This is a genomic window from Streptomyces sp. PSU-S4-23 (assembly GCF_055632315.1).
In genome coordinates, this window is record NZ_JBVMUU010000002.1 from 3464948 (window position 1) to 3580290 (window position 115343).

Sequence of the window (115343 nt, forward strand, 5' to 3'; positions counted from 1 at the left end):
TCTCGTCGTGCCGCACCGCGATCTTGGCGGCGATCAGCAGTTCCTCGGGGCCGAGGTGCAGGGTGCGCATGTGGATGATGCCGGTGACCGTGTCTCCGTCGACGGTGGCGGCCTGGATCTTCTCGACCTCTTCCGCGCCCGCGGCCTCGCCGAGCAGCAGGGACTTGGTCTCGGCGGCGAGGACGAGGGCGATCAGGACGAGGAGCACACCGATGCAGACGGTGCCGATGCCGTCCCAGACGCCGTCGCCGGTGAGGAGCGCGAGGCCGACGCCGCCGAGCGCGAGGACCAGGCCGATGAGCGCGCCGAAGTCCTCCAGGAGGACGACCGGCAGCTCGGGCGCCTTGGCGCGGCGGATGAACTGCATCCAGGACTGGTTGCCGCGCAGTTCGTCGGACTCCTTGATGGCCGTGCGGAAGGAGAAGCCCTCGGCGATGATCGCGAAGGCCAGGACGCCCACCGGCCAGTACCAGTGCTCCAGTTCGTGCGGGTGCTGGATCTTCTCGTAGCCCTCGTAGATCGCGAACATGCCGCCGACCGAGAACAGGACGATCGACACGAGGAAGGCGTAGATGAAGCGCTCGCGGCCGTAGCCGAAGGGGTGCTGCGGGGTCGCCTCGCGCTGGGCGCGCTTGCCGCCGACCAGCAGCAGGAACTGGTTGCCGGAGTCGGCGATCGAGTGGACGCCTTCGGCGAGCATCGATGACGAGCCGCTGAAGGCGAACGCCACGAACTTCGATGCCGCGATCGCGAGGTTGGCGCCGAGTGCCGCCACGATCGCCTTGGTGCCGCCTGACGCGCTCATGTGGTCGCGTGTCCCTTCTTAGCCGTCCGCGCCGGATGCCGTACATGCGTACGCCGTCCGGTGCTTTGCCCGTCCTTTGCCGGTGGGTCATTGTTGCAGCCGGGCCCGACAGCGGTGCGCCGGACCGGTGGGACGAGGGGGCGCGACCTGTGCGCGGCCCCGGTGTCAGGCGATGACCGTCGCCCGGAAGACCGTGCCGTCACCGGAGACCCCGGCCTTCTCGTCCGCCGGTACGTAGACCGACTCGCCGGGGCCGAGCATGTGTTCCCCCACCCGCGCGGTGCCCGCCGTGCACAGCAGGATCTGCGGGGTGGAACGCGTGAGGTCACGCGGGGCGGCGCCCTCCGCCAGCACGTACCGGGACAGCCGGAACTCGTCGATCGGGGTGTCGTAGACCTCCTCCCCGTCGGACGACGCCTCGGGGCGCAGGATGCCGGGGTCGCCCGGCTCGAAGCGGACGATGCGCAGCAGTTCGGGGACGTCGACGTGCTTGGGGGTCAGGCCGCAGCGCAGCACGTTGTCGGAGTTGGCCATGATCTCGACGCCGAGGCCGTTCAGGTAGGCGTGCGGGACGCCGGCCCCCAGGAAGAGGGCCTCGCCGGGCTGCAGCCGGACGTGGTTGAGCAGCATGGCCGCGATCACGCCGGGGTCGCCGGGGTAGTGGTGGGCGATGTCGGCGTAGGGGGCGTAGGCACCGCCGAGGCGGGCGCAGGCCGCCGCGGCCTCGGTGACCGTACGCGCCATGTCCCCGGGGTCGGCGGTCAGCACGGCGGTGAGGACCTCCCGCAGGGCCGCCTCCTCGGGGTGTGCCCGCAGCACGTCGACGTAGGGCTCCAGGGAGTCGATGCCGAGACCCGTGAGCAGGTCGGCGGCCGCGCCGGGCGTGCGGAAGCCGCACAGACCGTCGAACTCGGTGAGGGCGCAGATCAGTTCGGGCTTGTGATTGGCGTCCTTGTAGTTGCGGTGGGGCGCGCCGACCGGGATGCCGCGGCGCTCCTCGTCCTCGTAGCCCTCCTTGGCCTGCTCCAGGTTCGGGTGCACCTGGAGGGAGAGGGGGGCGCCGGCGGCGAGGATCTTCAGCAGGAACGGCAGCCGGGGGCCGAACCTGGCGACGGCCCGGTCCCCCAGCTCGCGTTCCGGGGCCTGGTCGATCACCTCGTTGAGGGGGCCGCGCGGCGTGCGCGAGGGTGCGCCCGGGTGGGCGCCCATCCACATCTCCGCCTGCGGCTCACCGGTCGGCTCCACGCCGAGCAGCCGGGGGATGGCCGTGGTCGAACCCCAGGCATAGGGGCGGATGGTGTTGTCGAGGCGATCCATGGGTGTCTTTTCTCCGTATGTACACGGTATGTACACGGTCAGCCGGCCGCCGGCCGGAAGGCGTGAGCCGGGACGGCATGAGCCGGGAAGGCGTGAGCCAAGATCAGGCCCTCGAAGCGAGCGCCACGTAAACGGCGGCGAAATCCGTGATGGCGATCAGCTCGGCGAGGGTCTCCAGTTCGCCGCCGTCCTCCGGTTCGAGTTCGCTGATGGCCGTGTCATGGCCGAGGGCCAGCTCGCGGGCGGCGGGAGCGGCGCTCAGGCCGCCGATCGGGCGGTCGCGCAGCAGCACCACGCGCGCGTGGAGCGCCTGTGCCTCCTCGACACGGTCGCGGAAGAAGTCGTCGGGGTCGGCTCCGGCGGCGAGTGCGCCGGACAGCAGCACGTTGTGCGAGGCGAGCGCCTCGGGCAGCTCGGCGGTGAGCGCGGGGCGTCCGGCCAGTTCCGCGAGCGCGGCGGCGAAGCGGCGGCCGGCCGGCGCGGCGGAGACGCCCTCCGTCCAGATCACCGGGAGCGCCTCGGCGAGCTCGGAGGCGAGGTTCTTGGCGGGGTTGCCGTAGGTCGCGATGGCGGGACCGCAGCGCTCGGCGACCCGGTCGAGGCGGTCGGCGACCTTCTCCAGGGCGTCGGGCGGCGCGGACAGCAGCCCCGTGCGGTCGAGGAGGGCGAGCAGCGGGGTGAGCAGGGCCCACAGGACGCCGGGCGCGGAGGCTGCCAGCGGTTCCTCCTGCTCGTACGGGGCGGTCGCCATCGGAACGAACAGCCCGTGGGCACCGGCCACCGCATCCATGATCGGGGACCGGGCGGGGGCCACGGCGACGACGTTGCAGCCACGGCGGTATGCCTGCTCGACCAGGATCGACAGGCCCGGTTCGCTGCCGTCGGGGGTGGCGATCAGCAGGAGGTCCACGGGGCCCGCCCAGCCGGGGAGCTCCCAGCGCAGGGCGCCCGCGGCCGGCGCGACGCCGGTGGGGTGGATGCGGGTGACGGGGCAGGCGGCGCCGGCGAGGGTGCCGAGCAGCTCGGCGACGCCCGCCGACGCGGTGCCGGGGCCCGCGATGAGGACGGCGCGGGGGCGGCCCTCGGGTTTCAGGTCGTTGATCCCCGCCTCGGCGGCGAACCGCACGGCGGTGCGGACCCGGGCGCCGGCCTCGGCGGCCCCGCGGAGCAGCGCGCGGCGGTCGGCCCGCGACAGCGCCTCGGGGTCGTCGAGCAGCGATTCGTCGAGCATGGGCGGCAGTCTCCGATCGCCGGGTCGTTACGCCGGGCGGCGGGCCTCGTCGACGAGCAGGACCGGGATGCCGTCCCGGACGGGGTAGGCGAGACCGCAGTCCTGGCCGGTGCAGATCAGCTCGCTGTCCTCCTCCTTGAGGGGGGCGTGGCACGCCGGGCAGGCGAGGATCTCCAGGAGGCCGGCTTCGAGCGGCATGAGGGGTCCCTTCGGGGCGGGTGCACTTGGCCTGGTCAGCGTACCGCCGCGGGGTGCGGCGTGCGGGGGTTGGGCGAGGCGCGCGGGGTACGGGGCGCACGGGCTCCGAGGGCGTGCGGGTGCTCCCGCTCCCACCGCACGGCCGCCTGCCCGCACACTCGTACGCCCGGGGGCGCGAAACGTACGGTGCCGTACGCCCGGCGCCCCGGGCGTACGGTCAGCCGCGGATGATCTCCAGTACCTCGTCCCGGATCTTCGTCATGGTCGCCTCGTCCTTCGCCTCCGCGTTCAGCCGCAGCAGCGGTTCCGTGTTGGAGGGGCGGACGTTGAACCACCAGTCGGCGGACGAGACGGTCAGGCCGTCCAGTTCGTCCAGCGCGAGGCCCTCGCGGCCCTCGTAGGCGGCCTTGATCGCGGCGAGACGGCCCGTCTGGTCGTCGACCGTGGAGTTGATCTCGCCCGAGCCGGCGTAGCGGTCGTACTCGGCGACCAGTTGCGACAGCGGGCCGTCCTGGCCGCCGAGGGCCGCCAGGACGTGGAGAGCGGCCAGCATGCCCGTGTCGGCGTTCCAGAAGTCCTTGAAGTAGTAGTGCGCGGAGTGCTCACCACCGAAGATCGCGCCGGTGCGCGCCATCTCGCCCTTGATGAAGGAGTGGCCCACGCGGGTGCGCACCGGTGTGCCGCCGTTCTCGCGGACGACCTCGGGCACCGACCACGAGGTGATCAGGTTGTGGATGATCGTGCCCGTGCCCCCGTGCCTGGCCAGCTCGCGCGCGGCCACCAGGGCCGTGACCGCGGAGGGCGAGACCGGGTCGCCGTTCTCGTCGACGACGAAGCAGCGGTCGGCGTCCCCGTCGAAGGCGATGCCGATGTCGGCGTGCTCCTCGCGCACCCGCTGCTGCAGGTCGACGATGTTCTTCGGGTCGAGCGGGTTGGCCTCGTGGTTCGGGAACGTGCCGTCCAGCTCGAAGTACATCGGGACCAGGTCGATGGGCAGCCCGGCGAGGACGGTGGGCACGGTGTGGCCGCCCATGCCGTTGCCGGCGTCGACGACGGTCTTCAGCGGGCGGATGGAGGTCAGGTCGACGAGGGAGCGCAGGTGCGCCGCGTAGTCCTCCAGTGTGTCGCGCCGGCCGATCGCTCCCGGCGTCCCCACCGGCTCCGGGGCGCCGGAGTCCAGCCACTGCTCGACCAGTGCGCGGATCTCGGCGAGTCCCGTGTCCTGGCCGACCGGGGCGGCGCCGGCGCGGCACATCTTGATGCCGTTGTACTTCGCCGGGTTGTGGGAGGCGGTGAACATCGCGCCGGGCAGGCCGAACGCGCCCGACGCGTAGTACAGCTGGTCCGTCGAGCACAGGCCGATCTCGGTGACGTCGACGCCGCGGCCGGCCGCCCCGCGGGCGAAGGCGCGGGACAGGCCGGGGGACGAGGGTCGCATGTCGTGGCCGATCACGATCGCCTTCGCGCCGGTCACCTGCGCGAAGGCCGCACCGAAGAGCTCGGCCAGCGGCTCGTCCCACTGGTCCGGGACCACACCGCGTACGTCGTACGCCTTCACGATCTGCGACAGATCAGCAGCCACGACCAACCCTCCTGAGGTCTCAAGGATGAGCTCAACCTACCCGCTGCGGCGGACGGCCGGTGATGCCCGGCCGGGCCGCAGCGAGCAGTTCCGAAGGAGTTCATACCGGACTCACCGGGCGGAGGGCGTGCGATGGCTCAGGGAAGCATCCAGTCGAGTACCGGGGAGCTCTGTCCCACCACGATCAGGCACATCACCAGCAACAGGCCCAGGCTCCACGGCAGTACCTTGCGCAGCAGGTCGCCCTCACGGCCGGCGAGGCCGACGGCCGCGCAGGCGATGGTGAGGTTCTGCGGGGAGATCATCTTTCCGAGGACGCCTCCCGAACTGTTGGCCGCGGCGAGCAGTTCGGGCGACAGGCCCGACTCGTGGGCGGCGCTGACCTGGAGGGCGCCGAAGAGGGCGTTGGCCGAGGTGTCCGATCCTGAGACCGCCACGCCGAACCAGCCGAGCACCGGCGACAGGAAAGCCAGTCCGGCGCCGGCCGCCGCCACGAAGTGGCCGATCGTTGCCGCCTGTCCGGAGAGGTTCATGACGAAGGCGAGCGCCAGTACGGACGTCACGGTGAGGATCGCGTACCTCAACTCGTGCACCGTCGCCGCCCATTCCCTGACCGCCACGCGCGCGTGCACGCCGAGCACGAGGGCCGTGGCCACCCCGGCGAGCAGCACGAGTGTGCCGCCGGTCGACACGATGGGCCAGGTGAAGACGTTGGCGCCGACGGGCTTGCCGTTCGGGGCGGCGACGTTCAGGAAGGGCCAGTCGAAGGTGCGGGTCGCTCCGGCCAGCCAGTCCTTCACGGCGGGGATCTGGGCGATGGAGAAGACGGCGACGATCAGGGCGTAGGGGGCGTAGGCGCGCAGTACTTCGGGGCGCGGGTCCTCCTGGTCGAGGTCCTCGCTGCGCGCGCCGGTCAGAACCGCGGCGCGCACGGACTCGGTGGCGGGCACGCGCACGTGGGGCACGGCGACGAGGGCGCCCGCGCCGACCAGGGAGGCGCCGATGTCGGCCAGTTGTGCGGAGACGTAGTTGGAGGCGGCGAACTGGGCGGCCGCGAAGGCGGTCCCGCACACCAGCGCGGGCAGCCAGGTCTCCCGCAGCCCGCGCCGCCCGTCGACCAGCCCGACCAGCACGAGGGGTACGACCAGTGCGAGCAGCGGGGTCTGACGGCCGACCACGGAGGCGACGGAGTCCAGGGGAAGACCGGTGACCTGGGCGAGCGTCACGACCGGCGTGCCCATCGCGCCGAAGGCCACGGGGGCGGTGTTGGCGACCAGGGCGACGACGGCCGCGCGGACCGGGTCGAAGCCGAGGGCGACCAGCATCACCGAGCAGATCGCGACCGGAGCGCCGAAGCCCGCGAGGGCTTCCAGGAGCGCGCCGAAGCAGAACGCGACGACGAGCGCCTGGATGCGGGGGTCGTCGGACAGGCGCCCGAACGAGCGGCGCAGGATGTCGAAGTGCCGGGTGCGGACGGTCATCCGGTACACCCACAGGGCGTTGACGACGATCCACATGATGGGGAAGAGGCCGAAGACGGCTCCCTGGGCTGCGCCGGAGAGTGTCTGGCCGAGCGGCATGCCGTAGGCGAGCCAGGCGACCAGGGCGGCGGCCAGAAGGCCGATCAGGCCCGCCCGGTGGGCCTTCATGCGGACGCCTCCGAGCAGCACGAGGACGATCAGGAGAGGAAGGGCTGCGACGAGGGCGGACAGGCCGAGTGAGCCGGCGATGGGTTGGAGTTGCTGGACGTACACGGACGCCTCCCCGATTTTCCGCATGGCGGAAAATGATTTCTCAACGAGTGACGGAATGGTCGTGTCCGTAACAACGCCACGTCAATGGGTGTGCAACGTTCAACAAAATGAGAGAGAGGAGCGCCGGGCCGCCCGGGTGCGAAGGGCTCAGTTGTCCGGCGAGCGCAGCACCCGAAGATGGCCCCGGCGGGCGACCTCCATCGGGTCCGCGGTGCGGGCGCTGCCGCCGCCCGCGCCGGCCGTGCGCTGCTGCGGACGGGCCGCCTCGCGCACCGCGTTGGCGAGGGCCTCCAGGTCGTCACCGCTGGGGCGCGCGGGGGCCGAGCCGTCCAGGAGCCGGACGACCTCCCAGCCGCGCGGCGCGGTCAGGCGCTCGGAGTGCTCGGCGCACAGGTCGTAGCAGTGGGGCTCCGCGTAGGTGGCGAGCGGGCCGAGGACCGCGGTCGAGTCGGCGTAGACGTACGTCAGCGTCGCGACGGCGGGTCGGCCGCAGGCGGTGCGCGAACAGCGACGTACAGGGCTCACGACGTTGGACGGTACCGCACTCTTGAGCGGGCCGCGACGACTCTCCCCCAGGTCACTCCACCGTGTCGTGCTGTGAATCGTCCCACACACCCCTCCGGACCGGTCCGGCTGACCTGCGCGGACACCCCGGGGCGGGATGCCGCACCGACTTGAAACCGGTCACCACTCGGTACAAAGCCCGTCATTTTTCATGAGGTCGGCGGTCTGGGAGAGTTGCGGAATCGAGCCCAAGCTTGGCCGGAATGGTCATCCTGCGACATGCCGCACGGCCGCCGCAGACATCCCCCGGCGCGGCTCCGGCGAGCCGGCTGGACGTCGCGCCGCAGGGGAGGCAGGGGGCGGCCGTGTGGGCCGGGCGCGGCGCCCTGGCGGGGACTACGCTTCGTTGTGATGGACAAGCCCGTACAACCCCGCGCCGCAGCACCCGGTCCCCGCCGTCGTGACCGTCACGGCAGAGGCATGCGCGGACCCGTGGCGCCGCCGCAGGTGCCGCTCGCCGCGAGTCGCGCCGAGGCGTTCGCGGATCTCGTGCAGGACTCCGTGGAGCGTCTGGAGCGGCGCTGGCCGCAGCTCTCCGACATCGATTTCATGGTCCTTGAGGTGCCGCGCCTCGACGGCCCCGGCCGCCTGTGGAGCGACGACGCGGTGCCCCTGGGCGGCACGATCCCGGCGCGCGACGGCCGCCGGGCGCGGGTGGTCGTCTACCGCCGTCCGGTGGAGATCCGCACGAAGGGCCGGGACGAGCGGGCCGCCCTGGTCCACGAGGTCGTCGTGGAGCAGGTGGCGGAGGTGCTGGGGCTCACTCCGGAGACGGTCGATCCGCGTTACGGCGAGGACTGACCGGCTGCCCGGCGGCCCTGGGGCCGGGGCGTACGCCGGGACCGGGGCGTACGCCGGGACCGCAGCGCGTCGGCGGGGGCGGACGAGGCCGGCCCCCGCGGTCGTCACTTCTTCAGCAGCACCGTCGTCACTTCTTCAGCAGCACCGACAGATCCTGGTCGGCCTCCGGCACCGCCACCGTCCCCCGGTCGTCCGGAAGACTCTGCACCGTGAACGCGGGCACGCCCTCGCTCGCCACCTGAAGGGTGCGGGCGCCGTAAAGGGGCCCTCCGGAGACCCACTCCACGGTGAGCGCGTACGTCCCCTTGAGGCCGCTCGGTACGGGCATGTCGACGTCCTGTGTCGTACCGCCCTTGATCGTGAACTCCTTCGTCACCGCCGTACCGCCCTCACTGCCCGCGGACGCGGTGACCTTGGCGGTGGCCGTGCCGATCGGCGCGCTCAGCGAGAGCGTGGTCCCCTTGGCGCCGTTGCCGACGGCCGACGCGCGCGTGCCGATCGGAGCGGTGGCCGGGATGAAGGCCGACTCCTGCTTGTCCCCCTTGCCCCGCACCACCTGCAGTGCGGCCACCACGGGGACCGCGGTGCCGGTGGGCGTGAGCACCAGGGAGCCCGCCTCGCCGCGTGTGACGTCATGGAGGTCGACGGTGGCGGTCATGTGGGACTTCACGTGCAGCGTCTCGCTCCCGGCCGGGGTGATCTCCCCGGAGGGGGAGGCGAGACGCACCTTGAGGTCGGCGTCGGCGTCGCCGGGCGCGAAGGCGAACAGGCGGACGTCCGTGGCGTCCTTGGGGATGCCGGGCATCACCAGGGAGCCGGATGGGTCCGTCGAGGCGGCCAGCCAGTCGCCGCCCAGCTTGTCGTCGAGGGCCTGTACGGCGGCGGCGACCCGGCCGCTGCGGACGCCCACGTGCACCGTGACGTCGCTCTCCTGCGCGTCCGTGGTCGTGGACAGCAGCACCGGCTCGCTGGAGTGCGGCGGGACCGTGATGCCGTCGGCGACCGTCGACTTCAGGGCGCCGTCCTTCCCGTACAGCTCGATGTCGACGACTGCGGCGGAGTCGTCGGGATTGGTCAGGTGCACGTAGTCGATGCGGGAGGCGGTGGTGGCGGCTCCCGGGAACCAGAACTCGGTGTCCGGGGCGGTGCAGGCGGTGCCGAGCAGCCCTCGGCCGGTGCCCGCGGCGACCTGGGTGGTCTCCTGGACCGTCCAGCCGGGCGCGAACCGGCCCGTGGCGGTGCCGACGAGCGCGGGCGTGTCGGGGCCCGAGCTGTCGCCGGTGGCCGGAGTGCCGGGCTCCTTGGGGGTCACGGACGGGGCGTCGGACTGCTTCTTGTCCTTGCCGTTCTTGCCGTTCTTGCCGTCCTTGCCCCCCGTTCCGCCCGTGCCGGAGTCCGGGCCGCCCGTGGCCTGTGTGCCCGCCGGGACGAGCTCGGCCTTGCCGCTGCCGCCCGTGCCCTTCGAGACGGGCGTGAAGGACGCGTACGAGGTCTCGGCGAGGTCGGAGGTGCTGGGCTCGGGGCACAGCAGACGGGTCCGCTCCACGGGCAGCCGGGCGGCCGTGCCCGCCGAGCCGCTGCCGGACGCGTCCGGTGCGGTGAGCGCGGCGAATCCGGTGACGGCGGCGAGCGCGGTCGCGCCGGCGATCAGGGACAGGGTGGTGCGGTTCACTGCTGGCTCCCGTCGGGGCGCTCACTGTCGGTGCCGTGCGCCGGGTCGTACGGCGTGCCGTACCCCTGGGTGTACGTCGGGTCGTAGGGCGCCGTGGATCCGTAGCCGTACGGGTCGTACTGGGCGTCCTGGTAGGGGCCCGTCTGGTAGGAGTCCGCCTGGTAGGAGTCCGTCTGGTACGGCTGCTGGTAGGTGCCGGGCGGGTACTCCTGGGCGCCCTGGTACTGCTCGCCGCCGTAGGTGCCGTAGTCGGCGCCCTGGTATCCCGCCGTGTCCCACGCGCCGTACTCCGGCTGCTGCGGGACGGCGGCCGGCTCGGGGGCCTCCTCCGGAGGAGGAGGCGGAGCCTCGCCGTCCGGGCCGGCCCCTTCGGCCTCGGCCTGAGCACGCAGCCGACGCGCACGGCGGCCCTCGCCGACGGTGTCCTGCGCGGGCACGACGCGCTCCTCGGGGAGGTCGTCGTCGACGTCACGGCGGCGGCCCGGCAGCGCCAGCACCACGAGGACGACGGCGAGCGCGCCCTGCGCCCACAGCCAGGCGGTGTGGCCGAACGGCGTGTCGTACGTGACGTCCAACCTGCCGCCGGAGGCGGGCAGTTCGAAGCCCTGGGCCCAGCCGTCGACCGTGGTGCGGGTGAGCGGCCGGCCGTCCAGGGTGGCGGTCCAGCCCGCGTCGGCGGAGTCGGCGATCCGCAGGACGCGGTCCTCGGAGCCGGAGGGGATCTCGGTGTGGATCTCGACGGGACCGGCGGCGACCGGCTGCGGTGCGGCGGAGCCGCCGACGATCGCCGCGCGGGAGACCTGCCGGTCCAGCCGCCACAGGGCGCTTCCGTCCTGCTGGCTGAGCCGGCTCAGGCCGGGCGTGGCGTCCAGGACGCGGCTGACCTCGCGGGGCGCGCCCCTGCGGACGAGGACGTAGCGCACGGCGAAGCCGCCGAGTTCGTCCGCCTGGTCGGCTCCGGAGCCCGCCACCAGGTTGGCGACGACCTTGTCGAGCTGCCCGTTCTCGCCGCCCTCGGCGGCGAGTTCACCGTCGCCGAGGCGGGCGCCGGAGCCGCGGACCAGGGTGTAGCCCACGCGCGCGGTGGAGTACCCGTCGAGGACGAGGGTGCGGGCCTGGTCACTGGTGCCGCCCTCCTCGGCGACGAACGCGGGCACCTGCACGGGGTCGCGCCGCTCCAGGGGGCCGTCGGCGCCGCGGATCATCCATCCGGCGGCGATGAGCAGCGGGCCGGCCGCGGACGCGAAGGCGATGAGCGCGGCGACCGGCTGACGCCAGCCGAAGCTCTGCTCGGCCACACGCGTGCGTGCGCCGTCCGCGCCGATCACGGCCGCCGTGAGGAGCGCGATCCCGTAGACGAGGGTCGCAGGTCCGGCCCAGGTGGAGTGGTTGGACAGGACCGCGAAGACGAGCGCCACCACGGCGACCGCCCACGCCGTCCGGATGCCCCCCTGGCGGTCGGTTCGCATCAGGGCGGCCAGCGCGGCGAGGACCACGCCGATGAGCATCAGCCCGCTGACGGTGCCCGGCCCGCCCGGACTCGCGCCGAGCAGGTCGGTGGCGGAGGCCGCGCTCGCGCCGTAGGCGAGTCCTGCCTCCTTGAAGAAGCCGAACGGCAGCAGCGACAGCGACCAGGGGGCGAGCATCAGCAGCGGGGTGCCCAGCTGGACCAGGAAGCGCAGGCCGTGAGCGGTGATGTCGTTCCTGTGCACGGCGAGCAGGGCCAGGCCGAGGACCAGGGCGATCGGCCACACGATCGGGGTGAACGCGGTGGCGAGGGTCAGCAGCAGGGCGTACGCCCAGGTGGCGCGCCAGCTGCCGCGCGTGCCCGACGCATGGGCGAGCCCCGCGGCCGCAACGCCCGCGCGCGCGATGAGCGGCAGCAGGACCGCGAGGACCGCGGTCCCGATGCGGCCGCCGGCGAGGGCGCCCGTGGCGGCGGGCAGGAAAGCGTACGCGACGGAGGCCCAGGCGCGCAGCAGCCGCGACTCGACGACCGGACGCGAGGCGAAGTACGCGGTGAACCCGGCCAGCGGCACCGAGCAGACGAGCAGCACCGTGACCGCGAGTCCGGTGGAGCCGAACAGGATGCTCGCGAGCAGGGCGACGAGCGCGAGATAGGGCGGCGCGTGCTGGGTACCCCCCGCGCCGACCGGATGCCAGGCGTCGAGATACCGCGACCACAGCTCGGAGGAGTCGGCGGGCGCGGGCAGCAGCGCGCCGCCCGCGAGCGCGCCCCCGCCGAGCAGGGCGCGGCAGGCGATCAGGGAGACGAGCAGGAGGACGGCGAAGAGGACCGGCCCGGGCTTGCGGGCGATGCGCTTGAGCCGGGCGAACTGCTCGACCTCCAGGAAGTCGGCGTCGTCGCCGCCGGGTCCGGATTCGATGGCCCCGCCGTGCCGGCCGGCCGAGGAGACCTCGGGGTCGGAGCGGCCCACGAGGCTGCCGGCGACCTGCTCGACGGTGGCCCGGACGGTCGCTCCGGGTGGCGGGAACAACGGGCGCAGCTCGCCCTTGTCGACCTGCGGCCGGCCGCGTCTGCGCCGCCCCGCGACGATCCGCTCCGGTCGCAGCAGGGTCCCCAGCAGGCCGCGCACCTCGTCGAGGGCCTGTCCCGGCACCTTGCCGACCAGGTACGCCACCGTGCGCAGCAGGGTGCCGAGCACCAGGCGGAGCAGGACCCAGGGCAGCTGTGCCGTCCGGGCGTTGACGAGGAGGGTGTAGACGGCCCCGGCCTTGTCCACCTTGTGCGGGGAGGCGGCGGTGCGGCCCACGCAGTCGACGGTGCGGCGCTCGCGGGAGGCGGCCTCGGCGTGCCGTACGACCGCGTCGGGGGCGATCAGGACGCGGTGGCCGGCGGCCTGGGCGCGCCAGCACAGGTCGACGTCGTCGCGCATCAGGGGCAGGTGCCGGTCGAACCCGCCGAGCTGCTCGAAGACGTCGCGCCGGATGAGCATGCCGGCCGTGGACACGGACAGCACCGGGCGAATGTGGTCGTGCTGGCCCTGGTCCTGTTCGCGGCGGTCCAGGCCGGTCCAGCGGCGGCCGGAGTTGGCGATGGTGACGCCGACCTCGAGGAGCTGCCGGCGGTCGTACCAGCCGCGGAGCTTGGGGCCGAGCACGGCGACGTCGCGGCCCAGCTCGTGCTCCTGCTCCACGACCCGCAACAGCTCGGCCAGGGCGTCCGGTTCGGGCGCGCAGTCGTCGTGCAGGAGCCACAGCCACTGCACCGGCTCGCCGTGCGGCAGCTCCGGCATGTCGTACGCCTCGTCCCGCCAGGTGCGGGTGACGGGGTCCCAGCCGCTGGGGCGCTTGAGGTAGGGCAGGTCGTCCGGGGTCAGCCGGGCCGCGGTGCGGCCCGCCTCGTCGACGGCCTGACCGAAACCGGTGCGCCGGGCGAGGTGGAGGACGCGGTCGGCGCCGAGGGCGTCGGTCAGCAGCCGGGCGGAGTCGTCCGCGCTGCCGGTGTCGGCCGCCACCGCGTTCTGCACGGGGCGCTCCTGGCCGAACAGCCCGGCGAGCACGTCGGGCAGCCAGCGGGCGCCGTCGTGGGAGACGAGCACCGCGGTGACCACGTGGCGCGGGAACTCGGGCGGGCGGGTCGGATCGAGCAGCGCCGGGCCGGGCTGCTCGAACGGCGCTGTGGCGGCGTCGCGTTGGGCCGCCGTATGGCTGTGGACGGACATCGAGGTGCGGGCCCCGGTTCGATGGACTGCGGTGGACGCCTGTGCCCGCAGGGGGCAGCGGTGCGTCTCGGACGGAGGCCCACACTAACGGCTGGACAAGATCACGGCCCGCCGCCTGTGGACAGACCACCTGCGCCGGGCCGTTCGTTACGTAAGGGTGTGTGCCTTTTCATCGCTTGCCGGCCGGGCCGGCCACCGCGCATGCGTGCGCCTGCTTCACGACATCCAGATGCCTTTTCCGGACAGCGGGGCGTCAGACGGCGGCCTTCTTGAGCCGGCGGCGCTCGCGCTCGGACAGGCCGCCCCAGATGCCGAACCGCTCGTCGTTGGCGAGTGCGTATTCGAGGCACTCCGAGCGGACCTCGCAGGCGAGGCAGACCTTCTTGGCCTCGCGGGTGGAGCCGCCCTTCTCGGGGAAGAAGGACTCGGGGTCGGTCTGGGCGCACAGCGCGCGCTCCTGCCAGCCGAGTTCCTCGTCCGCGTCGTCGACCAGCAGTTGCTGCACCAGCTCGGTCATGTGCGCCCCTCGTCTGTCTTTCGCGTCCCCGTGATGTAGCCGTTACCGAATCCGGCTGAACGACACGAGTGAAATTACAAGTGTGCCGATCCGGGCCAGTCAAGCCGAGATCTGCTATTGGGCCCCTTATTCACTCTGCGGAACCAAGGCTATGCGGAAAGTGTTCAAATCGACATAAACCCTGACACGCAGCACGGGTCCCGGCGGGTCTCCGACGACTCACAGGGAAGGACGCCCGCGGAATCGATCTCGTTCCGGCACGAGCGGCGAAGCGAACGGGATCACATTCGGATCACGAGATCGCAACGGGGTCCGTGCGCCTGGTTGTGCGCCATGTGTCCCCCCGACCGACAGGACAAACCTTTCGCCCCCCGGATGAACCGGATGGGGTGAACCGGCTCCCACTTCCCGGACGCCGAGTTGACAGGCCGAGGTGTCAGCGGATGTCCTAGTGGGCATGCTCGCGAACCCGGCACTCACCTCGACCCGCTCCACCGGGTCCCACGGTGCTGCCCGTGCTCGCTGTAGCTGTTGCCGTTCCGGCTGTTGAGCCCCGCGCCCCCGCTCCGGCCGCCTTCGAGTCCACGCGACTCGGCTGTTGTTCCCTCCGCCCCTGCCGGGGCCCGCGCCACGCCCGTGACCCGGGCGGACGACGCGCGACGTCCAGCCGCCCGCCGCACTCCCCGCCGAGGAACCCCGCACCCCATGAACAGCGACAGCGACCTCCAGATCGCCGGCGACATCCTCGAAGTACCGCATCTGCTCCAGCCGCCGCGCGAGCACCCCGCCACGGTGGCCGAGTTCGCGGGTCTCGCCCGCTCCGTCGCCGCCGACCGCTCCCAGTGGGCGCACCTCGTGCGGTACGACGCGACGTCCCGCTGGTACCACCGGCTGCGCACCGGCCCCGGCTACGAGGTGTGGCTGCTGTCCTGGGTGCCCGGGCAGGGGAGCGGGCCGCACGACCACGGGCGCTCGTCCGGCGTCCTGACCGTCCTGCACGGCGCACTCACCGAGCGCACGGAGCGCGGTACCCGCGCACTGCGCACGGGGGCGCAGCGGGTGTTCGCACCGGGGTACGTACACGAAGTGGTGAACGACTCACTGGAGCCGGCGGTCAGCCTGCACGTCTACTACCCGGGCCTGACGGAGATGCCGATGCTCCCCGCGTCCCGCCTCCGCTCGGCCGGGGGGAGCGCCGTCGGCACCTGCGCGGCGGAGCCCGGCACGGCGAACCCGGTCACGGCCTGAGCGGCGGCCGCGCCCCCGGTGGCGCACGGCACGGGCACGGGCACGGGCACGGGCACGGCGGCACGGGCATGGGCTGCGGATGGGTACGGGCATGGGTACGGGCAGCACGGTGGCGCCCGGAGCGGGCACGGACACGGTGGCGCGCGGCGCGCACGGGGCGGGAGCGGAGGACCGCGGTCGCGCACAACTTGGTCCCGCGTTGTCGTATCCGCCTGCAAGACTGGCTCCCATGCGCATTGTGGTTCTGGCAGGCGGTATCGGCGGTGCCCGGTTTCTGCGGGGTCTGAAGCGGGCCGTGCCCGACGCGGACATCACGGTCATCGGCAACACCGGCGACGACATCCACCTCTTCGGGCTGAAGGTGTGCCCGGACCTCGACACGGTGATGTACACGCTCGGCGGCGGCATCAACGAGGAACAGGGCTGGGGCCGCGCCGACGAGACCTTCCACCTCAAGGAGGAACTCGCGGCGTACGGCGTCGGACCCGAGTGGTTCGGGCTCGGTGACCGCGACTTCGCCACGCACATCGTGCGGACGCAGATGATGAGCGCGGGCTATCCGCTCAGCGCGGTCACCGAGGCGCTGTGCGACCGCTGGAAGCCGGGCGTGCGGCTCATCCCCATGTCGGACGACCGCGTCGAGACGCATGTCGCCGTTACCCTGCCGGACGGCGACTCCGCCACGGGCCCCGGCGAGCGCAAGGCGATCCACTTCCAGGAGTACTGGGTGCGGCTGAGGGCCTCCGTCCCCGCCGAGGCGATCGTGCCGGTCGGCGCCGAGCAGGCGAAGCCGGCGCCGGGCGTCCTGGAGGCCATCGCCGAGGCGGACGTCGTGCTCTTCCCGCCGTCCAACCCGGTGGTGTCCATCGGCACCATCCTCGCGGTGCCTGGCATCCGCGAGGCCATCGCGGACGCCGGGGTGCCGGTGGTGGGCCTGTCCCCGATCATCGGTGACGCGCCGGTGCGGGGCATGGCCGACAAGGTGCTCGCGGCCATCGGCGTCGAGTCGACGGCCGCGGCGGTGGCCGAGCACTACGGCTCGGGGCTGCTGGACGGCTGGCTCGTCGACACGGTGGACGCGGCCGCCGTGGAGCGCGTGGAGGCCGCGGGCATCCGGTGCCGCGCGGTGCCGCTGATGATGACCGACCTGGAGGCCACGGCCCGGATGGCCGGCGAGGCGCTGGCACTGGCGGAGGAGGTGCGGACCTCTTGAACGGGCTGCCCCCCGAGGGACCGGCAGGCGCCGCGGTCCCTCCCGGTTACCGGGTCTGGGCCCTGCCCGGTCTTCCCGAGGTCCGCCCCGGCGACGACCTCGCCAAGCTGATCGCGGCGTGCGACCCCGGGCTCGTCGACGGGGACGTGCTGCTGGTCACCTCGAAGATCGTGTCCAAGGCGGAGGGGCGCGTGGTCCGGGCGGACGACCGGGAGGCCGCCATCGACGCCGAGACCGTGCGGGTCGTGGCCCGGCGGGGACCGCTCAGGATCGTTGAGAACCGGCAGGGGCTGGTCATGGCCGCCGGCGGGGTCGACGCCTCCAACACCCCGGCGGGGACCGTGCTGTTGCTGCCCGAGGACCCCGACGCGTCGGCCCGGGCCGTGCGGGACGGGCTGCGGGACGCGCTCGGTGTCGTCGTCGGCGTGATCGTCACGGACACCTCCGGGCGGCCGTGGCGCACCGGGCTCACCGATGTCGCCATCGGTGCCGCGGGCGTACGGGTCCTCGACGACCTGCGCGGCGGCGCGGACGCGCACGGCAACCCGCTGAGCGCGACCGTCGTCGCCACCGCCGACGAGTTGGCCGCCGCGGGGGATCTGGTCAAGGGCAAGGCCGCCGGGCTGCCCGTCGCCGTCGTGCGAGGGCTGCCGCACGTGGTGGACGAGGACGACGGCGAGGGGGCGCGGGCGATGGTGCGCGATGCGCGTGACGACATGTTCCGGCTGGGCACCTCCGAGGCGGTTCGGGAGGCGGTGACCCAGCGGCGTACGGTCCGGTCGTTCACCGACGAGCCCGTCGACCCCGGTGCCGTGCGCCGCGCGGTGGCCGCCGCGGTGACCGCGCCGGCGCCGCACCACACGACACCGTGGCGGTTCGTGCTCCTGGAGTCCGGCGCGTCGCGCACACGGCTGCTGGACTCGATGCGGGACGCCTGGATCGCCGATCTGCGGCGGGACGGCAAGAGCGAGGAGTCGATCGCGAAACGCGTCCGGCGCGGGGACGTGCTGCGCAACGCGCCGTACCTCGTCGTGCCGTGCATGGTCATGGACGGGTCCCACACCTACGGCGACATACGGCGGGACGCGGCGGAGCGGGAGATGTTCGTGGTCGCCGCCGGGGCGGGCGTGCAGAACCTGCTGGTCGCGCTCGCCGGGGAGCGGCTGGGCTCGGCATGGGTGTCGTCGACGATGTTCTGCCGGGACGTCGTACGCGAGGTGCTGGGACTGCCGGGGAACTGGGAGCCGATGGGGGCCGTGGCGGTGGGACATCCGGCCGAGGAGCCGAAGCCGCGGCCGGAGCGGGACGCGGAGGCGTTCATCGAGGTGAGGTGAGCGCGCTCGCGGGTACGGGCGCGCCCGGCGCGGCCCCCGGGCCGCGGTCACACCGCTCGCGGGGTACGGGTCCCGCCCGTGCCCGTCGTGCGCGCCCTCTACCCTCGTAGGCGCCCCGGATCCGTGGAAGCGGCGCCGGCGCCTGGCAGACCTCCCCAGCGGCATCCCTCGCAGCAGCCCCCAGGACCCCATGGCCGGACGATTCGCCCCTCGCCCCACCCGTACGACCGTGCGCGGCGGGCATGCCGCCGTGCCCGCGGGGGTGCCGCGGCCGGCCGCGGCGCCGGGACGGCGGCGGACGTGGACCCCGCCCGGGCCGCTGGATCTCGGACTGGTGCTCGGTCCGCTGCGGCGGGGGCCCGCGGATCCGACGTTCCGGGCGACGCCGGACGGCTCGGTGTGGCGGGCCAGCCGGACGCCCGTGGGACCGGGCACCCTGCGGGTCGCGCTGCGGGGCGGGGCCGTCGAGGCCGAGGCATGGGGGCCCGGGGCGCAGTGGCTGCTGGACCACCTGCCCGGGATGCTCGGCGCGGCGGACGATCCGGACGCGTTCCAGCCGCGGCACCGGCTGGTCGCGCTGGCGCGGCACCGGCGCCCGGGTCTGCGGCTGACACGGACGGGGCTGGTGCTGGAGTCGCTGATCCCGTCGGTCCTGGAGCAGAAGGTCACCACGGACGAGGCGTACCGGGCGTGGCGGCTGCTCGTCCGGAAGTACGGAGAGCCCGCGCCGGGTCCCGCGCCGGGGCGGATGCATGTCATGCCGGCACCGAGGACATGGGCGCTGATCCCGTCCTGGGAGTGGCACCGGGCCGGGGTCGACAACAAGCGGGCGTCGACGATCCTGCGGGCGGTGCGGGTGGCCGCGCGGCTGGAGCAGGCGGTGGGGATGGAACCGGCCGAGGCACAGGCGCGGCTGGAAGTGGTGCCGGGGATCGGGCCGTGGACCTCCGCGGAGACCGTGCAGCGCAGTCACGGGGCGGCGGACTCGGTGACCGTGGGGGATCTGCATCTGCCGGGCATCGTGGGTTACGCGCTGGCCGGGGACCGGAACGCGGACGACGCCATGATGCTGTCGCTGCTCGAGCCCTATGCGGGGCAGCGGCACCGGGCGGCGCGGTTGATCCTGCTGAGCGGATGCACGCCGCCGCGGCGCGCCCCGCGGATGCGGCGGGGGGACATCGGACGGCTCTAGCGGGCCGGTCGGGAGCCGGCGGGCCCGTCGGCAGGGGGGCCGCAGCCGCGCCCCGGCCCCCCCTGCCGGCCCGGCCGGCCGCGCCCTCACCGGGCGGGGCGGCCGGACGTGCCCGGGTTCCGGTGCGGCCTCACTGGTCCGACGAGAAGCGCACCGCGCCCGCCGGGATCCTGGCGTCGCACCAGACCCGTACTCCGTCGCGGAGTTCGTTGTCCGCGCCGACCACCGCGCCGTCGCCGATGACCGCGCCCGTGAGGATCGAGCGTTCGCCGATGCGGGAGCGGGCGCCGATCAGGGAGTCCGTGATCACGGCGCCCGGTTCCACGACCGCGCCGGACAGCAGCGTGCTGCCGGAGATCCGGGCGCCCTCCCCCACGAACGCCCCCTCGCCGACCACCGTGCCGCCGGTCAGCTTGGCGTCCGTGGCGACCGACGCCGTCGGCAGGACCAGGCGGTCGCCGCAGCGGCCGGGCACCGCGGGGGACGGGGCGCGGCCCAGGACGAGGTCCGCCGAGCCGCGCACGAAGGCCGCGGGAGTGCCCAGGTCCAGCCAGTACGTGGAGTCGACCATCCCCTGCAGATGGGCCCCGGCCGTCAGGAGCTGCGGGAAGGTCTCCCGTTCGACGGAGACCGGGCGGCCCGCGGGGATCGCGTCGATCACCGAGCGGCGGAAGACGTACGCCCCCGCGTTGATCTGGTCGGTGACGATCTCCTCGGGGGTCTGCGGTTTCTCCAGGAAGGCCGTCACCCGGCCCGTCCCGTCGGTGGGGACCAGCCCGTACGCCCTCGGGTCCGTCACCGTCGTCAGGTGGAGGGACACGTCCGCGCCCGTCGTCCGATGGGTGCGGACCAGGGCCCGGATGTCCAGGCCCGTGAGGATGTCCCCGTTGAAGACGAGGACCGGGTCGTCGGGGCCGGAGTGGAGGCGGCTCGCCACGTTGCGGATGGCGCCGCCCGTGCCGAGCGGTTCCTCCTCCGTGACGTACTCCAGTCGCAGGCCGAGGGCCGAGCCGTCGCCGAAGTAGGGCTCGAAGACCTCGGCCAGATAGGAGGTGGCGAGCACGATGTGCTCCACGCCCGCCGCCTTCGCCCGCGCCAACTGGTGCGTGAGGAAGGGGACCCCGGCCGCCGGGACCATCGGCTTCGGAGTGCGCACCGTGAGCGGGCGCAGCCGGGTGCCTTTGCCGCCGACCAGGAGGATCGCTTCTGTCACCTGTCGTCTCTGCTTCCTGCCGGGACCGGCCGACTGTCCGTCGGCCGGCCAGTGTATGCAGACCGTGTTGCGAGGACCGCTCAAGGCGTTGTGAGGACCGTTAGAGGTGCCTTCGACGACAGTGGGGTGTCCTTCGACGGCTGTGGGGGCAAGCCCCCGCACACCTTCGTGCGGATGAACTCGTACGGCGTCTTGCGGGCCGTCGTTCGGTGTGGTGCCGGTCACCGTACGACGGTGTGCGGGCGGTGCGTGCGACGTCGCGCGCCGGCCCCGTCCTCAGCGACCCTGGTAGGCGGCCGCGGTGGTACGGGCCGTGCCGAGTTTGCCGTAGAGCAGCCTTCCCGGGCACTCCGTGGCGAACCCGTCGCGATGGCCGGAGATCACATTCAGTCGTACGTTCTCGCCCTTTGTGTAGAGATTGCCACCGCCGGAGACCAGGTGTGTGGCGGCACGCGGATCCATGCTGGAGAGACCGAGTTTCCAGGCGGTGAGCTTGGAGAGGCCGGTGACCGCGGCGGCGGGCGGGTTGCTGCCGGTATAGGTGCCGAGCACCGCGATCCCCGTGCTGTTGCTGTTGAATCCGAGGGTGTGCGCGCCCATGACGGGCTTCTCCACGCCCCCCGCGCGCCCCTCGTAGATGTTTCCGCACTTGTCGATGAGGAAGTTGTAGCCGATGTCCCGCCAGCCGCTGCTCACGACGTGGTAGCGGTAGATACTGCGGATGAGCGAAGGCGCCTGGGAGCAGGTGTAGTTGTTGCCCGAGGCCGTGTGGTGCACGAAGGCCACCTTCACGGTGCTCGTGTAGACGAAGCCCGCTTCCCGCAGGCTCTCGTCGGCCCCCCAGCCGCCGCGTGTGACGATGCGCGGGCGCGGGCCGATGTAGGGGCCCGTGCTGACCTGGCGCGCCTCCAGGTCCTTCTTCGTCGCGTCCCGGGTGAGCGCCGGGATCTCCGCGGCCCCCAGGGGTGCGAGGCCGGCGTTGGCGGCGGACGCCTCCGACGCGGTGGAGGCCGCGCCCGAACCGCCGGCCGATGCTTCCGCATCCGAACCGGTGGCGGATGCTTCCGCGCCCGAACCGCCGGCCGATGCTTCCGCGCCCGAACCGCCGGCCGATGCTTCCGCGCCCGGCGCCCCCGCCGAGCCCGCGCCCTGCGCGCCGTGTGCGGGGGCGGTGCGAGCCGGCTCCGCGCCGGGGTCGACGAGTTCGACCCGGAGACCGCCGGGAAGCCCCGGGCCGCGCGTCCCGCCGGACTCGTCCTCCTCGGCGCGTACCCGAACCTCGATGCCGTCCGAGTCGCCGACCCACAGGGGTGCCGTCGATCCGCGCACCCGGCTCGAACCGGCCTCGCCGGTGGCCGGGTCGGGGCCGTGGTCCGCGTTGTGCGTCTCGACCTCCTGCCAGTCGGACCACCGGTCCGTGCCGCTGGCCCGGGTACGGATCTGGACGCGGCCGTGCAGTTCGGTTCTGGGGTCGTCCCAGACGACGCCGACAAGCGAGAAGGACCGTACGGCCTGGGGGGTCAGCCCCCGTTCGGTCACCGCGCCGCCGCCACGAGGGCCGGTGAGGGGTACGAGGGAGAGGGACTGGGTGCTGCCCGGAACGCCCGGCTCGGCGCCCGGCCCGGCCGCCATGGCCGGGGAGGCGGGCGGCACGGTCAGGACCGCCGCACAGGAGACACCGATCAAGGAAGCTAGGTATCCACGCATGGCCACGATCTTGGACATAGCCATACATATATGTCCATCCGGGACTTGACGGGCCGTCGGCCGAACCGGTGGCCCTGCACACACCCGTCACACACCCGCCGGACCGTCCGGCGGGCCGCCCCCGCGTACGCTTGCGCGCGTGAACGCCACCGACCGTACCCCTGCCGACCTGCTGCGATCCGCACTCGCCGCGGACCCCGCGCGCCCGCTGGTGACCTTCTACGACGACGCCACGGGCGAACGCGTCGAACTCTCCACGGCCACCTTCGCCAATTGGGTGGCCAAGACGGCCAACCTCCTGCAGGGCGACCTCGCCGCCGGGCCCGGCGACCGGGTCGCACTGCTGCTGCCCGCGCACTGGCAGACGGCGGTGTGGCTGCTCGCCTGCGCGTCCGTGGGTGCCGTCGCGGACGTCGGCGGCGACGCTGGCGCCGCCGACGTCGTGGTCACCGGGCCCGACACGCTGGACGCGGCGCGCGCCTGCTCCGGGGAGCGCGTCGCCCTCGCCCTGCGCCCGCTCGGCGGCCGCTTCCCGCAGCCCCCGGCCGGCTTCGTCGACTACGCCGTCGAGGTGCCGGGCCAGGGCGACCGCTTCCAGCCCTTCGCGCCCGTCGACCCGGAGGAGCCGGCGCTCATCGTCGCCGGGGCGGAGCACACCGGCGCGGAGGTGGTGGAGCGGGCCCGTGCGGACGCCCCCGCGCTCGGCCTGACGGGGCCCGGCTCCCGGCTGCTGTCCGGACTGCCGTACGACACCTGGGAGGGCCTGAGCGCCGGGCTGTACGCACCGTTGGCCACGGGAGGGTCGGTGGTGCTCTGCCGCCATCTGGAACGGCTCGGCGAGGATGCGCTGGCCAAGCGGATCGAGGACGAGAGGGTGACCACCACCGCGCGGTGAGACGCCGCCGGGGGCCGCGCCAGGCGGCGGGGGCCTTCCGCCACCGGGCCGGGGCGCGGCCGCACACCGTGCGCCGCGGCCGGGGCGGTTACAGCGGGCGCGGCGGGCGTGCATACAGGGCGTACGGGGGCACGAGGGCACGGGCCCACGACCCACGGCCCACGGCCCACGGCCCCAGACCGCCGCATCCGCCGCCGCATCCGCCGCCAGGCCACTGGCCGGCGCGCGGCGCGCGGCGCGCGGCCGCGCAGTTCCCCACCCCCCATTCGGGCTAACACCGGCCGCCCTCAGCCCCGCCCCGGGTCATGGTCGTAAGAGCACGACACGCTCGTACGCCACAAGGGGGTGGACCCGGCAGTGACTACCCAAGGCGCCCCACGGCGGCCAGGAGCGGGCACCCCGCGCCTCCTCGGCCCCTCCCTCGGCCCGTCCCTCGGCGCCACACCCGCCGGCCCCGGCCTCATACGCCGCCGGCGCCGGCGCTGGATGCGCCGCTCCGCGCTCGGGCTCGCCCTGCTCGCGCTCGGGGCCGCCGGCGCCGGGTGGGCCGCGTACGAGAAGCTCGACTCGAACATCACCGCGGACAACGACGCCGCCTCCGAGCTCGCCCGGTACGAGAAGGAGCGGCCCACGGCGCTGGTCCGCGGCGCCCAGAACATCCTGCTCATCGGGTCCGACTCACGCGCGGGCGACGGCAACGGCCGCTACGGGCGGGTCTCCGGGGCCGGGCGGTCCGACACCGTGATCCTGCTGCATCTCGCCGCCGACCGGCGCAGTGCCACCGCCGTCTCCCTTCCCCGCGACCTCATGGTCGACGTGCCGAGCTGCCGCAGACCGGACGGCAGCCGCACCGCGCCGGTGTTCACGATGTTCAACTACGCCTTCGCCGGCGGCGGCTCGGCGTGCACGATCCGCACCGTCGAGAAACTGACGAACATCCGCATCGACCATCACGTGGTGGTCGACTTCCACGGTTTCCAGGAGATGGTCGACGCGGTCGACGGCGTCCAGGTGTGCCTGAAGGAGCCGATCGACGACAAGGACGCCCGGGTGAAGCTCCCGGCGGGCAAGGTGACGCTCGACGGCGAGCAGGCGCTCGGCTACGTACGCGCCCGCAAGAGCCTCGGCGACGGCAGCGACACGGACCGCATGGAACGCCAGCAGCGCTTCCTCGGCGCACTCCTCGGCAAGGTGCGCAGCGACGGCGTCCTGCTGAATCCGGCGAAGCTGTACCCGGTGCTGGACGCCGCCACCTCGTCCCTCACCACGGACCCGGACCTGGCGAACCTGCGCGGGCTCTACGACCTCGTGCGCGGGCTGCGGACGCTTCCTCCGGAACGGGTGCAGTTCCTCACGGTGCCGCGCGCCTCGTACCCGTCCGACGTGAATCGCGACCAACTCGTACAACCCGCGGCGGGAAGACTCTTCGCGCGGCTGCGCGCGGACCGGCCGGTGGAGGTCGCGAAGCAGCTCCCGGACATTTCAGCCGCACAATCGAGCGCCGCGGCGTCCGCGCCGCCCGGTTACGGTGACCGTGGGGAGTCGCGCGACGACGGAATGTCGAGCGGAAAGCGGACCCCCACTCCCGAACCCACGCCCACATTCCGCGGAAACACGGCCGCACAAGACGCCTGCGGGTAAAGCACACACCAAGCGGGGGGACTGCGGAGCTAAGAAGTCTCTGAGAAATGGGGCGGATTGCCCAGTTGTAGGGGAGTGGAATTTGTCACCGCCGTCGCTTGACGCCGAACTGGGCGGATAGTGTGAGCGGTCCGGTGCTACGCCCACGAGGTCCGACCTGGGTTCGCGCACTGGGCGAAGAGACCCGAGCGCCTCAAGGGGGAAGGCGCCGCGTGGCCCCGACGGAGGATTCGGACAACCGTGGACGCGCAAGGCCGTGGGCGGGCGGACAACATCGACCCCGCAGACCAGTGGGTACTCAACCCGAACACCGGCGAATACGAACTGCGACTGAGCCCTTCCGCTCCGCAGTCGACCGTGCCCAGACCGCGGCGCGGGGCGCCCGCCGGGGAGGCGCGGGGCCGCACGCGCACGACTCCCGCCCCCCGAGGGCCGGAGCCCGACGCCCTGCCGGGTCAGCGCCGCCGCCGGGGAGCACCGGACGAGCCGCCCGGGCGGCGCCGGGGCCGCACCAAGTCCAAGCAGGGCAGGGGGAAGAAGATCCTGCTGTGGAGCGGCGGCAGCATGGCGCTCATCCTGGTCGCCGTCACGGGCGCCGGTTATCTGTACCTCAAGCACCTCGAGGGCAACGTCACCACGACGGACGTCGGCGACGCCGCGAAGAAGGGCTTCAGCAAGGACGAGGCCTTCAACATCCTGATCATCGGTACCGACAAGCGCACCGGCAAGGGCAACTCCGGCTACGGTGACAAGGGCAGCGTGGGGCATGCCGACACCAACGTCCTGCTGCACGTGTCCAAGGACCGGACGAACGCGACCGCGCTGAGCATCCCGCGCGACCTGATCGTCGACGTCCCCGACTGCCCGACAAAGCAGCCCGACGGCACCACCAAGGTCATTCCCGGTACGCAGAACGTCCGCTTCAACACGAGTCTCGGCCAGGACGGCCGCGACCCCGGCTGCACGATGCGCACGGTCAAGGCGGTCACCGGCATCACTCCCGACCACTTCATGATGGCCGACTTCAACGCGGTGAAGACGCTGACCACGGCGGTGGGCGGCGTCGACGTCTGCGTAGGCAAGCCGATCAACGACAAGGAGTCGCACCTCAAGCTGCCCAAGGGCGAGTCCACGATCGAGGGCGAGCAGGCCCTCGCGTTCGTGCGCACCCGGCACAGCTTCGGCAACCAGGGCGACCTGGACCGGATCAAGGTGCAACAGCAGTTCCTCGGCGCGCTGGCCCGCAAGATGACCTCCAGCGACACACTCACGGACCCCGGCAAGCTGCTGGACCTGGCGGAGGCCGCCACCAAGGCGCTCACCGTCGACACCGGCATCGGCAAGGTGAGCACGCTCAAGGACGTCGCCCTGGAGCTGAAGAAGGTGCCGCCGAAGAACATCACCTTCGCCACGGTGCCGGTGGACGACAACCCCGCCGAGAAGATCAAGGCGACGGTCGTCCTCAGGGAGCCGTCTGCCAGGCAGCTCTTCCAGATGATCAACGAAGACGTCTCGCTGACCGAGGTCAAGCAGAAGAAGAAGCAGGAGAACGCCGCAGTGGCGGCCCGGCTCAAGGGATCCCGCTCGGCGGCCTCCGACGTCCGTGTCGACATCTACAACGGCGGCGCGCCGTCCGGCAGCGCACAGGAAACTCTTAACTGGCTGCAGAACAATGAGGGAGTTCTCAAGTCCAGCCAACTCGGTAACGCGACCGCAACCCTCGCCCGTACGACCCTCGAGTACTCTCCGGACCAGGCCGACCAGGCACGCAAACTGGCGGACATCATGGGGTTGCCCGCATCGGCGATGAAGCCGGGCAAGAGCGAGAAGAACGCCCAGGGTCTGCCTGCGATCGTGCTGACCCTCGGCCAGGACTTCAAGGGGGCCGGGGTCTCTTTGAGCGCGCCTGCCAAGGCGCCGGAGAACATCCAGAAGGCCACCGCGGACAAGCAAGTGTGCTCGACGTGATGACCTGACGACCGGTTTACGCGTCTTACTGGACGCGGACGCGCCCGGCGGGTGTGCGACCCGGCGGGCGCGCCGTGTCGGGAAGGGGACGCGCAGCACATCCGTTGGGGTGCCACGGGCGTCTCACCGTACGGCAAATGTTCCGGAAGAGCGCATCCTGGCGGACTCCGGAGCCATGGGACGGACCGGCGTGTGTCGGGCGCAGGGTGGGGAGGGCAGGGACTTGGTGCAGAGCAGTGTGCGTCGAAAGGGGGCGCGACCACGTGACCGGGACGCCGGTGAGCTGGGCTGGGACGACAGTCTGTACGAGCGCGGCGGCGACGCCGTTCAGGGCGGCGACGGTCCACCGTCCGCGCCGCACGGTCAAGGCCGGCGCGACGGCGAACCCCCGCGCCGCAGACGCCGTGTCCTGCGCTGGTCGGCGACGGTTCTGGCGGTCGTGATACTCGGCACCGCCGGTGCCGGATATCTCTACTACCAGCATCTGAACGACAACCTGAAGAAGGACGACCTCAACATCGGGGACGAGAAGGACCGTGCGGCCATGTCGAAGCCGAACGCCGCGGGCCAGACCCCCCTGAACATCCTCCTCCTCGGGTCGGACGCGCGTGACTCCGCGGAGAACCAGAAGCTCGGCGGCGCGAGGGACACGTTCGGGGCTCCGCCCCGCGCCGACGTCCAGATGCTGCTGCACGTCTCGGCGGACCGCACCAACATGTCGGTGGTCAGCATGCCGCGCGACACCCTGCTGCAGATCCCCAAGTGCACCGACCCGAAGACCGGGCGCGTCTACCCGTCCTCGACGCTGGCGATGACGAACGACTCGCTGGGCCGCGGCGGCCCCGGCTGCACGGTCGCCACCTGGGAGAAGCTCACCGACATCCACATCGACCACTTCATCATGGTCGACTTCGCGGGCGTGGTGTCGATGGCCGACGCGATCGGCGGCGTGCCGGTGTGCGTGGACAAGAACATCTACTCCCACACCGCCTCCGGCCACGGCTCGGGCCTGAAGCTGAAGGCGGGCACCACCTACGTCAAGGGCACGCAGGCCCTGCAGTGGCTGCGCACCCGCTATGGGTTCGAGGACGGCAGCGACATCGCCCGGACCAAGGCGCAGCACCAGTACATGGGCGCGCTGGTCCGCGAGTTGCGCGCCAACGCCACCCTGAGCAACCCGGACAAGCTGCGCAAGCTCGCGGAGACGGCCACCAGGGCGCTCACCGTGGACAAGGGGCTCGGCACGGTCGCCAAGCTCTACGACCTGAGCGGCGAGCTGAAGAAGGTGCCCGCCGACCGCATCACGATGACGACGATGCCGTACGTGTACTCCGGCGCCCGGGTGCGGCCCAAGCCGGTCGACGCGGAGCAGTTGTTCCGTCTGGTGCGCGAGGACATCCCGCTGGACGGCAAGGGCGAGAAGAAGAAGCCCGCGGCCGAGACAACGGTGGCGCCCACGGACACCGACGACAAGATCGCGGTGCAGGTGCAGAACGGCACCCGGACGTCCACGCTGGGACCGGTGAGCGGACGGGCGGGCACGGTGGCCCAGTTCCTCGTCGGCAAGGGTTTCACGCAGGCCAGGACCGACTCCTCGGCGGTGCTGGCCGAGGACAGGACGGTGGTCCGCTACCCCAGCGCCGACCTGAAGGGCGACGCCCAGCGGGTCGCCAAGGCCCTGGGCATCCCGGTGGGTTCGGTGAAGAAGTCGACGGACGTCTCCGGGGTCACCCTCGTCGTGGGCGCCGACTGGCGGTCGGGCACGGTCTACAAGGCACCCGCGGAGGACAACACGACGCCGTCGTCCGCGGACGCGCTCAACGGGGCGACGAAGAAGTGCATGACGGTGGACCCGAACTACACCTGGTGACCGCTCGTCTCGGGGCCCTGCCCGCCACGGAGGGGCCCCGACCGGGCACGGGGACCGTCAGCCGGAGACGACGACCGCCGGCCGCCGCGACGCGATGACCTTCTTCGCCAGTGCCCTCGGGCTGGTCAGGAACCCCCAGCCCCACGACATGTGCATGGTGGCGAGGGCGACGGGGATCTGCAGCCGCGCCGTCAGCGGCAGGCCCCTGCCCGCGGGGACGGAGCCGAGGACGATCGCCGCGAGATAGCCGCCGGGGACCACGAAGCCCCACGGGGTCAGCGCGGCGCCCGCCACGATGCCCGCGGCGATCGCGCAGACGGCGGCCGGCGGGGCGAGATAGCGCAGGTTGATGGAGCCCTCGTGGAAGCGGGCCACGACGTGCCGCCAACGCCCGTAGTCCTTGTACTGCTTGGCGAGCGCGCGCACCGAGGGGCGGGGGCGGTACGACACCCTCAGCTCCGGCGAGAACCAGATGAGGCCGCCCGCCTCGCGGATGCGGAAGTTGAGCTCCCAGTCCTGGGCGCGGATGAACTCCTCGTTGTAGCCGCCCTGCTGCTCCAGGGCCTCGCGCCGGAAGACACCGAGATAGACGGTCTCCGCCGGGCCGGCCCCACCGCCCGTGTGGAAGGCGGCGTTCCCGACGCCTATCTTCGAGGTCATGGCGGCGGCGACCGCGTGCTCCCAGTCGTTCTCGCCCTCGGCGTGCATGATGCCGCCGACGTTCTGCGCGCCGGTCTCCTCCAGGAGGCGTACGGCGGTCGCGATGTAGTTCGGCGAGAGCATGCCGTGGCCGTCGACGCGGACCACGACCGGGTGGCGGGACGCCTTGATGGCGGCGTTGAGCGCGGCGGGCGTGCGGCCGGTCGGGTTCGGGACGGTGTGCACGCGCACGCGGTGGTCGGATGCCGTCTCGCGGACCAGTTCCGCGGCGATCTCGTCCGTGCGGTCCGTGGACGGGCCGAGGGCGATCACGACCTCCATCTCGCCGCCGTACTCCTGGGCGAGGATCGCTTGGACGGCTCCGCGCAGGTGCCGCTCCTCGTTGAGGACGGGCATGATCACGGACACGGCGGGGAGCTGCACGTCGGGCTTCGCGTTCATAGGGGCCTCACGTTACCGCGAACGGGGGACACCGGTGCGCGCCGCCCGGGCGCCGCCCCGAGCCGCAGATCGTATGGGCCTACGGTGCTCACGGATCCCACGCCCAGCCCCGCGGAGGTGTCCCCCGTGCCCGCACCGACCCGCTCGCCCGCGCGCCGTCCGCCGGTCCGCCGCTCCCCCGGGCGGCCGCCGCGTGTCCCGCGGAAGAGGCCCGGCTGGGCCGTTCGGGCGGTCACCACGCTCTCCGTGGCCGTCCTCGCGTCGGCCGGCATCGGGCATGCCGTGATCACCAGCCTCGACGAGGGCATCGCCCGGGTCGATCCCTTCAAGGACATGAAGAACCGCCCCGCGGCCGGCCACGGCATGAACATCCTGCTGGTCGGCACCGACGGCCGTGACAGGATCGCGGACGCGCAGCGGCGGGCGTACCGCCTCGGCGGCACGGCCTGCCACTGCACCGACACGGTCATGATCGTGCACATCTCGGCGCACCGGGACCGGGCCACCGTCGTGAGCCTGCCGCGCGACTCGTACGCGCAGGCCCCGGCGCACACGGACCTGACCACCGGGCAGCGGCACGGCGCCCATCCGATCAAGCTGAACGCCGCGTACGCGGAGGGCGGCCCGAACCTGACGGTGCGCACGATCGAGAACATGACCCACCTCAAGATCGACCACTATCTGGAGGTCGACTTCGTCAGTTTCATGAAGACGGTGGACGTCCTCGGCGGCGTCCGGGTGTGCACCCCGCAGCCGATGAAGGACCCGTACACCGGGCTCGACCTGCCCGCGGGCACGCATGTGCTCAAGGGCGGGCAGGCACTGCAGTACGTGCGGTCCCGGCATGTCGACGGGGCCTCCGACCTGGGCCGGATGCAGCGGCAGCAGAGGTTCCTGGCGGCGCTCATCGACCGGGCGACGTCCTCGGGCATGCTGCTGAACCCGATCAGGTTCCGGGACGCGACACGGGCCGTGCTGGGCTCGGTGCGGGCGGACCGGGGCTTCGGCACGAACGAGCTGCTCGACCTGGGCCGGGCGATGCGGAACTTCTCGCCGCGCTCCTCGGAGTTCACCACCGTGCCGATCGCGCAGATGGGCTACCGGGGCGACGACCTCGGCTCGACCGTGAGGTGGGACGACGCGAAGGCCGGTGCGCTGTTCCAGGCGCTGCGCGACGACAGGCCGCTCACCCCGCCCCACCCGGAGAAGAGGGGCCCGGCGGCGACGCGGGTGGAGGTGCCCCCGCAGCAGATCCGGGTGCGGGTCGAGAACGGGACAGTCACGGAGGGGCTCGGCAAGCGCATGGACGACGCGCTCGCGGCCACCGGATTCCGGACGACCCGGCAGCCGGGGAACGCGGCGAACCGGGCGGTGCGGCGCACGGTCGTCGTCTACGACCCGCGCTGGGACCGTTCGGCGAAGGCTCTCGCCGCGGCCCTGCCGGGCAGCGAACTGCGCCCGGCACCGGGCCAGGGGCCGACGCTGAAGGTGATCGCGGGCGCGGACTTCAAGGAGGTGCGGCCGGTGAGGGCGGCGGACCCGAAGGGCCCGCAGGAGGTGGTGACCGGGGACCAGGTGGTGTGCCCGTAGGGCCAGGGCCCGCCACGGTGCCCTCGGCGCCTCGGTCCCGGCTCAGTCCTCGCGGCCCTCCGCCGTCCGCCTCTCCCGCAGCTCCATGATCGCGCGGCGCCGGGCGAGCCGGTGGGTGCGGCGGATCTGGGCCTCCTGGTAGCGGCGCTTGTCGCGCTCCGTCTCGGGTATGACCGGCGGCACCCGCCGGGGCTTTCCGTCGGCGTCGACCGCCGCGAAGACCAGGTACGCCGAGCCGACCTGGGTGGGTGGCGCCGACTCGTTCCAGCGTTCGGCCAGGACGCGGACGCCGATCTCCATCGAGGTGCGTCCGGTCCAGTTGACCTGGGCCTTCACATGGACGAGGTCGCCGACTCTGACCGGTTCCAGGAACGCCATCTCGTCCATGGAGGCGGTCACGGCCGGGCCGCCGGAGTGCCGGCCGGCCACGGCCCCCGCCGCGTCGTCGACGAGTTTCATGATCACGCCACCGTGCACCGTGCCCAGCAGGTTGGTGTCGTTGTGGCTCATGATGTGGCTGAGGGTGGTCCGGGACGCCGCGGTGGGCTTCCCGGGGAGATCACCCGTGGTTTCGCCCGGAAATGCGATGTCCGGGGCAGGGGCCTGGTCTGTCATGACGTCCACCTTATGCCGGGCCGTCATCGGGAGACTTTGTGTCAGCTTGGCAACAGCACTGACCCCGTTCTTCACCGGCCCTTGTAAGGCACACGGCCCCACCCGGCACACTGGGGCCCATGAACGAGTGGCCCGAGGGATCGTCCAACGACAGCCGCGGCAACAGCTACGGACGCGGCAGCACGAGTGCGCGGCCCGAGGGCGCCCGCGTGATGCGTCAGGTCCGGCGCGGGCCGGGCGGGCCCGGCGGCCCTCAGGGCGCGCCGCAGTACGGCGGGGTGCCGCAGCAGCCTGCGTACGGCGACCAGGGGTACGACGCCTACGACAGCGGCTACAACACGGGCCAGGTCTACGGCGGCGGCCGGCGCGGCGGGGGCTTCATACCCAACGACAACGATCCGGACCCTGAGCTGGAGCGCTACCGGCCGCAGCCGAACTGGCGCCGGCGGATCAAGTGGACCGCGATCACGCTGGTCACCGCGCTGGTGGTGACCTCGGTGGCCACGTACTTCTGGGCCGACTCCAAGCTCCACCGCGATGTCGACCTGTCCAAGGTGATCGACCGGCCCGCGTCCGGCAAGGGCACGAACTACCTGATCGTCGGGTCCGACAGCCGCGCGGGCATGTCCGCAGAGGACAAGAAGAAGTTGCACACCGGGTCCGCCGAGGGCAAGCGCACGGACACGATGATGATCCTGCACACCGGTGACAACGGCTCGACGCTGATCTCCCTGCCCCGTGACTCGGACGTGGAGATCCCGACCTTCAAGGGCTCCGAGTCCGGCAAGCTCTACCAGGGCACCGGCCGCCACACGAAGCTGAACGCGGCGTACGCGACGGACGGCCCCGAACTTCTGGTACGTACGGTCGAGTTCAACACCGGGCTGCACATCGACCACTACGCGGAGATCGGCTTCGGCGGCTTCGCGAAGATCGTGGACGCGGTCGGCGGTGTCGAGATCACGATCGACAAGGGCTTCAAGGACAAGTACTCGGGCGCCGACTTCCAGGCGGGCAAGCAGACGCTGAACGGCGAGCAGGCCCTGGCCTTCGTCCGCACCCGGCACGCCTTCGCCACGAGCGACCTGCAGCGTACGAAGAACCAGCAGAAGTTCCTGTCGGCGCTGGCCCACCAGGTGGCGACCCCGTCGACGGTCCTCAACCCCTTCAGGCTCTACCCGACGATGGGCGCGGGCCTGGACGCGCTGACGGTCGACAAGGACATGAGCCTGTGGGACCTGGCCGACATGTTCTGGTCGATGAAGGGCGTGTCCGGCGGCGACGGAACGTCGATGAACATGCCGATCTCCGGCTCGGCCGGCGGCAACCTGGTGTGGGACAAGGCCAAGGTCAAGACGCTGGTGAACGAGCTGAAGAACGACGAGAAGGTGACGGTGCCGGGCAACTGATCCCCGCGCCCGCCTCACCGTGGAGGGCCCCGCCGAACTGCTTCGGCGGGGCCCTTCACATGCGGGTCAGCAGGCGCAGAGGCAGAAGGGGTGCCCCGCCGGGTCCGCGTACACACGCCAGGTGCGCGAGTGGTCCTCCGTGTCCAGCGGCCTGGCGCCGAGCGCGAGGACGCCCTCCTCGGCCGCCTCCAGGTCGCTGACCGCGAGGTCCAGGTGCAACTGCTGCGAGGCGTCCGGGGCCGGCCACTTCGGCGGTACGTACCCGGGCGCGGCCTGGAAGGACAGCGACCCGCCGCCGGGCACCTTCAGGTCGGCCCAGTCACCGTCCCCCTCCACGGTGCCACCGAGCAGTTCGGCGTAGAAGCCCGCGAGCGCGCGCGGGTCGGGGCAGTCCAGGACGACGGCGCCCAGCTTGGCGAGAGCCATGACTTCCTCCTCGTGTGTCTGCGGATCCGTCTGCGAATCCGCGTTACCTGTAGCAGCGGCCAACGGGTAACCGTTACCGCATGCTTCCGCATAAGAGGTAACGTCGCAAGGGGAAATCCGAGAGGTAACGTCACGGGCATGAGGTCGCAGACATGAGTGACAGAGCCCCCGGTGGCCTCGCCCTGGTGGAGGCCCTGGTCAACACCCTCGACCTGGAGTCGGGCGCGGACCGCCTGGACACCCCCGAGGGACGCGCCGAGTTCGGCGTCGCGGAGCGCGACCTGGCCGAGGTGCGCGAGCTGCGGGAGTCACTGCGCGCCGTCTGCCTCGCCCACGCGGGCCACGCGCCGCACCGCGAGGTGACACCCCTGGGCCGGCTGCTCGCCCGGGCGCCGCTGCTGGTGACCGTCGACGAACACGACGGCTCGGCGGTCCTGGCGCCCGCCGACGGGGGCCCCCTGCGCTCCCGGGTCGCGGCGGCCGTCGCCGAGGCCCTGACCGCGGGCACCTGGCTGCGTCTCAAGGCCTGCGAACTGCCCGAGTGCCACTGGGCGTACTACGACCGCAGTCCGGCCGGGAAGCGGCGGTGGTGCTCGATGTCGGTGTGCGGGGCACGCGCGAAGATGCGCCGCTACCGCGCCAAGTAGGCCGGCGACCGCGTAGTTGGGCACTCCCCGGCCAAGGGCGACCGCGGTGGTGCAGAATGCAGCAAGACGCCGGTCCGGCCGACTGAGCCTCGGCCGGACCGGCGTCACCCGTCCTGCTACGCGGTGGGCCGGCCCATCGCCCGGTACGTCCACCCGGCCCGGCGCCACAGCTCCGGGTCGAGCGCGTTGCGGCCGTCGAGGATCACACGGGAGCCGACCGCCCTGCCCAGCACCGCCGGGTCCAGCTCGCGGAACTCACGCCACTCGGTGAGGTGCAGCACGGCATCGGCGCCGCGGACCGCTTCCGCGGCCGAGCGGGCGTACCCGAGCGTCGGGAAGACCCGCCGGGCGTTGTCCATGCCCTTGGGGTCGTAGACCGTGACCTGGCCGCCCTGGAGGTGGATCTGCCCGGCGACGTTCAGCGCGGGCGAGTCGCGTACGTCGTCGGAGTCGGGCTTGAACGTCGCGCCGAGCACCGCGACCCGCTTGCCGAGGAACGAGCCGCCGCCCAGCGCCTCGCGCGCCATCTCGACCATCTGGCCGCGCCGGCGCATGTTGATGGAGTCGATCTCGCGCAGGAAGGTCAGCGCCTGGTCGGCGCCCAGCTCGCCCGCGCGCGCCATGAAGGCGCGGATGTCCTTGGGCAGGCACCCGCCGCCGAACCCGATGCCGGCCCGCAGGAACTTCTTGCCGATCCGGTCGTCGTGGCCGATGGCCTCCGCCAGGAGGCCCACGTCGGCGCCCGCGGCCTCGCACACCTCCGCCATCGCGTTGATGAAGGAGATCTTGGTGGCGAGGAAGGAGTTCGCCGAGACCTTCACCAGCTCGGCGGTCGGGAAGTCGGTGACGATGAAGGGCGAACCCTCGGCGACCGGGGTCGTGTACACCTCGCGCAGCAGCTTCTCGGCCCGCTCGCTGCGCACGCCGACCACGATCCGGTCGGGGTGCAGCGTGTCCTGCACGGCGAAGCCCTCGCGCAGGAACTCGGGGTTCCAGGCCAGTTCGGCGTCCTCGCCGGCGGGCGCGTGCGCGGCGAGGTAGGCGGCCAGGCGGTCCGCGGAGCCGACGGGCACCGTCGACTTGCCGACGACCAGGGCGGGAGCGCGCAGATGCGGCGCCAGGGACGCGATCGCGGCGTCGACGTACGACATGTCGCACGCGTACTCGCCGTGCTTCTGCGGGGTGTTGACGCACACGAAGTGGATGTCGCCGAAGTCCGCCACCTCGGCCCAGTCCATGGTGAAGCGCAGCCGCCCGGTGGATCCCTCGATCCCCGTGACGTGCTTGCGCAGCAGTTCCCCGAGGCCGGGTTCGTACATCGGGACCTCGCCCCGCTGCAGCATCTCGATCTTCTCGGGAACGACGTCGAGCCCCAGCACCTCGAACCCCAGCTCGGCCATGGCCGCGGCGTGTGTCGCGCCGAGATAGCCGGTGCCGATCACGGTGATCTTGAGGCTCATGGGTGCTCCAGAGATATGCGGCGAATCCGAGCCGAGCATAGCCGGGTGCTTCGGCGGGCACGTTTCCCGCTGTCGCCAAGCTCACGTATCACTCGCGTGGGCGTACCCCTAAAATTTGGGTTACTTAACGGTAATTAGCGTCGGCACCACTGTGTCTTTGGAGCGTGAGAGACCTTGGCCGGATCGGCTGACTTCGACCTGTACCGCCCGTCCGAGGAGCACGACATGCTCCGCGACGCCATCCGCTCGCTGGCAGAGGCGAAGATCGCGCCGCACGCCGCCGCGGTGGACGAGGAGGCACGGTTCCCGCAGGAAGCGCTCGACGCCCTCGTCGCCAGCGACCTGCACGCGGTCCACGTGCCCGAGGAGTACGGCGGCGCGGGCGCCGACGCGCTCGCCACGGTCATCGTGATCGAGGAGGTGGCGCGCGTGTGCGTGTCCTCCTCCCTGATCCCCGCGGTGAACAAGCTCGGGTCGCTGCCCGTGATGCTCTCCGGCTCCGAGGAGCTGAAGAAGAAGTACCTGGGCCCGCTGGCCAAGGGCGACGCGATGTTCTCGTACTGCCTCTCGGAGCCGGAGGCGGGCTCCGACGCGGCCGGGATGAAGACGCGGGCGGTACGCGACGGCGACCACTGGGTCCTCAACGGCGTGAAGCGCTGGATCACCAACGCGGGCGTCTCCGAGTACTACACGGTCATGGCGGTGACCGACCCCGAGAAGCGCTCCAAGGGCATATCCGCGTTCGTCGTCGAGAAGTCGGACGAGGGCCTCTCCTTCGGCGCCCCGGAGAAGAAGCTCGGCATCAAGGGCTCCCCCACCCGCGAGGTCTACTTCGACAACGTGCGCATCCCGGCCGACCGCATGATCGGCGAGGAGGGCACCGGCTTCGCCACGGCGATGGCGACCCTCGACCACACCCGCATCACCATCGCCGCCCAGGCCCTAGGCGTCGCCCAGGGCGCGTTCGACTACGCCAAGAACTACGTCCGGGAGCGCAAGCAGTTCGGCAAGCCGATCGGCGACTTCCAGGGCATCCAGTTCATGCTCGCCGACATGGCCATGAAGATCGAGGCGGCCCGGCAGCTGACGTACGCGGCGGCCGCCAAGTCCGAGCGGGGCGACGCCGACCTGACCTTCCAGGGCGCCGCGGCCAAGTGCTTCGCGTCGGACGTGGCGATGGAGGTCACCACGGACGCCGTCCAGCTGCTCGGCGGCTACGGCTACACCCGCGACTACCCGGTCGAGCGCATGATGCGTGACGCGAAGATCACCCAGATCTACGAGGGCACGAACCAGGTCCAGCGGATCGTGATGGCGCGCAACCTGCCGTAGGACACGGCACGTCGCCGCCCCGCGCGGCGCTCGGGGGCACCCTGCGGGGTGCCCCCTTTCCGTGTCAGCCGTCCAGCTGCTCCAGCGTCGCGTTCGACGGCCCCCGCTGCTCCTGGAGGTCGCGGGCCACGTCCTCGGCGGCGCCCAGCACCCGTACCGCGTTCTGCCAGGTCAGCTTGGCCAGATCGGCCTGCGACCAGCCGCGGTCGAGGAGTTCGGCCATCAGGTTCGGGTAGCCGGAGACGTCGCCCAGGCCGTCCGGGGTGAAGGCCGTGCCGTCGTAGTCGCCGCCGATGCCCAGGTGGTCGACGCCCGCGACCTCGCGCATGTGGTCCAGGTGGTCGGCGACCGTCGCGGCCGTGGCGACCGGGCGCGGATGCCGCTCCTCGAAGGCGCGGTGCTCCTTCATCGCCTCGGCCGTCATGTCGAGGGGGTGGAAGCCGTGCGCGCGCATGTTCTCGTCCGCCTCGGCCGTCCACTCGACCGCGGCCTGGAGCACGAACTTGGGCACGAACGTCACCATCGCCACACCGCCGTTCGCGGGCAGGCGCTCCAGCACGTCGTCGGGGATGTTGCGCGGGTGGTCGCACACCGCCCGGGAGGAGGAGTGGGAGAAGATCACCGGGGCGGCCGTGGTGTCGAGGGCGTCCCGCATCGTCGTCGCCGCCACGTGCGAGAGGTCGACGAGCATGCCGAGGCGGTTCATCTCGCGGACGACCTCGCGCCCGAAGGCGGTCAGGCCCCCGGCCCGCGGCTCGTCGGTCGCCGAGTCCGCCCACGCCACGTTGTCGTTGTGGGTGAGCGTCAGGTAGCGCACGCCCAGCTCGAACAGCCCCCGCAGCGTGCCGAGGGAGTTCGCGATGGAGTGGCCGCCCTCGGCGCCCATCAGCGAGGCTATGCGCCCGCCCGCCCGCGCCGCCTCCATGTCGGCGGCGCTCAGGGCGCGTTGCAGGTCCTCCGGGTACCGTGCGATCAGCCGGCCCACGCAGTCGATCTGTTCGAGCGTCCCGGCCACCGGATCGGGCAGGTCGCAGGGCACGTACACGGACCAGAACTGCGCACCGACCCCGCCCTCGCGCAGCCGCGGCAGGTCGGTGTGCAGGTGCGCGTTCTGACGGGTGGCGATGTCGCGGGCGTCGAGGTCGTAGCGGACCTGCTCGCGCAGCGCCCAGGGCAGGTCGTTGTGCCCGTCGACGACCGGGAACTCCCGCAGCAGCAGCCGCGCCTGGTCCAGCGAGGTCATCGCGGTCACTTCCCCGAGCCGAACCCGAAGCCCGCCGATCCGTCGACCTTGGAGCGCAGACGCTTGCCCTTCTCGGTGGCCTGGTCGTTGAGTTCCTGCTGGAACTCCCGCATCCGGCCGAGGAGCTCCTCGTCGTGCGCGGCCAGGATGCGCGCCGCGAGCAGACCGGCGTTGCGGGCGCCGCCCACCGAGACCGTGGCCACCGGCACCCCGGCCGGCATCTGCACGATCGACAGGAGCGAGTCCATGCCGTCCAGGTACTTCAGCGGGACGGGGACGCCGATCACCGGCAGCGGGGTCACCGAGGCCAGCATGCCGGGCAGGTGCGCGGCACCGCCCGCGCCGGCGATGATCACCTTCAGGCCGCGGTCCGCGGCCTGCTCGCCGTACGCGATCATCTCGCGCGGCATGCGGTGCGCGGAGACGACGTCGACCTCATACGGGATCTCGAACTCGTCGAGGGCCTGGGCGGCCGCCTCCATGACGGGCCAGTCGGAGTCCGACCCCATGACGATGCCTGCAACGGGACTCATTCGGTGATGGTGCCTCTCAGGTAGCCGGCAGCGTGACGCGCGCGCTCCAGCACGTCGTCGAGGTCGTCGCCGTAGGTGTTGACGTGGCCGACCTTGCGGCCGGGCTTCACGTCCTTGCCGTACATGTGGATCTTCAGCCGCGGGTCGCGGGCCATGCAGTGCAGGTACGCGGAGTACATGTCCGGGTAGTCGCCGCCGAGGACGTTCACCATGACCGTCCACGGGGTCCGCGGGCGGGGGTCGCCGAGCGGCAGGTCGAGGACCGCCCGTACGTGGTTGGCGAACTGCGAGGTGATCGCGCCGTCCTGGGTCCAGTGGCCCGAGTTGTGCGGGCGCATCGCCAGCTCGTTGACGAGGACGCGTCCGTCGCGGGTCTGGAACAGCTCGACGGCGAGGTGGCCGACCACACCGAGCTCCTTGGCGATCGTCAGGGCCAGCTGCTCGGCGCGCATCGCCAGGTCCGCGTCCAGGTCCGGGGCCGGGGCGATGACGGTGTCGCACACCCCGTTCACCTGCCGCGACTCGACCACGGGGTAGGCCACCGCCTGGCCGTGCGGGGACCGTACGACGTTGGCGGCCAGCTCCCGCACGAAGTCGACCTTCTCCTCGGCGATGACCGGGACGCCGGCGCGGAACGGCTCGGCGGCCTCCTCGACCGACCCGACGACCCACACGCCCTTGCCGTCGTAGCCGCCGCGGACCGTCTTCAGGACGACCGGGAAGCCGTCACCCTCGGTGGCGAACGCGGCGACGTCCCCGGGGTCGCTCACGATCCGGTGGCGCGGGCACGGCACCCCGATCGCATCGAGCCTGGCCCGCATCACGCCCTTGTCCTGGGCGTGCACGAGCGCGTCCGGGCCGGGGCGCACGGGGATGCCGTCCGCCTCCAGGGCCCGCAGGTGCTCGGTGGGCACGTGCTCGTGGTCGAAGGTGATCACGTCGCAGCCCTGCGCGAAGGCACGCAGCGTGTCCAGGTCGCGGTAGTCGCCGACGACGACGTCGCTGACGACCTGGGCCGCGGAGTCCTGCGGGGTGTCACTGAGAAGCTTGAACCTGATGCCGAGCGGGATGCCCGCCTCGTGTGTCATACGAGCGAGCTGCCCCCCGCCGACCATGCCGACTACCGGGAACGTCACGCACCTAGGGTATCGGCCGCGCCGGGGTGGCCGGTTTCCACGCCTGTGGCCGTCTTCCTCCCGTCTCGGCGGCATCGTTCTTTCCGTCCTCATGAACGCTCCACGGGCGGCGGTCACAGCCGCTGGTTAGCATGGCGTGGTTGACGGAACCGCTCGGCGCGCCCTGCCGACCGGACGATGCGACGGACCGACCCGACCGACCCGACGGGGGCTGGCGACACGATGGGCAGTGGTTCCACGGGCCTGCAGGACAAGCCCCGCGGCGGGGTGCGCCGGCAGCTCGACCAGCTGGTGCGCGAGATCGCCAAGTTCGGCGCGGTCGGCGGCCTCGGCACGCTGGTGAACTTCGCGGTCTCCAATCTCCTGTGGCACACCACGAACCTGCAGGCGGTACGCGCCAACGTGATCGCGACGGTGGTCGCCATCGCCTTCAACTACGTGGGCTTCCGTTACTTCACGTACCGGGACCGCGACAAGAGCGGCAGGACGAGGGAGCTCACGCTCTTCCTGGCGTTCAGCGCGGTGGGACTCGTGATCGAGAACGGCGTGCTCTACACCGCCATCTACGGATTCGGCTGGGACAGCTCGCTGCAGCGCAATCTCTTCAAGGTCTTCGGCATCGGCCTGGGAACACTGTTCCGTTTCTGGTCGTACCGCTCGTGGGTCTTCCGGACACTGCCGGCCCGCGAGGCGGTGGTGGGCGCGGAGTCGATACTCCAGGAGGCGACCCGGCGCCGTCGCGACCAGCGCGTCCACCGCTGATCCGGCCGCCCACCCGGTCGGCTCCCCTTCCCCTACCTGACCGTCTGCTGCGTTCCCTCCCTCGCCGGGGGTGCCTTCAGCGGTGTACGCGACAGGAACAGGCCGAAGACCGCGGGCTTGGCCTGGAGCATCTCCAGCCGTCCGCCGTCCGCCTCCGCCAGATCGCGGGCGACCGCCAGGCCGATGCCCGTCGAGTTGCGGCCGCTGATGGTGCGCTCGAAGATCCGGGAGCCCAGCTGCGGCGGCACCCCCGGGCCCTCGTCGGTGACCTCCACGACCGCCTGGTTGCCGGTGACACGGGTGCGCAGGGCGACCGTGCCCCCACCGTGCATCAGCGAGTTCTCGATCAACGCGGCCAGCACCTGGGCGACCGCGCCGGGGGTGCCCACGGCCCGCAGATGCCGTTTGCCGGAGCTGACGATCGCACGGCCCACGCTGCGGTAGGCCGGACGCCACTCGGCGAGCTGCTGCTGGATGACCTCGTCCAGGTCGAAGGAGACCGCCGAGCCGGTGCGCGGGTCGCGGGCGTTGGTCAGCAGCCGCTCGACGACGTCGGTGAGCCGCTCCACCTGCGCCAGCGCGATGGTCGCCTCCTCCTTCACGGTCTCCAGGTCGTCGGTGAGGGCGATCTCCTCCAGGCGCATGGACAGCGCGGTCAGGGGCGTCCGCAACTGGTGGGAGGCGTCGGCGGCGAGGCGGCGCTCGGCGGTCAGCATGCGCGCGATCCGCTCCGCCGAGGCGTCGAGGACGTCGGCGACCCGGTCCAGCTCCGGGACCCCGTACCGCTTGTGGCGCGGCCGCGGGTCGCCGGAGCCGAGGCGCTCGGCGGTCTCGGCGAGGTCCGTGAGCGGGGAGGCCAGACGGTTGGCCTGGCGCACGGCGAGCAGGATCGCGGCGATGATCGCCAGCAGCGCCACCAGGGCGATGATCATCAGCGTGCGGCCGACCTCGCGGGTGACGGCGGAGCGCGGCTCCTCGACCCGGACCGTCTCGCCCTCCTCCCCCTGGGCCGTGGAGTGGATGACGTCGCCGACGGGCTTGGCGCCGACCTGGATGGGGGCCTGGCCGGGGATGGTGATCACCGCGTACTTGTCGCCGGTGATCTGGCCCTCCAGGAGCGCGGGAGAGACCTTCTGGGCGCCGAGGAGGCGGCTGTCCACGATGCTGGCGAGCCGCAGCGCCTCCGAGTCGACACGCTCCTGCGCGCTGTTGCTGATCGTCCGGGTCTCGACGATCACCAGGGAGACCCCGAAGACGGCGATCACCACGAGAACGACGGCGAGGGTGGACTGGATGAGACGACGGCGCACGGGGCCCTCCGGGCGATGGCTGGACAAGGACCAGTGTGCCCCGGACGGGCCGGCACCCCGGGACGGGGAGCGCGCCCGCCGGGGATCCGGCCGAGCCCGGCGGAGTGCCTAGCTCTTCTCGAAGCGGAAGCCCACGCCCCGCACCGTCGCGATGTACCGCGGGTTCGCCGCGTCGTCCCCCAGCTTCTTGCGGAGCCAGGAGATGTGCATGTCCAGCGTCTTCGTGGACGACCACCAGGTCGTGTCCCAGACCTCGCGCATCAGCTGGTCGCGCGTGACGACCCGGCCCGCGTCCCGGACCAGGACCCGCAGCAGGTCGAACTCCTTCGCGGTGAGCTGCAGCTCCTCGTCCCCCATCCACGCCCGGTGCGACTCGACATCGATGCGCACCCCGTGCGTGGCCGGCGGCTGGGCCGGCTCGGTGGCGCCGCGCCGCAGCAGCGCCCGGACGCGGGCGAGCAGCTCGGCCAGCCGGAACGGCTTGGTGACGTAGTCGTCGGCGCCCGCGTCAAGGCCCACGACGGTGTCCACCTCGTCGGCGCGCGCGGTCAGGATGAGAATCGGAACCGTGTGGCCCTCGGCGCGCAGCCTGCGGGCCACCTCCAGACCGTCCATGCCGGGCAGCCCCAGGTCCAGCACGACGAGGTCCACGCCGCCCTGCATCCCGGCGTCGAGCGCAGTGGGTCCGTCCTCGCGCACTTCGACCTCGTAACCCTCCCGGCGCAGGGCGCGGGCCAGCGGCTCCGAGATGGACGCGTCGTCCTCGGCGAGCAGTACACGGGTCATGGGGTGATGGTAGTCCGCCCGTGAAGGGAGCATGAGCGTGATCGCAGGTGTGAGCGACGCTCGGGCGCTCTTACCTTCGGCTGCCACGCTACGGCGACGGCATCGCCGGCCGCCGGGGGGACGGATACCTGCGTCTAAGGGGTGCCATACGGGTGAACACCTTCGAATGAGTGCCTATGGTGGCGGATTCACCCGTGATGCTTGTCTCAAGTCCTTCCATATCCGGTGGTGTCCTGGCGTATCGTCATCGAAACGCCTGTAGCACCATCGGGGACCTTTGGCGGGTACGTGACGCTGAAGGTCTCTTTTGTGTGCGGGCCGGCCACCGCCGGCCCCGAAAGGAATGACCTGTGCCGGGCCTCTACACGCGCCAACGCGCGCAGAGGCGTGGATCCCGGTGGTCGCCGTCCACCGCTCCGAGACCCGGAGCGGACACCCCGTGGGCGTAGGGGGGACGACCGATTCCGCCGGTTCCGGCCGCCCCCACCGGGCGCGCCACGCTCACGCAGCGCGTCCCGACCAGCAAGGAACGACCATGGCGTCCAGCCTGACGAAGGACTCGGTCCGCCCGGGCACCCCCGGTTCCGAGAAGACCTTCTTCGGCCACCCCCGCGGACTGGCCACCCTCTTCATGACCGAGATGTGGGAGCGGTTCTCCTACTACGGCATGAAGGCCCTGCTCCCGCTGTACCTGGTGGCCCCCGGTGGCCTGCACCTGAGCGCGGCCACGGCGACCGCGATCTACTCGGTGTACCTGTCGCTCGTGTACCTGCTCGCCCTGCCGGGCGGCTGGTTCGCCGACCGCGTCCTCGGCCCCCGCAGGACCGTCGCCGTCGCGGGCCTGGTCATCATGCTCGGCCACCTCACGCTGGCCCTGCCGGCCTCCGGCACCTTCTTCGCCGGGCTCGGCCTGGTCGCGATCGGCTCGGGCCTGCTGAAGGCCAACATCTCGACGATGGTCGGCCACCTCTACGACGGCCCGCACGACCCGCGCCGCGACGGTGGCTTCACGCTCTTCTACATCGGCATCAACCTGGGCGCCTTCGCCGCGCCGCTGGTGATCGGCACCGTCGGTGAGAACGTCGACTGGCACCTGGGCTTCGCGCTCGCCGCGCTCGGCATGGCGCTCGGCCTCGGCCAGTACCTGCTGGGCGGCCGCCACCTGAGCGAGCGCTCGAAGGACGTCCCGACGCCGCTGAGCGCCGCGGAGAAGTCCGCCACCCTGCGCAAGTCGGCCCTGTGGGCGGCCGTCGCGGTCGTCTTCTACGCGGTCGTCGGCTTCTCCGGCGTCTACACCCTGAACTGGCTGCTGGTCCCGATCACCCTCGCCGGTCTGGTCATCCCGGTCCTGGTCATCGCCCGGATCAAGCGGGACAAGGAGCTGGACCACGCCGAGCAGTCCCGGATGACCGCGTACATCTGGTTCTTCGTGGCCGCCGCCGTGTTCTGGATGATCTACGACCAGGGTGGTTCGACCCTCTCGCTCTTCGCCGAGTCGTCGGCCAGGAACACGGTCTTCGGCTGGAACTTCCCGGTCTCCTGGTACCAGTCGGTCAACCCCGTCATGATCATGGCGCTGGCCCCGGTGTTCGCCTGGATGTGGCTGGCGCTGAACCGGCGCGGCAGGGAGCCGGGCACGGCGGTGAAGTTCGCCTCGGGCCTGATCCTGATCGGTGCCTCCTTCTTCCTGTTCCTCGCCCCGCTGGCCATCTCGGGCGGCGGGCACAAGGCCGCCGCGATGTGGCTGGTCGCGATCTACTTCGTACAGACCGTCGGGGAGCTGACGCTCTCCCCGGTCGGCCTCTCCGTGACGACGAAGATGGCGCCGGCGAGGTACGCCTCCCAGATGATGGGTGTCTGGTTCCTGGCCGTCACCGCCGGTGACGCCACCACCGGTCTGCTCTCCATCGCGGGCGTCGACCTCGACAAGACGGCCGTCGTGGCCCTGGAGGCCGCGCTCGCCGCGCTCGCCGGGTTCGCGGTGTGGATGTACCGCGGCAAGGTCAGGCAGCTGATGGGCGACGTCCACTAGCGCCTGGCCCGCAGGACGCACCGGCGACGGGGGACCGCATCGTGATGCGGTCCCCCGTCGAGCGTTCGCCGGCGCCGGGACGTCCCGCCCGGCCCCGTCGCGCCCCGCCCTCAGGGCCGCGCGAGCGGCACGGTCAGCGCACCCGCCGGGGCAGGAACGTGAACACCGCGCCGCCCAGCAGGATCGCCGTCCCGGCCACCAGGCCCAGCGCCTTCAGGGCGCCGTGGTCCTCCGCGCCCGTCTGGGCCAGGCCGCCCGACGTGCCGGAGGACGACGAGCCGCCGGTCGACGAGCCGCCGGACGCCCCGCCCGGCTGCTGCGAGGTGTCCAGGGTCAGCGACACCTCCGTCTTCGTCGGCGTGCACGTCGTGGTGGTGCCGAGGGCCTTGATGGTCAGGACGCCCGGCGACAGCGTCGACTGCCCGCTCGCGCCCGGCTTGTACGTGCCCGTCAGGTCCGGGATCTCGATCGGGTCGCCCGACTTGATGTCCTTGGCGTTCGTGGGGCCCTCGACGTGCACGGTGCCCTTGTCGGCGCCGCCGAGCACGACCTCCATCGACGGCTTCACGGAGTCCTTCGGGATGTCCGCCGGGCTGTTCATCACCGACTTCTTGAACTGCACGGTGAGGTCGAAACTCCCGCCGTTCTTCTTGGCGTTGATCTGCACGGGAGACGTGGCGTTCTTGTCGCCGATGGGCGTCTTGCAGGCGTACGGGACCTGGACCTCCTTGCCGGTGAAGTCCGTCTGCCCGCCGCTGCCGCCGCCGGTGCCGGATCCTCCGCCGGTGCCGCTCGCGCTCGCCGTCGGGGACGCCGGGGAGGACCCGGTCGGCAGGCCGGTGGGCAGACCGGTGGGCACCCCTGTGGGCACGCCCGTCGGCAGGGTGGGCACGCCCGTCGGCAGCCCGCCCGAACCCCCGTCGGCGCCCGTCACCTTGATGGTGGCGGCCGACGGCACGGTCTCCTTCGGGGAGCACTTGGTGTCGGTCGAGATCGGCTTGCTGACGTTGATGTTGTACGCGTCCGGCGTCAGCGTCACCTCGCCGGCCGTGGTCAGCTTCAGCTTGCCCGTCATGTCGGACAGCTTCATGTCGCTGTTCTTGGGGATCGGCGGGTTCGACCGCGGCCCCTCCATCGCGACGTCCGCGGTCTGCGCGCCCGCCGCCTTCAGCGTCCCCGTCGGCTTGACCGTGTCCTTCTCCAGGTCGAGCACATCGGGGTTCTTGGACGCGGCCTGCACGAACTTCCAGGTGATCGTCACCTCGTCCCCGACCTTCGCCTCGGCCGGAGCGGTGATCTGCACCTTGGTGGTGCCCTCGACCGGGGGCAGCCCGGAGATCGAGGGCGGGATGCACTCGGTCTTGTACGACACTTCGGCGGCCTGGGCCGGCGCGGCGGCCACGCCGAGCAGGATGCCCGCGCCACCGAGCATCAGCGCCACTCCGGCCGCGCTCGCCCTCCGGCTTCTGCCCCCTGCCGCAAGGACTCTCCGTTGCGTGCTCACGTGTTTCCCTTCGTCGGGGTCGTCGGACTGTTCTCCTGCGGTGCGGAGAGCCGACCGTTCGCCGTGGTCCCCGGATCCGAGTCGGGGGTGAACCACGGCAGGGTCGAACGGGTACGGGCCGAGGGAGCGGGCGGGCCGGCGCCCGGCTTCGGCAGACGCAGGGTGAGTTCGGGCAGTCGCAGGACCCGGCGGTGCGCCGCCCGCCGCACGGGCCCGCGCGGCCGCACCCGGTCCACGACGGCCATCCCGGTGCGGAACACGGCCGCCGGCACGACCACGCAGAGCAGGATCCAGAAGAGGGTCACGCCCCACGGGCGGCCGACTCCCCACGGCTGTTCGGCAAGGACCTTCCCGCTGTACTCCAGCGAGACCGTGTAGTCGCCGTGGGCGCCCGCCGACAGCTCCACCGGCAACTCGATCCGCGCCTTCCTGCCGGGAGCGATGGTGCCGTGCCACTGCTGCTCGTCCCACTGCGGCGCGAACACCCCGTGGGAGGTGCCCACGCGGAAGAGGGGGTTCTTCACCGGCGAGGAACCGACGTTGCCCACGGTGAACACGAGCGTGCGGGACGGCGGCGCCCCGAACCAGGTCAGCAGCCCGCTGGAGCCGTCCAGGCGGGTGTCCGTCAGCACCGAGAGCCGCCCCGCGGGGGACTCGGCCGGCAGCGGCTGCACCGGGTGCCCGGCGACCTGGAAGATCGCGTCGGCGTCGGCCTTCGCGCCGGTGACGGTGGCGACGTGCACCACGCAGGGACAGGGCACGGGCGGCTCGGCCACCGGCAGCTTCCTGCGGAACGTGCCCCCGTCGTCGGTGGTGACGGCCCGGCCGTCCGCGTTGGCGCAGGAGTTGGTGCCTCCGATCACGCCGCGGGAGGGCACCGACTGGCCGCAGATCAGGATCATCAGCAGCGTCCTCGGCCGCCAGCCGCTGCCGGTCACGGTGATCGAACCGCCGGTCCCCGCCTGGGAGGCGGACAGCTCGACGGCCGGCTTGCCGGCGCCCCAGGCGGGCGGCGCCGCCAAGGGCGCCAGGACGAGCGTGAGCAGCGCCACCAGCGCCGGGATACGCCCCTTCACTTCACCGCTCCCGTCAACTCGACGTCCCTGCCCGGCCGGTCGTCGGCGTCCGGGTCCCGGTCCGGCGGGCGGCGCCTGCGGCGTCGTACGGCCACGGCGGCGCCCACGGCCGCGAGCAGCCCGGCGGCGGTGCCGGCCACCGTCCCCCAGGGCACGAACCACGCCGACGCGGACCCGGAGCCGTGTGCCCCGCCCGCCGCCGTGACCGTGAGCCGTACCTCCACCGCGTCGAGCGCCGGGCGGTGCGGCCACGGCTCGCTGAGCCGGACGCGGCGGCCCGGCAGCAGTTCGAGGGGCAGGGTGCGCGGGACGCGGTCCAGGGCCCGGCCGAAGAGACCGTCGGCGCGCACCGCGAGCCTCGGGGTCAGCACGGTCGTGCCGCGGTTGACCAGTTCGTACGAGATCCGCCCGCCGCGCACGGCCACGTGTTCCACGGTCAGCGCGGACAACGCGGGTCCCGCCACACGCAGTTGGACGCGTACGGCCGAGGAGCGGGCGCCCGCGGCGGCCACGATCGCGCCCGGGTGGTCGCCGGGCGCGGCGCTCGCGGGCACGGTCACGGTGAACGGCACATCGGCCCGGGTACGGGCGGGCACCGTCAGCGACAGGGTGCGCACCGCGGTTCTGTGCCCGCCCGCCGTACGCGCGAAGGCGATCCAGGCGCCGGTGTCGGCCGGCCTGGTGCGGACCGTGAAGCGGCCGTCCGGGGTGTTGTCCGCGTCGGCGCCGCGCAGTTGGACGGTCACCGGCTTCCCGCCCGGATTGAGCACCGACACCGCGTCCTCCAGGACCGTCCCGGGCTCGCCCTCCGCGTAGACGTACGGCCGCCCGTCCGCGCCGCCCGTCGCGGGCGCGAGGGACCAGCCGCCGTCGCCGGCCGCGGTGGTGGTGTGGGCGGTGGCCAGCAGGCTCAGGGCGGCGAGGGGGAGGCAGAGGACGTGGCGGGCGTACGGCATCGGCGGCTCCCGACGGGAAGGGGCGGCGCGCAGCGCCTGGTCGAGGGGCGGTGGCCCCCGGGGGTCCGGGGTGCGCCTCAGCGGCGCACGGCCTGGTTGCGGCGCGTCAGCCACAGCACTCCGGCCGCGCCGGAGAGCAGGACCGTGCCGCCGAGGGTGCCGAGGGCGATCGCGGAGTCCTCGGGGCCGGTCTGCGGGAGCTGCCCGCCGGAGTCCGTGCCGCTCTGGCCCGAACCTGAGCCGGAACCGGAGCCCGAACCGCCCGCGGCCGTCACGTCGAGGGCCAGTGACGGCTTCGGGCTGTTGGCGGGCGTGCACGTGGTCGTCGTGCCGAGGGCCTTGATGGTGAGCACGCCCGCGGTGAAGGTGACCTTGCCGGACTTCCTGGGTGTGTACGTACCGCTCAAGTCGTTGATCTTGATGGGGGTGTTGGCGGGGATGGCCGCCTGGTTGGCCGGGCCCGACACCGACATGGTGCCGCTGTCCGCGCCGCCCAGTTGGATGGTGGCGCTCGGGTTCATCGCGCCCTTGCCCAGTTCGACCGGGCTGGAGGAGACGCCTTTCTGCCACGACATGGTGATCTTGTAGCCGCCGCCGCTCTTGACGCCTTTGATGTCGATGGGCGAGACGGCGCTCTTGTCGCCGATCGGCGTCTTGCAGTGGTAGTTGACGTCGACGACCTCGGCCCGGGCCACGGGAGCGGCCAGCAGCACCGCCGAGCCGGCCAGGGCCGCGGCCGACGCGAACGCGGCGGTTCGTTTCTGGTACGACACGGTCCCCTCATTCCTGACGGCATATCAGATCGGCCGTCAAGGTACGCCCGGGGTCGTGTGGAGGGAAGACACAGGGCGCGCCGGATGTGTGGTGATCCGGCGCGCGAGAAGTGATGTGCGGGGTGACGGGCGGAAGAGAGTTCGAACCGCGGGTAACCCCCGGTCGGGGGTCGCCCGGCCGGTCACGCGGGGGCGCCGAGCTCCGCCCACACGGTCTTGCCTGCGGTTCCGGGCGTACGCACGACGCCCCAGTCCAGGCAGAGCCGCTGCACGATGAACATGCCGTGACCGCCGGGGCGTCCGGCGCGGTGCGGGGTGCGCGGGGCGGGCTGCCCGGCGCCCTTGTCGGAGACCTCGATGCGCAGCACCTTGTTGTCGCACCCGATCCTGAGCTCGTCGGGACCCTCGGCGTGCAGACACGCGTTGGTGACGAGTTCGGAGACGACGAGCAGCACGTCCTCGGCGGCGGCCCGCTGGTCGGCGGAGGCGGCGGGCAGCCAGCCCCATGCGTACAGCGCCTGGCGGGTGAAGTCGCGGGCCAGCGGGACGACTCCGCTCTCCCCGTCGAAACTCAACCTGCGAACCTGTCCCCCCAAGGGGCGCGCCTGCTCCCCGGGCGCCCCGGGCGAGGCACCCTCGTCGGACGCCGCCCGCGCGGGCGTTCCGGAAGCGCCGCTCCGCTCGGGGCCGCGGTCGCCCGGCGAGTGGGGCCGGGTGGTGCTCATCAGCGCTTCACCTCACCGATTCACCTGTTCACGATTCAAGTCTCAGTACGGAGATCGGCGGCGTTTCCGTCGATCGTTGCTCGTGCCGTTCGCGTGCGGCCCCTTCCGTCGGGGCCTTTGGCGTCGGTGCCGACATGTTCAGCATGTCTCCTGCCCGACCGGATCGCCGGAACACCCGGGGATTCGGGCCGGACCTGTGACGCGCGTAACGCGCCCGTCACGGTGGAAACCGGGCGGGGACCCGCCCACCGCCCCCTACTCGGCCAGGGCGGCGTCCAGGGTGTCGTGGACGGTGAAAACGGCGTCCGCCCCGGTGATCTCGAAGACCCGCGCCACCACCGGCAGCATCCCGGCCAGATGGACCCCGCCGCCGGCGGCCTCGGCCTTCAGCCGGGCGCCGAGCAGCACGTTCAGCCCGGTGGAGTCGCAGAACTCCAGCCGTGAACAGTCCACGACCAGGCGTGAGAGCCCCTTTTCGAGGCAGTCGTCGAGCGGTTCGCGCAAGAGATCGGCGGTGTGGTGATCCAGCTCACCCGCCGGGGTCACGACGGCACTCGTGCCCTCTTGCCGCACCTCGACCAAAAGCCGGCCAGACTGTGCGCTGCCGACCGTCCCGCGGTCCATGCCGTCTCTCTCCCGACCGTCGTGGCTGTTGATGGACGCCCTCGCACACTACGCCTTCCCTACGCCCCCCGGCACCCGAACAACCTTGTAAAGTCGGGCATTCCGCCACAGAACGCACTTGCGGTGAGTCGGCGAATGCGGGTAGGGCTAGTAGGGACACCCAGTCGACCCGGCCGGCTTTGGAGGCGCCGCACACGGCAGTGCACGTATTGGCTTCGGCAGCCATATGCCGAGAACGATGGAGGACATCATGTCACCCCGGCTCGACGCATCGCAGACCCAGAGGGCGACGTCGGCACTCCCACCACAGCGATCGGTCCGCGACCGCGCAGGCGCCTTCGCCGACGGCGGCGCCCCCACCGGACCCGAAGGGCTCACCGGACCCGAAGGGCTCACCGGGCCCGAAAGCCTCACCGGTCCTGAGGATCTCACCTGGTCCGACGGTCCCCCCGCATCCGAGGCACTCGCCGGGCTTCCGGAGATCCCCCCCTACGACGAGGTGGGACCGGTGGACGCACGGGCCCTGTCCAAGACGCTCTTCGGACGTCTGGAGTCGCTCGAAGAAGGCACGCACGAGTATGCGTACGTCCGCAACACCCTCGTCGAACTCAACCTGGCCCTGGTGAAGTTCGCCGCCGCGCGCTTCCGCTCGCGCAGCGAGCCCATGGAGGACATCATCCAGGTCGGCACGATCGGCCTGATCAAGGCGATCGACCGCTTCGAACTCAGCCGCGGCGTCGAGTTCCCCACCTTCGCGATGCCGACGATCGTCGGCGAGATCAAGCGCTTCTTCCGCGACACATCGTGGTCCGTGCGTGTCCCCCGGCGGCTGCAGGAACTCCGTCTCGACCTGGCGAAGGCGGGCGACGACCTCGCCCAGCAGCTCGATCGCGCCCCGACGGTCGCGGAGCTCGCCCAGGCCCTGGGCATCTCCAACGACGAGGTCGTCGAGGGCATGGCGGCGTCGAACGCCTACACGGCGAGTTCCCTCGACGCCCAGCCGGAGGAGGACGACTCCGAGGGCGCCCTCGCGGACCGCATCGGCTACGAGGACCACGGACTCGAAGGCATCGAGTACGTCGAGTCGTTGAAGCCCCTGATCGCCGAACTCCCGCCGCGCGACCGGAAGATCCTGTCGCTGCGGTTCGTGGCCAACATGACCCAGTCGGAGATAGGCGACGAGCTGGGCATCTCGCAGATGCACGTGTCGCGGCTGCTGTCCCGCACGCTGGTGAGACTGCGGAAGGGCCTCACGGTCGAGGAGTGACGGGCCGTCGATCCGCACAGCGCTCCACCGCGGGCCGGCCCCGTCACGGAACGAGGCCCGAAGTGACGGGTTTGGAGGCGAGGTTGCCCGTCCGCCCCGGTGCCGCCCCACGCAACCCGACCCCTCGGCGGGTGGGTTGCGTGGGGCGGCACCGGCGTCCCGGCCCCCTCGCGGCCCTTCACGGGCCCCACGGGCCCTTGCCGGCTCGTTCGCCGGCCCGCGCATCGGTTACCGCGGGGAACCCCCTTTTCCCAAGGGTCCCCTTCCACCACTATGGTCACCCCGTACCGGTTGGTGCCCCTGAGTCCCAGGCATGCCCGCCGGCCGGAGCAGGGTGCGAGGAGGCACGGGGATGGCCCGGGCGGAGCGGGACGACGACGACGTCGAGGCCACCGGCGGTGGTGTGCACAGCGAGGTGTCCGACGCCCGGCTGACCGAGTTGCTGCGCACCGACACCCCGAGCGCCTATCCGGCCCTGCGCGAGCTGCGCGGGCGTCACCGCCCCGCGGTCCTCGCGTACGCGCGCCTGTGCGCGGTCGACGAGACGGCGGCCCGCCAGCTGACCGCCCAGGCGTTCGCGCTCGCCGCCCGCGACACCGCCCGCGGCAACGATCCGCGCGGCCCCTGGCGCCACCAACTCCTGCTGCTGGCGGGGCGGGTGGCGGCCTCATGGGCCGCGGACGACGAACGGGCCTCCCGTCTCGACGCGGGCCTGCTCGGTCAGCTGCGCGCGGCCGGGGCCGAGGGCCTCGTCCCGCCCATGCTCACCGCGTTCCGGGCACTTCCGGTCCGGGTGCAGAGCCTCGTCTGGTACGGGGTCGCCGAGGAACAACCGGCGGAGCGGACGGCCGGGTTGCTCGGCGTGTCCCCGCAGGACGTGGTGTACGGCACCGAACCCGCGTTCCAGGCGCTGCGCCAGTCGCTGCTGAAGACCCGGCTGGCGGCCTCCGGCAATCCGCGCTGCCAGGACTTCCGGCGGCTGATCGAGGAGTCCGTGCGGCCCGGCAGCCCGCGTTACAGTGCCGATCTGCACGCCCATATGACGCTCTGCGGGCACTGCGCCCTCGCCTACGAGGAGCTGTCGCAGCTGCGTGACGCACCGCGCACGGCGCTGGCCGAGGGCCTGCTCCCCTGGGGTGGCACGGCGTACGTCATGGGTGACACGGACGAGTGGCGCACGGCGGGCGCGCCCCGGGCGGCGCGCCGGTGGCAGGCCCGGCGCACCGCGCTGGCCGCGACGGCCGCCGGTGTGGCGCTGTCCCCGCTGCTGGTCTACCTGCTCGCCTCGGGCGGTTCGGAACCGGCGCGGGCCGCGAGCACCGTACGCACCCCGCCACCGGCGCCCGCGGTGACGGTGACGGCGACCGTCTCGATGACGCCGACGCCCTCCCCGACGCCGACGGCGAAGGCGCCGAGTCCCCCACCGTCCCCGGCGCCTTCCAGGACGAAGCGCCCGTCGCCGGCGCCGAAACCGAAACCGAAGCCTCCCGCGGCGCACCCCCCGAACGGAACGTACGCCCAGGTGGTGAACGTCGCCTCCGGGCAGTGCCTGGACATCCGCGACGGGAACATGGACCTGGGCACGGACGTCGTCACGGCGCCCTGCACCTCGTCCCCCACCCAGCGCTGGCGCGTGGACGGCGCACGCGGCGTCCTCCAGTCGTACGCCGACCCCGGCTTCTGCCTGGACAGCCGCGGCTCCACCTACAGGGGCGTCGGCATCTGGGAGTGTGCCGCCGTCTACAGCTCCAACGGCCAGAACCTGCGCTTCACGGTCGACTCCCGCGGCGTGATCCGCCCGGGGATCGCCCCGGACCACGCGGTCACGCCCTACGGCGGCGACACGCTGTTCCTGCTGCCGGACCGGGGCGACGACGCCCAGCGGTGGAGGGCGGGCGCGTCCTGACGCACACCCTGCACGCGTGACGGTCAGACCTCGCGCACGCCCCGCCGCCACACCTGCGACACCAGGGGTACCCCCGGCCGGTAGGCCAGGTGGACGTGGCTCGGTGCGTCGAGGACCACCAGATCGGCGTACGCGCCCGGGGCGACACGGCCGATGTCCGTACGGCGCAGGGCCCGGGCCCCTCCCTCGGTGGCCGACCACACGGCCTCGTCCGGGGTCATGCCCATGTCCCGTACGGCCAGGGCGATGCAGAACGGCACCGAGGACGTGAAGGACGAGCCCGGGTTGCAGTCCGTCGACAGGGCGACCGTGACACCCGCGTCGAGCAGACGGCGGGCATCGGGCCACCGGGCGCGCGTGGAGAACTCGGCGCCGGGCAGCAGGGTGGCGACCGTGCGGCTGTTCGCGAGCGCGTCCACGTCGGCGTCCGTCAGGTGCGTGCAGTGGTCGGCGCTGGCCGCGTCGAGTTCGACGGCGAGCTGCACGCCGGGGCCGTAGGACAACTGGTTGGCGTGGACGCGCGGGTGCAGGCCCTTGCGCCGGCCCGCGGTCAGGATCGCGCGGGCCTGGTCGCCGTCGAACGCGCCCTTCTCGCAGAAGACGTCGATCCACCGCGCGTACGGCGCGCAGGCGTCGAGCATCTCGCCGGTCACCAGGGCCACGTAGGCGGCGGGGTCGTCGGCGTAGTCGGGGGAGACGATGTGGGCGCCGAGATAGGTGACCTCGTCCGTGTGCGCGGAGGCGAGGCGCAGGGCGCGGGCCTCGTCCTCGACGGTGAGTCCGTAGCCGGACTTCGTCTCCAGGGTGGTGCTGCCCTGGCGGAGGGCCTCGGCGAGGTACCGGACGAGGTTGGCCTCCAGCTCGGCGTCCGTCGCGGCCCGCGTCGCGGCCACCGTCGTACGGATGCCGCCGGCCGAATAGACACGGCCGGACATGCGGGCGTTGAACTCCTCGGTGCGGTCGCCCGCGAAGACGAGGTGCGAGTGGGAGTCCACGAAGCCGGGGATCACCGCCCGGCCGCCGGCGTCGACCCGGTTGTCAGTGGCGGGTGCTTTGCTTGACTCACCGGTCCAGGCGACGCGGTCGCCGTCGATGACGACGGCCGCGTCCTGGATCAGACCGAGAGGGGACGTGCCCCCGCTCTCGGATGCACCGGAGCCGGGGGACGCCTGTCCGAGGGAGGGATCGTTGGTGACCAGGGCGGCGATGTTGGTGATGACCGTGCTGCTCATGGTGTCCTCGTGGGTGGCCGGATGGGGATCGGACGTCAGGCGCGCAGGGCTTCGACGGCGTCCGCCAGCGCCCGCGGCACATCCGGTACGTGTGCGTGCGCCCCGTCGCGCACGATGTGCCGGCCGCCCACGACCGTGTGGCGCACGTCCGCTGCCGTCGCGGCGAATACGGCGGTCTCGGCACCCAGCCGCGGAGGCGGCCCCGCGGTTCTGACCGAGTCGAGCGCGATCGTCGTGAAGTCGGCGAGCGCTCCGGGCTCCAGGGTGCCCGCGCCCTCCCAGCCGAGTGCCGTGTGCCCGTCGGCGGAGGCCGCCCGCAGCAGGGCCGCCGCCGTCCAGTGGCCGCGCGTGCGGGTGCGCAGCCGCTCGTTCAGCTCCATCGCGCGCGCCTCTTCGAGGAGGTCGATCACGGCGTGGCTGTCGGAGCCGAGCGACAGCGGTGAACCGGCCGCCTGCAGGGCCGCGGCCGGGCCGATGCCGTCGGCGAGGTCCCGCTCGGTGGTGGGGCACATGCAGGTGCCGGTGCCCGTCGAGCCGATCAGCGCGATGTCCTCGTCCGTCAGGTGGGTGTTGTGGACGCCGGTGGTGCGCGGCCCGAGGACACCGTGGTCGGCGAGGAGCCGGGTCGGGGTGCAGCCGTGGGCCTCCTGGCAGGCGTTGTTCTCCGCCGTCTGCTCGGACAGGTGCACATGGAGCGGGGCCCCCCGTTCCTCGGCCCAGCGCGCCACCGTCGAGAGCTGCCCAGCGGGCACCGCCCGTACGGAGTGGACGGCCGCACCGATCCGTGCGTGATCCCGGTCCTTGAGAACTGAACAGCGTTCGGCCCAGGCGTCCGCGGTGCCGTCGGAGAAGCGCAGCTGACGGTCCGTGGGCGGCTGCCCGAAGCCGGAGGAGAGGTAGGCGGTGTCGAGGAGGGTGATGCGGATGCCGGCTTCGGCGGCGGCGTCGACGAGGGCCTCGCCCATGGCGTTGGGGTCGGCGTACGGGGTGCCGCCCGGGGCGTGGTGCACGTAGTGGAACTCGCCGACGGCGGTGATCCCGGCCAGCGTCATCTCCGCGTACACGGCACGGGCGAGCGCGTGGTACGTCTGAGGGGTCAGCCGGTCGGCGACCGCGTACATGACGTCCCGCCAGGTCCAGAAGGTGCCGGAGCCGACCTGGGCCGTGCCGCGCAGGGCGCGGTGGAAGGCGTGCGAGTGGGCGTCGGCCAGGCCGGGGAGGGTGAGTCCGCGGAGGATCTCGGCGCCGGGGGGCGGGCCGGCCATGCCGGTGCGCACCTCGCCGATACGGCCGTCGGCCACCTCCAGGACGACCCCCGGCTCCACGGCGGCCCCGAGCCAGGCGTGTTCCAGCCAGTACGTCCGCGTCACCTGCCCACCAGCCCTTCCAGTACGTCGGCGAGTGCGCGCACCCCGGCCAGGCAGTCGTCCTCGGCGGCGAACTCGGCGGGCGAGTGGGAGACCCCCGTGGGATTGCGCACGAACAGCATGGCGGTCGGGATGCTGCCGGCGAGGATCCCGGCGTCGTGTCCGGCGCCGGTGCCGAGGACGGGCACGGACAGCCCGGAGTCCCGGCCGAGGATGCGGGCCAGTTCGTCGCGCAGGGCGTGGTCGAACTCGACGACGGGGGTGAACGACTCGCGGACGACGTCGAGTCCGACGCCGTGGGCCTCTGCCTGTTCCCGGGCCGTCTTCTCGACGCCGGCGACGACGGTGTCGAGGCGTGCCTGGTCGGCGGCACGGGAGTCGAGCCATCCGCGCACCATCGAGGGGACGGCGTTGACTCCGCCCGGCTCGACGGCGACCTTCCCGAAGGTGGCGACGGCACCGGCGCGTTCGGCCTCGCCGCGGGCGGCGAGGACGGCTGCGGCGTACGGCAGCATGGGGTCGCGCCGGTCGGCGAGCCGCGTGGTGCCCGCGTGGTTGGCCTCGCCGCGGAAGTCGAACCGCCACCGCCCGTGCGGCCAGATGGCGCCGGCGACGCCCACCGCGTCACCGCTCAGGTCGAGGGCACGGCCCTGCTCCACATGGAGTTCGACGAACGCGCCGATGCGGCCGAGCCGTTCCGGGTCGGGCCCGAGGGCGTCGGGGTCGTATCCGGCGGCCTCCATGGCGCGCGGCAGGGTGACGCCGTCGCCGTCGGTCAGCCGGTGCGCCTGCTCGCGGGTGAGCTGCCCGGCGGCGAGCCGCGACCCGACACAGGCGAGCCCGAACCGCGCGCCCTCCTCGTCCCCGAAGTTGACGATGCCGAAGGGCCTGCGGAACCCGGCGCCCCGGGCCCGCAGTTCGTCGAGCGCGGCGAAGGAGGACACGACCCCGAGGGGCCCGTCGAAGGCGCCGCCGTCCGGAACCGAGTCCAGATGGGATCCGGTGACGACGGCGTCGCCCGCGGCGGGATCCCCGAGCCAGGCCCACTGGTTGCCGTTGCGGTCGACCTCGTAGGCGAGCCCGCGGGCCTCGGCCTGCTGCTTGAACCAGGCCCGGCACTCGGCGTCGGGACCGGTCCAGGCGAAGCGGCGGTAGCCGCCGGAGGCGGAGCTGCGGCCGATCGGCAGCAGCTCCGCCCACATGCTGTGGAAGGTCACGCGTCGTCACCCTCGCGCATCGGCACCCGCACGCCCCGCTCCTCGGCCACGGACTCCGCGATGTCGTACCCGGCGTCGACGTGCCGGATGACGCCCATCCCCGGGTCGTTCGTCAGCACCCGGCGGATCTTCTCACCGCCGAGCTTCGTACCGTCGGCCACCGTCACCTGGCCCGCGTGGATGGACCGCCCCATGCCGACCCCGCCGCCGTGGTGGATGGACACCCAGGACGCGCCGGACGCCACGTTCACCATGGCGTTGAGCAGGGGCCAGTCGGCGATCGCGTCGGAGCCGTCGAGCATGGCCTCGGTCTCCCGGTACGGCGAGGCGACGGACCCGCAGTCGAGGTGGTCGCGGCCGATGACGATCGGCGCGGTGAGCTCACCGCTCGCCACCATGTCGTTGAACCGTTCGCCGGCCCTGTCCCGCTCGCCGTAGCCGAGCCAGCAGATGCGGGCGGGAAGGCCCTGGAAGTGGACGCGCTCCCCGGCCATCCTGATCCAGCGCGCGAGGGACTCGTTCTCGGGGAACAGGTCGAGGATCGCCCGGTCGGTCCTGGCGATGTCGGCCGGGTCGCCGGACAGCGCCGCCCACCGGAAGGGGCCCTTGCCCTCGCAGAACAGCGGCCGGATGTAGGCGGGCACGAACCCCGGGAAGGCGAAGGCCCGGTCGTACCCCGCGAGCCGGGCCTCGCCGCGGATCGAGTTTCCGTAGTCGAAGACCTCGGCACCGGCGTCCATGAAGCCGACCATCGCCTCGACATGCCGGGCCATGGACGTGCGGGCGCGCGCGGTGAAGCCGGCCGGGTCCTTGGCGGCGTAGGCGGCCATGTCCTCGAAGGCGACGCCGGACGGCAGGTAGGACAGCGGGTCGTGGGCCGAGGTCTGGTCGGTGACGACGTCGATGGGGGCGCCCATGGCGAGGAGCTGCGGGACGAGATCGGCGGCGTTGCCGAGGACGCCGATGGACAGCGGCCTGCGCTGGTCGCGTGCCTCGACGGCCAGCCGGAGGGCGTGCTCCAGGGAGTCGGCCCTCACGTCCAGGTACCGGTGTTCGATGCGGCGCTCGATGGCGCGCGGGTCGCAGTCGATGCAGATCGCGACGCCGTCGTTCATGGTGACGGCCAGTGGCTGGGCGCCGCCCATGCCACCGAGCCCGGCCGTCAGCGTGATGGTTCCGGCCAGCGAGCCGCCGAACTTCTTCGCGGCGACGGCGGCGAACGTCTCGTAGGTGCCCTGGAGGATGCCCTGCGTGCCGATGTAGATCCAGGAACCGGCGGTCATCTGCCCGTACATCGTCAGGCCGAGGGCCTCCAGGCGGCGGAACTCCTCCCAGGTGGCCCAGTCGCCGACGAGGTTGGAGTTGGCGATGAGGACGCGAGGGGCCCACTCGTGGGTCTGCATGACGCCCACGGGACGGCCGGACTGGACCAGCATCGTCTCGTCCTGCTTGAGGGTCTTCAGTGTGCGGACCATCGCGTCGAAGGAACGCCAGTCGCGGGCGGCCTTGCCGGTGCCGCCGTAGACGACGAGCTTGTCGGGGTGCTCGGCGACCTCGGGGTCGAGGTTGTTCTGCAGCATCCGCAGGGCGGCCTCCTGCTGCCATCCCAGGGCGCTCGGTTCCGTGCCGCGCGGCGCTCGGACTGGACGGGGCCCGGGTCCTGACATGGTCTGCCTCCTGGGTGACGGTCGTACGCGGCCGGGGGCGCGCGGGACTGTTGCTGCTGATATTCACATCCTGACGCCCTGAATAGAGCTAGTCAATACATTCGTGCGCCAGCGGAGCACGGCCCGGGATGTTTGGCTGGAGGAGGTACCGCCGACGGTGACACGGGGACGGGGGCGCGTTGGAGATGACGGACAGCGGAACGGGGCGGACGAGCGGGAAGGCGCACCACGCGGACGCCGAGCGGGTGGCGCGCCGGGACGAGGCCGTGCGGAGCGCGGTCGAGCAGGGTCTGCTGGGACCGGACGCCCCCATCGTCGGCCTCCTGGACGTCGTCGGCATCCGGGACGCGGCGGCGGCGCTGCGGGCGGCGTTCGGCGCGGTGGCAGCGCCGGGCACACCGGTGCTGCACGCCTTCGCCGTGAAGGCGACACCGCTCGTCCCGGTGCTGCGGCTGCTGCGCGAGGCGGGCATCGGCGCAGAGGTGGCGAGCCCCGGGGAACTGGCGCTGGCCCGGGCGGCCGGAGTGCCGCCGGAGCACATCGTGCTGGACTCACCCGCCAAGACGGCCGAGGAGCTGCGGCAGGCGCTGGCCCTGGGCGTCGCGGTCAACGCGGACAGCCCGCAGGAGCTGATGCGGATCGACGCCCTCGTCCGCGCCACGCGCACCTCCTCTGCGCTGGGGATCCGGGTGAATCCGCAGCTCGGCGCGGGTTCCATCGAGGCACTGTCCACCGCGACGGCCACCTCCAAATTCGGGGTGGCGCTGCACGACGAGGGGGCGCGGGCGTGGGTACTGCGCGCGTACGCCGAGCGGCCCTGGCTGACCCGGCTGCACGCGCACTCCGGTTCGCAGGGCGTCCCCCTGTCGCTGATGGCACGGGGCATCGCGGAGGTGTACGCGCTCGCCGAGGAGATCAACCGGCACGCCGGACGCCGGCAGATCGACACGATCGACATCGGCGGCGGGCTGCAGGTCAACTTCCGCTCCGACGCCACGACCCCGACGTACGCGCAGTACGCGCGGCTGCTGGCGGAGGCGGTGCCGGGGCTGTTCGACGGGCGGTACGGGCTGGTCACGGAGTTCGGACGGTCCCTGCTGGCGAAGAACGGGACGGTGGTGGCGCGGGTGGAGTACGCCAAGCGCGCGGGCGGCCGGGCCGTGGCGGTCACGCACGCGGGGGTCCAGGTGGCGGTGCGGACGGTGTACGCGCCGAAGTCCTGGCCGCTGCGGATCCGGGCGTACGACGCGAAGGGGCGCCCGAAGGAGGGGCCCGAGGTGGTGCAGGACGTGGCGGGACCGGCCTGCTTCGCGGGCGACCTGCTGGCACAGGCGCACGCGCTGCCACTGCTGGACCAGGGCGACCACGTCGCGGCGCTGGACACCGGGGCGTACTACTTCGCGCACCACTACGGCTACAACTCGCTGGCCCGCCCGGGGGTGTACGGCTACGCGCCGGACGAGGACACGGGGATCCGGTTCGCGGTGGTACGGGCGCCGCAGTCCCTGGAGGAGATCGTGGCGGAGTCGGGCGGGGGGCACACGGACGCACTGACAGGGCTCTGAGGAGGCCGCCCGCCCCGCATACGCAAGGGGCGCACACCACAGGCGCACGAGCCGCCGCGCACGCGCCCGCGTGCGCCCCGTCGGCTGCACGCCGGCCGCATCTCCGCACGTCGGCGAGCGGGCGTCCCCGTCGGCGCCGACGTCCCGGTGCACGGGGCCAGTCGACCCACCTTAGTGATCCCGGGCATGTTCCACCGGAAAATGCCGTAACTGTCACCCCTCGCACACACGGTGCGTAGTGTCTTCATCACTCAGCCGAACCCGAGGCGGGAGGGGAGCCACGGTGCCCGGAATCGACGAGTGCCTGCTGGAAGCCATGCGTCTGCCCGGCGCCCGGGGCGCCGCCGTGGTCGACTGGACCAGCGGGCTCGCGCTGGGCACGGTCGGGGACTCACCCGGCGGTGACCACGAGACGACCGCGGCGGAGGCGGCGGAACTGGCCCGGCTGGCCGCCGAGCACCGTGCGTTCGCCCCGCAGGACGACGCCGACTGGTCCGCCGGCGCGTGCCCGGTCGAGGACCTGATCATCGCCAACCGGGACAGCTACCACCTGCTGCGGTTCGTGCCGACGACGTTCGACAGCAGTGTCTTCCTGCACCTGTGGCTGGCGCGCGACGAGGGCAACCTCGCCCTCGCCCGCATCCGGCTCGGCGAGATGGCCGGACGGCTGGTTCTGGGATGACGGCGGTGACGACGCCCCCGCAGCCCCCGCTGCCCGTACGGCGGCGGACCCAGGTCCCGAGCGGTGGCCTGTCCCCCATGCTCAGCCGCCTCGCCGCCGAACGCGCCACCGGCGTGCTGATGCGCGAGGGCGGCATGCTCTACCTGTCCGAAGGCCAGGTGGTGTACGCCGAGAGCCCCGCGACCCCGGGCCTCGACGTCCTGCTCGTCGCACGCGGCGCGCTCGACGAGGAGGGCTGGCGGGAGGCGGTCGCGCAGGCGGGGGCACAGCGGCTGGTGGGCCGGTTCCTGGTCGACAGCGGCCGCATCGGCGAGGGTGCCCTGCAACTGTGCCATCTGGGGGCGCTGTACGACGCGGCGTACTTCGTGCTCGGCCCGAGCAGCGCCCCCGCCCGCTTCCGGTACGGCGATGCGCACTGGCTGGGCCCCGTCCGTCCGGTACCGGTGGCGGCGGTGGAGCGCGAGACGCTGCGCCGCCGCGAGCTGCTCCACCGGATCTGGCCCGACCCGGCCACGGACGAGGCTCCCCTCGTCCGCGCCGGCCGCCCGGCGCACCCGGCGGTCACGCCCCGCCAGGGGGCGGTACTCGACCGGGTGGACGGGGTGCGGACCGCCTCGGACATCTCCCGCGCGCTGGGCCGCCCGGCCTTCCACACCCTGGTCGACGTGCGGCGCCTGGCCGCGGCGGGCGTCGTGGCGGCCCGCACGGGCACGGGCACGGGCACGGGCACGAGCGCGGACACGAGCACGGACACGAGCACGGACACGAGCGCGGGTCCCGCACAGCCGTCACCCGCGACCACCGGCGAAGCGCCCGCCCCCACCGGGGCTCTGCCGCCGTTCGCCGATCCCCACATCACGTTGCTGAAGAGGCTGAGGGATGCGCTGGAGGCCCTTTGACCGGCTCGAACGGCAACGACCCGCCGAGAGGAGACCCCTGATGGACGCGGAGCCCGAGGTCCTCGACGAACTCCGCCGCCTGAGAACCCGCATCCCCCAGCTGACCGGCGCCCTCGCCGCCAGCGTCGACGGGCTGGTGCTCGCCCAGGACACCCCCGGCGTCGAACCGGAGGGGATCGCCGCACTCACCGCCGCCGCCCTGGGCGTCGCCGTACGGATGACGGACGCGACCGGGCAGGGCGACTTCCGCGAACTGCTCGTCCGCGGCGTCCACGGCTATGTGGCCACGTACGCGGCGGGCCGCGGCGCCGTGCTGACACTGCTGGCCCAGGACCGCGTCAACGTCGGCCGGCTGCACCTGGAGGGCCGGCGTGCGAGCACACGCATCGGGGAGCTGGTCGACGAGGCCGCCGAGCGGGCCGAACCGCCGGCACAGTCCCGTGCCGCCCGGGCCACCACCAGGACCACCACCGGATCCGCGCCCACGCGGACCCGCACCGCGCGCACCCCCGCGAGCCCACGCTCGGCCGCGAACGCGCGCACCACCACCGAAAGTTGAAAGGACACACTCCGACATGGCCAACACCGAAACCGCGCTGAAAGAGGCCCTCGCCTCCATCGAAGGCGCGACCGGAGCCGCCCTCGTCGACTACACCAGCGGCATGGCGCTGGGCACGATGGGCGGCAGCAAGAGCTTCGACCTCACGGTCGCCGCCGCCGGCAACACCGATGTCGTACGGGCCAAGCTGCGCACCATGGAGCACCTCGGGCTCAAGGGGCAGATCGAGGACATCCTGATCACGCTGACCGACCAGTACCACCTGATCCGGCTGCTCACCGGCCGCGGCGGCAACGGCCTGTTCCTCTACCTCGTCCTCGACTCCAAACGCGCCAACCTGGCGATGGCCCGCCACCAGCTGAAGAAGATCGAGGAGGACCTGGAGGTCTGACCTTCGGCCCGTTCCGCGACCAGCGCGCTACACGAGCGCGGCGGCACGGCGGCGCGCCCCGCCCGGGGCCGCGTCGCCGGCCGCGATGCCCGTGCTGCGGTAGCCCTTGACCCGCTTGCCCGCGGGCGCGCCGCCCCGGGCACCGAGCCAGTCGACGCGCACCCACAGCAGCACGTCCTCGGCGTGCTCCCGGCGGCCGAGCCATGCGGCCTTCAGGCGCAGCCCGGCGCCGGTCCCCGCGAGCAGCATGCCGCCGGCGGCGGGCACCGCGACGCAGCTGCCGAGCGCCACGGCGAAGGCGGCGAGCAGCCACCAGCGGTGGCCGCGCCGCCAGGCGCGGACGGTGACCGCGCGGTCCTGCAGCACGTCGTACTTGCCGGCCCGGGCCGCGTCGCGGGCGAGTGCGGCGTACCGCCCGCGGCGCGCGCAGGCGACGACGGCGGCCGCGACGACGAACAGCGCGGCCCCGGCCAGGACACCGATCCGGCGTCCGGTCACTCCCGGCATCGACACCCCGGTGCCGGCCGCGAACACTCCCAGCCACCACAGCGGGGCGGCCCCCGCCCGTACCACGACGGCCACCCGGGCCAGCCCCTGTCCTCCGCGCGCCACGTCCGGCCTCCCGTCTCGTCCTGTGAAGCGCCTCAGCGCGCTGCAGGCTAACGGCCGAAGGTGAGACGAGTCTGAAAAACCGGCTCCTCGGCGGCCGAGTGCCACAGCGCGACGGGCAGATGACGAGACGTCGGCCCCCGGGGTCCGGAGTCGGGTGCCCCGACGGGCTACTCCACGAACAGCCCCCGGGCCGCGGCCCGCGCGTCGAACTCCTCCAGCCGGGCCTGGGCGTCCGGCAGGTCGTCGCACATCGCCTCCAGCAGGACCCGCCCGAGCAGCATCGGCGCGCAGGCGGTGTCGAAGGCGAGGCCGGTGCCGACGGCCGCCGGCAGCAGCAGGTCGGAGACCTTCGCGACCGGCGCGAACGCCGAGTCGGCGACGGTGACCACCGTCAGACCGCTCTCCTTCGCGTACGCCAGCGCGTCCGCGACCTCGCGCGGGTGCCGGGGCAGCGCGAAGCACAGCACGGCGCTCGCGCCCGCCCGTACGGCCGCGTCGATGCGGTCGTACAGCATCGTGCCGCCCTCGTCGAGCAGCCGGACGTCCGGGTGGACCTTCGCGGCGAAGTACGCGAAGCCGTACGCCTGGGCGGCCGCGGCCCGCAGCCCGAGGACGGCCAGGGGGCGCGAGGCGGCGAGGATCCGTCCGGCCTTCCGCACCGGCCGCGGATCGGCCAGCACCTCCGCCAGATGCCGCAGGTTCTCGATCTCGGCCTCGACGGCCTGCTGGTACTCGTTGCGGGACCCGGCGGAGGGTGTCTGTTCGGCGGGCGCGACCTCGCGCAGGTGCTTGCGCAGCGCCGGATAGCCGTCGAAGCCGAGGGCGACCGCGAAGCGGGTGACGGACGGCTGGCTGACCCCGGCGAGTTCGGCGAGCTCGACGCTCGACAGGAACGGCACGTCGGCGGCCCGTCGCACCATGCTGTGGGCGATGCGCCGCTGGGTCGGCGTGAGCCGGTGCCCCTCGAAGAGCGCCTGCAGCCGTGCGGCAGGGCTGTCGGTCACGCTCATGACGTGCTCCCCCTCCAGGTCTCAGAGGACGGAAGGTCCCCTCCGACGGGACGGTGCCGGCGACGCATGCCCCGTCATCGAGGAACCTATTCAAACATCAATAACCCTGCATGGCGATATGCAATCCGGGCGCCCGCCGCTCCCCGTCCCCGGAACCGGGGGCTAGCCCCAGTGCGGAGAGTGTCCCGGCTCCCTACCGTGGGCGGCATGACCGGTATGGACGCACGGGACACCGACCTGAAGAAGGAACTCGACGCCACCCTGCAGGCCCGCAGGGAGCTGGGCGAGGAGTACGAGACGGCGCTGGTCGAATCCTTCCTGGAGAAGGTCGACCAGCGCATCGACGGTGCGGTGGACCGCCGGGTGCGGCGCGGGCTGGCGGAGCAGCAGATGGTCGTGGCCCGCGGCGCGGGCTCCCCGCGGGCCACGGATTCCTGGGGGGAGCGCTTCGGCTTCGGCATCGTGTCTCTGGTACTGGCGGTCCCGCTGTCCGCGATCGGGGGCGGCGTCGCGCATCTGCCCGGCCTGCTGGTGGCCTGGGTGGGCATCGTCGGCGTCAACGCGGTCCAGGCCGCGCGCACCACCCCCGGCCTCTTCGGCCGTCGCCGCAAGTCCGGCCGGGACGGCGAGTGGCAGGACTGACCCTCACGGGCAGGCCGGGAATCTCCGGGGCGGGAGAACGCGGGCGGGAGACGGAGGAAGAGATATGCGCGGGGACCGCCGCACCCCCATTGCTGGGGGGCGGGACGACGGCGGTCCCCGCGAGGGACGCGGGCCGGGTCAGGGCCGGGCTTGCGCGTCCGTGGCGTCCATGGAGGTCCGGGAGCCGCTCCGGAGGTCCTTGGCGCCGTTTCGGTTGCCGGCCCGGGCGGGGAACCTCTCCCCGTGCTCAACGCCTGGGAGGTATCTCCCCCGCCTTGCCGACACCCACCAATGTGCCGGACCCGTGTTAAGCGGGTGCTGCGTGGACGTGACGCGCTCGTACCACTTCCGCGAAGCCCCGCCCCCGCCGGTCACCGGAAGTTCCCCGCCGACACGGCCGGTTCACCGGACGTTCGCTACTGCTTCCCGCCCTTGGCCAGGAAGGCCAGGAGGTCCTGCCTGCTGATCACCCCGGTCGGCTTGCCCTCGACCAGGACGATCGCCGCGTCGGCCGTGCCGAGCACCGACATCAGGTCCGCGAGCGGCTCGCCCGAGCCGACCTGCGGCAGCGGCGCGGACATGTGCTTCTCCAGCGGGTCGTCGAGCGAGGCCCGCTTGGTGAACAGCGCGTCCAGCAGTTCGCGCTCCACGACGGACCCCACGACCTCGGCGGCCATCACGTCCGGGTGGCCCGCGCCCGGCTTGACGATCGGCATCTGCGAGACGCCGTACTCGCGCAGCACGTCGATGGCCTGCCCCACGGTCTCGTCGGGGTGCATATGGACGAGCGAGGGGATGGAGCCGCCGGCCTTGTCGTCGAGCACGTCCGCAACCCGGGCGCTGGGGCCGGTGTCCTCCAGGAAGCCGTAGTCGGCCATCCACTCGTCGTTGAAGATCTTGCTGAGGTAGCCGCGCCCGCTGTCCGGCAGCAGCACCACCACGACGTCGTCCGGCCCGAGCCGCTCCGCGACCCGCAGCGCCGCCACCACCGCCATGCCGCAGGAGCCGCCGACCAGCAGGCCCTCCTCCCTCGCCAGCCGCCGGGTCATCTGGAAGGAGTCCTTGTCGGACACGGCGACGACCTCGTCGGGGATGCTCCGGTCGTACGCCTCCGGCCAGAAGTCCTCACCGACGCCCTCGACGAGATAGGGCCGCCCGGAACCGCCGGAGTACACGGAGCCCTCGGGGTCCGCGCCGATGACCTTCACGCGTCCGTCGCTGACCTCCTTCAGATAGCGCCCGGTGCCGGAGATGGTCCCTCCGGTGCCGACGCCGGCGACGAAGTGGGTGATCCTCCCCTCCGTCTGCTCCCACAGCTCGGGGCCGGTCGAGTGATAGTGCGAAAGGGGATTGTTGGGGTTGGAGTACTGGTCCGGCTTCCAGGCGCCGGGAGTCTCACGGACCAGCCGGTCGGAGACGTTGTAGTAGGAGTCCGGGTGTTCGGGGGCCACCGCCGTCGGGCACACGACCACTTCGGCGCCGTACGCGCGCAGCACGTTGATCTTGTCGGTGGAGACCTTGTCGGGGCAGACGAAGATGCACTTGTAGCCCTTCTCCTGGGCCACGATCGCGAGCCCCACGCCCGTGTTCCCGCTGGTCGGCTCGACGATCGTGCCTCCCGGCTTCAGCTCGCCGCTCTGCTCGGCCGCCTCGATCATGCGCAGGGCGATGCGGTCCTTCACGGAACCGCCGGGGTTGAAGTACTCGACCTTCGCGAGGACGGTCGCCTGGATGCCGGCGGTCACGCGGTTGAGCCTGACCAGCGGGGTGTTGCCGACCAGGTCGATCATCGAGTCGTGGAATCGCACCGTTGTCTCCGGTTGCTGCAAAAGGTGTGGTCGTGATGATTCCGCCAGCGTAAGGGCTTCCGCGCCCGGGGCGGTCCGCGAACGCGGGCCGTCCCGGGCGTTCACGTCCCGTTGCGGTTGGGCGACGGTGTGTACGGGGCAAGCAGTGGGTGAAGGGCTACGAGGAGGTGGCGGCGACGCATGTCGAGCTTGTCGAGGGCGAGGGTGGCCCGGCGCATCGCGGCGGGCGCGGCGTACGGCGGCGGGGGTATCGGCCTGGTCGGCGCGGCCGCCGCCGGTCTCCTGCTGGCCGAGGTGCAGATGGCCAAGCGCCATGTGGGCAACGGGGACAGCCCCCACCCGCCGAGCCCGGAGGGCCTGTACGGGGGGCCCGACCGCTCGCACGCTGCCGGAACAGGGCACACCGCCCCCGACGGACCGCCGCTCCGGCTGACCATGCTCGGCGACTCCACCGCCGTGGGACAGGGCGTGCGCCGTTACCGCCAGACGCCGGGCGCGCTGCTGGCGTCGGGTCTGGCGGCGGTGGCGGAGCACCCGGTGGAGTTGCGTGTCGTGGCGCTCGCGGGAGCGCAGTCCGACGACCTGGACCGCCAGGTGAGCCTCGCCCTGGAGGACCACGGCCGGATCCCCGACATCTGCGTGATCATGATCGGTGCGAACGACGTGACGCACCGCATGCCGCCGACGCGCTCGGTGCGCCACCTGTCCGCGGCGGTACGGCGCCTGCGCACGGCGGGCGCGGAGGTGGTGGTCGGCACCTGCCCCGACCTGGGCACGATCGAACCGGTCCAGCAGCCGCTGCGCTGGCTGGCCCGCCGGGCATCCCGCCAGCTGGCCGCGGCCCAGACCATCGGGGTCGTCGAGCAGGGCGGCCGCACGGTGTCGCTGGGCGATCTGCTGGGCCCGGAGTTCGCGGCGAACCCGCGCGAACTCTTCGGCCCGGACAACTACCACCCCTCCGCGGAGGGGTACGCCACCGCGGCGATGGCGGTGCTGCCGACGGTCTGTGCGGCCCTGGGCCTGTGGCCGGCGGAAGAGGAGCGCCCGGACGTGTCCCGCCGCGAGGGCTTCCTCCCGGTGGCCCGCGCCGCGGCCGAGGCCGCGTCGGAGGCGGGCACGGAGGTCACGGCCGCCGTGCCGACGGGTCCGCGGGGACCCTGGGCGCTCCTCAAGCGCCGGCGCCGCCGCCGTCTGCCCACGCCGGACGCGGAACCGGCGCCGGCCACGGAGTCCACGGCCTGACCGGTGCCGCCCGAACGGCGGCACCGTCCGGGCGGCAGTGTCCGGGCGGCACCGTCCGGGCCGGTGGGGCGATGGGGGGCGATGCGGGCCGCTGCGAGCCGGTGCGTGGCCCCCCGGGCGCCGACGAGTCCGGCCCGAGAAAAAAGCAAGCGCTTAGAAAAGTGCGGTCCGAGTCACACCGCCACGCTCGTGACCTCCACGGTACGTACGGGTAACTTCCCTCACAGCCCTGCCTCCCTCGTGCACTGGAGCCGTGATGCCCGAAGCCGTCATCGTCTCGACCGCCCGTTCCCCCATCGGCCGCGCCTTCAAGGGCTCTCTGAAGGACCTCCGTCCGGACGACCTCACCGCCACGATCATCCAGGCCGCCCTGGCCAAGGTCCCCGCGCTGGACCCGAAGGACATCGACGACCTGATGCTGGGCTGCGGCCTCCCCGGCGGCGAGCAGGGCCACAACCTCGGCCGCATCGTCGCCGTGCAGATGGGGATGGACCACCTGCCGGGCTGCACGGTCACCCGCTACTGCTCCTCCTCCCTGCAGACCTCCCGCATGGCCCTGCACGCCATCAAGGCCGGCGAGGGCGACGTCTTCATCTCCGCGGGCGTCGAGATGGTCAGCCGCAGCGTCAAGGGCACCTCCGACGGCCTCCCGGACACCCACAACCCCCTCTTCGCGGAGGCCGAGGCCCGTACCGCCGCCGTCGCCGAGTCCGAGGGCGCCGACTGGCACGACCCCCGCGAGGACGGCCTCGTCCCCGACCCGTACATCGCGATGGGTCAGACCGCCGAGAACCTGGCCCGCCTCAAGGGCGTCACCCGCGAGGAGATGGACGAGTTCGGGGTCCGCTCGCAGAACCTCGCCGAGCAGGCCATCGCCAAGGGCTTCTGGGAGCGCGAGATCACCCCGGTGACCCTCCCGGACGGAACGGTCGTCAGCAAGGACGACGGACCGCGCGCCGGCGTCACCATGGAGGCCGTGGCCGGGCTGAAGCCCGTCTTCCGCCCCGACGGCCGCGTCACGGCCGGCAACTGCTGCCCGCTCAACGACGGTGCCGCGGCGCTCGTCATCATGAGCGACACCAAGGCGCGTGAGCTGGGGCTCACGCCGCTGGCCCGGATCGTGTCCACCGGCGTGTCCGGACTGTCCCCGGAGATCATGGGCTACGGACCGGTCGAGGCGAGCAAGCAGGCCCTCCAGCGGGCCGGCCTCACCATCGGCGACATCGACCTCGTCGAGATCAACGAGGCGTTCGCCGCCCAGGTGATCCCCTCCTACCGCGACCTGGACATCCCGCTGGACAAGCTGAACGTCAACGGCGGCGCCATCGCCATCGGCCACCCCTTCGGCATGACCGGCGCCCGGATCACCGGCACGCTGATCAACTCCCTCCAGTGGCACGACAAGCAGTTCGGCCTGGAGACGATGTGCGTCGGCGGCGGCCAGGGCATGGCGATGATCATCGAGCGCCTCAGCTGACACCGGCTCGCACGTCCGGGACCTCGCGACGGCTCGCGCGGGGCCCCGGCACCGGCCCGGAGCCCGTTCCCTCGGGGCTCCGGGCCGTTTTGTGATCCAATCTCACCCAGGATGTGACCTATCTCCCTCGGAGAGGGATTCACGCAGGTCAGAGCCCCTCCACAGAGGAACCCCAGGGCCACCCGGCTGTCCGTTTCGTGACGTTACGCACTGACAGCTGGATAGTCCGCCCTTCAAGCTGTTGTAGGAAGTCGGGGGTCTACTTTGAACCGGGAGTACGTCAGTGAGCGTCATGCCGATTGCTCTGCTGCTCACCACGGCCGCCACCGCGGGCGTGGGCGTCGCCGTCCTGCGCAGCGTGCGGGCGCTGCGCAGGCAGGTCACGGCCCTGCGCACCGAGCTCCTGGAGAGGGGCGCCGGGCACGCCCGCGGGCTGGTACCGGCCGCCCGCTCCACCGCCGACACGGAGGAGATACGCGCGGCCGTGGCCGAGGCGCTCGCCGAGGAGCGGGAGCGCGAGCTGGCCGAGGCACGTGCCTTCTGGGCCGCCCAGGAGGCACGTGACATCGCCGACGCCGCCCCCACCGTGCTCGGCCTGCCCGACGGGGAGCTGTACCTGCCCCGCCAGTCGGACTTCGCGGGCCTGGAGCACGACAGCCTGGAGCCGGTGGCCGAGCCGGCAGCCGACGAGAGCGAGTTCGCCGGGGGCACCACCCAGGACGGAGCCCTGGCGGGAGACTCCCCGGAGCTGGCCGCCGCCCGCCGCCGCCACCCCTCGCACCCCGACTTCGTACCGGCCCCCTCGCCCGTCGTGAACGACCACGAGCGCACGATCGCCTGCCTGGAGGAGCTGGCCGAGGCCCGCACCGAACTCGCCGACATCCGCCCCGGTCCGCTCGGCACCCTGGACGTCTACGTCTTCGCGGACGGTACGACGCTGTGCATGACCCCCGGCCACCGCGAGACCGCGGAGCGGCTGGCCGCGGCCCTGAGCACCGGCCGCTGCCCGGTCCTGCTCGGCGGTTCCGCCCTCTCGGGCGCCTACGCGCTGACGTTCGCGTGCGGCGAGGAGACCGTCTACGTCCTCGCGGACCGCGTCATCGCGTCCCTGTAGCCCTGCCGCGGCGGGTGTGGCTGCGCCCACGACGGGGCGCCGGCAGACCCCGTCGTCAGACCGCGTCGTCAGACCCCGTCATCAGACCACGTCATCAGACCACGCCGTCAGACCACGCCGACAAGACAGCATGAACGAGACGGGGCGGGGCGCACGAGACGGCGCGAACAGGACGGCGCGGACCGCCCGCGGCGCCGGTCCCTCACGCGCCGGCGCCCGCGCGTCAGACCCCGGCGCGTTTCTGTGCTTCGTGCACGAGCGCCACAGCCGCCGCGACATCCGCCTCGCCCTCCAGGACGAGCGCCAGATCGTGCCCGGCGACCGTGATCTGGTCGGCGGCCGCGAACATGCCCGCGTCGGGCATCTCCCGGGGCTGCGCCGAGGGGTCCTCAAGGAGCTGGGCCCGCCGTGCCAACTCCCTGGCCAGTGCGAGTGCCTCGGCCGCCGCGCCCCGCTGGAGGCGGCTCTGCGGAGCGGCCCGCAACCGGTCGGCGAAGTGATCCACGGCCCGGGTCAAAGGCGTCGTATCAAGCACGCCGCGAGACTACGCGTCGCACCGGGACTGTTGCCAACGGGCGAACGCTCAGGCACCGTGACCTGAAGGACCGGCTTCATCGAGTGCGTCCGGAGGCGCCGATGTCCCAAGTCTTCTCCCAGGAGACCCATCGCAATCTGCTCGCCCGCATCCCTCACTGCACCGGTCGTGAAGTCTCCGACTGGCTGCGCACCGTCGACGAAGGCCCCGCTCTCTGCTTCGAGGAGAAGGTCAGCTGGCTCCGGCACGAGCACAATCTCGCGTACGGCCACGCCAAGGCGATCATTCACGAGTACGACCTGAGGAGGGCCGCGCGCAAACTGCTCTGAGCGCGCATCACCGCATCCCGTTCGCCACCGAGCATCCGCACGGCGAAGGGCCCGCGAACCCCGGCGGGGTGCGCGGGCCCTTCCCCTGCCGGGGACCGGCGGTCAGTCGTTGCTGCTGAAGATGGCGACCAGCCGCAGCATCTCGACGTAGATCCACACGAGCGTCAGGGTCAGGCCGAACGCGGCCAGCCATGCCTCCTCGCGCGGCGCGCCGTAGGCGATGCCGTCCTCGATCTGCTTGAAGTCGAGGGTCAGGAAGAACGCGCCCAGCAGGATCGCGATGACGCCGACGATCACGCCCAGCGGACCCATGCTGCGCAGCCCGCCGTCGGGTGCGACGCCGAAGGCGACCAGCAGCAGGTTGACCGCCATGACCAGGACGAAGGCGATGGCGATGGCCATGCCGACCCGCGCGTACCGCGCGGTCACCCGGATCCAGCCCGCCTTGTAGACGAGCAGGGTCGCGCCGGAGACCGCCATGGTTCCGAGCACGGCCTGGAAGGGCGCGCCGCTCCACTGCGCGTTGTACATCTCGCTGATCACGCCGAGGAAGACGCCCTCGAAGGCGGCGTACCCGAGGATCAGCGCGGGCGAGGCGGTGCGCTTGAAGGACTGCACCATCGCCAGGACGAACGCGATGAGCGCGGAGCCGATCGCGAGGCCGTAGCTGGTGGACGAGACCGGCAGCAGCGCCCAGGCGAGGATCGCGCCGACGGCGACCGTGCCGAGCGTCATCGCCGAACGCATGACGACGTCGTCCATCGTCATCCGGCCGGTGGTGGCCGGGGCCTGCGGCGGGGCTCCGTACTGGGCCTGCTGGCCGTACGGGTTCTGGGCGTAAGGGTTCTGCGCGTAGGGGTTACCGCCCGCGTACGGGTTCTGCGCGTACGGGTTGCCCTGCGTGCCGACGGCGGCTCCCCCGGCCTGCGGCGCGGTGTTGAAGCCCGCGTAGCCGTTGTCGCGGCTGAACCCCCGTCGCGAGAAGACCGGGTTGCTGCTCCTCATTTCACTCCTCCATGGCCACCCTGCGTGGCCTTGGCTCAAGAGTAATAGGTAGGCAAAGGATTGACCCTACTGCTTGGGGAGGATCTTTCCCTCGTCCTTGCGCGCAACACGCTACGCGGCCCGCTGATTCCCGGCGAGGGACCAGCCCGTCCATGACCAACCTGGGACGCAGTCGAGACCGGCCACTGATCCGCGGACGCGTCCCCTCACTCCGACGGCCCACCCCGAGGACTCACTCCGACGGCTCACCCCGAGGACTCACTCCGACGGCTCACCCCGACGGTTCACTCCAGAGGGAAGCCCGTGTAGCCGTCGGCCAGGTCGGTCTCGGCGGCACGCGAGGTGGTCAGCCGCTCCAGCCGGGCCAGTTGGATGCGGTCGTCGAACGGCGTGGCGTCGGGGGCGCGGTGCAGCAGCGTCGTCATCTCGTACGAGAACCGTTCGGCCTGCCAGACCCGGCGCAGACAGGTCCCCGAGTACGCGTCGAGGAGTTCGGCGGAGCCCGTCCGCCGCTGGTGCGTCAACGCCCGGGCGAAGGTGACGACGTCGCCGACGGCGAGGTTGAGCCCCTTGGCACCGGTGGGCGGCACGATGTGGGCGGCGTCCCCGGCGAGGAAGAGCCGTCCGTGGCGCATCGGTTCGTGGACGTAACTGCGCATCGGGGTCACGGACTTGGCGGTGACGGGGCCCCGGGCGAGCGTCCAGCCGTCGGCGGTTTCGCAGCGCCGTTCCAGCTCGTCCCAGATCTCCTCGTCGGCCCACTCCTGTGCGTCCGTGCCCTCCGGCACCTGGAGGTACAGGCGGGAGACGGACGGCGAGCGCATGCTCAGCAGGGCGAAGCCGCGTTCGTGGCGGGCGTAGACGAGTTCGTCCTGCGAGGGCGCGACGTCGGCGAGGATGCCGAGCCAGCCGAAGGGGTACGTACGTTCGAACGTGCGGGAGAGGCCGGCGGGCACGGCCTTGCGGGACACCCCCCAGAAGCCGTCGCACCCGACGACGTAGTCGCACTCCAGGACGTCCTCGCCGCCCTGGTGGCGGAATCGGATCCGGGGCCGGTCCGTGGTCACGTCCTCGACGGCGAGCGCCTCCGCCTCGAAGAGCAGCGGCCCGCCCTCCGTGAGCTGGAGCGCGATGAGGTCCTTGCAGACCTCGGTCTGGGCGTACACCATCACGGAGCCGCCGCCGGTGAGCGCGGGGAAGTCGACGCGGTGGCGGCGGCGCGCGAAGCGCAGCTCGATCCCCTCGTGCCGCAGCCCCTCGCGGTCCATGCGCTCGCCCGCCCCCGCGGCCCGCAGTACGTCGGCCACCCCCCGCTCCAGGACCCCGGCCCGCTGACGCCGCTCGACGTAAGCCCGGTCACGGCTCTCCAGCACGACCGAGTCGATGCCGGCGTTACGCAGGAGCCGCGCCAGCAGCAGTCCGGCCGGGCCTGCTCCGATGATGCCGACGGTGGTACGCATCCCGACGCCCCTTCGCGCTTGATCCGATGCCGTTCGTTCACAGGTGAAGGTTCGAGCGTTCGCCAGGTGAAATTTCTTTCACAATGGGTGAGTCTCCGACCACGGCAGCGCGCTGTCAACGGTGGGAACCGAACGCCTCCCCCCACTCCTCCCCGCGCCGCGCATCCCTTGCGCGCGCGGGCGAGGATGGAGGGACGGACTCCTCACACGGCGGCAGGAAGTACGCCCACCCCATGAACGCTCTGCTGGAGATCGACGGAGCCGCCTGCTCGGGATCGGGCATGATCGTTCGTCAGGCCGTGGCCTACGCGGCCGTGACGGGCACCCCGGTCCGTCTGCGCCGTGTCCGGGCGCACCGTCCGTCCCCAGGGCTGCGGCATCAGCACCTCCGCGCGGTCGAAGCCGTCCGCACCCTGGTCGGCGGAACGGTCGAGGGCGCGACGCTCGGCTCGCAGGAGGTCGTCTTCCGCCCGGGGGGCGGGTCGCCGCGGGGGCACTACGCGTTCGATGTGGGGACCGCGGGATCGGCCACCGCGCTGTCGCTCGCGCTGCTGCCCGTCCTCGCCACGGCCGCCGAGCCGGTCGGCGTCGACCTCACCGGTGGGCTGTTCCAGGACCGCGCGCCCTCCGCGTTCCATCTGCAGCATGTGCTCGCCCCGCTGCTCGGCCGGATGGGGCTTGCGGTCGAGATCACGCCTGTCCGGCCCGGCTACCTGCCGAAGGGCGGCGGGGTGCTGCGGCTCGCGGTGCGCGGCCACGGCCCGCTCCTGCCCCTGGACGCGGAGTCGCCGGGGCCGGTGCGGTCGGTGTGGGGCATCGCCCTCGCCTCCCACCTGCGAGAACGCCACGTGGCCCGGAGGATGGCGGACGGCGCGCGCGAGGTGCTGGCCCGGGCCGGCCACCACGCCCTCATCGACGAGCGCGACGACACCACCGCCCTCCAGCCGGGCGCCGGGCTCGCCCTGTTCGCAGACCTGACGGACGGGTGGCGGCTCGGGGCGGACGGGGCCGGGGCGCCCGGGCGCCGGGCCGAGACGATCGGGGCGGCCACCGCGCGGCGCCTGCTGGAGGACCTGCGCACGGGAGCGGCGCTCGACCGCTTCGCCGCCGACCAGATCGTCGCCTTCACCGCGCTGGCCCGCGGCCGCAGCCGGATCCGGCCGGCCGCGGTCGGCGACCATGTGCGCACCGCGGTGTGGCTGACGAACCTGTTCGGCCTGGCCCGCGCCGAGCTGACGCGAGGTCTCCTCGTGGTCGACGGGGGCGGACGGGCGGGGTGACGGCCGGGGACGGGCGGGAACGGCCGGGGGCGGGCGGGGACGGGCGGGGACGGGCGGGGGCGGGCGGGACGTTCCCCGCGACGGCGCCCGCCGGACGTCGTGTCACTCCGCGGTGATGCGCGTACCGAGGTCGCGCCCCTCGCAGATCGCCGCCATGGCACCCGCCGCCGCGACGTCGAAGACATGCATGAGCAGGCCCTGCTCCCCGGCCAGTACGAACGCGGTGGCGTCCATCACCGTCAGCCTGCGCGCGATCGCCTCGCGGTAGGTGAGGTGTGCGTACCGTTTGGCGCCCGGATGCGTCCTCGGATCGCTGTCGTACACGCCGTCGACCCCGCGCTTGGCGACCAGCAGCGCGTCGGCCGACAGTTCCAGGGCCCGCTGCACCGCCGCGTAGTCGGCGGTGACGTACGGCTGCCCGGTGCCCCCGGCCAGCAGTACGATCCGGCCCGCCCTCAGGTGCCGGTCCGCGCGCAGCCGGACGAACGGCTCGGCGATGCCCTGCATCGCGACGGCCGTCATCACCCGCACCTCCGCCGCACCCCGTGAGGTCAGGGCCCCCCGCAGCATCAGGGCGTTCATCACCGTGCCGAGCATGCCGATCTCGTCCGCCTCGGCCCGCCCGATGCCCCAGCTCTCGGCCTGCCGTCCCCGGACGTAGTTGCCTCCCCCGACCACCACCGCGATCTGCGTGCCGAGGTCGTGCACCGCGGCGATCTCGTCCGCGAGCCACGCCGGACGCGCCGGATCGGTCCCCGCCCCGGACGCGCCGGCGAACGCCTCACCGCTGATCTTGGCCACGACACGCGCATAACGGCCCACAGCCCACCGGTCTCCCTTCCCGCTCGACACCACCATGCTCGGGCGGTTCCCGCGGCGGCGCACCTCAACCGGCGGGCAGGCCCGCCGCCTCACCCGCCCCGCTACGGCACCTGCCCGATTCGCCAGGCCAGGTGGAGGCGCGCAGCATGGAAATGACCCGATTGCCGCCGTTTCGCGGAGGTGAACCGCGATGACACTGCCCGTACATCACCGGCCCGGCCAACACCTCGAGTGGTTTCCCGAGCTGAGCTGGGGCGAGCCGATCACCGCCGAGGTGGAGAACCTCTTCGAGCGGATGAACCGCTTCCTTGAGGCCGCAGGCGTCGCGCCTTCCGCCGGGGCCTGGTCGCCCGCGGCCGACCTGCAGGAGCGGGACGACGCCTATCTGATCGAGGCGGAGCTGCCGGGGATCAAGCGCGAGGACATCGACGTCGAGATCAGCGAGCGGGAACTGTGCATCACCGGCGAGTACAAGGAACGCGAGCGTGAAGGCGTCCTCCGCCGCAGCACCCGGCGCACCGGACGCTTCGAGTACCGGGCGTTGCTGCCCGCCGATGTGAAGACGGAAGAGATCACGGCGACGCTGACGGACGGGGTACTGACCGTCACCATCCCCAAGGCCCAGACGGTCACGTCACGGCACATCGAGATCTCCCAGTCCTGAGGGGCGCGGCCTCTTCCCGCCGTGCGGGCGGGGCGGGGCGCCGGACGGAAGATCCCGAGCACCCAGAGCACCCAGAGCACCCAGAGGACTGAGAAGACCGAGAACGTCCCCAGACAGGCACCTCGCCCTTGGAGAAGTCATGCTCCAGACTCGTGAACTCCTCGACAGCCTGGCCACCAAGGCCCCCCTGAACAACGAGATCCTCGCCGCCACCATCGACGCCCTCGCCACGTGCGAGGAGGCGGTCACCGCCTGCGCGGCGGGCATGGTCGCCAGCCAGGACGGCGGGTCGATGGCCCTGGCCGTCGCCCTCGACCTGGACTGCGCCGACTCGGTGCTGGCCACGCGGCGGATCCTGACCCGGGCGACGGGACCCAATGGTGCCCTGCTGGCCGCGCAGTTGGAGGCGTGTCTGATCGCCTGCCAGCGCAGCCACGAGGAGTGCAGCCGCCACTCCGCCCACCATGAGCACTGCCGCCTGTGCGCGGACACCACCCGGCACGCCGCCGACGCCTGCCGTCAGGCCCTGGCGGCCCTGCGCGCCTGACCGGACACCACGACGACCCCGACCGGGTGACCGCGCTCCCCTCGACGCGGTCACCCGCCGTCGTGCGCGGTCACCCCGGTGACCCGCGCCCACGGTGCCATGATGATCGCCGTCAGTGGGTTCCTGCTGGTGGAGCGTGCGGCCGGCTGACCAACCCGCCCCCGGTCCGTTTCGCACGGCTACTTCCACGCCGGTGCCACCAGCGCCGTCGCGGACAGCGCCGGCGGCTACGCGGCCTACACACTGTTTCCCGAGGACAGCGATGTCCTCACCGTCGAGTACAAGATCAACCTTCTCGCACCCGCCGTCGGCGACCACATCGAGGCGATCGGAACCGTCCTGAAGTCCGGACGCACCCTCACCGTCTGCCGGTTGGAGGTGTTCGGCGTCCAGGGCGGCCGGCGGAAGCTCGTCGCCAACGGCCAGCAGACGCTGATCCGCGTCAACAGGCCCCTGTCGTGAGCGAACAGCCGCTGCCGCGCCGCCGAGTCTCCCGGCCGCCGGTGGAAGCCCGGACGAGCAGGTCGAGCCGTACCCGCACGCGGCAGCCGAACTCACCCCGACAGCAGGCAGCCCCCCGGCACGCGTGCACAATGCTGACGTCGGCACGCGTGACCGAGGGGCTCAGCCCCGGCTGTGGCGCAGGAGTTCCTGCGTTCACCCCGGACCGCCTTGTAGCGGCCCATACCCCCCGCCGGCGCTGTCGGGGGCGGGAAGCCGCCTTCAGTCGGCGATCTCCTCCTCGTCGAACTGCATCGGATCGGCGATGTCCTCCTCGTCGAACTGCATCGGATCGGCGACCTCCTCCTCGTCGAACTGCACCGGGTCGGCGACCTCCTGCTCGTCGAGCTGTACGGAGTCGGCGCTGGTCTGCACTTCGCCTGCCTCCGCGAGGACCGGGGTGCTCAGGAGCATCACGCCGGCGGCGGCGATTGCCAGCGCACTGGTGATGCGGGTCATCTTGGTCACGATGGTGCTCCTCTGTCGAACCGGAACGGGATCTGTTCGCAGGCTATTCAGACATCGGCGACGCCCATCGGTCCGACACGACATACAATATGACCGTTAGTAGGATATCCCCCATTTGTCCCCATCGGCTCCCTCTCACCGGCCGAGCCGGGCCTCCGCTCTCACCCGTGACGAGCCCCGGGCAGGCGGCATTCCCGACGATGTACGCCCCGGCCGCATCGGAGATCACCACGGCACGGGCCCGGGGACGCATGGAGGATCGGGGGAAGGAGAGAGCGCCTTCCCGCCGTGTCCACGGGTAAGGCGCCGTGTCGTGCGATGTGCCCGGAACCGGACTCGAACCGGTACGCCCGCGAGGGGCAGCGAGGTTTAAGCTCGCCGTGTCTGCATTCCACCATCCGGGCAGGCCATGGGCTCCGCATCAAGGCTCCGAGCCTATCGGGACGCATCGCCCCAACAGCGGGCGGGTGAGCCGATGTTGTCTTATTTTATTGACGTCTGAGGGAGCATCAGCAGCCGGTGCGGGCCATCCGCACTTGCCAATAGCCTTTCGGGCGACCACGGCCCGTGTATGCGGAATGACGGAATTTCACCGCCCTGAACGAAGGCTCGCGGCCCGCTCCCCACCCGGTGAGCAACCGCTTTCCCCCCGGGGGCGTTCCGGCGGCGTCCCGGCAGGCTCCTCAGGGGCCACCGTCATCCCCAGGTATGACAACCGGCCGGGCCGGTCCGACCCGAGGCTGCCCCGGGAACCGGAACAACGGCTGACTCCACGCGGCGGATCGGCCGGAACGATGGGACACGTCCCCTTGACCGTCGTCGTCCCGACAGGAGCATCCCCCCGTGACCAGCACCCCCCTCGCCGACCGGACCACCTCGGTGGCCGCCCGAGCCGCGGATCTGTCCAAGGTCTACGGTCAGGGCGAGACCCAGGTGGTCGCCCTGGACCGGGTCACCGTCGACTTCCAGCAGGCCCGGTTCACCGCCATCATGGGACCCTCGGGCTCCGGCAAGTCGACGCTGATGCACTGTGTCGCCGGCCTCGACTCCTTCTCGTCCGGTTCCGTGCGCATCGGCGACGTCGAGCTGGGGGAGCTCAAGGACAAGCAGCTCACCAAGCTGCGCCGGGACAAGATCGGCTTCATCTTCCAGGCGTTCAACCTGCTGCCGACGCTGAACGCGATCGAGAACATCACGCTGCCCATGGACATCGCGGGCCGCAAGCCGGACAAGGCATGGCTGGACACCGTGATCCAGATGACCGGCCTGTCGGGGCGGCTGAGCCACCGCCCCTCCCAGCTGTCCGGCGGCCAGCAGCAGCGCGTCGCCGTGGCGCGGGCGCTGGCCTCCAAGCCGGACATCATCTTCGGCGACGAGCCCACCGGGAACCTGGACTCGCGGTCCGGCGCGGAGGTACTGGGCTTTATGCGCAACTCCGTGAGGGAGCTGGGGCAGACGGTGGTGATGGTCACCCATGACCCGGTCGCGGCGGCCTACGCGGACCGGGTGATCTTCCTGGCGGACGGCCGGATCGTGGACGAGCTGTACGAGCCGAGCGCCGACGCGGTGCTGGACCGGATGAAGCGGTTCGACGCGAAGGGCCGTACCAGCTGACACCGGCGGCAGGCCGGGCAATCCGCCCGGCCCGCACAGGAGTTCGCCCACGATTCCCGGCCGGCCGGTCCCCGAGAGCGGCCATCGGCCGTCCCGTGCCGCCTCCCGCCCCCACCCGTCGCACAACCCAGCCCTGGACAGAGAGAAATGTTCCGAACCGCCCTGCGCACCGTGCTCGCGCACAAGGCCAGGCTGCTCATGACCGTCCTCGCCGTGATGCTCGGCGTGGCGTTCGTGTCGGGCACCCTGGTCTTCACCAACACCATCTCGGACGCCTACCAGAAGAGCTCCGCCAAGGGCTTCGACCAGGTCGACGTCGCCATCCGCCCGGAGGGCCGCAAGGACACCGGCGACACGCTCGGCAAGGAGCCCGAGCTGACCCAGGCCCTCCTCGACAGGGCCGCAGCGGCGCCGGGCGCCGGCAGTGCCATCGGCGTCGTCAACGGCTTCACCGCCATCGCCGACAAGGACGGCAAGCTCATCGGCGGCGGCTTCCAGTCCCAGGGCGGCAACTACTGGGGCGCCGGGGACCCCCGGTATCCGATCGTGAGCGGGCACGCCCCCCAGGGGCGGAACGAGGTCCTCATCGACTCCGAGACCGCCGAGCGCGCCGGCTACGAGGTCGGCGACACCGTGCGCCTCTCCATCGACGGGCCCGTCCTGACCCCGAGGATCACCGGCATCTTCACCACCGACGACGGCAACGTCGCCGCCGGCGGCAGCCTCGCCCTGTTCGACACGGCCACCGCCCAACGGCTGTTCCACAAGAGCGGGACGTACGACGAGATCGACGTGAAGGCCGCCCCCGGCACCGGCCAGATCGCCCTGCGCAACGCGCTGGACGAGATCGTCCCCAAGGACGTCGCCTCCACCACCACCGGCCGGCAGCTCGCCGACGACCAGGCCCGGCAGATCGCCTCCGCGACCAGCAGTATGCGCACCGGGCTGCTGGTCTTCGCGGGGATCTCGCTGTTCGTCGGCACGTTCATCATCGCCAACACCTTCACCATGCTGGTCGCCCAGCGCACCAAGGAGCTGGCGCTGCTGCGCGCGGTCGGCGCCTCCCGACGGCAGATCACCCGGTCCGTGCTCGTCGAGGCGTCCGTGGTCGGAGCGGTCGCGGCCGTCAGCGGTCTGGTGGCGGGCGTCGGCATCGGCGCGGGGCTGCGTTCGCTGGTGGGCAAGCTCGGCGGAACCGTTCCGGACGGTCCCCTCGTGATCACACCGGGCACGGTCGTGGCCGCCCTCGCCGTGGGCATCCTGATCACGATGCTGGCCGCCTGGCTGCCGGGCCGCCGCGCCGCGAAGATCCCGCCGGTCGCCGCGATGAGCAGTGTCCACGCGCAGGCGTCCACGAAGTCCCTGGTCGTCAGGAACACGATCGGCGCCCTGCTCGCCGCGGCCGGCGTCACCACCGTTCTGTACGCCACCACGCTGGACGGCAGCGCCGGCCAGATGCCGATGGGCGCCGGCGCGGTGCTGCTCGTGATCGGGGTCTTCGTCCTCACGCCGCTGCTGTCCCGCCCGCTGATCGCGGCCGCCGCGCCCCTCCTGCGCGCCTTCGGGGTCTCGGGGAAGCTGGCCCGGCAGAACGCGGTGCGCAACCCGCGCCGCACCGCGGCCACCGCCTCGGCCCTGATGATCGGCCTGACCCTGATCACCGGCCTGACGGTGATGGCGGGCAGCCTGCAGACCGCGATCGACAAGATGGCCGCCTCGGCGCTCAAGGCGGACTACGTGGTGTCGATGGCGAACGGCAACACGCTCTCACCCGGCGTCGAGAAGACGCTGAAGTCGACCGACGGCGTCACCGTGACCAGCCCGCTGCGCAACGCGCCCTCGCGCATCGACGGCGAGACCGAGTACCTGACTGGCGTCAACGGCGCCACGATCGGCGAGCTGACCGATCTCACGGTCCTGGACGGCGCCTTCGAGGTCGGCGGCACCGGGGTGGTCGTCGACGACGGCACGGCCGGGTCCCACCACTGGACGGTGGGCTCGCGGTTCACGGTCTCGTACGAGGACGGCAAGAAGCAGGTGCTGACGGTGGCCGGTGTCTACCGGAAGACCGAGATGATGCGCGGCATCATGCTGGACCTCGCCACCCTCTCCCCGCACCAGAGCGACCCGTCCGACATGCAGGTGATGGTCAGGACGTCGGGCGGCGCCACCGCGTCGGCCAAGAGCACGCTGGAGAAGGCGCTCGGCGACAACCCGGCCGTCCTGGTCCAGGACAAGAAGGACATCTCCGACCGCATCGCGCAGGTCTTCACGCTGATGCTGAACATGCTCTACGGCCTGCTGGCCATGGCCGTGATCGTCGCCGTCCTCGGCGTCATCAACACCCTGGCCATGTCGGTCTTCGAGCGCTCGCAGGAGATCGGGATGCTCCGCGCGATCGGACTCGACCGCAGGGGGATCAAGCGCATGGTCCGGCTGGAGTCCCTGGTCATCTCGCTCTTCGGCGGGGTGCTCGGCCTCGGCCTGGGCGTGTTCTTCGGCTGGGCGGCCGGTGAACTGCTCGGCACGAAGATGGCGACCTACGAACTGGTCCTGCCCTGGGGCCGGATGGCCCTCTTCCTCCTGCTGGCGGCGGTGGTCGGCGTGCTGGCCGCCCTGTGGCCGGCCCGGCGGGCGGCCCGTCTGAACATGCTCACGGCGATCAAGTCGGAGTAGCGGCGACGACCGGCCGGCCCCGTCCGTTCACCGTCCGGACGGGGCCCTATCGCGGTGCGGGGCGGTGCGGGCAGGAAGCCGGGGGTCAGTTCCAGGTGCGGGCGCGCAACGGCATCCCGGACGTGCCGGGCTCCGGTGTCCGCACGGCGAGGACCTGGTTGACGCCGATGCGGTTGCGCTCGAAGGCCAGGGCGCAGGCGGCCATGTAGAGGCGCCAGACGCGGGCGCGGCCCGGACTGGTGAGCCGCTGCGCCCGCCCCCACTGAGCCTCCAGGTTGGCGACCCAGCGGCGCAGGGTGAGGCCGTAGTGCTCGCGCAGGGACTCGACGTCGCGGACCTCGAACCCGGCGCGCTCCAGCTGGGTGACCGTGGTGCCGAGGGGGGCGAGTTCGCCGTCCGGGAAGACGTACGCGTCGATGAAGGCGTCGACGGAGTACGACGATTCGTCCCGCTGGGGCCGCCGGGCGATCTGGTGGTTGAGCAGCCGCCCGCCCGGCTTCAGCTGGGCGTACAGACCGCGGGCGTACTCCAGGTACCGCTCGGCGCCCACGTGCTCGGCCATACCGATGGAGGAGATGGCGTCGAAGGGGCCGTCCACGACGTCCCGGTAGTCCTGCACCCGGATCTCGACGCGATCGGTGAGCCCCTCGTCGGCGACCTGCTTGCGGGCGTACGCGGCCTGCTCCTGGGAGAGGGTGACGCCGACGACGCCGACGCCGTGCTCGCGGGCGGCGTGCACGGCCAGGGAGCCCCAGCCGCAGCCGACGTCGAGAAGCCGCTGCCCCCGCTTCAGGCCCAGCTTGCGGCAGACCAGTTCCAGCTTGTCGCGCTGGGCGTCCTCCAGGGTGCCGTCCGGTGTGTCCCAATAGGCGCACGAGTAGACCATGGAGGGTCCCAGGACGATCTCGTAGAAGTCGTTGCCGACGTCGTAGTGGTGGCTGACGGCCTGCCTGTCGCTGCGCCGGGTGTGGAGGTTGCCGCGGAACCGGCGGACCTCCTCCGGGGGCGGCGGGGGCGGCGGCAGCGGGCCCGCCATCCTGGCCAGCCCGCGGACGGCGGCGCGGACGTCCGGGTCGCGGAGCGCCTCGACGAGGCCGCGGGCGTCGTCCCCGCGCTCCCAGACGAGTCCGGCCATCAGCTCCAGGGCGGTGTACAGATCGCCGTCGACGCCCAGGTCCCCGGCGACCCACGCACGGACGAGGCCCAGTTCGCCGGGCTTCCACAGGACGCGGCGCAGCGCACGACGGTTGCGCACGAGGAGGGTGGGTGCGCCCGGCGGGCCGGCCTCCGAACCGTCCCAGGCCCGGATGCGCACCGGGAGCGGGGCTCCCAGCAACTGTTCGACGAGGCCCTTCAGCCGCCGCGCGGTATCAGCCATGGTGCACACCTCCGTGACAGGTCCCGGAATGTCCAACACCACGAAAACACCTGAGGGGCCAAATCGCAGTCCCCCGTCGGCGTTACGGCTGTGCAAAATGCCGGTGGCCGCCCGGCCGGCCCCGCTCCGCCGGCCGGTCCCGCTCCGCCCGGCGACCCGCTCCGCCCGGCGGTCCGGCTCCGCCCGGCGGTCCGGCCCCGTCGCCGTACGCCGAAGGGGCCGCCCGCACCACGGATGGCGGGCGGCCCCTTCGGGGACTGCGGGGTGACCGGAGGTCAGGAAGCCTTGGCCTTCTCCTCGGTCCTGGCCGCGACCGGGACCGGGGCCGGCTTGGCGGCCTCGTAGAACTCGTCGCGCGGAGCGTGGATCGCGCCGAGCGCGACGACCTCGCGCTTGAGGAACAGGGCCAGCGTCCACTCCGCGAAGATCCGGATCTTCCGGTTCCACGTCGGCATGGCAAGGCCGTGGTAGGTGCGGTGCATGTACCACGCCAGGCGGCCGCGCAGCTTGATCCTCATCTTGCCCATGACGATCATCGCGACGCCCTTGTGGAGGCCCAGGCCCGCGACCGCGCCCTTGTTGGCGTGGCTGTACTCCTTCTGCGGGAAGCCCCGCAGGCCGGCCACCACGTTGTCGCCGAGGGTCCTGGACTGGCGCAGCGCGTGCTGCGCGTTGGGCGGGCACCAGGCGTTCTCGTTGCCCGCCTTGCGGCCGATGAGGTCCGGCACCTGGGCGTTGTCGCCGGCGGCCCAGATGTAGTCCGTGCCCTTGACCTGGAGCGTGGGCTCGGTGTCCACGTGGCCGCGCGGTCCCAGCGGCAGGCCGAAGCGGGCCAGCGCCGGGTTGGGCTTGACGCCCGCGGTCCACACGATCGTGTTGGAGTCGACCTCGAGGCCGTTCTTGAGCACCACGTGGCCGCCGACGCAGGACTCCATGGACGTGGAGAGGTAGACCTCGACGCCGCGGCCCTCGAGGTGCTCCCTGCCGTACTGGCCGAGCTTGGGGCCGACCTCGGGAAGGATCTTGTCGGCGGCGTCGACGAGGATGAAGCGCATGTCGTCGCGGGACACGTTCTTGTAGTACTTGGCCGCGTCCCGGGCCATGTCCTCGACCTCGCCGATGGTCTCCGCGCCGGCGAAGCCACCGCCGACGAAGACGAAGGTGAGCGCCTTGCGGCGGACGTCCTCGTCGTTCGTGGAGTCGGCCTTGTCGAGCTGCTCGAGGACGTGGTTGCGCAGGCCGATGGCCTCCTCGATGCCCTTCATGCCGATGCCCTGCTCGGCGAGCCCGGGGATCGGGAAGGTGCGGGAGACGGCGCCCAGCGCGATGACGAGGTAGTCGAAGGGCAGCTCGTACGCCTCGCCGACCAGCGGGACGATGCGCGCGACCTTGCGGTCCTGGTCGATGCTGGTGACCCGGCCGGTGAGGACCTCCGCCTTCGGCAGCACGCGCCGCAGCGGGACGACGACGTGCCGGGGGGAGATGCTGCCGGCGGCGGCTTCGGGGAGGAAGGGCTGGTAGGTCATGTACGAGCGCGGGTCGACGACGGTGACGGTCGCCTCGCCGTAGCGCATCTTCTTCAGAATGCGTCGAGCTGCGTACAGACCTACGTACCCACCGCCTACTACGAGGATCCTGGGACGCTCCGTGGTGCTCATGGCATCGAGTATCCACCCGTCTGCGGGGGGAGGCTCGTGCGCCCCTTCACAAGCTTTGGCGCGCTATCTGTTATAGTGCGCGACCCCGGCAAGACAGGCCACGGCACCACAAGGGAACAGGCGTACGAGCCGACCCCGGTCAAGGCCGCGTGAGCTGCGCCGAACCCCTGAGGAAGATCCACACGGGCCCCGGATCGGGACCCGTACGACCCCATGGTCTCGCTCGCCTGAGCACCCGCAAGGGCCCACTGAGCCCGAGGGATGGGCCGTTCGGCCCATGGCGCCGCCCAGCGGGGGCGATTTCCTTGTGAAGAAGTTCACGAACTTTTCCGCCGGTGCCTCACCGGGGAGACCCCGAGGGCCCCTCGGGCGCGCTCATACGGTAACCCGACCTGCTCAGGAGAGGCTACTGGCGAGTAGAAAACCCGCTCCGCTACGCGACGGACCAGGCGATCCCGTCCAGGATGTCGTGCTCGCTGACCACGACCTCCGCGGCCCCGGTCCGCTCCATGACCGCGAGCAGGACGAGGGCGCCCGCGCCGATGACGTCCACGCGTCCCGGATGCATGGAGGGGACGGCCGCTCGCTCGGCGTGCGTGGACCTCAGGAGCCACTCGGTGATCTCCCGCACGCGGTCGTGGGAGAGGCGGGAGTGGTGGATCCTCGCCGAGTCGTACTCCGGCAGGTCCTGCGCGATCGCCGCGACCGTGGTCACCGAACCCGCGAGCCCGACCAGTGTGTGCGCCTCGCGCAGCGGCACCGACCGCTCCGCCAGGTCCAGCGCGGCCTCGACGTCGGACCGTATGGCCGCGATCTGCTCCTCGGTGGGCGGGTCGGTCACGGCCCCGTCGCGCACGAGGTGGCGCTCGGTCATGCGGACGCAGCCGATGTCGACGGACCGGGCCCCGCGCACGTGGTCGTCGCCGACGACGAACTCCGTGGACCCGCCGCCGATGTCCACGACGAGGAAGGGCCCCACGAGGTCCTGCCGGCCGGCCAGCTCCTTGGTCGCGCCCGTGAAGGAGAACTCGGCCTCCTGGTCGCCGGAGATGACCTCGGGCTCGACACCGAGGATGTCCAGGACGCCACGCACGAACTCCTCCCGGTTCTCGGCGTCCCGGGAGGCGGAGGTGGCGACGAAGCGGATCCGCTCCGCGCCGTGCTTCTTGATGATCTCGGCGTACTCGCGGCAGGCGGCGAAGGTCCGCTGGAGCGCCTCCGGCGCGAGCCGCCCGGTGCGGTCCACCCCCTGGCCGAGCCGGACGATGGTCATCCGCCGGTCCAGGTCGGCGAGTTGACCGGTCGCCGGGTCCGCGTCCGCGACCAGCAGCCGGATGGAGTTCGTACCGCAGTCGACGGCGGCGACCCGGGTCACTGGTCGTCCTCCTCGGAACCGGCCGCGTCGGCGGCGGCGAGGGGCTTGAACGCGAACCAGCCGGAGTCCGACTCCTGCACCTGCCACTCCTCGCCGGACGGCGGCTCCCCGGGCGTCACGCACGGCCCCTTGCGCCACCATTCGGGCAGCATCGCGATCGCCTCGTCACCGAGCGGGTTGACGCCCGGTCCCGCGGCCAGGGAGTGCGCCACGAGCACATGCAGGCACTTCACCCGGTCCGGCATGCCGCCCGCGCTCGGAAAGCCCTCCAGGACCTCCACGGCGTCCCGGCGGGCGATGTAGTCCTCGTGCGCGGCCCGGTAGGCGGCGGCCAGCTCCGGGTCGGTGGCCAGGCGGTCCGTCATCTCCTTCATGACGCCGTTCGCCTCCAGGGTGCCGATGGCGGAGGCGGCGCGCGGGCACGTCAGGTAGTACGTCGTCGGGAACGGTGTCCCGTCGGGGAGCCGCGGCGCCGTCTCCACGACGTCCGGCTGCCCGCACGGGCACCGGTGCGCGATCGCGCGCAGCCCGCGCGGCGGGCGCCCGAGCTGCTGCGTGACGGACTGGACGTCCGCGTCCGTGGGCTCGGTGCGCGGGGTGGGCGGCGGAGGGATTTCCATGGCTGTTTTCAGGCTGTCTTTCTCGGTTCACTTGCCGGACGACGCGTCGGACTTGTCGACGCCGTACCAGATGTTGGCGTACCAGGGGCGCAGGGACGTCGTCCGGTCCGTGTGCGACTGCTCGGCCGGGTGCGGGTCGATCACGACGTACCCGGTCTCCCCCGGCATCACATAGTGCAGCCGCTGCCGGATCTGCTGCTTCGCGTACGCGTCGTCCTGCCAGCGGGCCTTGAGGTCGCGCAGTTGCTCGACCCGCCGGCGGGCCTGCTCCTGCTGCCGCTCCAGGTCGGCGATGTCCGCGCGCTGGGAGACGTACTGCCGCATCGGGTAGGCGAGCGCCACGATCAGCGAGCACAGGACGAGTGCGAGCAGGGCGGCCCGGCCGGTGAGCCGGGAGCGGCGGGCCTGCCGTCTGCTCTGGGAGCGGTAGACCCGGGCCGCCGTCTGCTCGCCGAGCAGCCTCAGCCTGGTCGCTGTGGAGAACCGGTCGCGGTCCTTCACGGCCATCTCTCCCGCCTCCCCTTCACACGTGCGTACGTCCCCGCACACGGTACGGGACCGAGTACGGGGACGTACGGACGACTGGCTAAGGCGTTGCCCTGGTCGCTCAGCCCCTGAAGCGCGGGAAGGCGCTGCGGCCGGCGTAGACCGCGGCGTCGTCGAGGATCTCCTCGATGCGCAGCAGCTGGTTGTACTTGGCCACGCGCTCGGAGCGGGCCGGGGCACCGGTCTTGATCTGGCCGCAGTTGGTGGCGACGGCCAGGTCGGCGATGGTGACGTCCTCGGTCTCGCCGGAGCGGTGGGACATCATGCACTTGAAGCCGTTGCGCTGGGCCAGCTCGACGGCGTCCAGGGTCTCGGTCAGCGAGCCGATCTGGTTGACCTTGACGAGCAGCGCGTTGGCGGTGCCCTCCTCGATGCCGCGGGCCAGGCGCTCCGGGTTGGTGACGAACAGGTCGTCGCCGACGAGCTGGACCTTGTCGCCGATCCTGTCGGTGATGACCTTCCAGCCGGCCCAGTCGTCCTCGAACAGCGGGTCCTCGATGGAGACCAGCGGGTAGGCCGCGACGAGCTCCTCGTAGTACTCCGTCATCTCGGCGGCGGAGCGCTCCTTGCCCTCGAAGAGGTACTTGCCGTCCTTGTAGAACTCGGAGGCGGCGACGTCGAGGGCGAGGGCGATCTGCTGGCCGGGGGCGTAGCCCGCCTCCTTGATCGCTTCCAGGATGAGGTCGAGGGCCTCGCGGTTGGAGCCGAGGTTCGGGGCGAAGCCGCCCTCGTCGCCCAGGCCGGTGGACAGGCCCTTGTTCTTCAGCACCTTCTTGAGGGTGTGGTAGACCTCGGCGCCCCAGCGCAGGGCCTCGGAGAAGGACTCCGCGCCGATCGGGGCGATCATGAACTCCTGGATGTCCACGTTGGAGTCGGCGTGCGAGCCGCCGTTGAGGATGTTCATCATCGGCACCGGCAGCAGGTGCGCGTTCGGGCCGCCCAGGTAGCGGAACAGCGGCAGGTCGCTGGCCTCGGAGGCGGCGTGCGCGACGGCGAGGGAGACGCCGAGGATGGCGTTGGCGCCGAGGGAGCCCTTGTTGTCGGTGGCGTCCAGGTCGAACATGGCCTGGTCGATCAGGCGCTGCTCGGTGGCGTCGTAGCCGACCAGCTCCGGGCCGATCTGCTCGATGACCGCGAGAACGGCCTTCTCGACGCCCTTGCCCTGGTACCGGTTCGGGTCGCCGTCGCGCAGCTCGATGGCCTCGAAGGCGCCGGTGGAGGCGCCGGACGGGACGGCGGCACGACCCGTGCTGCCGTCGTCGAGGCCGACCTCGACCTCGACCGTGGGGTTGCCTCGGGAGTCCAGGATTTCCCGGGCTACGACGACGTCGATGGACGGCACGAGCATCTCCTTCGTGGATGTGACGCTGAGAGTGCGGGGCACCTTGCGACTAGAGACTAACCGTCCCCGGGATGCCGGAAGCCGACCGACCGTCCCGTGGACAGAGTGACGGTACACATTGTTTCCGCACGGAACAAAGCCCCCCGGAGAAGAGGCGGCGAACGTCACGGGACACACAGGAAAAAAGCCCCGCCCCGGTGCGTTCGGGGGAAAACGCACCGGAGCGGGGAGCCCGTGGGGCGGGGGCGGACCTCACGCGGCCTCCACTGTGGGGGCCGCGCCCGTGAGGACCCCGTCGTCCGGCTGCCGGACGGCTGTCACTTCAGGTGCAGCCGCTGGCCCGGGTAGATGAGGTCGGCGTCCTTGACGACGCCCTTGTTCAGCTGGAACAGCTTCGGCCAGCCGCCCTTGACGTCGTGCGCGGCGGCGATACCGCTGAGGGTGTCGCCCTTGACCACCGTGTACTCGCCGTCGCCCTTCGCGACCTTCGGGGCGGCGGGGGTGGCGGCGGCCTTCGGAGCGGCCGGGGCGGCCGGGCGCGCGGCCGACCGGGAGGACTGCTGCGTGGCCGGACGGGTGGCGGGCTTGGCGGCGCTCGACGAGCCGCCGCTCACCGCGCCGCTGTAGGGGGTGCTGGACAGGCCCTTGCCGCAGACCGGCCAGGCGCCCTTGCCCTGGCCCGCGAGGACCTTCTCGGCGATGGCTATCTGCTGCGCCTTGGTGGCCAGGTCGGCACGCGGGGCGTAGGCGGTGCCGCCGAACGCGGCCCACGTGGAGTTGGTGAACTGCAGGCCACCGTAGAAACCGTTGCCGGTGTTGATGGACCAGTTGCCGCCGGACTCGCACCGGGCGACGGCGTCCCACTCGGCGGCGGTGGCGGCCGAGGCGTTGCCGGCCGCGAGCAGCGGGGCGGCGATGGCGGCGCCGGTGACGCCGGCGAGCGCGATGACACGGGTGGCTTTGGACGGGCGGCGGTGCTTGCCGTTGCCGGAACACAGCATGGTTCGTTCCCCTCACCGACGCCTGCGAGGTGAGCTGTCGGGTTCGGGCCGGTTGAGTTGCCCGGCCGCGCTTGTCAGGGCGCGCGGCTTCACCCCAAGCCGTCCCCGGTCAACGTCCGGGCACGGCACTTACCTTGGGTCCCCCGCTCCTGCCTACGGCGCTTGACGCGACGACTGTTTCCGTACGGCCGCTGGCAGGATTCGGCGTGGCGGCCATGGGAGCCCGCTGAAGCGAGCGGCAAGACCGTAAGCAGTCGATCCACCGAATTTCAAAGCTGATCAGGGCGAGTGAGACCCATCTCTCACTTTCACCAAACTGGACATAGCGCACGAAGTGGGACGTGAACCACCACTCCAGCGACGGCAGTTCAGGACCGCCCCGCCGTCCCGTCGACATCGAGCGCAAGGCTCTGACCGGGGAGGATGAGGTTGGGGTCGGTGCCGACCGTCTGCTTGTTCGCGTCGTACAGCGCCGTCCACCCGCCCGTGAGGTCAAGGGAGTCGGCGATGCCCGACAGGCTGTCCCCGGGACGGACGGTGTACGAGCCGTCGTCGGCGGACAGCGGGGCGGACGAGTCGCGCGAGGCATGGCGGCCGGCCGCGTCACCGGTACGGCCGTCCAGGGCGCCCTCCTCGGCACTGTCACCGCGATGGCGGCCCGCACCGGAGTCCTCGGACTCCCCGGCACCCGAAGAGGCCCCGTTCTGATCGGACTTGTCCGAGTCATCACCGTTCGTCACACCGGCCGCCGAGTCACCGGAATCGGCTGAATCGCCGGATTCACTCGCATTCGCCTTGCTCTTACCGGAATCGGTCGTCGAGGTCGCGGAAGGGGACGAAGAGGGAGAAGAGGAAGAGGATGCCGAAGAGCCACCCGATCCGGATGATCCGGATGACTCGGACAGGCCGGAGTCGGCACCGGAGCCCGAGGCCGGACCGCCGCCGGACGCGTCGCCGGCGACCCCCGTGTCGACGTGGGCGGCGGCCGGGTCCTTGTCCAGCCCTGAGAGCAGGCCGCAGCCCGGCCACACGGAGACGCCCCGGTCGGCGAGGATCTTCTCGGCGACGGCGATCTGCTGCGAGCGGCTGGCCTGGTCGGGGCGCGGGGCGTAGTCCAGGCCGCCATAGGCGTCCCAGTCGTCCTGCGACAGCTGAAGTCCGCCGAAGCGGCCGTTGCCGGTGTCGGCGCTCCAGGATCCGCCGCTCTCGCACTCCGCGACCCGGTCCCAGGTCGTGCCGCTGGCCGCGCTCGCACCGGTGGCGCCGAGGAGCGGGATCGCGATCGCTGATCCGGTCACTCCCGCCGCGACGAGGAGAGCCGGAGCCTGACGGGGGCGACGGTGACGACCGGTCCCGGAGAGCATGCGGTTGCCTTTCACGTGACAGCAGTGACCAACGCGGCGGCCGTGGTGCACCGCCGTGTTGCGCGTGAACGTATCGGGACTCGAACGCCTGTCACAAGTCAATGCAGCGCAGATCACGTGGACATCACAGAGTTGAGGAACAGTCAGCTCTCGGGCGGCCGTGGGCGTGTTCGCCACGTCATGGGGAGCGGTCTTCGCGGCTGCCGTGGCCCGTGCCGGGCCGCGGGGTGAACTCCACGGGGAGCGTGCGCAGTCCGCGCATGATGAGCCCGCCCCGCCAGCGCAGATCCGCGGGATCCGCGGCGAGTCGCAGGTCCGGGAGACGGGTGAGGAGCGTCGCGAGCGCGGTCTGTCCCTCCAGGCGCGCGAGGGGGGCGCCGAGGCAGTAGTGGATGCCGTGCCCGTATCCGAGGTGCTGGTTGTCGCGGCGGGAGAGGTCGAGGGCGTCGGGGTCGGCGAACCGCTCCGGATCCCGGTCGGCGGCGGCGAGGACGACGAGGACGGGGTCGCCGGGGGCGATGTGCTGCCCCCCGATGGTGACCGGCCGCGTGGCGAACCGCCAGGTCGCCAGCTCCACCGGGCCGTCGTAGCGCAGGAGTTCCTCGACGCCCGTGGCGAGCAGGTCCCGCTCGTGACGGGCCAGGGACGCCTGGAGGCGGGCCCGCTGTGCGGGATGGGTGAGAAGGGCGTACGTCCCGTTGCCGATGAGGTTGACGGTGGTCTCGAACCCGGCGAACAGCAGGATGAACGCCATGGCGGCGGCCTCGTTCTCGGTGAGCTGCTCGCCGTGGTCGGAGGCGCGGATGAGCCCGGAGATGAGGTCCTCGCCAGGGTCCGGCGTGCCGGGGAGGGCCTGGCGCTTGCGGTGGATGAGGTCCGCGAGGTAGCCGCGCATCTTCTTGACGGAGCGTGCGACCCCGCCCCGGGGCCCCCTTCCGTGACGGATCATCATCGCCGCCCAGTCCCGGAAGTCGTCCTGGTCCTCGCGAGGGACGCCGAGCATGTCGCAGATGGCGTAGATGGGGAGCGGGAACGCGAACTCGTGGATGAGGTCGGCGCGTCCGCGGCCCGCGAAGCCGTCGATGAGCCGGTCGGTCAGTTCCTGCACGCGGGGCGCGAACTCGGCGACGCGCCGGGGGGTGAACGCCTTGGAGACGAGCCGGCGCAGCCGGGTGTGGTCCGGCGGGTCGATGTTGAGCAGATGCGTCATCAACTCGGCCTTGCGCTCGCCGGGGATGCCGGTCCTGCCCTTGGCGTGCGCGGGCTCGTCGTGGTGGGCCGGGTTCTTGCTGAGCCGCTGGTCGGCGAGGGCCTGCCGGGCATCGGCGTAACGGGTGACCAGCCATGCCTCCACACCGCTCGGCAGCCTGGTCCGGTGCACGGGGGCGTGCTCGCGGAGCCAGGCGTAGGCGGGATACGGGTCGGCGGCGAACTCCCAGGTGAAGAGTCCGGGGTCCGGGCCGGGGCCGGCGGCGGGTGGCTGGGGCTGGGTGGTCACTCCCCGACGGTATCCGGCGGGTCGGACCACCCGGCGAGGGGCCGGGCCATGGCCCCCGGGTCACACCGGCCCTGCCCCTCCCTCCCCCTGGCCCCTGGCCCCTGGCTCCTGGCTCCGGCGTCACTCAGCCCCCGCTCTCCACCGCCCGGATCGCATCCCGGTACGCCCGCCCCGCCGCCCGCAGGGCCGCCTCCGGGTCCACACCCTCCGTCTCCGCGCGCACCGCCAGGGCGAGCAGTTCGTAGCCGATCCCCTCACCCCGGGGCAGCGGGACGTCGAGGCCCGCCGTCCGCACCCGTGAGGCGAGCTTCGCCGCCAGGGCGAGGCCCGGCTGTCCCAGGGGGATGCCCTCCGTCACCGATGTGCGCTGCTTCTCGACCGCCTTCGTGCGCAGCCAGTGCTCCTTGACCTCTTCCGGCGTCGTCGCGGTCTCGTCGCCGAACACATGCGGGTGGCGGTGGATCAGCTTGGCGACGATGCCGCCCGCCACGTCGTCGACGGAGAAGGGGGCGTCCGGGTCCTCCTCGGCTATCCGGGCGTGGAAGACGACCTGGAGCAGGACGTCTCCCAGCTCCTCGCGCAGCTCGTCGCGGTCGCCCGCCTCGATGGCCTCGACCAGCTCGTACGCCTCCTCGATGCCGTACTTGGCCAGGCCCTCGTGGGTCTGCCGGGAGGACCAGGGGCACTCGGCGCGGATGCGGTCCATGACCTGCACCAGGTCGAGGAGGCGGGCGCCCGGCAGGTCGTAGGACGCGGGGAGCAGCTCCAGCTCCGGCATCCGGACCCGGCCCGAGCCCGCCAGCCCGGCCAGGCCGTCGGTGAGGCGGGGCTCGCCCTCACCGGTCGCGACCACGACCACCGTGCGGCCGCCGGCGCAGGCGTCGACCAGCTCCCGCGCGGTCGGGGCGGCCTCCTCGACGGTGATGCCCGCCTCGCGCAGATAGGGCAGCTGCGGGTGCGCGCCGTCCGCGCAGAGGACCCGGTCGGCGCCGTGCAGCGCCTGCCAGGCGGGCCAGGACAGCAGGCCGGGCGCGACCCGGTGGCTGGTGGTGAGCAGGACGATACGGCCGGGGGCCACGGCGGCCGCGCCGGGTGCGGGGACCACGGAAGCGGCGGTTCCGTACGAACCGTCGCCGCGAGGGCTGGTTGCGTTCACCCTTCGAACGTAACCCACGTCACCGACAGCCCCGGAGTTGTCCACAGGCCCGGCCGGACGGCCGGGCCCGGGTCACGCCGTCTGCGGCGTCGCCGCCACCCCCGAGACCTGCTTGACCCACGGCATCTTCACATCCACGCGGGTGCTCTTCTCCACGTCCCACGTGCCGTAGCGCGGGTTCAGGTCGATCCGCAGCTCCTTCGACGCCTGGGACATCGCCTTCCAGAAGGCGGCCTTGCCGTCGGTCGTGCTCATGTCGGCGCCGAGCGCGGCGGCGAGTTTCCGCGCCTCGACCTCGGTGCGCAGGCTGTCGTCGAGGCGCTCGGGAGCCACCCCGTACTGCTGCAGCCAGGCCGTCTGCAGCGCCTTCGCGCCGCCCGCCTGCTGCTCCAGGCTCGTCCGCATCCGCTCCACCTCCTGGGCGTCGGCGTGCACGCCCGCATTCCCGGCGGCACGGTCCAGCACCCGGTCTAGGACCATGCTGTGCAGCGTGTCGCGGGTGAGGGTGCCGGTCCGGGCGAGAATCTGCTGGTACTGGGCGTCGTCCGGGGCGGCGGCGCGCTGGGCCGCACGCACCTCGTTTACCCGGCTCTCCAACTGTGTGACCGTGATCCGCTCTCCCCCGACGACGGCCGCGGCGCCCGGATGCGGTGAACCACCGCAGGCGCTGAGGAGGGGGACCGCGGCCAGAGCGGCGCTGAGGGCGATCGCGGTGCGACGGCGGTGCAAAGTGGCCTCCTGAAGAGATTGTGCGACGGTGCACAAAGTCTTGCGATGATCGATGGTAGGCAGTGGCCGCGCTCTGGCCAACCCGTTCGGCCAACGATTCGCCCGGACCTCGGACACCGTCCGCGCCCGCCCCGGTGTCAGCCGGTGATGGCCACCGGCCCGTCCCACGCGTCCCGGTCCACGGTGATCGTGTGACCGCCGCGCGTCTCCTTGCTGTTGACCATGTACTGATGGCCGCGGCTGTGGCCGGTGTACTGCGTCGAACCCCACGGCCAGTCCGTGGTCGTGGTGTCCTTCTTGTCCCACAGCGCGTACCAGAGGTTGCCCGGCAGGTCCGTCTTGTTCGCGGCGGTGGCGATGGCCTTGGCACTGGAGCTGGTGAAGCCGTAGAAGCCGGCACGGTACGTCTTGACGCGCAGGCCCTTGTCGAAGGCGCGCACATACGTGAGCACGGCGTCGTTGCACGCCTTGTCCGTGATGTCGTACGGCTCCATGTCGAGGTAGATCGCGCTGCCGGCCTTCATGCCGAGCGCCGACGCCTTGGCCACCGCGTCCTCGGCGTCGCTCGCACCGAGGGAGGCGGCGGTGGAGGCGGTGAGCTTCTCGGGGTTGGAGCTCTTCTGGCACGGCGGCTGGGCACCGACGTAGATCGGGATGAGCTTCCAGCCGATCGAGCTGACCGACTTCACCCAGGAGGCGGTGAGGTTGGGCTGGCTGCAGCCGCGGTTCTTGCCGCCGACATAGACGGCGGCGGCACCGTAGAAGCCGGTGTGCCATGCCTTCATCGCGGCCAGTGACGGGGCCGTGCAGGTGTCGAAGGCGCGGCCGGTGAAGGTGCGCTGGGCGGGCCAGGTCGTGGCCGCCATCGAGGTCTGCGCCGCGATCCCGGCCCCGGCGACCACGGCGGCCCCGGTCACGGCCCACGCGATGTATCTGCGCTTCTTGGACAGCCGATGGCTCGACATGAAAGGCCCCACCCCTGGTTGTGCGATGCCGGTGCATGATTCAAACGAATGCAACGTAATGGACGTCAGGTCCGCGCCTGGAAAAGCTAATCCCTCCGGGCGCCCAAGATTCCTTCAGGGCACCGTAAAACGCCGATGCCTCGTGCGCCCCTCAGCCACGCACCTGTCCCAGCCACTGCAGGGTCCGGCGGATGTCCCCGGCCAGCGGATGGCCGGGCCCGCGCAGACGTTCCACGTCGTGCAGGAGCCGTACGAGGGTGTCGTGGGCGGCCGCGCGGTCGCCGAGGGCGAGGAGCAGGTGCCCGATGCGGCGGCGTACCTCGTGCGCCAGTTCGGGATCGCCCGCCACGTACTGGTTCTCGTAGTACGGCAGCAGCGAGCGGTACTCGGCGAGCGCCGCCGCGGGTTCGCCGAGCTGCTCCAGGCACTGCGCGGCGTCGTAGCGGAAGCGCAGGGCCTGGGGGTCGGCCTGGCCCGCCTCGGTGGCGCGTTCGCCGGCGAGGCGGCGCAGTTCGGGCAGGGCGCGCCGGTACTGGCCGTCGTCCATGAGCGTGGCCGCGTACTGCTTGCGCAGGGAGCGGACGACCGGCGAGTGCTCGCCGTGCTGGGCCGCGGCGGCCGGGAGGATCGCGCCGAGGATGTCGACGGCCTGGGTGATGCGGCCCTGGCCGAGCAGGCGCTTGACCTCCTCGACGGCGCCCGCGACATCGGGTTTCTCGACCGCGGGCGCCGGCTGCGGCTGGGGCGCCGGGGTGCGCGCACGGTCCGGCCAGGGAGCGTGGGGGCGGAGGAAGGGGCGCGTGGGGTCGAGCGGGGCACCCGTGGGCATGCCGCGCGCCGGGAGGAGCGGGAGCAGCTGCTCGTACGTCTCCTGCGCGGAGGCCGGGCGGTGCTGCGGGTCCTTGGCGAGCAGGCTCAGGACGAGCGATTCGAGCACCTCGGGCACTTCGGGGCGCAGCCGGCGGACGGGGACCGGGGGCTCGTAGAGGTGGCGGTGCAGCACGCCGAGCGCGGTGGAGCCGCTGAACGGCACGTCGCCGCTGAGGAGTTCGTGCATGAGGACGCCGAGCGCGTACAGGTCCGTGTACGGGCCGACCGCGCCGCCCATCGCCTGCTCGGGCGCCATGTAGGCGGGCGAGCCGATGGGGGAGCCGGTGTGGGTGAGACGGGTCGTGTCCGAGTCCATCACCGAGGCCACGCCGAGGTCGAGGACGGTGACCGTGCCGTCCTGCTTGACCATCACGTTCCGGGGCTTCAGGTCACGGTGGATGATCGGCACGGCGTGCACGGCGGAGAGCACGGCGCACAGTTGCGCCGCCACGGCCACGACCCACTGCCAGGGGTACGGATCGTGCTCGGCCAGATGGTCGGCGAGGTCGGCCCCGTCGACGTACTGCATGACGAGGTACAGCTCCTCGCCCTCGCTGCCCGCGTCGTGCACGGTCACCAGGCCGGGGTGGTCGACCTGCGCGGTGACCCGGCACTCGCGCACGAAACGGCGGCGCAGTTCGTCCGCCTCCTGGCCCGCGACCTTGTCGGGGCGCAGCAGTTTGACGGCCACGCGCCGGTCCAGGCGACGGTCGTACGCCGTCCAGACCTGGCCCATGCCGCCCTGACCGATGAGCGTGGACAGTTCGTAGCGGCCGGCGACGATCCGTCCGGTCGCCACGCTCACCTGCCGTCCTCGTGGTTGCGCAGGTAGTCGCTGAGTTCGTCGAGTTCGGCCCGCACCTGGTCGATGCGCGCGGGTGCGGGACGGTGCGGCTGCGGGGGCGGCGGCGCGGACGTGTACGGGGACGGCGGGGTCTGCGGAGGAGTGACGCCGTACGGCGCGGCGGGCGGATAGCCGTAGCCCGGCTGGTAGCCCGTGGTGTGCGGCAGCGGGCCGACGGGCGGCAGGGCACGGTGGTGGCGTATGTCGAAGACCACGAACCACGCGCCGCTGAGCGCGCCGAGGAGGAGGATGACGGCCAGCGCCACATCGCCCCGGTGGTCGTTCTGCGGGACGGAGCCGATCACGGCGAAGCACACGACGGCCACGGGCAGACTGGCCCAGGCCAGGAGCCAGTCCCCCCGTTTGCCGCGCAGCACGGCGATCCGGAACAGCGGGACGCAGGCGAGCAGTCCGCAGGTGAGGATTCCGGCGAGGGCGAACAGCACGCGCAGGGTGATGACCGTGCCCGTACTGCGGGTGCGCGGCGCCGCGCCGTGGCCGTACATGACTGCTCCTGGAACCGGGTGAGGACGGACGGACGAGTGTCGGAGTCCGAGGGTATAGCCCGGCTCGGACACACGGTCCCGGGATGTGCCGAACCGTTGCCGTTCCGGACCGGAGGCACCGGGCGGAGTCGCGGACGGTGAACGCGGGTGGGGCGTGCGTGAGGGCGGTGCGGCCCGGGTCGCCTGGGAGTGCGGCGCGGGTCGGCGTGGGAGTGCGGCGCGGCGGGCCGTGTGCCCTGCCCGGCGCCCGTCAGTCCGGAGGGACCGTCCCGTCCGTCAGACCGTCGTGCAGCCCGCGCACGAGTTGTTCGCCGAGGCGCCCCGCCAGTCGCAGCGCGTCCTCGAAGGCGGCCAGCGCCCGGAAGCGCTCACCGTAGCGGCGTTGCTGTTCGAGCGGCAGCCGCGGCAACTGGAGGCGGCGCACGTCGAGGCGGGTCGCGGTGGAGGCGTAGCTGGTGGCCTGGCGGTTGTTGGCGGTGCCGCGCAGGAAGCCGGTGAGGAACCAGGGGTCGAGCGCGGCCGGGTCGGGGCGCAGCAGCACGAGGTTGCGCCCGAGGGCGGCCCCGGCGGTGGCCCGGTCGATCACGCGCGCGACGGCGCCGCCGCCGAGGACGGGCACCACCACGTCGCCCTCCTCGACGAGGACCGGTTCCTCCCCGGCCTCGGGCAGTGTGCCGGAGGGCGCGGTGCCGGAGAGGACGTCGTGGTCGGTGAGCACGCGCGCGTGGGGGCCGTTGCCGCCGGTGCGCATCACCAGGACGCCGCCGCGCACGAGTTCGCCGACCGTGGTCAGCGGCCAGCGGGCCGGGCCCCCGGCGTCGCCCGCGGGCGGGGTGAGGTCGGCGGTGAGGCGGAGGGTCTCGTCGAGGCGGGCGCGCAGGGCGGTGAGCTCCTCGGCGCCGCCGCCCGCCGTGGGCGGCGGGAGATGGCGGGCCGGCGCCAGGTCGACGTCGTCGTCGAGGAGTTCGATGACGGGCACGGACCGGCTCACGCCCGGCACCTCCGGTGCGGTGCCGGCCCGGACGAACGAGCGCCAGGCGTCGAGGACCGCGCTGCGCACGCTCTGCCAGTCGGGCCCGCCGCGGCCCTCGGGGGCGAGCGCGCCCGCGTCCGTGAGCAGCACCTCGGGCTGCAGGGGCGCCTGTCCTGGGCGGCGCAGCACCCACAGGTGCAGCGGGATGTTGTACGGGGGCGCCGCGCCCACCGGCAGCGCGATCACGGCGCGCAGGGCGCCGCGGCGCAGCAGGTCGGCGCGGATACGGCGGCCGGAGCGCCGGGAGGCGGCGGCGGGCGGCATCAGCAGGACGGCGGTGCCGCCGTCCCGGAGACGGGCCAGGGCGTGCTGCACCCAGGCGAGTTCGGATTCCGTGCGGGCCGGGAAGCCGTACTCCCAGCGCGGGTCGTAGGCGAGTTCGTCATGGCCCCAGTTGCGCTCGTTGAACGGCGGATGGCACAGCACGGCATCGGCCCTGACGCCGTCGAACGCGTCCGCCCTGAGGCTGTCGCCGGCGGCGGTGCGCACGGCGGCCCTGGTGCCCAGCGCGAGGCGCAGCGCGCTGAGCGCGGCGAGACCGGGGTCGCTGTCCTGCCCGTACAGCTCCTGGTCGGTGGCGGGGGCGACGGCACGCAGCAGGGCGCCGGTGCCGCAGGCCGGGTCGAGGACGGTGCGCGCGGGCCCGGCCAGGTCGGCCATCAGGCCGGCCAGATCGGCCGGAGTGAGCGTGTACTGGCGCGGGTTGGCGTCGAGGTGCCGGCCGAGCAGGAACTCGTAGGCGTCGCGGGCGCCCAGGTCCGCGGCGAGATCGGCGGCGCCGCGCAGGAGAGGCGCCGACGGCAGGAGCTGCGCCGGGGCCGGGACGGGCACGGCGGGCCTGCGGAGTGCGCCGAAGCGGGGGGTGAGCACCTGCTCCAGGGCGGTGGGCAGCAGTCGGGCGAGGAGTTCGTCGGACCCGGAGCTCGCCTCCTTCCAGACCGTCGGGCGGTCGCGGACGAGCACGAGGACGCAGCCCGCGTGGACGAGGGCCGTGACCGGGCCCGCGGGGTGGCCGGCGAGCTGCTGCCAGACCCGCTCCCGCAGCGGCACCTCCGCGAGTTTGCCCTGGCGGCGCAGCCAGTCCTCGACCTCGGTGAGCGCGAAGGAGGGGCTGGTCTCGGTGCCGCCGACCGGCCTGGGGAAGTCGGCGTGACGGCGGCGCCAGTTGCTGACGGCGGCACGGCCGACACCCGCGAGCCGGGCGATCCCGGCGGCGGTCACCTCTGTCCCCTTGTCCTGCACCGGCCGGCTCCCCTCTGCCCTGTGCTGCGCCTGCGCTGCGGGCGCCTTGGTCGGCGGCGCCCCTCGCCGTGTGGCGTCGAGCATACCGATGTGCGCTGGATTCACCCTTTCACGCACGTGTACGCAGCTCAATAGGTGCACCATGTTGACTCGGTTCACAAGCTCTGTTGTTATTGACCCAGCGAACGAGCGATCCGCCGAGCAGCGGATCCCGTCGACAGGGGAGGGGACTCGCCATGGGCATGAAGGGGAAGATCGCGCTGGGAGCCGTCGTCGGCGTCGTCGTCATCGGCGTCGTGTCGGCGAACGCGGGCAACGAGGGGGCCAAGGACGGCGGCAAGGGTTCGTCCGCATCCGCGGGCCGGAAGCCCGGATCCACGACCGGCGGCGCCTCGGGCCACGACGGGGGCAACGGGGGCGAGAAGGAGCAGGCCGCCCGGCCTGCGCTCAGCGGCGACGGCAGCTACCAGGTCGGCAAGGACATCAAGCCCGGCACATACCGGACCACCGGCAACACCGACGGCATGTGCTACTGGGAGCGGGCCAGGGACGCCTCGGGCGAGATCGACTCCCTGCTCGCCAACGACAACGTCACCGGCACCGGTTACGTGACCGTCAAGGCCACCGACAAGCTCTTCAAGTCCAGGGACTGCGAGGACTGGGAGGCCGTCGGCACGAAGACGGCGGGCTCGCCCTCCGGCTCGCGTGTGAAGGGCGACGGCGGGATGTACCGGGTCGGCGTCGACATCGCCCCCGGCACGTACAAGTCCACCGGCAACAAGGACGACTCGTGCTACTGGGAGCGCGAGAAGGACGCCCTGCACTCCATCGACTCCATCGCCGCGAACGACAACGTGACCGGAACCGCCGTCGTCACGGTCAGCGCGAAGGACGCCTACTTCAAGACCACGGGCTGCCAGGACTGGGCGAGAACGTCCTGACCCTCCCCGCCCTCCGGCCCCGGGCGGACGCCGCGCCGCCGGCGCCGCCCCTCCACTCCACCTCACCTCACCGCACGTCTCTCACCTCAAGGAACTGCCATGCGTCGCACCGCACTCGTCGCCCTCTGCCTCGCCGCCGCGGCCACCGCGGGACTCACCGGCTGTCTGCCCGGCCAGAACAACGCCTCCGACAAGCCCAAGGGCCCGTTTCCCGGCCTGACCGGCGGCGAGATCGCCGACCGGGCCATGAAGGCCACCACCGGCGCCGGCTCGCTGCGTATGACGGGTGACGTCCCCGACGACGAGAGCAAGGGCACGATCCACATCGACATGGCCCTCAACAAGAAGGGCGAGTGCGCCGGGACGCTCGGCATGGGCGGGCAGGGCAAGGCCGACCTGATCAAGAGCGGCGACACCGTCTACATGAAGTACGACGAAGCGTTCCTGCGCGAGCAGGGCAAGGGCGAGTCCAAGGCCGACACGGACGCGGTCGTGGCCATGATGGCCGGGAAGTGGACCAAGATGTCGGCGACGGGCAAGGACGCCAAGGACATAGCGAGCTTCTGCGACCTGGACACGGTGCTGGCCGGCGCCGAGGACGTGAACTCCGACGCGACCCGCGGCGCGACCAGCACGGTCGACGGCACCCCGGCGATCGTCCTGCACGAGAAGGACGGCAAGGACCGCTACACGCTGTACGTCGCCACCGAGGGCAAGCCCTACCTCCTGAAGGTCGTCAGCACCTCCGCGAAGGACCCGGGCACCATCACGTTCACCGACTACGAGAAGCCGGTCCCGGCCGACGCGCCCAAGGGCAAGGTCCTCGACCTGGACAAGCTGGGCGGCTGAGGCGAGCCGGGCGGCACGGCACCGCCCGCCCGCCGGCGCACACGGCCCGCGCGCTTCCCGTCAGCCGGCGGGGATTCGCGCGGGCGTCCCTCATCCGCCGCACTGCCCCAGCATCGTCGCCTTGTCCGCGGCGGTGACGGGAAGGCCGTACTTCAGCGACACCTGGGCGAAGCGCACCGCGTAGGAGCAGCGGATCCGCCTGTTCGGAGGCAGCCAGGCGGCGGGGCCGGAGTCGCCCTTGGCGCCGTTGGCGGGGCCGTCCACCGGGATCAGGTTGAGCGGGTCGTTGGCGATGTCCTCGCGCCTGCCCTTCGTCCAGCGCGAGGCGCCCATCTGCCAGTCGTACGAGAGCGGCATCACATGGTCGATCTGCACCTTCGCGGCACGGGACTTCGTCCACTCGATCGTCCTGCCGGTGTAGGGATCGTGCAGCGTCATGGAGATGACGACGCAGTCCGAACCGGCCCGGAAACGGACCTTCTCCCCGTCGCGCTTCAGGAGATCGTTGCGCGAGTCGCAGCCGTTGTGGGAGAAGGGGATGCCGCCGGGGGCCGAATCCATCCAGGCGTAGCCGAACTCGTCCCGGTCATAGCCGGTCTTGGGGCCGCGTCCCTTCGTGGCCACCTTCTCGATGAGGGCGCGCGCCTTCGCCCTGTCCGCCGCCGAGGCGATCGCCGCCAGACCCGGCTTCGTGCCGTCCGGATTGTCCAGCGGGCTCACCGCCCGCCCGTCGTCCACCGGTACACCGGAGCCGGACGGGGAGCCGGTGCCCGGAAGGCCGGAACCGTCGCAGCCGGTGAGCAGCAGCCCCGTACCGAGCAGCGCGGCGCACGCCACGAGAACGCGCCGCACCCCCTCACGGTGACGGGCGCGTCGTTCAGTCCGCATGACGCACCGCCCCCGCGCCGAGCCGCGAGAACCCGGTGACCCCGCCCCTCGAACGCACCACGTCGCGCCTCCCCTTGCCCGTACCGCTCGATCGAGCCGCCCTCCGCAAGGGCGTTCCGGTCCCACGGTAGCCGCCGGGAGGTCATGTCCATACCATCGCCCGGCGGGCAGCGGGTGCGCGCCGGGCGTGTTCCCGGGAGGTGAGATGTCTCAGCCGTGCGCCTACGAGCCCAGGACCGACGTCAGGAACTCCCCGACCCACCCCAGCAACTCCCGCCCCACCAACGGCTTTCCGCCCACCTTCGCGGTCTTGGGGCGCGGCACCAGCACCTGCCGCACCGCCGGCTTGATGACGGTCCCCGGATACAGCCGCTTGACCCGCAGTTCCTGCGACTCCCTCAACTCCACCGGAGCGAAGCGGATGGTGGTGCCCTGCAGAACGATCTCGCCGACGCCGCACGCCCGGGCGAGCATGCGCAGGCCCGCCACGAGGAGGAGGTTCTCGACCGGCTCGGGGAGCTTGCCGTAGCGGTCGACGAGTTCCTCGCGCACCGAGGTGATGTCCTCCTCCGTGGTGATGGAGGCGATCGCCCGGTACGCCTGCAGGCGCAGTCGCTCGCCGGGCGCGTAGTCGTGCGGGACGTGCGCGTCGACCGGGAGCTCGATCTTGACCTCCAGAGGCGGCTCCTCCTCCACGCCGCCCTCCAGGGACGCCCGGTAGTCCGCGACCGCCTCGCCGACCATCCGCACATACAGGTCGAAGCCCACGCCCGCGATGTGGCCGGACTGTTCACCGCCGAGCAGGTTGCCCGCGCCGCGGATCTCCAGGTCCTTCATCGCGACGTACATGCCCGCGCCCATCTCCGTGTGCTGGGCGATGGTCGCCAGGCGCTCGTGGGCGGTCTCCGTGAGCGGCTTCTCCGGCGGGTACAGGAAGTACGCGTAGCCCCGCTCGCGGCCGCGGCCGACGCGTCCGCGGAGCTGGTGCAGCTGGGACAGGCCGAAGTTGTCGCCGCGCTCCACGATGAGGGTGTTGGCGTTCGAGATGTCGATGCCCGACTCCACGATCGTCGTGGAGACCAGGACGTCGTACTTCTTCTCCCAGAAGTCGACCACCACCTGTTCCAGCGTCTGCTCCGACATCTGGCCGTGGGCCGTGGCGATACGGGCCTCCGGGACGATCTGGCGCAGCCGCGCCGCGGCCCGGTCGATGGACTCCACCCGGTTGTGGATGTAGAAGACCTGGCCCTCGCGCAGCAGTTCACGGCGGATGGCGGCGCCGATCTGCTTCTCCTCGTACGGCCCGACGAAGGTCAGCACCGGGTGGCGCTCCTCCGGCGGCGTGGTGATCGTGGACATCTCGCGGATGCCGGTCACGGCCATTTCGAGGGTTCTGGGGATCGGGGTCGCGGACATCGTCAGGACGTCGACGTTCGCGCGCAGCTTCTTCAGCTGCTCCTTGTGCTCGACACCGAAACGCTGCTCCTCGTCGACGATGACCAGGCCGAGGTCCTTGAACTTGGTCTCCGCCGAGAACAGCCGGTGCGTGCCGATGACGACGTCCACCGAGCCGTCCCGCAGGCCCTCCAGGACCGCCTTGGCCTCCGTGTCCGTCTGGAAGCGCGACAGCGCCCGCACGTTCACAGGGAACTGGGCGTAGCGCTCGCCGAACGTGCCGAAGTGCTGCTGCACCAGCAGAGTGGTGGGGACGAGGACCGCGACCTGTTTGCCGTCCTGCACCGCCTTGAAGGCGGCCCGCACCGCGATCTCCGTCTTGCCGTAGCCCACGTCGCCGCAGACCAGGCGGTCCATCGGGACCGACTTCTCCATGTCGTCCTTGACCTCGGCGATCGTGGTGAGCTGGTCGGGCGTCTCCGCGTACGGGAACGCGTCCTCCAGTTCGCGCTGCCACGGCGTGTCCGGGCCGAAGGCGTGGCCGGGGGCCGCCATGCGCGCCGAGTAGAGCTTGATGAGGTCGGCGGCGATCTCCTTGACCGCCTTCTTCGCGCGCGCCTTCGTCTTCGTCCAGTCGGCGCCGCCCAGGCGGTGCAGGGTCGGGGCCTCACCGCCGACGTACTTGGTGATCTGTTCGAGCTGGTCCGTCGGGATGTAGAGCCGGTCGCCGGGCTGGCCGCGCTTGGCCGGGGCGTACTCCACCACCAGGTACTCGCGGGTCGCCCCCTGGACCGTGCGCTGCACCATCTCGATGTAGCGGCCCACGCCGTGCTGCTCGTGCACGATGTAGTCGCCCGGCTCCAGGGTCAGCGGGTCGATCGTCTTGCGGCGGCGGGCCGGCATACGGGCGCCGTCGCGTCCGGCCGCCTTCTGGCCGGACAGGTCGGTCTCCGTGAGGACCGCGAGCTTGAGGGCCGGGTCCACGAAGCCGTACTCGATCGAGCCGCACGCCACGTGCACCACCGACGGGGACAGCCGGCCGAGGTCGACGTCGAGCCGGGCCGCGATGCCCTCGCCGCCCAGCACCTCCACCGTGCGGGACGCCGGTCCGTGGCCCTCCGTCACGAAGACCGTGCGCCAGCCGTCGGCGAGCCAGCCCTTGGTGTCGGCGAGTGCCTTGGCGGTGTCGCCGCGGTACGTCTCGGGGGCGCGCATACCGAGCTTGAGGGTGTCCCCGTCCACCGCGGCCAGGTCGTCGTCGGCCGCGAACGGCGACACACACCACCACATCATGCCCAGCTCGCGCGCCCGGTCCCGGACGTCTGCGAGGGACCACAGGGAGGCCGCGCCGACGTCGATCGGCGCGTCGCCTCCGCCCGCCCGTCGCCCACCGCCGCCCTCAACGGAGCGGGCTTCGCCCGCGCGCCATGATTCTGCCGTGGCCGCCCAGGACGCCTGCAGGAACTCCTGCGACGTCGCCACCAGGTCCGCCGCCCGGGTGCGGACGCGCTCCGGGTCGCACACGACCGCCATGGCCCCCGCGGGCAGCACGTCCAGGAGCAGCTCCATGTCGTCGACCAGCACCGGCGCCAGCGACTCCATGCCCTCGACGGCGATGCCCTCGGCGATCTTCCCCAGCAGCTCGCCCAGCTCGGGGTGGAGCTCGGCGAGCGCGGCGGCCCGGCGGCGCACATCGTCCGTGAGCAGCAGCTCACGGCACGGCGGCGCCCACAGGCCGTGCTCGGCGACCTCCAGGGAACGCTGGTCGGCGACCTTGAAGTAGCGGATCTCCTCGACGTCGTCGCCCCAGAACTCGATGCGCAGGGGGTGTTCCTCGGTGGGCGGGAAGACGTCCAGGATGCCGCCGCGCACCGCGAACTCGCCGCGCTTCTCGACCAGCTCCACCCGCGCGTACGCCGCGGCGGCCAGGGCGTCCACGACCTCGTCCAGATCCGCCTGCGTGCCCGTGCGCAGGGCGACGGGCTCCAGGTCGCCGAGGCCCTTGACCTGGGGCTGGAGCACCGAGCGGACCGGAGCGACGACGACGGAGACCCGGCCGGTCTCCGAGTCGTCCGGGGTCGGGTGGGCGAGGCGCCTGAGCACGGCGAGGCGGCGGCCGACGGTGTCGCTGCGCGGGCTCAGACGCTCGTGCGGGAGGGTCTCCCACGACGGGTACTCCACGACCGCGTCCGGCGGCAGCAGGGACCGCAGCGCGCCGGCGAGGTCCTCTGCCTCGCGTCCCGTCGCGGTCACCGCGAGGACGGGCCGGTCCGCGTCGCGGGCCAGCGCGGCCACGGCGAAGGGGCGCGCCGCCGCGGGGCCGACCAGGTCGACGTGCATCCGGTTGCCGTCGGTGGCGGCCTTCACCGCTTCCGCGAGTGCGGCGTCCTTGACGACGGCGTCGAGCAGACCGTGCAGGCTCATGAAGGGGCATCCCGTCCCGGGTGGGCAACACGAACACCCGGCCGCGAGGGATTCGGGGGCCGGGGCTGTCCAGCGTACGACGCCGCGCCTGCGTGTGGCGGGGGCTGTGGGCAACGCCCGCGTCGGCGGGACCCGGGTGGAGCGACCGCCATGGGGGCTTGGCCCCCAGACCCCCGCATCGGCCTGAACGGCCTCGTCCTCAAGCGCCGGACCGGCTGACAGTGCCTCCGTCCGGCTGCGCGGTGCCCGGGTTTCACCCGGCGGGCGAGGCATGCCGGTGCCCGGCGGCGGGAGCCGGTGCTCCCTGCCGCCGGGCCGTCCGCCGGGTCACCCGTGCTCCGCGCCCGGGTGACCCGGTGGTCATTCGGTTGCGATCGCGTTCAAGACGTTCATCCGGCCCGCGCGGAACGCCGGGATCAGGGCGGCGAGCAGGCCCACGAAGGCGGAGCCGATGAAGACCGCGGTGATCGTGCCCCAGGGGATCTCCAGGACCTTCAGGCCCTGAAGGGCCAGGAGCTTCTGGGCCGTCGCGCCCCAGCCCATGCCCAGACCGAGGCCCACCAGGGCGCCGAAGAGGGCGATCACCACCGACTCCAGGCGGATCATGCGGCGCAGCTGGCGGCGCGAGAGGCCGATCGCCCTCATCAGGCCGATCTCCCGCGTGCGCTCCACCACGGACAGGGCCAGGGTGTTCACCACGCCGAGGATCGCGACGATGATCGCCAGGGCCAGCAGGCCGTAGATCATGTTCAGCAGCTGGCCGATCTGGTCCTTCAGCGCCTGCTTGTAGTCGGTCTGGTCGCGGACGGTGTACTGCGGGTAGTCGTGCAGCGCCGACTTCAGCGCCGTGTACGCCGGCTTCTGCTGCCCGTCCTTGGCGGTGGCGAAGACCAGCTGGTCGAGCGGCATCCTGTCGGCGGGCACATACCTGGCGAGCGTCGAGATCGACGTGTACATCGCGCCCTTGTCGATCACGACGTCGTCACTGGTGATCGCGCGCACCGTCAGCTCCGCCCGGGAGCCGTCCTTGAAGGCGACGGCGATCCGGGAGCCGAGGTGGATGCGGTGGTCCTTGGCGAACTTCTCGTGGACGGACATCGAGTCGGGCCTGTAGGCGTCCGCGAGCTTCCCGGAGACCGTCTTCGTGCGCAGATCGGTCGCGTAGGTGGGGTCGGCCGCCGTGATCGCGGTGTCCTTGAGCGTCTTGCCGTCGGGCGTGGTGAAGTCGGCCTGGGTCCACTTGTACTCCGTGACCCGTTCGAGGCCCGGCGTCGACTTCACGGCCTTGACCGCCTGCGGTGTGACCAGCTGCCCGTTGTCGCTCTGGATGATGAAGTCCGTGCCGACGGTCTTGTCGAGCTGGTCGGTCGCGGAGGCCACCATGGAGGAGCCGACCACCGACAGGCATGCCACCAGCGCGAGGCCGATCATCAGGGCGGCACCGGTCGCGCCGGTACGGCGGGGGTTGCGCAGGGCGTTGCGCTCGGCCATCCGCCCGACCGGGCCGAAGATCCGCAGGACGACCGTGCCGAGCACCCGGACCAGGCCGGAGGCGAGCAGCGGGCCGATCACCACGAAACCGATGAGGGTCAGCACCACGCCCGCGCCGAGCCACAGCGAGCCCTGGGCGGCCTTGCCCGCGTTCGCGGCGAGGTAGAGGCCGCAGCCGCCGGCGGCGGTGAGGACCAGGCCCGTCACGGCCCGTATCCGGCCCGCCTTCGCGTCGGCCGGGGCCCCCGCGTCGCGCAGCGCGGCCATCGGGGAGACCTTGCCCGCACGCCGGGCCGGCAGGTACGCGGACAGGACCGTGACGACCACGCCCAGGGCGAGCCCGACGACCGGGGTCGTCCAGGCGACCGTCAGGTCGTCGGTCGACAGGTGCATGCCCATCGAGCCCATGAGCTTCATCAGTCCGACGGCGATGCCGACGCCCGCGCCGACGCCGAGCACGGACCCGAACACGCCGAGCAGCAGCGCCTCGGCGAGCACCGACCGGTTGACCTGCCCGCGGGAGGAGCCGATCGCCCGCATCAGGCCGATCTCCCGGGTCCGCTGGGCGACCAGCATCGAGAAGGTGTTGATGATGAGGAAGATGCCGACGAGGAAGGCGATCCCGGCGAACCCGAGCATCGCGTACTTCATGACACTCAGGAAGCTCTCGACGTCCTTCTGGTTGGCGTCCGCGATCTCCTTGGCGGTCTGCACCTTGTAGGCGCCGCCGAGCTCGGCCACCACGTTCTTCTTCAGCTGCGCGTCGCTGACGCCCTGGTCCGCCGTGACGTTGATGTTCGTGTAGACGCCGGTGCGCCCGACGAGGGTCTCCTGGGCGGTCGCGGTGTCCAGGTAGAAGATCGCGGCTCCGGGGTTGGTGACGGTGAAGTCGGCGATCCCGGAGACCTTCGCCCGGTGCGTGCCGACCGCGCTGATCACACCGATCCCGTCCCCGAGCTTCAGGTGGTGCTTCTTGGCGGTGTCCGCGTCGACCATGATCTGGTCCGGTCCCTCGGGCGCCGCACCGGAGCTGATCTTCATGGTGCGGGCGTCGTTGCCGTTCCAGCTGCCGACGATGGTCGGGGCGCCGCTCTTGGGGGACAGGTTGTTCTTGCCGGCGTCGACGACGGTCACGGACGTGGAGAACACCGTCCCCTCGGCCGACCGCACTCCCTGTGCCCGGCGGACCTCGCCGAGCACGGAGGCCGGCATCACCGGCGGCCTGCCGTTGCCGGAGGTCGTCTCACCGCTGTCGGAGGCGCCCTTCGCGCTGACGGTGACGTCCGACGACGTCGCCGCGAACAGCTTGTCGAACGTCGTGTTCATGGTGTCGGTGAACACCAGCGTGCCGCACACGAAGGCCACCGACAGCAGCACCGCGATCGCCGACAGGGCCATGCGTCCCTTGTGCGCGAAGAAGTTGCGCATCGAGGTCTTCAGGACGGTCATGACGTGCGCCCCCGGGCGTCGAAGTCCTTCATACGGTCCAGGACCTGGTCCGCGGTGGGCTGGTGCATCTCGTCGACGATCCGGCCGTCGGCCAGATACAGCACGCGGTCGGCGTACGAGGCGGCGACCGGGTCGTGCGTGACCATCACGATGGTCTGGCCCAGGTCGTCGACGGAGCGGCGCAGGAAGCCCAGCACCTCGGCACCGGCCCGCGAGTCGAGGTTCCCGGTCGGCTCGTCACCGAAGATGATCTCGGGGCGGGCTGCCAGCGCCCGGGCCACCGCCACGCGCTGCTGCTGACCGCCGGAGAGCTGGGTGGGACGGTGCTTGAGCCGCTCGGCCAGGCCGACGGTCTCCACGACCTGCTCCAGCCAGGCGCGGTCCGGCTTGCGGCCCGCTATGTCCATGGGCAGCGTGATGTTCTCGATCGCGTTCAGCGTCGGCAGCAGGTTGAACGCCTGGAAGATGAAACCGATCCGGTCCCTGCGCAGCTGTGTGAGCTTCTTGTCCTTCAGGCCGGTGATCTCGGTCTCGTCCAGGAAGATCTGACCGCCCGTCACGGTGTCGAGCCCGGCCAGGCAGTGCATCAGCGTGGACTTGCCGGACCCCGAGGGGCCCATGATGGCGGTGAACTGGCTGCGGGCGATGTCCACGTCGACGTGGTCGAGGGCGACGACGCGGGTCTCCCCCGCCCCGTACGCCTTGACGACCTGGCGCGCCCGCGCGGCAACGGCCGTACGCCCTCCAGTGCCCCCGTGCCTGGGAATGGTCACGGCCGATGTCATGGTAAGTCTCCTATGTCGGTTCGGTGATGAAGCGTGGTGAGCGGTCTGCGGCTGACGGCCGCCCCGTGCGGCCGGACCGCAGCGGCGTCCCGTTCCATGAGTCTCGGGCCGGCGAGGGGTCCGGCGCGCTGGTGCCCGGCCCCGTCTTCCGCTGGGGTAAACCCCACCCCCTCCGCTCCGGCCGGCACGACCCCCGTGCGTCCCGGCCGCTCCCCAGCGGCGTAAAGCCAGGCTAAGGAACGGGTCCGGCCCCTCTCGTCCTCCCCCGGGACGAACCCTCCCCGACACCTCGTACGGAGGTACCCCTAGGGGCCGTCCACCGGAGGGTGGAGCGACTCTCAGGGTTCGCTCCACCCTCCGGCGCACTCAGCCTCCACCCTCCCGTCGCGTCAGGGTCAAGTGCGAAACTTGCGTGCGACGGGCACATGTGAGGGAGGGCGCCGGTGGGCGGCACGAGACCTGCGACACGCACGCCTGCGCAGCGCGCCGGTGCCGACAGGCGCGGTGCCGTCGTCGCGGCGCTGATGCTCGCGATGGCGCTGGCCGCGCTCGACTCGACCATCGTGTCGACCGCCGTACCGCAGATCGTCGGCGACCTCGGCGGCTTCTCCGTCTTCTCTTGGCTGTTCTCGGGCTATCTGCTGGCGGTGACGGTGACCCTGCCCGTCTACGGCAAGCTCTCCGACACCCTGGGCCGCAAGCCGGTGCTGATCGCGGGCGCGGCCCTGTTCCTGCTCGGCTCACTGCTGTGCGCCCTCGCCTGGGACATGGGCGCACTGATCGCGTTCCGCATCGTGCAGGGCCTGGGCGGCGGGGCGCTCCAGGGCACGGTCCAGACGCTGGCCGCCGACCTCTATCCGCTGGAGGAGCGCCCGAAGATCCAGTCCAAGCTGTCGACCGTGTGGGCGGTGTCCGCGATCGCCGGCCCGGCGCTGGGCGGAGTGCTCGCGGCGTACGCGGACTGGCGGTGGATCTTCCTCATCAACCTCCCGATCGGCGCGGTCGCGCTCTGGCTGATCACCCGCCATCTGCACGAGCCGCAGCGAGCCGCGCACCCCCGTCCCCGTATCGACTGGGCGGGCGCGCTCGCGGTGTTCGCCTGCGGGGGCGTCCTGCTGACGGCGCTGGTGCAGGGCGGCGTGGCCTGGCCCTGGCTCTCCGCGCCCTCCATGGCGCTGTTCGGCACGGGACTCGCGCTGGTCGCCGTGGTGGTGGCGGTCGAGCGCCGGGCGGCGGAGCCGATCATCCCCGGCTGGGTGTGGCGGCGCCGTACGATCGCCGCGGTCAACCTGGCCCTCGGGGCGCTGGGACTGCTGATGGTGGCCCCGTCGGTCTTCCTGCCGACGTACGCCCAGGCGGTCCTCGGCCTCGCCCCGGTCGCCGCCGGGTTCGTGCTCTCCGTGTGGACCCTGAGCTGGCCGGTGTCGGCGGCGCTCAGCCAGCACGTGTACCGGCGCATCGGCTTCCGCTCCACCGCGATGCTCGGCATCGGCACCGCGGCGCTGATCCTGCTGGCGTTCCCGTTCCTGCCCTACCCGGGACAGGCATGGCAGCCGACCCTCCTGATGCTGCTGCTCGGCGGCGCGCTGGGCCTCTTCCAGCTCCCGCTGATCGTGGGCGTGCAGTCGACGGTCGGCTGGGCGGAGCGCGGCACGACGACGGCGTCCGTGCTGTTCTGCCGTCAGACGGGCCAGACCGTCGGGGCGTCGGTGTTCGGCGCGGTCGCCAACGGCGTCCTGGCGTCCCGGCTGGGCGGCGCGGGCGACCTGGACGCGGTGACGCGGGCACTGGACCAGGGCACCGCCCCCGACACGACCCGCCGGGCGATCGCGTCCGCCGTCCACGCGGTCTACCTGGGCGCGTCCTTCGCGGCGGCCCTCGCGTTCCTGGTCCTGCTGGCCGTGGCACCGCGCCGCTTCCCGGTGCTCAAGGAGTAGGGGCACGGCGCAGAGCGCTGCGGCGCTGCGGCGCTGCGGCGCTGCGGCGCTGCGGCGCTGCGGCGCTGCGGCGCTGCGGCGCTGCGGCGCTGCGGCACCGGCGACGGCCGGACGTGGACGGCGGTCGGCCGGTAAGCGCATACCGACCGTCCAGTTTGGCGAAAAGCCCACGCGACCCGGACCGCCACGAGTAGCGTGCGCGTCGCTCACCCCCCGCTCCCTGCGGTCCGCCCGACGGACCCGAGCCACGCAAGGAGAACCGGGATGTCCGACGCGTTCCGCCCCCCGCACTCGTCCCCCGGGTATCCGGCCCCCCACAACTCGTCCCCCGAGTATCCGGCCCCCCACAACTCGTCGCCGTCGTATCCGACCTACCCGACCTACCCGACCCATCCGGCCCATCCCACCTATCCGACCTATCCCTGGCAGCCGCCGCCTCCCCGGCCGCCCAGGCGGCGCCTGCCGCGCCACCCACCGCTCGGGCACCACAGCGACCTGCGGCTGCTGCGCAGCGCCTACCGGTGGCAGCGGCGCGTGGCCACCCTCACGGCGCTCGGCTACTTCACCGTCTTCCTCGCCCTGTCCGCGTTCGCGCCGGCCTTCATGACCGGCACCGTCTCCGGCGGCCTGACCACGGGCCTGCTGCTCGGACTGCTCCAGGTCCCCGTCACCTGCCTGGCGATCGGCCTGTACGAGTACACGGCACGCCGCACGGTGGACCCCATCGCCGGCCGCATCCGCACCCAGGCCACCCTGGACGCCAGACGGGAGGCGGCGCGATGAGCACACCGCCCGGGGCCGGGAAGGTCATCGGATTCAGCAGTTCCACGCACGCCATGTCGCTCGTCGCGTTCAGCGCGGTCGCCACCATCACGCTCCTGCTGTGCGTGATGACCGGGCCCGAACGCGACGACATCGAGGAGTTCTACACCGGCTACGGCTCCCTGTCCCCGATGCGCAACGGCCTCGCCATCGCCGGCGACTACATCTCCGCGGCGACCGTGCTCGGCACCGGCGGGGTCATCGCGCTCACCGGGTACGACGGTGTCGTCCTCGCGCTGAGCACGGCCCTGTCGCTGATGCTGCTGATGTTCCTGCTGGCCGAACCCCTCCGCAACGCGGGCCGGTTCACCATGGGCGACGCACTGGCACGCCGGATGCCGGGACGGGCGGTGCGCATCGCCGCGTGCGCCGCGGCCATCGCCGCGCTGCTGCCCCTCATGGTCGTCCAACTGGCCGGAACCGGCGATGTGGTGGCGTACATCCTCGGCTTCACCAACGACTCCCTGAAGACCGGCTGCGTCGTCGGCCTCGGCGCCCTGATGATCAGCTACGCGGCGATCGGCGGTATGAAGGGCACCGCGCTCATCCAGATCCTGAAGATCGTGACGCTGCTCGGCTCCGGCACCGTGGTGGCCGCGCTGATCCTGCACCGCTTCCACTGGGACCCGGGTGCGCTGTTGGCGGCCGCCGCCGGGAACAGCGGGGTGGGGCCCGCCTTCCTGCACTCGGGCCTGGAGTTCGCGAACAGCCCCATGCCCCGGCTGGACATGATCAGCTCGGAGCTGACGGTGGTGCTCGGCGCCGCCTGCCTGCCGCACGTCACCATGCGGATGTACACCGCGAACAGCGCCCGCCAGGTGCGCCGCTCGATGTCCTGGGCGGTGTCGGCGGTCGCGGTGTTCGTGCCGGTCATCACCGTGATCGGGTTCGGCGCGACGGCCCTGCTGGGACGCGCCACGGTGACGGCGGCCGATCCGCAGGGCAACACGGCCTATCTGCTCGGCTCCCGGGCGGCCCTGGGGACGGAGGTGTCCGTCGCCGGGACCGTGCTGTTCACCGCGGTCACCACGGCGATCTTCCTGACCCTGCTCGCCTCGGTGGCTGGCATGATCCTCGCCTGCGCCAACTCCCTCGCCCACGACGTGTTCGCGGGCCGTGTGCAGGAGATGCCGCCGCGCCGCGAGATGATCCTGGCGCGTGTGTCGGCCCTGGCGGTGGGCGTCCCGGCGATCCTGCTCGCCACCGCCGTCCAGCACCACAGCCTGCAG

95 protein-coding genes, 1 tRNA gene, 1 pseudogene and 1 riboswitch (2 of these 98 running past the window's edge) are annotated in these 115343 nt (G+C 72.3%); of the genes and pseudogenes, 38 read left to right on the forward strand and 59 right to left on the reverse strand.

The genetic code is table 11. From position 1 onward, the window contains the following. From ACZ79I_RS15915 to ACZ79I_RS15945, 7 genes are all read right to left on the reverse strand, one after another. Window positions 1-805 carry the 5' portion of a cation diffusion facilitator family transporter gene (locus ACZ79I_RS15915; protein ID WP_471498029.1) on the reverse strand. Its footprint begins 173 nt before the window's first position, so 805 of the gene's 978 nt are visible here — the first part of the coding sequence; the start codon lies at window positions 803-805; its stop codon lies off the left edge, out of view. Window positions 806-970: 165 nt separating this feature from the next. Then, complete coding sequence (manA, locus tag ACZ79I_RS15920; RefSeq protein WP_471498031.1) at window positions 971-2122, reverse strand: mannose-6-phosphate isomerase, class I; 1152 nt, start codon at window positions 2120-2122, stop codon at window positions 971-973. Between the two features lie 103 nt (window positions 2123-2225). Then, window positions 2226-3353: an SIS domain-containing protein gene (locus ACZ79I_RS15925; protein ID WP_471498032.1), complete on the reverse strand. Its 1128-nt coding sequence runs from the start codon at window positions 3351-3353 to the stop codon at window positions 2226-2228. A gap of 27 nt (window positions 3354-3380) precedes the next feature. Next, window positions 3381-3551 (reverse strand): Trm112 family protein, encoded by a 171-nt coding sequence (locus ACZ79I_RS15930; protein WP_381092520.1) that lies wholly within the window; start codon window positions 3549-3551, stop codon window positions 3381-3383. 217 nt (window positions 3552-3768) lie between these two features. Next, complete coding sequence (locus ACZ79I_RS15935) at window positions 3769-5133, reverse strand: phosphomannomutase/phosphoglucomutase (protein WP_471498033.1); 1365 nt, start codon at window positions 5131-5133, stop codon at window positions 3769-3771. 137 nt (window positions 5134-5270) lie between these two features. Next, window positions 5271-6887, reverse strand: a complete 1617-nt coding sequence (locus ACZ79I_RS15940; RefSeq protein ID WP_471504981.1) for an L-lactate permease — start codon at window positions 6885-6887, stop codon at window positions 5271-5273. Window positions 6888-7034: 147 nt separating this feature from the next. Beyond that, a complete protein-coding gene (locus ACZ79I_RS15945) occupies window positions 7035-7412 on the reverse strand; it encodes a DUF3499 domain-containing protein (RefSeq protein WP_388375128.1) in 378 nt (125 codons plus the stop codon). Window positions 7413-7802: 390 nt separating this feature from the next. Between ACZ79I_RS15945 and ACZ79I_RS15950 the strand changes: the two genes are divergently transcribed. Further along, on the forward strand, window positions 7803-8252 hold the full coding sequence (locus ACZ79I_RS15950) for a metallopeptidase family protein (RefSeq protein WP_471498035.1): 450 nt from the start codon (window positions 7803-7805) through the stop codon (window positions 8250-8252). A 127-nt stretch (window positions 8253-8379) separates the two neighbouring features. On the opposite strand, the gene ACZ79I_RS15955 is transcribed toward ACZ79I_RS15950, so the two are convergent. From ACZ79I_RS15955 to ACZ79I_RS15965, 3 genes are all read right to left on the reverse strand, one after another. Then, entirely contained in the window at window positions 8380-9924 is a 1545-nt protein-coding gene (locus tag ACZ79I_RS15955) for a DUF5719 family protein (RefSeq protein ID WP_471498037.1), read from the reverse strand. Next, window positions 9921-13610, reverse strand: a complete 3690-nt coding sequence (locus tag ACZ79I_RS15960; protein ID WP_471498039.1) for a glycosyltransferase — start codon at window positions 13608-13610, stop codon at window positions 9921-9923. The genes ACZ79I_RS15955 and ACZ79I_RS15960 overlap by 4 nt, the downstream gene beginning before the upstream one ends. A gap of 253 nt (window positions 13611-13863) precedes the next feature. Continuing rightward, the gene (locus ACZ79I_RS15965) at window positions 13864-14127 is read right to left on the reverse strand and encodes a WhiB family transcriptional regulator (protein WP_003975777.1); all 264 of its coding nucleotides are present in this window, start codon (window positions 14125-14127) and stop codon (window positions 13864-13866) included. A 705-nt stretch (window positions 14128-14832) separates the two neighbouring features. On the opposite strand from ACZ79I_RS15965, the gene ACZ79I_RS15970 reads away from it, so the two are divergent. From ACZ79I_RS15970 to ACZ79I_RS15985, 4 genes are all read left to right on the forward strand, one after another. Continuing rightward, window positions 14833-15375, forward strand: coding sequence for a cysteine dioxygenase (locus ACZ79I_RS15970; RefSeq protein ID WP_471498040.1), 543 nt, complete (start codon window positions 14833-14835; stop codon window positions 15373-15375). A gap of 229 nt (window positions 15376-15604) precedes the next feature. Further along, entirely contained in the window at window positions 15605-16588 is a 984-nt protein-coding gene (gene cofD / locus ACZ79I_RS15975; RefSeq protein WP_471498041.1) for a 2-phospho-L-lactate transferase, read from the forward strand. After that, on the forward strand, window positions 16585-17922 hold the full coding sequence (locus ACZ79I_RS15980) for a coenzyme F420-0:L-glutamate ligase (RefSeq protein ID WP_471498043.1): 1338 nt from the start codon (window positions 16585-16587) through the stop codon (window positions 17920-17922). The genes cofD and ACZ79I_RS15980 overlap by 4 nt, the downstream gene beginning before the upstream one ends. Window positions 17923-18112: 190 nt before the next feature. Then, window positions 18113-19114, forward strand: coding sequence for a DNA-3-methyladenine glycosylase family protein (locus ACZ79I_RS15985; RefSeq protein WP_471498044.1), 1002 nt, complete (start codon window positions 18113-18115; stop codon window positions 19112-19114). 130 nt (window positions 19115-19244) lie between these two features. Here ACZ79I_RS15985 and manB read toward each other — a convergent pair whose 3' ends face one another. Both manB and ACZ79I_RS15995 read right to left on the reverse strand, forming a co-directional pair. Continuing rightward, the gene (gene manB, locus ACZ79I_RS15990) at window positions 19245-20327 is read right to left on the reverse strand and encodes a mannose-1-phosphate guanylyltransferase (protein ID WP_471498046.1); all 1083 of its coding nucleotides are present in this window, start codon (window positions 20325-20327) and stop codon (window positions 19245-19247) included. Between the two features lie 276 nt (window positions 20328-20603). Then, window positions 20604-22052: a peptidoglycan recognition protein family protein gene (locus ACZ79I_RS15995; RefSeq protein WP_471504984.1), complete on the reverse strand. Its 1449-nt coding sequence runs from the start codon at window positions 22050-22052 to the stop codon at window positions 20604-20606. A gap of 121 nt (window positions 22053-22173) precedes the next feature. Here ACZ79I_RS15995 and ACZ79I_RS16000 point away from each other — a divergent pair, with 121 nt between their 5' ends. From ACZ79I_RS16000 to ACZ79I_RS16015, 4 genes are all read left to right on the forward strand, one after another. Continuing rightward, window positions 22174-22929, forward strand: coding sequence for a TIGR03089 family protein (locus tag ACZ79I_RS16000; RefSeq protein ID WP_471498047.1), 756 nt, complete (start codon window positions 22174-22176; stop codon window positions 22927-22929). A 486-nt stretch (window positions 22930-23415) separates the two neighbouring features. Further along, window positions 23416-24570, forward strand: a complete 1155-nt coding sequence (locus ACZ79I_RS16005) for an LCP family protein (protein ID WP_471504987.1) — start codon at window positions 23416-23418, stop codon at window positions 24568-24570. 240 nt (window positions 24571-24810) lie between these two features. Beyond that, window positions 24811-26538, forward strand: coding sequence for an LCP family protein (locus tag ACZ79I_RS16010; RefSeq protein WP_471498049.1), 1728 nt, complete (start codon window positions 24811-24813; stop codon window positions 26536-26538). Between the two features lie 175 nt (window positions 26539-26713). Beyond that, complete coding sequence (locus tag ACZ79I_RS16015) at window positions 26714-28408, forward strand: LCP family protein (RefSeq protein ID WP_471498050.1); 1695 nt, start codon at window positions 26714-26716, stop codon at window positions 28406-28408. Between the two features lie 57 nt (window positions 28409-28465). On the opposite strand, the gene ACZ79I_RS16020 is transcribed toward ACZ79I_RS16015, so the two are convergent. Then, a complete protein-coding gene (locus tag ACZ79I_RS16020) occupies window positions 28466-29509 on the reverse strand; it encodes a glycosyltransferase family 2 protein (protein ID WP_471498051.1) in 1044 nt (347 codons plus the stop codon). Window positions 29510-29635: 126 nt separating this feature from the next. On the opposite strand from ACZ79I_RS16020, the gene ACZ79I_RS16025 reads away from it, so the two are divergent. Further along, a complete protein-coding gene (locus ACZ79I_RS16025; protein ID WP_471498053.1) occupies window positions 29636-31099 on the forward strand; it encodes an LCP family protein in 1464 nt (487 codons plus the stop codon). A 42-nt stretch (window positions 31100-31141) separates the two neighbouring features. Here ACZ79I_RS16025 and ACZ79I_RS16030 read toward each other — a convergent pair whose 3' ends face one another. Next, window positions 31142-31714, reverse strand: coding sequence for an acyl-CoA thioesterase (locus tag ACZ79I_RS16030; RefSeq protein ID WP_471498054.1), 573 nt, complete (start codon window positions 31712-31714; stop codon window positions 31142-31144). A gap of 119 nt (window positions 31715-31833) precedes the next feature. On the opposite strand from ACZ79I_RS16030, the gene ACZ79I_RS16035 reads away from it, so the two are divergent. After that, window positions 31834-33123: an LCP family protein gene (locus ACZ79I_RS16035; RefSeq protein WP_471498056.1), complete on the forward strand. Its 1290-nt coding sequence runs from the start codon at window positions 31834-31836 to the stop codon at window positions 33121-33123. Between the two features lie 66 nt (window positions 33124-33189). Here ACZ79I_RS16035 and ACZ79I_RS16040 read toward each other — a convergent pair whose 3' ends face one another. Next, window positions 33190-33549 carry a VOC family protein gene (locus tag ACZ79I_RS16040; RefSeq protein WP_471498057.1) on the reverse strand — a complete coding sequence of 120 codons (360 nt, stop codon included), beginning with the start codon at window positions 33547-33549 and terminating at the stop codon, window positions 33190-33192. Window positions 33550-33701: 152 nt separating this feature from the next. Here ACZ79I_RS16040 and ACZ79I_RS16045 point away from each other — a divergent pair, with 152 nt between their 5' ends. Continuing rightward, complete coding sequence (locus tag ACZ79I_RS16045; RefSeq protein ID WP_471498058.1) at window positions 33702-34196, forward strand: CGNR zinc finger domain-containing protein; 495 nt, start codon at window positions 33702-33704, stop codon at window positions 34194-34196. A gap of 116 nt (window positions 34197-34312) precedes the next feature. Here ACZ79I_RS16045 and ACZ79I_RS16050 read toward each other — a convergent pair whose 3' ends face one another. After that, a complete protein-coding gene (locus ACZ79I_RS16050) occupies window positions 34313-35656 on the reverse strand; it encodes a UDP-glucose dehydrogenase family protein (RefSeq protein ID WP_471498060.1) in 1344 nt (447 codons plus the stop codon). Window positions 35657-35830: 174 nt separating this feature from the next. On the opposite strand from ACZ79I_RS16050, the gene ACZ79I_RS16055 reads away from it, so the two are divergent. After that, window positions 35831-36988 carry an acyl-CoA dehydrogenase gene (locus ACZ79I_RS16055; RefSeq protein ID WP_471498061.1) on the forward strand — a complete coding sequence of 386 codons (1158 nt, stop codon included), beginning with the start codon at window positions 35831-35833 and terminating at the stop codon, window positions 36986-36988. A gap of 64 nt (window positions 36989-37052) precedes the next feature. Here ACZ79I_RS16055 and ACZ79I_RS16060 read toward each other — a convergent pair whose 3' ends face one another. From ACZ79I_RS16060 to ACZ79I_RS16070, 3 genes are read right to left on the reverse strand one after another with little or no spacing between them, the layout of a single operon-like run. Further along, complete coding sequence (locus ACZ79I_RS16060; protein ID WP_471498062.1) at window positions 37053-38231, reverse strand: dipeptidase; 1179 nt, start codon at window positions 38229-38231, stop codon at window positions 37053-37055. A 5-nt stretch (window positions 38232-38236) separates the two neighbouring features. Further along, window positions 38237-38764 (reverse strand): 5-(carboxyamino)imidazole ribonucleotide mutase, encoded by a 528-nt coding sequence (gene purE / locus ACZ79I_RS16065; RefSeq protein WP_471498064.1) that lies wholly within the window; start codon window positions 38762-38764, stop codon window positions 38237-38239. Next, window positions 38761-39900: a 5-(carboxyamino)imidazole ribonucleotide synthase gene (locus ACZ79I_RS16070; protein WP_471498065.1), complete on the reverse strand. Its 1140-nt coding sequence runs from the start codon at window positions 39898-39900 to the stop codon at window positions 38761-38763. The genes purE and ACZ79I_RS16070 overlap by 4 nt, the downstream gene beginning before the upstream one ends. Before the next feature lie 222 nt (window positions 39901-40122). On the opposite strand from ACZ79I_RS16070, the gene ACZ79I_RS16075 reads away from it, so the two are divergent. Next, window positions 40123-40662 carry a GtrA family protein gene (locus ACZ79I_RS16075; protein WP_471504989.1) on the forward strand — a complete coding sequence of 180 codons (540 nt, stop codon included), beginning with the start codon at window positions 40123-40125 and terminating at the stop codon, window positions 40660-40662. 32 nt (window positions 40663-40694) lie between these two features. On the opposite strand, the gene ACZ79I_RS16080 is transcribed toward ACZ79I_RS16075, so the two are convergent. After that, window positions 40695-41972 carry an ATP-binding protein gene (locus ACZ79I_RS16080; RefSeq protein ID WP_471498067.1) on the reverse strand — a complete coding sequence of 426 codons (1278 nt, stop codon included), beginning with the start codon at window positions 41970-41972 and terminating at the stop codon, window positions 40695-40697. A gap of 108 nt (window positions 41973-42080) precedes the next feature. Continuing rightward, entirely contained in the window at window positions 42081-42758 is a 678-nt protein-coding gene (locus ACZ79I_RS16085) for a response regulator transcription factor (protein WP_381080100.1), read from the reverse strand. 535 nt (window positions 42759-43293) lie between these two features. Here ACZ79I_RS16085 and ACZ79I_RS16090 point away from each other — a divergent pair. Further along, window positions 43294-44790: an oligopeptide:H+ symporter gene (locus ACZ79I_RS16090; RefSeq protein WP_471498068.1), complete on the forward strand. Its 1497-nt coding sequence runs from the start codon at window positions 43294-43296 to the stop codon at window positions 44788-44790. A gap of 133 nt (window positions 44791-44923) precedes the next feature. Here ACZ79I_RS16090 and ACZ79I_RS16095 read toward each other — a convergent pair whose 3' ends face one another. From ACZ79I_RS16095 to ACZ79I_RS16120, 6 genes are all read right to left on the reverse strand, one after another. Continuing rightward, entirely contained in the window at window positions 44924-46222 is a 1299-nt protein-coding gene (locus tag ACZ79I_RS16095; RefSeq protein WP_471498070.1) for a hypothetical protein, read from the reverse strand. Window positions 46223-46290: 68 nt separating this feature from the next. Beyond that, entirely contained in the window at window positions 46291-47370 is a 1080-nt protein-coding gene (locus ACZ79I_RS16100) for a hypothetical protein (protein WP_471498071.1), read from the reverse strand. Beyond that, a complete protein-coding gene (locus ACZ79I_RS16105; protein ID WP_471498073.1) occupies window positions 47367-48326 on the reverse strand; it encodes a COG1470 family protein in 960 nt (319 codons plus the stop codon). The genes ACZ79I_RS16100 and ACZ79I_RS16105 overlap by 4 nt, the downstream gene beginning before the upstream one ends. A gap of 77 nt (window positions 48327-48403) precedes the next feature. After that, window positions 48404-49099, reverse strand: a complete 696-nt coding sequence (locus ACZ79I_RS16110; protein ID WP_471498074.1) for an LPXTG cell wall anchor domain-containing protein — start codon at window positions 49097-49099, stop codon at window positions 48404-48406. Window positions 49100-49281: 182 nt separating this feature from the next. Next, window positions 49282-49824 carry an ATP-binding protein gene (locus ACZ79I_RS16115; RefSeq protein ID WP_471498076.1) on the reverse strand — a complete coding sequence of 181 codons (543 nt, stop codon included), beginning with the start codon at window positions 49822-49824 and terminating at the stop codon, window positions 49282-49284. Between the two features lie 255 nt (window positions 49825-50079). Next, window positions 50080-50448 (reverse strand): STAS domain-containing protein, encoded by a 369-nt coding sequence (locus tag ACZ79I_RS16120; protein ID WP_388375040.1) that lies wholly within the window; start codon window positions 50446-50448, stop codon window positions 50080-50082. 238 nt (window positions 50449-50686) lie between these two features. On the opposite strand from ACZ79I_RS16120, the gene ACZ79I_RS16125 reads away from it, so the two are divergent. Next, the gene (locus ACZ79I_RS16125; protein WP_471498077.1) at window positions 50687-51715 is read left to right on the forward strand and encodes an RNA polymerase sigma factor SigF; all 1029 of its coding nucleotides are present in this window, start codon (window positions 50687-50689) and stop codon (window positions 51713-51715) included. A gap of 352 nt (window positions 51716-52067) precedes the next feature. Next, the gene (locus ACZ79I_RS16130) at window positions 52068-53621 is read left to right on the forward strand and encodes a ricin-type beta-trefoil lectin domain protein (RefSeq protein ID WP_471498079.1); all 1554 of its coding nucleotides are present in this window, start codon (window positions 52068-52070) and stop codon (window positions 53619-53621) included. Window positions 53622-53644: 23 nt separating this feature from the next. Here the strand turns inward: ACZ79I_RS16130 and hutI are convergent, their stop codons facing one another. Genes hutI through hutU form a run of 4 tightly spaced genes read right to left on the reverse strand, consistent with a single transcriptional unit; the run spans window position 53645 to window position 59104 of the window. Continuing rightward, the gene (hutI, locus tag ACZ79I_RS16135) at window positions 53645-54853 is read right to left on the reverse strand and encodes an imidazolonepropionase (protein WP_471498080.1); all 1209 of its coding nucleotides are present in this window, start codon (window positions 54851-54853) and stop codon (window positions 53645-53647) included. Between the two features lie 35 nt (window positions 54854-54888). Further along, window positions 54889-56223, reverse strand: a complete 1335-nt coding sequence (locus ACZ79I_RS16140) for a formimidoylglutamate deiminase (RefSeq protein ID WP_471498082.1) — start codon at window positions 56221-56223, stop codon at window positions 54889-54891. Continuing rightward, window positions 56220-57437, reverse strand: coding sequence for an allantoate amidohydrolase (locus tag ACZ79I_RS16145; protein WP_471498083.1), 1218 nt, complete (start codon window positions 57435-57437; stop codon window positions 56220-56222). Before ACZ79I_RS16145 ends, ACZ79I_RS16140 begins: the two co-directional genes overlap by 4 nt. Beyond that, a complete protein-coding gene (gene hutU / locus ACZ79I_RS16150) occupies window positions 57434-59104 on the reverse strand; it encodes a urocanate hydratase (RefSeq protein WP_471498084.1) in 1671 nt (556 codons plus the stop codon). Before hutU ends, ACZ79I_RS16145 begins: the two co-directional genes overlap by 4 nt. Before the next feature lie 185 nt (window positions 59105-59289). Here hutU and ACZ79I_RS16155 point away from each other — a divergent pair, with 185 nt between their 5' ends. The 5 genes from ACZ79I_RS16155 to ACZ79I_RS16175 all read left to right on the forward strand — a co-directional run bounded on the left by ACZ79I_RS16155 (window position 59290) and on the right by ACZ79I_RS16175 (window position 63200). After that, window positions 59290-60669, forward strand: a complete 1380-nt coding sequence (locus tag ACZ79I_RS16155) for a type III PLP-dependent enzyme domain-containing protein (protein WP_471498086.1) — start codon at window positions 59290-59292, stop codon at window positions 60667-60669. Window positions 60670-60952: 283 nt separating this feature from the next. Then, window positions 60953-61351, forward strand: coding sequence for a hypothetical protein (locus tag ACZ79I_RS16160; protein WP_471498087.1), 399 nt, complete (start codon window positions 60953-60955; stop codon window positions 61349-61351). After that, window positions 61348-62250: a transcriptional regulator gene (locus ACZ79I_RS16165; RefSeq protein ID WP_471498088.1), complete on the forward strand. Its 903-nt coding sequence runs from the start codon at window positions 61348-61350 to the stop codon at window positions 62248-62250. The genes ACZ79I_RS16160 and ACZ79I_RS16165 overlap by 4 nt, the downstream gene beginning before the upstream one ends. A 40-nt stretch (window positions 62251-62290) precedes the next feature. Beyond that, window positions 62291-62809, forward strand: a complete 519-nt coding sequence (locus ACZ79I_RS16170) for a roadblock/LC7 domain-containing protein (protein ID WP_471498090.1) — start codon at window positions 62291-62293, stop codon at window positions 62807-62809. Window positions 62810-62825: 16 nt separating this feature from the next. Beyond that, entirely contained in the window at window positions 62826-63200 is a 375-nt protein-coding gene (locus ACZ79I_RS16175; protein WP_471498091.1) for a roadblock/LC7 domain-containing protein, read from the forward strand. A gap of 27 nt (window positions 63201-63227) precedes the next feature. Here the strand turns inward: ACZ79I_RS16175 and ACZ79I_RS16180 are convergent, their stop codons facing one another. Next, window positions 63228-63812 (reverse strand): hypothetical protein, encoded by a 585-nt coding sequence (locus ACZ79I_RS16180; protein ID WP_471498093.1) that lies wholly within the window; start codon window positions 63810-63812, stop codon window positions 63228-63230. Between the two features lie 167 nt (window positions 63813-63979). After that, entirely contained in the window at window positions 63980-64822 is an 843-nt protein-coding gene (locus tag ACZ79I_RS16185) for a MurR/RpiR family transcriptional regulator (protein WP_471498095.1), read from the reverse strand. A gap of 216 nt (window positions 64823-65038) precedes the next feature. Between ACZ79I_RS16185 and ACZ79I_RS16190 the strand changes: the two genes are divergently transcribed. Beyond that, window positions 65039-65464 (forward strand): hypothetical protein, encoded by a 426-nt coding sequence (locus ACZ79I_RS16190; RefSeq protein ID WP_471504991.1) that lies wholly within the window; start codon window positions 65039-65041, stop codon window positions 65462-65464. 416 nt (window positions 65465-65880) lie between these two features. On the opposite strand, the gene ACZ79I_RS16195 is transcribed toward ACZ79I_RS16190, so the two are convergent. Continuing rightward, window positions 65881-67272 carry a cystathionine beta-synthase gene (locus tag ACZ79I_RS16195; RefSeq protein ID WP_471498096.1) on the reverse strand — a complete coding sequence of 464 codons (1392 nt, stop codon included), beginning with the start codon at window positions 67270-67272 and terminating at the stop codon, window positions 65881-65883. A 180-nt stretch (window positions 67273-67452) separates the two neighbouring features. On the opposite strand from ACZ79I_RS16195, the gene ACZ79I_RS16200 reads away from it, so the two are divergent. The 3 genes from ACZ79I_RS16200 to ACZ79I_RS16210 all read left to right on the forward strand — a co-directional run bounded on the left by ACZ79I_RS16200 (window position 67453) and on the right by ACZ79I_RS16210 (window position 71105). After that, on the forward strand, window positions 67453-68514 hold the full coding sequence (locus ACZ79I_RS16200) for an SGNH/GDSL hydrolase family protein (RefSeq protein ID WP_471498097.1): 1062 nt from the start codon (window positions 67453-67455) through the stop codon (window positions 68512-68514). A gap of 256 nt (window positions 68515-68770) precedes the next feature. Next, entirely contained in the window at window positions 68771-69991 is a 1221-nt protein-coding gene (locus ACZ79I_RS16205; protein WP_471498099.1) for an acetyl-CoA C-acetyltransferase, read from the forward strand. Window positions 69992-70283: 292 nt separating this feature from the next. After that, complete coding sequence (locus tag ACZ79I_RS16210) at window positions 70284-71105, forward strand: hypothetical protein (protein ID WP_471498100.1); 822 nt, start codon at window positions 70284-70286, stop codon at window positions 71103-71105. A 223-nt stretch (window positions 71106-71328) separates the two neighbouring features. On the opposite strand, the gene ACZ79I_RS16215 is transcribed toward ACZ79I_RS16210, so the two are convergent. Continuing rightward, entirely contained in the window at window positions 71329-71640 is a 312-nt protein-coding gene (locus tag ACZ79I_RS16215; RefSeq protein WP_471498101.1) for a hypothetical protein, read from the reverse strand. A gap of 101 nt (window positions 71641-71741) precedes the next feature. Here ACZ79I_RS16215 and ACZ79I_RS16220 point away from each other — a divergent pair, with 101 nt between their 5' ends. Continuing rightward, entirely contained in the window at window positions 71742-71969 is a 228-nt protein-coding gene (locus tag ACZ79I_RS16220; RefSeq protein ID WP_381080040.1) for a DUF4287 domain-containing protein, read from the forward strand. Window positions 71970-72071: 102 nt separating this feature from the next. On the opposite strand, the gene ACZ79I_RS16225 is transcribed toward ACZ79I_RS16220, so the two are convergent. Then, window positions 72072-72974, reverse strand: a complete 903-nt coding sequence (locus ACZ79I_RS16225; RefSeq protein WP_471498103.1) for a Bax inhibitor-1/YccA family protein — start codon at window positions 72972-72974, stop codon at window positions 72072-72074. Window positions 72975-73258: 284 nt separating this feature from the next. Beyond that, window positions 73259-74434 (reverse strand): 4-hydroxybenzoate 3-monooxygenase, encoded by a 1176-nt coding sequence (locus ACZ79I_RS16230; protein WP_471498104.1) that lies wholly within the window; start codon window positions 74432-74434, stop codon window positions 73259-73261. 233 nt (window positions 74435-74667) lie between these two features. On the opposite strand from ACZ79I_RS16230, the gene rtcA reads away from it, so the two are divergent. Continuing rightward, on the forward strand, window positions 74668-75714 hold the full coding sequence (gene rtcA / locus ACZ79I_RS16235; protein ID WP_471498106.1) for an RNA 3'-terminal phosphate cyclase: 1047 nt from the start codon (window positions 74668-74670) through the stop codon (window positions 75712-75714). A 102-nt stretch (window positions 75715-75816) separates the two neighbouring features. Here the strand turns inward: rtcA and pyrH are convergent, their stop codons facing one another. Continuing rightward, on the reverse strand, window positions 75817-76515 hold the full coding sequence (gene pyrH / locus ACZ79I_RS16240) for a UMP kinase (protein WP_471498107.1): 699 nt from the start codon (window positions 76513-76515) through the stop codon (window positions 75817-75819). A gap of 211 nt (window positions 76516-76726) precedes the next feature. Here pyrH and ACZ79I_RS16245 point away from each other — a divergent pair, with 211 nt between their 5' ends. The 3 genes and pseudogenes from ACZ79I_RS16245 to ACZ79I_RS16255 form a co-directional block, all read left to right on the forward strand. Further along, on the forward strand, window positions 76727-77200 hold the full coding sequence (locus ACZ79I_RS16245; RefSeq protein WP_381080030.1) for an Hsp20/alpha crystallin family protein: 474 nt from the start codon (window positions 76727-76729) through the stop codon (window positions 77198-77200). A 139-nt stretch (window positions 77201-77339) separates the two neighbouring features. Continuing rightward, window positions 77340-77747, forward strand: coding sequence for a four-helix bundle copper-binding protein (locus ACZ79I_RS16250; protein ID WP_471498109.1), 408 nt, complete (start codon window positions 77340-77342; stop codon window positions 77745-77747). Window positions 77748-77918: 171 nt separating this feature from the next. Then, window positions 77919-78209 (forward strand): annotated as a pseudogene (locus ACZ79I_RS16255) (PaaI family thioesterase); the annotation flags it as partial. A 261-nt stretch (window positions 78210-78470) separates the two neighbouring features. On the opposite strand, the gene ACZ79I_RS16260 reads toward ACZ79I_RS16255, so the two are convergent. Further along, window positions 78471-78716, reverse strand: coding sequence for a hypothetical protein (locus ACZ79I_RS16260; protein WP_471498110.1), 246 nt, complete (start codon window positions 78714-78716; stop codon window positions 78471-78473). Between the two features lie 321 nt (window positions 78717-79037). Continuing rightward, window positions 79038-79120, reverse strand: a tRNA-Leu gene (locus ACZ79I_RS16265). Between the two features lie 439 nt (window positions 79121-79559). Between ACZ79I_RS16265 and ACZ79I_RS16270 the strand changes: the two genes are divergently transcribed. Then, the gene (locus ACZ79I_RS16270) at window positions 79560-80330 is read left to right on the forward strand and encodes an ABC transporter ATP-binding protein (RefSeq protein ID WP_471498112.1); all 771 of its coding nucleotides are present in this window, start codon (window positions 79560-79562) and stop codon (window positions 80328-80330) included. A gap of 147 nt (window positions 80331-80477) precedes the next feature. Beyond that, complete coding sequence (locus tag ACZ79I_RS16275) at window positions 80478-83006, forward strand: ABC transporter permease (RefSeq protein WP_471498113.1); 2529 nt, start codon at window positions 80478-80480, stop codon at window positions 83004-83006. An 85-nt stretch (window positions 83007-83091) separates the two neighbouring features. On the opposite strand, the gene ACZ79I_RS16280 is transcribed toward ACZ79I_RS16275, so the two are convergent. From ACZ79I_RS16280 to ACZ79I_RS16350, 15 genes are all read right to left on the reverse strand, one after another. Beyond that, on the reverse strand, window positions 83092-84384 hold the full coding sequence (locus tag ACZ79I_RS16280; RefSeq protein WP_471498115.1) for a class I SAM-dependent methyltransferase: 1293 nt from the start codon (window positions 84382-84384) through the stop codon (window positions 83092-83094). A 275-nt stretch (window positions 84385-84659) separates the two neighbouring features. Then, on the reverse strand, window positions 84660-86042 hold the full coding sequence (locus tag ACZ79I_RS16285) for an NAD(P)/FAD-dependent oxidoreductase (RefSeq protein WP_471498116.1): 1383 nt from the start codon (window positions 86040-86042) through the stop codon (window positions 84660-84662). 433 nt (window positions 86043-86475) lie between these two features. Further along, on the reverse strand, window positions 86476-87417 hold the full coding sequence (locus ACZ79I_RS16290; RefSeq protein ID WP_471498117.1) for a Ppx/GppA phosphatase family protein: 942 nt from the start codon (window positions 87415-87417) through the stop codon (window positions 86476-86478). Continuing rightward, window positions 87414-88037: a DUF501 domain-containing protein gene (locus ACZ79I_RS16295; protein WP_471498119.1), complete on the reverse strand. Its 624-nt coding sequence runs from the start codon at window positions 88035-88037 to the stop codon at window positions 87414-87416. Before ACZ79I_RS16295 ends, ACZ79I_RS16290 begins: the two co-directional genes overlap by 4 nt. Before the next feature lie 27 nt (window positions 88038-88064). Beyond that, window positions 88065-88544 (reverse strand): FtsB family cell division protein, encoded by a 480-nt coding sequence (locus ACZ79I_RS16300; protein ID WP_471498120.1) that lies wholly within the window; start codon window positions 88542-88544, stop codon window positions 88065-88067. 100 nt (window positions 88545-88644) lie between these two features. Next, window positions 88645-89931 carry a phosphopyruvate hydratase gene (eno, locus tag ACZ79I_RS16305; protein ID WP_471504994.1) on the reverse strand — a complete coding sequence of 429 codons (1287 nt, stop codon included), beginning with the start codon at window positions 89929-89931 and terminating at the stop codon, window positions 88645-88647. Between the two features lie 311 nt (window positions 89932-90242). Continuing rightward, window positions 90243-90926, reverse strand: a complete 684-nt coding sequence (locus ACZ79I_RS16310; RefSeq protein ID WP_471498122.1) for a transglycosylase family protein — start codon at window positions 90924-90926, stop codon at window positions 90243-90245. Window positions 90927-90930: 4 nt separating this feature from the next. Continuing rightward, a riboswitch (cyclic di-AMP (ydaO/yuaA leader) is annotated at window positions 90931-91097 on the reverse strand. Between the two features lie 197 nt (window positions 91098-91294). Continuing rightward, window positions 91295-92290: a LysM peptidoglycan-binding domain-containing protein gene (locus ACZ79I_RS16315; protein WP_471498123.1), complete on the reverse strand. Its 996-nt coding sequence runs from the start codon at window positions 92288-92290 to the stop codon at window positions 91295-91297. A 178-nt stretch (window positions 92291-92468) separates the two neighbouring features. Next, window positions 92469-93788, reverse strand: coding sequence for a cytochrome P450 family protein (locus ACZ79I_RS16320; protein WP_471498125.1), 1320 nt, complete (start codon window positions 93786-93788; stop codon window positions 92469-92471). Window positions 93789-93912: 124 nt separating this feature from the next. After that, entirely contained in the window at window positions 93913-94944 is a 1032-nt protein-coding gene (locus tag ACZ79I_RS16325) for a nucleoside triphosphate pyrophosphohydrolase (protein WP_471498126.1), read from the reverse strand. A 72-nt stretch (window positions 94945-95016) separates the two neighbouring features. Then, window positions 95017-95673: a SurA N-terminal domain-containing protein gene (locus tag ACZ79I_RS16330; protein ID WP_471498128.1), complete on the reverse strand. Its 657-nt coding sequence runs from the start codon at window positions 95671-95673 to the stop codon at window positions 95017-95019. Between the two features lie 137 nt (window positions 95674-95810). Next, complete coding sequence (locus ACZ79I_RS16335) at window positions 95811-96638, reverse strand: glycoside hydrolase domain-containing protein (protein ID WP_471498129.1); 828 nt, start codon at window positions 96636-96638, stop codon at window positions 95811-95813. Between the two features lie 151 nt (window positions 96639-96789). Continuing rightward, window positions 96790-98271: a protein kinase domain-containing protein gene (locus ACZ79I_RS16340; protein ID WP_471504997.1), complete on the reverse strand. Its 1482-nt coding sequence runs from the start codon at window positions 98269-98271 to the stop codon at window positions 96790-96792. Between the two features lie 38 nt (window positions 98272-98309). After that, the gene (locus ACZ79I_RS16345; RefSeq protein ID WP_471498131.1) at window positions 98310-98858 is read right to left on the reverse strand and encodes a hypothetical protein; all 549 of its coding nucleotides are present in this window, start codon (window positions 98856-98858) and stop codon (window positions 98310-98312) included. 250 nt (window positions 98859-99108) lie between these two features. Then, a complete protein-coding gene (locus ACZ79I_RS16350) occupies window positions 99109-101133 on the reverse strand; it encodes an N-6 DNA methylase (protein WP_471498132.1) in 2025 nt (674 codons plus the stop codon). Window positions 101134-101369: 236 nt separating this feature from the next. Here ACZ79I_RS16350 and ACZ79I_RS16355 point away from each other — a divergent pair, with 236 nt between their 5' ends. Both ACZ79I_RS16355 and ACZ79I_RS16360 read left to right on the forward strand, forming a co-directional pair. After that, entirely contained in the window at window positions 101370-102074 is a 705-nt protein-coding gene (locus tag ACZ79I_RS16355) for a hypothetical protein (protein WP_471498133.1), read from the forward strand. 99 nt (window positions 102075-102173) lie between these two features. Beyond that, window positions 102174-102923, forward strand: coding sequence for a hypothetical protein (locus tag ACZ79I_RS16360; RefSeq protein WP_471498135.1), 750 nt, complete (start codon window positions 102174-102176; stop codon window positions 102921-102923). Between the two features lie 90 nt (window positions 102924-103013). On the opposite strand, the gene ACZ79I_RS16365 is transcribed toward ACZ79I_RS16360, so the two are convergent. The 4 genes from ACZ79I_RS16365 to ACZ79I_RS16380 all read right to left on the reverse strand — a co-directional run bounded on the left by ACZ79I_RS16365 (window position 103014) and on the right by ACZ79I_RS16380 (window position 111355). Further along, the gene (locus ACZ79I_RS16365) at window positions 103014-103811 is read right to left on the reverse strand and encodes an HNH endonuclease family protein (RefSeq protein WP_471498136.1); all 798 of its coding nucleotides are present in this window, start codon (window positions 103809-103811) and stop codon (window positions 103014-103016) included. A 222-nt stretch (window positions 103812-104033) separates the two neighbouring features. Beyond that, on the reverse strand, window positions 104034-107630 hold the full coding sequence (gene mfd / locus ACZ79I_RS16370; RefSeq protein ID WP_471498137.1) for a transcription-repair coupling factor: 3597 nt from the start codon (window positions 107628-107630) through the stop codon (window positions 104034-104036). Between the two features lie 360 nt (window positions 107631-107990). Next, entirely contained in the window at window positions 107991-110570 is a 2580-nt protein-coding gene (locus ACZ79I_RS16375; protein ID WP_471498139.1) for an ABC transporter permease, read from the reverse strand. Continuing rightward, window positions 110567-111355 (reverse strand): ABC transporter ATP-binding protein, encoded by a 789-nt coding sequence (locus tag ACZ79I_RS16380; protein WP_471498140.1) that lies wholly within the window; start codon window positions 111353-111355, stop codon window positions 110567-110569. The genes ACZ79I_RS16375 and ACZ79I_RS16380 overlap by 4 nt, the downstream gene beginning before the upstream one ends. Before the next feature lie 443 nt (window positions 111356-111798). Here ACZ79I_RS16380 and ACZ79I_RS16385 point away from each other — a divergent pair, with 443 nt between their 5' ends. The 3 genes from ACZ79I_RS16385 to ACZ79I_RS16395 form a co-directional block, all read left to right on the forward strand. Beyond that, window positions 111799-113292: an MFS transporter gene (locus ACZ79I_RS16385; RefSeq protein ID WP_471498141.1), complete on the forward strand. Its 1494-nt coding sequence runs from the start codon at window positions 111799-111801 to the stop codon at window positions 113290-113292. Window positions 113293-113556: 264 nt separating this feature from the next. Next, window positions 113557-114075 (forward strand): DUF485 domain-containing protein, encoded by a 519-nt coding sequence (locus ACZ79I_RS16390; protein WP_471498142.1) that lies wholly within the window; start codon window positions 113557-113559, stop codon window positions 114073-114075. Continuing rightward, window positions 114072-115343, forward strand: partial view of a sodium/solute symporter gene (locus ACZ79I_RS16395; protein WP_471498144.1) — the 5' portion only. 366 nt of this gene lie beyond the right edge of the window; the window shows 1272 of its 1638 coding nt (coding positions 1-1272); the start codon lies at window positions 114072-114074; the stop codon falls past the right edge of the window. The genes ACZ79I_RS16390 and ACZ79I_RS16395 overlap by 4 nt, the downstream gene beginning before the upstream one ends.

Coding starts and splice junctions, on each gene's coding strand:
- manA (WP_471498031.1), bottom strand. CDS start 2,122: ATGGATCGCCTCGACAACACCATCCGCCCCTATGCCTGGGGTTCGACC.
- ACZ79I_RS15925 (WP_471498032.1), bottom strand. CDS start 3,353: ATGCTCGACGAATCGCTGCTCGACGACCCCGAGGCGCTGTCGCGGGCC.
- ACZ79I_RS15930 (WP_381092520.1), bottom strand. CDS start 3,551: ATGCCGCTCGAAGCCGGCCTCCTGGAGATCCTCGCCTGCCCGGCGTGC.
- ACZ79I_RS15950 (WP_471498035.1), top strand. CDS start 7,803: ATGGACAAGCCCGTACAACCCCGCGCCGCAGCACCCGGTCCCCGCCGT.
- ACZ79I_RS15960 (WP_471498039.1), bottom strand. CDS start 13,610: ATGTCCGTCCACAGCCATACGGCGGCCCAACGCGACGCCGCCACAGCG.
- ACZ79I_RS15965 (WP_003975777.1), bottom strand. CDS start 14,127: ATGACCGAGCTGGTGCAGCAACTGCTGGTCGACGACGCGGACGAGGAA.
- ACZ79I_RS15970 (WP_471498040.1), top strand. CDS start 14,833: ATGAACAGCGACAGCGACCTCCAGATCGCCGGCGACATCCTCGAAGTA.
- cofD (WP_471498041.1), top strand. CDS start 15,605: ATGCGCATTGTGGTTCTGGCAGGCGGTATCGGCGGTGCCCGGTTTCTG.
- ACZ79I_RS15985 (WP_471498044.1), top strand. CDS start 18,113: ATGGCCGGACGATTCGCCCCTCGCCCCACCCGTACGACCGTGCGCGGC.
- ACZ79I_RS15995 (WP_471504984.1), bottom strand. CDS start 22,052: ATGTCCAAGATCGTGGCCATGCGTGGATACCTAGCTTCCTTGATCGGT.
- ACZ79I_RS16005 (WP_471504987.1), top strand. CDS start 23,416: ATGCGCCGCTCCGCGCTCGGGCTCGCCCTGCTCGCGCTCGGGGCCGCC.
- ACZ79I_RS16015 (WP_471498050.1), top strand. CDS start 26,714: ATGGGACGGACCGGCGTGTGTCGGGCGCAGGGTGGGGAGGGCAGGGAC.
- ACZ79I_RS16020 (WP_471498051.1), bottom strand. CDS start 29,509: ATGAACGCGAAGCCCGACGTGCAGCTCCCCGCCGTGTCCGTGATCATG.
- ACZ79I_RS16030 (WP_471498054.1), bottom strand. CDS start 31,714: ATGACAGACCAGGCCCCTGCCCCGGACATCGCATTTCCGGGCGAAACC.
- ACZ79I_RS16035 (WP_471498056.1), top strand. CDS start 31,834: ATGAACGAGTGGCCCGAGGGATCGTCCAACGACAGCCGCGGCAACAGC.
- ACZ79I_RS16040 (WP_471498057.1), bottom strand. CDS start 33,549: ATGGCTCTCGCCAAGCTGGGCGCCGTCGTCCTGGACTGCCCCGACCCG.
- ACZ79I_RS16045 (WP_471498058.1), top strand. CDS start 33,702: ATGAGTGACAGAGCCCCCGGTGGCCTCGCCCTGGTGGAGGCCCTGGTC.
- ACZ79I_RS16050 (WP_471498060.1), bottom strand. CDS start 35,656: ATGAGCCTCAAGATCACCGTGATCGGCACCGGCTATCTCGGCGCGACA.
- ACZ79I_RS16060 (WP_471498062.1), bottom strand. CDS start 38,231: ATGACCTCGCTGGACCAGGCGCGGCTGCTGCTGCGGGAGTTCCCGGTC.
- purE (WP_471498064.1), bottom strand. CDS start 38,764: ATGAGTCCCGTTGCAGGCATCGTCATGGGGTCGGACTCCGACTGGCCC.
- ACZ79I_RS16075 (WP_471504989.1), top strand. CDS start 40,123: ATGGGCAGTGGTTCCACGGGCCTGCAGGACAAGCCCCGCGGCGGGGTG.
- ACZ79I_RS16085 (WP_381080100.1), bottom strand. CDS start 42,758: ATGACCCGTGTACTGCTCGCCGAGGACGACGCGTCCATCTCGGAGCCG.
- ACZ79I_RS16090 (WP_471498068.1), top strand. CDS start 43,294: ATGGCGTCCAGCCTGACGAAGGACTCGGTCCGCCCGGGCACCCCCGGT.
- ACZ79I_RS16095 (WP_471498070.1), bottom strand. CDS start 46,222: ATGCTCGGTGGCGCGGGCATCCTGCTCGGCGTGGCCGCCGCGCCGGCC.
- ACZ79I_RS16105 (WP_471498073.1), bottom strand. CDS start 48,326: ATGCCGTACGCCCGCCACGTCCTCTGCCTCCCCCTCGCCGCCCTGAGC.
- ACZ79I_RS16115 (WP_471498076.1), bottom strand. CDS start 49,824: ATGAGCACCACCCGGCCCCACTCGCCGGGCGACCGCGGCCCCGAGCGG.
- ACZ79I_RS16120 (WP_388375040.1), bottom strand. CDS start 50,448: ATGGACCGCGGGACGGTCGGCAGCGCACAGTCTGGCCGGCTTTTGGTC.
- ACZ79I_RS16125 (WP_471498077.1), top strand. CDS start 50,687: ATGGAGGACATCATGTCACCCCGGCTCGACGCATCGCAGACCCAGAGG.
- ACZ79I_RS16130 (WP_471498079.1), top strand. CDS start 52,068: ATGGCCCGGGCGGAGCGGGACGACGACGACGTCGAGGCCACCGGCGGT.
- hutI (WP_471498080.1), bottom strand. CDS start 54,853: ATGAGCAGCACGGTCATCACCAACATCGCCGCCCTGGTCACCAACGAT.
- hutU (WP_471498084.1), bottom strand. CDS start 59,104: ATGTCAGGACCCGGGCCCCGTCCAGTCCGAGCGCCGCGCGGCACGGAA.
- ACZ79I_RS16155 (WP_471498086.1), top strand. CDS start 59,290: ATGACGGACAGCGGAACGGGGCGGACGAGCGGGAAGGCGCACCACGCG.
- ACZ79I_RS16165 (WP_471498088.1), top strand. CDS start 61,348: ATGACGGCGGTGACGACGCCCCCGCAGCCCCCGCTGCCCGTACGGCGG.
- ACZ79I_RS16170 (WP_471498090.1), top strand. CDS start 62,291: ATGGACGCGGAGCCCGAGGTCCTCGACGAACTCCGCCGCCTGAGAACC.
- ACZ79I_RS16175 (WP_471498091.1), top strand. CDS start 62,826: ATGGCCAACACCGAAACCGCGCTGAAAGAGGCCCTCGCCTCCATCGAA.
- ACZ79I_RS16185 (WP_471498095.1), bottom strand. CDS start 64,822: ATGAGCGTGACCGACAGCCCTGCCGCACGGCTGCAGGCGCTCTTCGAG.
- ACZ79I_RS16190 (WP_471504991.1), top strand. CDS start 65,039: ATGGACGCACGGGACACCGACCTGAAGAAGGAACTCGACGCCACCCTG.
- ACZ79I_RS16200 (WP_471498097.1), top strand. CDS start 67,453: ATGTCGAGCTTGTCGAGGGCGAGGGTGGCCCGGCGCATCGCGGCGGGC.
- ACZ79I_RS16205 (WP_471498099.1), top strand. CDS start 68,771: ATGCCCGAAGCCGTCATCGTCTCGACCGCCCGTTCCCCCATCGGCCGC.
- ACZ79I_RS16210 (WP_471498100.1), top strand. CDS start 70,284: ATGCCGATTGCTCTGCTGCTCACCACGGCCGCCACCGCGGGCGTGGGC.
- ACZ79I_RS16220 (WP_381080040.1), top strand. CDS start 71,742: ATGTCCCAAGTCTTCTCCCAGGAGACCCATCGCAATCTGCTCGCCCGC.
- ACZ79I_RS16225 (WP_471498103.1), bottom strand. CDS start 72,974: ATGAGGAGCAGCAACCCGGTCTTCTCGCGACGGGGGTTCAGCCGCGAC.
- ACZ79I_RS16230 (WP_471498104.1), bottom strand. CDS start 74,434: ATGCGTACCACCGTCGGCATCATCGGAGCAGGCCCGGCCGGACTGCTG.
- rtcA (WP_471498106.1), top strand. CDS start 74,668: ATGAACGCTCTGCTGGAGATCGACGGAGCCGCCTGCTCGGGATCGGGC.
- ACZ79I_RS16245 (WP_381080030.1), top strand. CDS start 76,727: ATGACACTGCCCGTACATCACCGGCCCGGCCAACACCTCGAGTGGTTT.
- ACZ79I_RS16250 (WP_471498109.1), top strand. CDS start 77,340: ATGCTCCAGACTCGTGAACTCCTCGACAGCCTGGCCACCAAGGCCCCC.
- ACZ79I_RS16275 (WP_471498113.1), top strand. CDS start 80,478: ATGTTCCGAACCGCCCTGCGCACCGTGCTCGCGCACAAGGCCAGGCTG.
- ACZ79I_RS16280 (WP_471498115.1), bottom strand. CDS start 84,384: ATGGCTGATACCGCGCGGCGGCTGAAGGGCCTCGTCGAACAGTTGCTG.
- ACZ79I_RS16285 (WP_471498116.1), bottom strand. CDS start 86,042: ATGAGCACCACGGAGCGTCCCAGGATCCTCGTAGTAGGCGGTGGGTAC.
- ACZ79I_RS16295 (WP_471498119.1), bottom strand. CDS start 88,037: ATGGAAATCCCTCCGCCGCCCACCCCGCGCACCGAGCCCACGGACGCG.
- ACZ79I_RS16300 (WP_471498120.1), bottom strand. CDS start 88,544: ATGGCCGTGAAGGACCGCGACCGGTTCTCCACAGCGACCAGGCTGAGG.
- eno (WP_471504994.1), bottom strand. CDS start 89,931: ATGCTCGTGCCGTCCATCGACGTCGTCGTAGCCCGGGAAATCCTGGAC.
- ACZ79I_RS16310 (WP_471498122.1), bottom strand. CDS start 90,926: ATGCTGTGTTCCGGCAACGGCAAGCACCGCCGCCCGTCCAAAGCCACC.
- ACZ79I_RS16315 (WP_471498123.1), bottom strand. CDS start 92,290: ATGCTCTCCGGGACCGGTCGTCACCGTCGCCCCCGTCAGGCTCCGGCT.
- ACZ79I_RS16335 (WP_471498129.1), bottom strand. CDS start 96,638: ATGTCGAGCCATCGGCTGTCCAAGAAGCGCAGATACATCGCGTGGGCC.
- ACZ79I_RS16345 (WP_471498131.1), bottom strand. CDS start 98,858: ATGTACGGCCACGGCGCGGCGCCGCGCACCCGCAGTACGGGCACGGTC.
- ACZ79I_RS16355 (WP_471498133.1), top strand. CDS start 101,370: ATGGGCATGAAGGGGAAGATCGCGCTGGGAGCCGTCGTCGGCGTCGTC.
- ACZ79I_RS16360 (WP_471498135.1), top strand. CDS start 102,174: ATGCGTCGCACCGCACTCGTCGCCCTCTGCCTCGCCGCCGCGGCCACC.
- ACZ79I_RS16365 (WP_471498136.1), bottom strand. CDS start 103,811: ATGCGGACTGAACGACGCGCCCGTCACCGTGAGGGGGTGCGGCGCGTT.
- mfd (WP_471498137.1), bottom strand. CDS start 107,630: ATGAGCCTGCACGGTCTGCTCGACGCCGTCGTCAAGGACGCCGCACTC.
- ACZ79I_RS16375 (WP_471498139.1), bottom strand. CDS start 110,570: ATGACCGTCCTGAAGACCTCGATGCGCAACTTCTTCGCGCACAAGGGA.
- ACZ79I_RS16380 (WP_471498140.1), bottom strand. CDS start 111,355: ATGACATCGGCCGTGACCATTCCCAGGCACGGGGGCACTGGAGGGCGT.
- ACZ79I_RS16390 (WP_471498142.1), top strand. CDS start 113,557: ATGTCCGACGCGTTCCGCCCCCCGCACTCGTCCCCCGGGTATCCGGCC.